General features: G+C 62.3%; 108 protein-coding genes and 4 tRNA genes (1 of these 112 only partly in view). 46 read left to right on the top strand and 66 right to left on the bottom strand.

The genetic code is table 11. The annotated features are described in order from the left end of the window. Positions 1–9 precede the first annotated feature (9 nt). Entirely contained in the window at positions 10–984 is a 975-nt protein-coding gene (locus AB0N72_RS09115; protein WP_363932241.1) for a hotdog domain-containing protein, read from the top strand. A 43-nt stretch (positions 985–1027) separates the two neighbouring features. On the opposite strand, the gene AB0N72_RS09120 is transcribed toward AB0N72_RS09115, so the two are convergent. The 5 genes from AB0N72_RS09120 to AB0N72_RS09140 form a co-directional block, all read right to left on the bottom strand. Beyond that, positions 1028–1765 carry a VOC family protein gene (locus AB0N72_RS09120; protein WP_363932242.1) on the bottom strand — a complete coding sequence of 246 codons (738 nt, stop codon included), beginning with the start codon at positions 1763–1765 and terminating at the stop codon, positions 1028–1030. 4 nt (positions 1766–1769) lie between these two features. Further along, the gene (locus AB0N72_RS09125) at positions 1770–2426 is read right to left on the bottom strand and encodes a GntR family transcriptional regulator (protein ID WP_363932243.1); all 657 of its coding nucleotides are present in this window, start codon (positions 2424–2426) and stop codon (positions 1770–1772) included. Between the two features lie 142 nt (positions 2427–2568). Further along, positions 2569–3564 (bottom strand): transketolase C-terminal domain-containing protein, encoded by a 996-nt coding sequence (locus AB0N72_RS09130; protein WP_363932244.1) that lies wholly within the window; start codon positions 3562–3564, stop codon positions 2569–2571. Beyond that, on the bottom strand, positions 3561–4469 hold the full coding sequence (locus tag AB0N72_RS09135; RefSeq protein ID WP_363932245.1) for a transketolase: 909 nt from the start codon (positions 4467–4469) through the stop codon (positions 3561–3563). Before AB0N72_RS09135 ends, AB0N72_RS09130 begins: the two co-directional genes overlap by 4 nt. 50 nt (positions 4470–4519) lie before the next feature. Then, the gene (locus AB0N72_RS09140) at positions 4520–5857 is read right to left on the bottom strand and encodes an MFS transporter (RefSeq protein ID WP_363932247.1); all 1338 of its coding nucleotides are present in this window, start codon (positions 5855–5857) and stop codon (positions 4520–4522) included. Positions 5858–6062: 205 nt separating this feature from the next. Here AB0N72_RS09140 and AB0N72_RS09145 point away from each other — a divergent pair, with 205 nt between their 5' ends. The 3 genes from AB0N72_RS09145 (at position 6063) to AB0N72_RS09155 (ending at position 8231) form a co-directional block, all read left to right on the top strand. After that, entirely contained in the window at positions 6063–6905 is an 843-nt protein-coding gene (locus AB0N72_RS09145) for a sugar phosphate isomerase/epimerase (RefSeq protein ID WP_363932248.1), read from the top strand. A gap of 22 nt (positions 6906–6927) precedes the next feature. Next, positions 6928–7701: an SDR family NAD(P)-dependent oxidoreductase gene (locus AB0N72_RS09150; RefSeq protein ID WP_363932249.1), complete on the top strand. Its 774-nt coding sequence runs from the start codon at positions 6928–6930 to the stop codon at positions 7699–7701. A gap of 68 nt (positions 7702–7769) precedes the next feature. Continuing rightward, positions 7770–8231 (top strand): phage tail protein, encoded by a 462-nt coding sequence (locus tag AB0N72_RS09155; protein WP_363932250.1) that lies wholly within the window; start codon positions 7770–7772, stop codon positions 8229–8231. Between the two features lie 30 nt (positions 8232–8261). Here the strand turns inward: AB0N72_RS09155 and dnaB are convergent, their stop codons facing one another. Further along, on the bottom strand, positions 8262–9647 hold the full coding sequence (gene dnaB, locus AB0N72_RS09160) for a replicative DNA helicase (RefSeq protein WP_167268417.1): 1386 nt from the start codon (positions 9645–9647) through the stop codon (positions 8262–8264). 591 nt (positions 9648–10238) lie between these two features. Between dnaB and AB0N72_RS09165 the strand changes: the two genes are divergently transcribed. Next, on the top strand, positions 10239–10712 hold the full coding sequence (locus AB0N72_RS09165; protein ID WP_363932631.1) for a hypothetical protein: 474 nt from the start codon (positions 10239–10241) through the stop codon (positions 10710–10712). A 7-nt stretch (positions 10713–10719) separates the two neighbouring features. Beyond that, positions 10720–11295 (top strand): hypothetical protein, encoded by a 576-nt coding sequence (locus tag AB0N72_RS09170; protein WP_363932251.1) that lies wholly within the window; start codon positions 10720–10722, stop codon positions 11293–11295. 30 nt (positions 11296–11325) lie between these two features. On the opposite strand, the gene AB0N72_RS09175 is transcribed toward AB0N72_RS09170, so the two are convergent. Continuing rightward, positions 11326–11952 carry an FMN reductase gene (locus tag AB0N72_RS09175; protein ID WP_363932633.1) on the bottom strand — a complete coding sequence of 209 codons (627 nt, stop codon included), beginning with the start codon at positions 11950–11952 and terminating at the stop codon, positions 11326–11328. 196 nt (positions 11953–12148) lie between these two features. On the opposite strand from AB0N72_RS09175, the gene AB0N72_RS09180 reads away from it, so the two are divergent. After that, positions 12149–12550: a peptidoglycan-binding domain-containing protein gene (locus tag AB0N72_RS09180; protein ID WP_363932252.1), complete on the top strand. Its 402-nt coding sequence runs from the start codon at positions 12149–12151 to the stop codon at positions 12548–12550. Between the two features lie 18 nt (positions 12551–12568). On the opposite strand, the gene AB0N72_RS09185 is transcribed toward AB0N72_RS09180, so the two are convergent. Together AB0N72_RS09185 and AB0N72_RS09190 are read right to left on the bottom strand one after the other, a co-directional pair. Next, positions 12569–13645 carry an alpha/beta hydrolase gene (locus AB0N72_RS09185; RefSeq protein ID WP_363932254.1) on the bottom strand — a complete coding sequence of 359 codons (1077 nt, stop codon included), beginning with the start codon at positions 13643–13645 and terminating at the stop codon, positions 12569–12571. A gap of 63 nt (positions 13646–13708) precedes the next feature. Next, positions 13709–14209: a GNAT family N-acetyltransferase gene (locus AB0N72_RS09190; protein ID WP_363932255.1), complete on the bottom strand. Its 501-nt coding sequence runs from the start codon at positions 14207–14209 to the stop codon at positions 13709–13711. A gap of 86 nt (positions 14210–14295) precedes the next feature. Here AB0N72_RS09190 and AB0N72_RS09195 point away from each other — a divergent pair, with 86 nt between their 5' ends. Together AB0N72_RS09195 and AB0N72_RS09200 are read left to right on the top strand one after the other, a co-directional pair. Further along, positions 14296–15546: a CaiB/BaiF CoA-transferase family protein gene (locus AB0N72_RS09195; RefSeq protein ID WP_363932256.1), complete on the top strand. Its 1251-nt coding sequence runs from the start codon at positions 14296–14298 to the stop codon at positions 15544–15546. Beyond that, positions 15543–16493 (top strand): hydroxymethylglutaryl-CoA lyase, encoded by a 951-nt coding sequence (locus AB0N72_RS09200; protein ID WP_363932257.1) that lies wholly within the window; start codon positions 15543–15545, stop codon positions 16491–16493. Before AB0N72_RS09195 ends, AB0N72_RS09200 begins: the two co-directional genes overlap by 4 nt. Here AB0N72_RS09200 and AB0N72_RS09205 read toward each other — a convergent pair. Beyond that, on the bottom strand, positions 16490–16936 hold the full coding sequence (locus AB0N72_RS09205) for an SRPBCC family protein (protein ID WP_363932258.1): 447 nt from the start codon (positions 16934–16936) through the stop codon (positions 16490–16492). The genes AB0N72_RS09200 and AB0N72_RS09205 overlap by 4 nt on opposite strands. A 138-nt stretch (positions 16937–17074) precedes the next feature. On the opposite strand from AB0N72_RS09205, the gene AB0N72_RS09210 reads away from it, so the two are divergent. Beyond that, positions 17075–17965: a hypothetical protein gene (locus AB0N72_RS09210; RefSeq protein ID WP_363932259.1), complete on the top strand. Its 891-nt coding sequence runs from the start codon at positions 17075–17077 to the stop codon at positions 17963–17965. Here the strand turns inward: AB0N72_RS09210 and AB0N72_RS09215 are convergent, their stop codons facing one another. Then, positions 17966–18865 carry a diacylglycerol kinase family protein gene (locus AB0N72_RS09215; protein WP_363932635.1) on the bottom strand — a complete coding sequence of 300 codons (900 nt, stop codon included), beginning with the start codon at positions 18863–18865 and terminating at the stop codon, positions 17966–17968. Between the two features lie 190 nt (positions 18866–19055). Here AB0N72_RS09215 and AB0N72_RS09220 point away from each other — a divergent pair, with 190 nt between their 5' ends. The 3 genes from AB0N72_RS09220 to AB0N72_RS09230 all read left to right on the top strand — a co-directional run bounded on the left by AB0N72_RS09220 (position 19056) and on the right by AB0N72_RS09230 (position 21544). After that, positions 19056–19265: a hypothetical protein gene (locus tag AB0N72_RS09220; protein ID WP_363932260.1), complete on the top strand. Its 210-nt coding sequence runs from the start codon at positions 19056–19058 to the stop codon at positions 19263–19265. 67 nt (positions 19266–19332) lie between these two features. After that, positions 19333–20010: an ABC transporter ATP-binding protein gene (locus tag AB0N72_RS09225; protein ID WP_363932261.1), complete on the top strand. Its 678-nt coding sequence runs from the start codon at positions 19333–19335 to the stop codon at positions 20008–20010. Between the two features lies 1 nt (position 20011). Continuing rightward, positions 20012–21544: a DUF6297 family protein gene (locus AB0N72_RS09230; protein WP_363932262.1), complete on the top strand. Its 1533-nt coding sequence runs from the start codon at positions 20012–20014 to the stop codon at positions 21542–21544. A 14-nt stretch (positions 21545–21558) separates the two neighbouring features. On the opposite strand, the gene AB0N72_RS09235 is transcribed toward AB0N72_RS09230, so the two are convergent. Next, positions 21559–22410, bottom strand: a complete 852-nt coding sequence (locus AB0N72_RS09235; RefSeq protein WP_363932263.1) for a PhzF family phenazine biosynthesis protein — start codon at positions 22408–22410, stop codon at positions 21559–21561. A gap of 58 nt (positions 22411–22468) precedes the next feature. On the opposite strand from AB0N72_RS09235, the gene AB0N72_RS09240 reads away from it, so the two are divergent. Continuing rightward, a complete protein-coding gene (locus tag AB0N72_RS09240; protein ID WP_363932264.1) occupies positions 22469–22891 on the top strand; it encodes a DUF1801 domain-containing protein in 423 nt (140 codons plus the stop codon). A gap of 75 nt (positions 22892–22966) precedes the next feature. On the opposite strand, the gene rplI is transcribed toward AB0N72_RS09240, so the two are convergent. The 4 genes from rplI to rpsF form a co-directional block, all read right to left on the bottom strand. Continuing rightward, complete coding sequence (gene rplI, locus AB0N72_RS09245) at positions 22967–23419, bottom strand: 50S ribosomal protein L9 (protein WP_018778531.1); 453 nt, start codon at positions 23417–23419, stop codon at positions 22967–22969. An 18-nt stretch (positions 23420–23437) separates the two neighbouring features. Beyond that, complete coding sequence (gene rpsR, locus AB0N72_RS09250; RefSeq protein WP_003800144.1) at positions 23438–23677, bottom strand: 30S ribosomal protein S18; 240 nt, start codon at positions 23675–23677, stop codon at positions 23438–23440. Between the two features lie 128 nt (positions 23678–23805). Next, positions 23806–24378: a single-stranded DNA-binding protein gene (locus tag AB0N72_RS09255; RefSeq protein ID WP_363932266.1), complete on the bottom strand. Its 573-nt coding sequence runs from the start codon at positions 24376–24378 to the stop codon at positions 23806–23808. A 50-nt stretch (positions 24379–24428) separates the two neighbouring features. After that, positions 24429–24734, bottom strand: coding sequence for a 30S ribosomal protein S6 (gene rpsF, locus AB0N72_RS09260; RefSeq protein WP_011776755.1), 306 nt, complete (start codon positions 24732–24734; stop codon positions 24429–24431). A gap of 243 nt (positions 24735–24977) precedes the next feature. Here rpsF and AB0N72_RS09265 point away from each other — a divergent pair, with 243 nt between their 5' ends. After that, the gene (locus tag AB0N72_RS09265) at positions 24978–25316 is read left to right on the top strand and encodes a YnfA family protein (protein WP_363932268.1); all 339 of its coding nucleotides are present in this window, start codon (positions 24978–24980) and stop codon (positions 25314–25316) included. Positions 25317–25407: 91 nt separating this feature from the next. On the opposite strand, the gene AB0N72_RS09270 is transcribed toward AB0N72_RS09265, so the two are convergent. Further along, positions 25408–25490: transfer RNA gene (locus tag AB0N72_RS09270), tRNA-Leu, on the bottom strand. Between the two features lie 117 nt (positions 25491–25607). Between AB0N72_RS09270 and AB0N72_RS09275 the strand changes: the two genes are divergently transcribed. Together AB0N72_RS09275 and AB0N72_RS09280 are read left to right on the top strand one after the other, a co-directional pair. Beyond that, positions 25608–25763, top strand: a complete 156-nt coding sequence (locus tag AB0N72_RS09275) for a hypothetical protein (RefSeq protein ID WP_363932270.1) — start codon at positions 25608–25610, stop codon at positions 25761–25763. Then, a complete protein-coding gene (locus AB0N72_RS09280; protein WP_363932272.1) occupies positions 25760–26437 on the top strand; it encodes a DUF1345 domain-containing protein in 678 nt (225 codons plus the stop codon). The genes AB0N72_RS09275 and AB0N72_RS09280 overlap by 4 nt, the downstream gene beginning before the upstream one ends. 82 nt (positions 26438–26519) lie before the next feature. Here AB0N72_RS09280 and AB0N72_RS09285 read toward each other — a convergent pair whose 3' ends face one another. The 3 genes from AB0N72_RS09285 to AB0N72_RS09295 all read right to left on the bottom strand — a co-directional run bounded on the left by AB0N72_RS09285 (position 26520) and on the right by AB0N72_RS09295 (position 30426). Further along, positions 26520–27935 carry an amino acid permease gene (locus AB0N72_RS09285; protein WP_363932273.1) on the bottom strand — a complete coding sequence of 472 codons (1416 nt, stop codon included), beginning with the start codon at positions 27933–27935 and terminating at the stop codon, positions 26520–26522. 223 nt (positions 27936–28158) lie between these two features. Then, positions 28159–29466, bottom strand: a complete 1308-nt coding sequence (locus tag AB0N72_RS09290; protein WP_363932274.1) for a M18 family aminopeptidase — start codon at positions 29464–29466, stop codon at positions 28159–28161. A gap of 63 nt (positions 29467–29529) precedes the next feature. Then, a complete protein-coding gene (locus tag AB0N72_RS09295; protein ID WP_363932275.1) occupies positions 29530–30426 on the bottom strand; it encodes a 3,4-dioxygenase subunit beta in 897 nt (298 codons plus the stop codon). Positions 30427–30607: 181 nt separating this feature from the next. Between AB0N72_RS09295 and AB0N72_RS09300 the strand changes: the two genes are divergently transcribed. From AB0N72_RS09300 to AB0N72_RS09310, 3 genes are read left to right on the top strand one after another with little or no spacing between them, the layout of a single operon-like run. Beyond that, positions 30608–31054: a hypothetical protein gene (locus AB0N72_RS09300; protein ID WP_363932277.1), complete on the top strand. Its 447-nt coding sequence runs from the start codon at positions 30608–30610 to the stop codon at positions 31052–31054. After that, on the top strand, positions 31051–31791 hold the full coding sequence (locus tag AB0N72_RS09305) for a cyclase family protein (protein ID WP_363932278.1): 741 nt from the start codon (positions 31051–31053) through the stop codon (positions 31789–31791). Before AB0N72_RS09300 ends, AB0N72_RS09305 begins: the two co-directional genes overlap by 4 nt. Before the next feature lie 46 nt (positions 31792–31837). After that, positions 31838–32614: an IclR family transcriptional regulator gene (locus AB0N72_RS09310; RefSeq protein ID WP_363932279.1), complete on the top strand. Its 777-nt coding sequence runs from the start codon at positions 31838–31840 to the stop codon at positions 32612–32614. Here AB0N72_RS09310 and AB0N72_RS09315 read toward each other — a convergent pair. The 7 genes from AB0N72_RS09315 to AB0N72_RS09345 all read right to left on the bottom strand — a co-directional run bounded on the left by AB0N72_RS09315 (position 32605) and on the right by AB0N72_RS09345 (position 40564). Further along, entirely contained in the window at positions 32605–33381 is a 777-nt protein-coding gene (locus AB0N72_RS09315; RefSeq protein WP_363932280.1) for an IclR family transcriptional regulator C-terminal domain-containing protein, read from the bottom strand. The two genes, AB0N72_RS09310 and AB0N72_RS09315, sit on opposite strands and share 10 nt — an antisense overlap. A 116-nt stretch (positions 33382–33497) precedes the next feature. Further along, on the bottom strand, positions 33498–34940 hold the full coding sequence (locus AB0N72_RS09320) for an amino acid permease (protein ID WP_363932281.1): 1443 nt from the start codon (positions 34938–34940) through the stop codon (positions 33498–33500). Positions 34941–35105: 165 nt separating this feature from the next. Beyond that, entirely contained in the window at positions 35106–35795 is a 690-nt protein-coding gene (locus AB0N72_RS09325) for a response regulator transcription factor (RefSeq protein WP_363932282.1), read from the bottom strand. After that, positions 35792–37081, bottom strand: coding sequence for a histidine kinase (locus AB0N72_RS09330; protein ID WP_363932284.1), 1290 nt, complete (start codon positions 37079–37081; stop codon positions 35792–35794). Before AB0N72_RS09330 ends, AB0N72_RS09325 begins: the two co-directional genes overlap by 4 nt. 26 nt (positions 37082–37107) lie before the next feature. Beyond that, positions 37108–37959: an ABC transporter permease subunit gene (locus AB0N72_RS09335; RefSeq protein ID WP_363932286.1), complete on the bottom strand. Its 852-nt coding sequence runs from the start codon at positions 37957–37959 to the stop codon at positions 37108–37110. Between the two features lie 2 nt (positions 37960–37961). Next, positions 37962–38906, bottom strand: coding sequence for an ATP-binding cassette domain-containing protein (locus AB0N72_RS09340; protein WP_363932287.1), 945 nt, complete (start codon positions 38904–38906; stop codon positions 37962–37964). A gap of 152 nt (positions 38907–39058) precedes the next feature. Continuing rightward, a complete protein-coding gene (locus tag AB0N72_RS09345; protein WP_363932288.1) occupies positions 39059–40564 on the bottom strand; it encodes a phosphatase PAP2 family protein in 1506 nt (501 codons plus the stop codon). A 55-nt stretch (positions 40565–40619) separates the two neighbouring features. On the opposite strand from AB0N72_RS09345, the gene AB0N72_RS09350 reads away from it, so the two are divergent. Continuing rightward, on the top strand, positions 40620–41324 hold the full coding sequence (locus AB0N72_RS09350) for a phosphatase PAP2 family protein (RefSeq protein ID WP_363932290.1): 705 nt from the start codon (positions 40620–40622) through the stop codon (positions 41322–41324). On the opposite strand, the gene AB0N72_RS09355 is transcribed toward AB0N72_RS09350, so the two are convergent. The 7 genes from AB0N72_RS09355 to AB0N72_RS09385 form a co-directional block, all read right to left on the bottom strand. Next, positions 41269–42456 (bottom strand): MFS transporter, encoded by a 1188-nt coding sequence (locus tag AB0N72_RS09355; protein WP_363932292.1) that lies wholly within the window; start codon positions 42454–42456, stop codon positions 41269–41271. The two genes, AB0N72_RS09350 and AB0N72_RS09355, sit on opposite strands and share 56 nt — an antisense overlap. Next, a complete protein-coding gene (locus AB0N72_RS09360; protein WP_363932293.1) occupies positions 42453–43220 on the bottom strand; it encodes a DeoR/GlpR family DNA-binding transcription regulator in 768 nt (255 codons plus the stop codon). The genes AB0N72_RS09355 and AB0N72_RS09360 overlap by 4 nt, the downstream gene beginning before the upstream one ends. Positions 43221–43576: 356 nt before the next feature. Then, positions 43577–45259: an ATP-binding cassette domain-containing protein gene (locus AB0N72_RS09365; protein WP_363932295.1), complete on the bottom strand. Its 1683-nt coding sequence runs from the start codon at positions 45257–45259 to the stop codon at positions 43577–43579. Between the two features lie 74 nt (positions 45260–45333). Continuing rightward, on the bottom strand, positions 45334–46584 hold the full coding sequence (locus AB0N72_RS09370; RefSeq protein WP_363932297.1) for an FAD-dependent oxidoreductase: 1251 nt from the start codon (positions 46582–46584) through the stop codon (positions 45334–45336). Positions 46585–46598: 14 nt separating this feature from the next. Continuing rightward, the gene (locus AB0N72_RS09375; protein WP_363932299.1) at positions 46599–48593 is read right to left on the bottom strand and encodes a penicillin-binding transpeptidase domain-containing protein; all 1995 of its coding nucleotides are present in this window, start codon (positions 48591–48593) and stop codon (positions 46599–46601) included. Between the two features lie 87 nt (positions 48594–48680). After that, positions 48681–49337 carry a response regulator transcription factor gene (locus AB0N72_RS09380; protein ID WP_363932301.1) on the bottom strand — a complete coding sequence of 219 codons (657 nt, stop codon included), beginning with the start codon at positions 49335–49337 and terminating at the stop codon, positions 48681–48683. Further along, positions 49334–50614 carry a sensor histidine kinase gene (locus AB0N72_RS09385; protein WP_363932303.1) on the bottom strand — a complete coding sequence of 427 codons (1281 nt, stop codon included), beginning with the start codon at positions 50612–50614 and terminating at the stop codon, positions 49334–49336. Before AB0N72_RS09385 ends, AB0N72_RS09380 begins: the two co-directional genes overlap by 4 nt. Before the next feature lie 195 nt (positions 50615–50809). Between AB0N72_RS09385 and AB0N72_RS09390 the strand changes: the two genes are divergently transcribed. After that, positions 50810–51889, top strand: coding sequence for an ABC transporter permease (locus AB0N72_RS09390; RefSeq protein ID WP_363932306.1), 1080 nt, complete (start codon positions 50810–50812; stop codon positions 51887–51889). Positions 51890–51911: 22 nt separating this feature from the next. Next, a complete protein-coding gene (locus tag AB0N72_RS09395; RefSeq protein ID WP_363932308.1) occupies positions 51912–52613 on the top strand; it encodes an ABC transporter ATP-binding protein in 702 nt (233 codons plus the stop codon). Here AB0N72_RS09395 and AB0N72_RS09400 read toward each other — a convergent pair. Next, a complete protein-coding gene (locus AB0N72_RS09400) occupies positions 52610–53005 on the bottom strand; it encodes a helix-turn-helix domain-containing protein (RefSeq protein ID WP_363932310.1) in 396 nt (131 codons plus the stop codon). The genes AB0N72_RS09395 and AB0N72_RS09400 overlap by 4 nt on opposite strands. An 83-nt stretch (positions 53006–53088) precedes the next feature. Here AB0N72_RS09400 and AB0N72_RS09405 point away from each other — a divergent pair, with 83 nt between their 5' ends. Further along, entirely contained in the window at positions 53089–53694 is a 606-nt protein-coding gene (locus AB0N72_RS09405; protein ID WP_363932312.1) for an NAD(P)H-binding protein, read from the top strand. A 14-nt stretch (positions 53695–53708) separates the two neighbouring features. On the opposite strand, the gene AB0N72_RS09410 is transcribed toward AB0N72_RS09405, so the two are convergent. The 5 genes from AB0N72_RS09410 to AB0N72_RS09430 all read right to left on the bottom strand — a co-directional run bounded on the left by AB0N72_RS09410 (position 53709) and on the right by AB0N72_RS09430 (position 59607). After that, entirely contained in the window at positions 53709–55154 is a 1446-nt protein-coding gene (locus AB0N72_RS09410; protein ID WP_363932314.1) for an NAD(P)/FAD-dependent oxidoreductase, read from the bottom strand. Further along, complete coding sequence (locus AB0N72_RS09415; protein ID WP_363932316.1) at positions 55147–56664, bottom strand: glycosyltransferase 87 family protein; 1518 nt, start codon at positions 56662–56664, stop codon at positions 55147–55149. The genes AB0N72_RS09410 and AB0N72_RS09415 overlap by 8 nt, the downstream gene beginning before the upstream one ends. A 151-nt stretch (positions 56665–56815) precedes the next feature. Next, positions 56816–56956, bottom strand: a complete 141-nt coding sequence (locus tag AB0N72_RS09420; RefSeq protein WP_363932317.1) for a hypothetical protein — start codon at positions 56954–56956, stop codon at positions 56816–56818. A gap of 603 nt (positions 56957–57559) precedes the next feature. Beyond that, positions 57560–58141, bottom strand: coding sequence for a histidine phosphatase family protein (locus tag AB0N72_RS09425; RefSeq protein WP_363932319.1), 582 nt, complete (start codon positions 58139–58141; stop codon positions 57560–57562). Continuing rightward, a complete protein-coding gene (locus tag AB0N72_RS09430; RefSeq protein WP_363932320.1) occupies positions 58138–59607 on the bottom strand; it encodes a CCA tRNA nucleotidyltransferase in 1470 nt (489 codons plus the stop codon). The genes AB0N72_RS09425 and AB0N72_RS09430 overlap by 4 nt, the downstream gene beginning before the upstream one ends. Positions 59608–59803: 196 nt before the next feature. Between AB0N72_RS09430 and AB0N72_RS09435 the strand changes: the two genes are divergently transcribed. From AB0N72_RS09435 to trxA, 5 genes are all read left to right on the top strand, one after another. After that, entirely contained in the window at positions 59804–60307 is a 504-nt protein-coding gene (locus tag AB0N72_RS09435; protein ID WP_363932638.1) for an NUDIX hydrolase, read from the top strand. A gap of 26 nt (positions 60308–60333) precedes the next feature. Next, entirely contained in the window at positions 60334–62346 is a 2013-nt protein-coding gene (gene murJ / locus AB0N72_RS09440) for a murein biosynthesis integral membrane protein MurJ (protein WP_363932321.1), read from the top strand. Between the two features lie 140 nt (positions 62347–62486). Next, positions 62487–64157 carry an ABC transporter substrate-binding protein gene (locus AB0N72_RS09445; protein WP_363932323.1) on the top strand — a complete coding sequence of 557 codons (1671 nt, stop codon included), beginning with the start codon at positions 62487–62489 and terminating at the stop codon, positions 64155–64157. A gap of 228 nt (positions 64158–64385) precedes the next feature. Next, a complete protein-coding gene (gene trxB / locus AB0N72_RS09450) occupies positions 64386–65342 on the top strand; it encodes a thioredoxin-disulfide reductase (protein ID WP_363932325.1) in 957 nt (318 codons plus the stop codon). 34 nt (positions 65343–65376) lie between these two features. Continuing rightward, on the top strand, positions 65377–65703 hold the full coding sequence (gene trxA / locus AB0N72_RS09455; protein ID WP_014923339.1) for a thioredoxin: 327 nt from the start codon (positions 65377–65379) through the stop codon (positions 65701–65703). Between the two features lie 5332 nt (positions 65704–71035). Here the strand turns inward: trxA and AB0N72_RS09460 are convergent. From AB0N72_RS09460 to rpmH, 8 genes are all read right to left on the bottom strand, one after another. Further along, on the bottom strand, positions 71036–72286 hold the full coding sequence (locus tag AB0N72_RS09460; protein WP_363932328.1) for a ParB/RepB/Spo0J family partition protein: 1251 nt from the start codon (positions 72284–72286) through the stop codon (positions 71036–71038). A 67-nt stretch (positions 72287–72353) separates the two neighbouring features. After that, on the bottom strand, positions 72354–73409 hold the full coding sequence (locus AB0N72_RS09465; RefSeq protein WP_363932330.1) for a ParA family protein: 1056 nt from the start codon (positions 73407–73409) through the stop codon (positions 72354–72356). A gap of 87 nt (positions 73410–73496) precedes the next feature. Then, positions 73497–74147 (bottom strand): 16S rRNA (guanine(527)-N(7))-methyltransferase RsmG, encoded by a 651-nt coding sequence (gene rsmG / locus AB0N72_RS09470; protein WP_363932332.1) that lies wholly within the window; start codon positions 74145–74147, stop codon positions 73497–73499. A 4-nt stretch (positions 74148–74151) separates the two neighbouring features. Next, complete coding sequence (locus AB0N72_RS09475) at positions 74152–74703, bottom strand: R3H domain-containing nucleic acid-binding protein (RefSeq protein ID WP_363932334.1); 552 nt, start codon at positions 74701–74703, stop codon at positions 74152–74154. Next, on the bottom strand, positions 74703–75680 hold the full coding sequence (yidC, locus tag AB0N72_RS09480; protein ID WP_363932335.1) for a membrane protein insertase YidC: 978 nt from the start codon (positions 75678–75680) through the stop codon (positions 74703–74705). The genes AB0N72_RS09475 and yidC overlap by 1 nt, the downstream gene beginning before the upstream one ends. A gap of 16 nt (positions 75681–75696) precedes the next feature. Further along, complete coding sequence (yidD, locus tag AB0N72_RS09485; RefSeq protein WP_363932641.1) at positions 75697–76110, bottom strand: membrane protein insertion efficiency factor YidD; 414 nt, start codon at positions 76108–76110, stop codon at positions 75697–75699. 1 nt (position 76111) lies between these two features. Next, entirely contained in the window at positions 76112–76522 is a 411-nt protein-coding gene (rnpA, locus tag AB0N72_RS09490) for a ribonuclease P protein component (RefSeq protein WP_363932337.1), read from the bottom strand. A 41-nt stretch (positions 76523–76563) separates the two neighbouring features. Further along, positions 76564–76701 carry a 50S ribosomal protein L34 gene (gene rpmH, locus AB0N72_RS09495; protein WP_011776797.1) on the bottom strand — a complete coding sequence of 46 codons (138 nt, stop codon included), beginning with the start codon at positions 76699–76701 and terminating at the stop codon, positions 76564–76566. Positions 76702–77168: 467 nt separating this feature from the next. On the opposite strand from rpmH, the gene dnaA reads away from it, so the two are divergent. The 12 genes from dnaA (at position 77169) to AB0N72_RS09555 (ending at position 90369) form a co-directional block, all read left to right on the top strand. Then, positions 77169–78587, top strand: a complete 1419-nt coding sequence (gene dnaA / locus AB0N72_RS09500) for a chromosomal replication initiator protein DnaA (RefSeq protein WP_018778482.1) — start codon at positions 77169–77171, stop codon at positions 78585–78587. 565 nt (positions 78588–79152) lie between these two features. Then, positions 79153–80277 (top strand): DNA polymerase III subunit beta, encoded by a 1125-nt coding sequence (gene dnaN, locus AB0N72_RS09505; protein ID WP_011772783.1) that lies wholly within the window; start codon positions 79153–79155, stop codon positions 80275–80277. 49 nt (positions 80278–80326) lie between these two features. Continuing rightward, positions 80327–81211, top strand: coding sequence for a phosphogluconate dehydrogenase (NAD(+)-dependent, decarboxylating) (gnd, locus tag AB0N72_RS09510; RefSeq protein WP_363932341.1), 885 nt, complete (start codon positions 80327–80329; stop codon positions 81209–81211). 23 nt (positions 81212–81234) lie between these two features. After that, positions 81235–82428: a DNA replication/repair protein RecF gene (gene recF / locus AB0N72_RS09515; protein ID WP_363932343.1), complete on the top strand. Its 1194-nt coding sequence runs from the start codon at positions 81235–81237 to the stop codon at positions 82426–82428. Beyond that, a complete protein-coding gene (locus tag AB0N72_RS09520) occupies positions 82415–82969 on the top strand; it encodes a DciA family protein (protein WP_363932344.1) in 555 nt (184 codons plus the stop codon). The genes recF and AB0N72_RS09520 overlap by 14 nt, the downstream gene beginning before the upstream one ends. Positions 82970–83307: 338 nt before the next feature. Continuing rightward, a complete protein-coding gene (gene gyrB / locus AB0N72_RS09525) occupies positions 83308–85386 on the top strand; it encodes a DNA topoisomerase (ATP-hydrolyzing) subunit B (RefSeq protein ID WP_363932345.1) in 2079 nt (692 codons plus the stop codon). Positions 85387–85447: 61 nt separating this feature from the next. Next, positions 85448–88120, top strand: a complete 2673-nt coding sequence (gene gyrA / locus AB0N72_RS09530) for a DNA gyrase subunit A (RefSeq protein ID WP_363932347.1) — start codon at positions 85448–85450, stop codon at positions 88118–88120. Next, positions 88117–88839, top strand: coding sequence for a DUF3566 domain-containing protein (locus tag AB0N72_RS09535; RefSeq protein WP_363932349.1), 723 nt, complete (start codon positions 88117–88119; stop codon positions 88837–88839). Before gyrA ends, AB0N72_RS09535 begins: the two co-directional genes overlap by 4 nt. Before the next feature lie 113 nt (positions 88840–88952). Next, positions 88953–89026, top strand: a tRNA-Ile gene (locus tag AB0N72_RS09540). Positions 89027–89073: 47 nt separating this feature from the next. After that, positions 89074–89193, top strand: coding sequence for a DLW-39 family protein (locus AB0N72_RS09545; protein WP_363932352.1), 120 nt, complete (start codon positions 89074–89076; stop codon positions 89191–89193). Between the two features lie 71 nt (positions 89194–89264). Next, positions 89265–89340: transfer RNA gene (locus tag AB0N72_RS09550), tRNA-Ala, on the top strand. 105 nt (positions 89341–89445) lie between these two features. Continuing rightward, the gene (locus AB0N72_RS09555; RefSeq protein WP_363932353.1) at positions 89446–90369 is read left to right on the top strand and encodes a DMT family transporter; all 924 of its coding nucleotides are present in this window, start codon (positions 89446–89448) and stop codon (positions 90367–90369) included. Between the two features lie 29 nt (positions 90370–90398). On the opposite strand, the gene AB0N72_RS09560 is transcribed toward AB0N72_RS09555, so the two are convergent. Both AB0N72_RS09560 and AB0N72_RS09565 read right to left on the bottom strand, forming a co-directional pair. After that, entirely contained in the window at positions 90399–91274 is an 876-nt protein-coding gene (locus AB0N72_RS09560) for a glycosyltransferase family 2 protein (RefSeq protein ID WP_363932354.1), read from the bottom strand. Positions 91275–91403: 129 nt separating this feature from the next. Continuing rightward, a complete protein-coding gene (locus tag AB0N72_RS09565; RefSeq protein WP_363932356.1) occupies positions 91404–92375 on the bottom strand; it encodes a hypothetical protein in 972 nt (323 codons plus the stop codon). A gap of 153 nt (positions 92376–92528) precedes the next feature. On the opposite strand from AB0N72_RS09565, the gene AB0N72_RS09570 reads away from it, so the two are divergent. Then, positions 92529–93071 (top strand): peptidylprolyl isomerase, encoded by a 543-nt coding sequence (locus AB0N72_RS09570; protein ID WP_363932359.1) that lies wholly within the window; start codon positions 92529–92531, stop codon positions 93069–93071. Between the two features lie 21 nt (positions 93072–93092). After that, positions 93093–93947 carry a rhomboid family intramembrane serine protease gene (locus tag AB0N72_RS09575; RefSeq protein WP_363932360.1) on the top strand — a complete coding sequence of 285 codons (855 nt, stop codon included), beginning with the start codon at positions 93093–93095 and terminating at the stop codon, positions 93945–93947. Here AB0N72_RS09575 and AB0N72_RS09580 read toward each other — a convergent pair. From AB0N72_RS09580 to AB0N72_RS09610, 7 genes are all read right to left on the bottom strand, one after another. Beyond that, positions 93934–94548, bottom strand: a complete 615-nt coding sequence (locus AB0N72_RS09580) for a GyrI-like domain-containing protein (RefSeq protein WP_363932362.1) — start codon at positions 94546–94548, stop codon at positions 93934–93936. The genes AB0N72_RS09575 and AB0N72_RS09580 overlap by 14 nt on opposite strands. Positions 94549–95285: 737 nt before the next feature. Then, positions 95286–95885: a DNA-3-methyladenine glycosylase I gene (locus tag AB0N72_RS09585; RefSeq protein ID WP_363932363.1), complete on the bottom strand. Its 600-nt coding sequence runs from the start codon at positions 95883–95885 to the stop codon at positions 95286–95288. Positions 95886–96012: 127 nt separating this feature from the next. Next, positions 96013–96729, bottom strand: coding sequence for an alpha-ketoglutarate-dependent dioxygenase AlkB (locus tag AB0N72_RS09590; protein WP_363932366.1), 717 nt, complete (start codon positions 96727–96729; stop codon positions 96013–96015). Next, positions 96726–97355 (bottom strand): methylated-DNA--[protein]-cysteine S-methyltransferase, encoded by a 630-nt coding sequence (locus tag AB0N72_RS09595; protein WP_363932369.1) that lies wholly within the window; start codon positions 97353–97355, stop codon positions 96726–96728. The genes AB0N72_RS09590 and AB0N72_RS09595 overlap by 4 nt, the downstream gene beginning before the upstream one ends. Continuing rightward, positions 97352–97882, bottom strand: a complete 531-nt coding sequence (locus AB0N72_RS09600; RefSeq protein WP_363932371.1) for an RNA polymerase sigma factor — start codon at positions 97880–97882, stop codon at positions 97352–97354. Before AB0N72_RS09600 ends, AB0N72_RS09595 begins: the two co-directional genes overlap by 4 nt. Continuing rightward, entirely contained in the window at positions 97882–98391 is a 510-nt protein-coding gene (locus AB0N72_RS09605; protein WP_363932372.1) for a methylated-DNA--[protein]-cysteine S-methyltransferase, read from the bottom strand. The genes AB0N72_RS09600 and AB0N72_RS09605 overlap by 1 nt, the downstream gene beginning before the upstream one ends. Positions 98392–98436: 45 nt before the next feature. Beyond that, positions 98437–98691, bottom strand: a complete 255-nt coding sequence (locus tag AB0N72_RS09610; protein WP_281451310.1) for a cell division protein CrgA — start codon at positions 98689–98691, stop codon at positions 98437–98439. Between the two features lie 158 nt (positions 98692–98849). Here AB0N72_RS09610 and AB0N72_RS09615 point away from each other — a divergent pair, with 158 nt between their 5' ends. Together AB0N72_RS09615 and AB0N72_RS09620 are read left to right on the top strand one after the other, a co-directional pair. Continuing rightward, complete coding sequence (locus tag AB0N72_RS09615; RefSeq protein ID WP_363932644.1) at positions 98850–99677, top strand: class E sortase; 828 nt, start codon at positions 98850–98852, stop codon at positions 99675–99677. 170 nt (positions 99678–99847) lie between these two features. Next, positions 99848–100489 carry an aminodeoxychorismate/anthranilate synthase component II gene (locus AB0N72_RS09620; protein WP_363932375.1) on the top strand — a complete coding sequence of 214 codons (642 nt, stop codon included), beginning with the start codon at positions 99848–99850 and terminating at the stop codon, positions 100487–100489. A gap of 53 nt (positions 100490–100542) precedes the next feature. On the opposite strand, the gene pknB is transcribed toward AB0N72_RS09620, so the two are convergent. From pknB to AB0N72_RS09655, 7 genes are read right to left on the bottom strand one after another with little or no spacing between them, the layout of a single operon-like run. Next, positions 100543–102465: a Stk1 family PASTA domain-containing Ser/Thr kinase gene (pknB, locus tag AB0N72_RS09625; RefSeq protein ID WP_363932378.1), complete on the bottom strand. Its 1923-nt coding sequence runs from the start codon at positions 102463–102465 to the stop codon at positions 100543–100545. Between the two features lie 6 nt (positions 102466–102471). Further along, positions 102472–104316: a protein kinase gene (locus tag AB0N72_RS09630; protein WP_363932380.1), complete on the bottom strand. Its 1845-nt coding sequence runs from the start codon at positions 104314–104316 to the stop codon at positions 102472–102474. Continuing rightward, positions 104313–105770, bottom strand: coding sequence for a penicillin-binding transpeptidase domain-containing protein (locus AB0N72_RS09635; RefSeq protein ID WP_363932381.1), 1458 nt, complete (start codon positions 105768–105770; stop codon positions 104313–104315). The genes AB0N72_RS09630 and AB0N72_RS09635 overlap by 4 nt, the downstream gene beginning before the upstream one ends. Then, complete coding sequence (locus AB0N72_RS09640; protein WP_363932383.1) at positions 105767–107194, bottom strand: FtsW/RodA/SpoVE family cell cycle protein; 1428 nt, start codon at positions 107192–107194, stop codon at positions 105767–105769. The genes AB0N72_RS09635 and AB0N72_RS09640 overlap by 4 nt, the downstream gene beginning before the upstream one ends. Next, entirely contained in the window at positions 107191–108900 is a 1710-nt protein-coding gene (locus AB0N72_RS09645) for a protein phosphatase 2C domain-containing protein (protein WP_363932385.1), read from the bottom strand. The genes AB0N72_RS09640 and AB0N72_RS09645 overlap by 4 nt, the downstream gene beginning before the upstream one ends. Positions 108901–108903: 3 nt before the next feature. Next, complete coding sequence (locus AB0N72_RS09650; RefSeq protein ID WP_363932387.1) at positions 108904–109392, bottom strand: FHA domain-containing protein; 489 nt, start codon at positions 109390–109392, stop codon at positions 108904–108906. Then, positions 109389–110138, bottom strand: coding sequence for a DUF3662 and FHA domain-containing protein (locus AB0N72_RS09655; protein WP_363932389.1), 750 nt, complete (start codon positions 110136–110138; stop codon positions 109389–109391). Before AB0N72_RS09655 ends, AB0N72_RS09650 begins: the two co-directional genes overlap by 4 nt. Before the next feature lie 372 nt (positions 110139–110510). Here AB0N72_RS09655 and AB0N72_RS09660 point away from each other — a divergent pair. Continuing rightward, a tRNA-Leu gene (locus AB0N72_RS09660) sits at positions 110511–110593 on the top strand. A 125-nt stretch (positions 110594–110718) separates the two neighbouring features. Here AB0N72_RS09660 and AB0N72_RS09665 read toward each other — a convergent pair. Continuing rightward, a complete protein-coding gene (locus AB0N72_RS09665) occupies positions 110719–111915 on the bottom strand; it encodes a PLP-dependent aminotransferase family protein (protein WP_363932391.1) in 1197 nt (398 codons plus the stop codon). Then, on the bottom strand, positions 111912–113180 hold the 3' portion of the coding sequence (locus AB0N72_RS09670) for an ABC transporter ATP-binding protein (protein WP_363932392.1). 402 nt of this gene lie beyond the right edge of the window; the window shows 1269 of its 1671 coding nt (coding positions 403–1671); its start codon lies off the right edge, out of view; it ends in the stop codon at positions 111912–111914. Before AB0N72_RS09670 ends, AB0N72_RS09665 begins: the two co-directional genes overlap by 4 nt.

Genomic DNA, 113180 nt, shown 5'->3' on the forward strand with positions numbered 1-113180 from the left:
ACTTCGAGCATGAGCGACGACGCCGGAAACTCCGTGACCCTCCGCTTCCTGGCGGCCCCCACCGACGTTGGGCACAGCGGATCCGTTGATGCCGGGACAGTCCTTGAATGGGTGGACAAGGCGGCTTACGCGGCGGCCGTGGGCTGGGCCAAGTCCTACTGCGTTACCGCCTACGTAGGCAACATCCACTTCACGGATCCGGTGAACAGCGGGGACATGGTGGAGGTGACATCCACCATCGTTTACACCGGCCGCTCCTCCATGCACATCCACACCGTGGTCAGTTCCCGGGACCCCAAGGGCGGGCCCGAAACCATGCATAGCCAGTGCATGGTGATCTTTGTTGCCGTGGGTCCGGACGGCAAACCGATCCCCGTTCCCCAGTTCCAGCCTTCCACGCCTGCCGAGATCGAGGCCCGCAATCATGCGCTGGCGCGCATCGAGGTCCGTGAGCAGATCGTCAATGCGATGAACGCCCAGGAATACACCGACGCCGGAACCGCCGAACGCGTCACGCTGCGGTTCATGGCGTCCCCCACGGACGTGAACTGGGGCGGCAAGGTCCACGGCGGCATCGTGATGAAGTGGATCGATGAGGCAGCGTACGTTTGCGCGTCGCGCTACTGCGGCAAGGACACTGTGGCGGTGTTCTCCGGTGGAGTCCGTTTTTACCGGCCGCTGCTGATCGGCCACGTGGTGGAAGTCGAGGCGCGGCTTGTTTATACCGGCGCGAAGGGCATGCACATCGCGGTCCACGTCCGCTCGGGCGACCCCAAGACCCGTGAGATGAACCTGACCACGTACTGCCTGACCGTCATGGTGGCACGCGATGAAACGGGCACGGCGGTGCCCATTCCGGAATGGGTTCCCGTATCAGCGGAGGACAAGAAACTGCACGCGCATGCCCGCGAGCTCCTTGAAATCCGCGGGCGGGCACCGGGAAACCGGCTGCCGGACCACTTGTTGAAGTCGGCGCAGGCCTAGATAACCGCTTTGGCCATTACAACCGCTTTGCGCATTGACCCGCTCACCGCGGGCTCAGCACGCAGAAGTCGTTTCCTTCCGGGTCCGTGAGGCATTTCCAGGGCACATCACCTTGGCCCACGTCGGCGTCATGGGCTCCAAGGGCGTGGAGCCTGGCCACTTCAGCAGATTGATCGTCACCGGCGTAGGGCATCAGGTCAAGGTGGATACGGTTTTTCAGTGCGCCCGGGTCTGACGTTCCAAGAAGCTCCAGGTAGGGACCAACTCCCGACGACGACCGCAATCTGGCATGCTCATCCGTCACCTCATGCAGGGTCCAGTCCATGGCCTCACCCCAGAAAGCCGCCATGGCCCGAGGGTCTTCGCAGTTGACCACCACGGTGGCGATGGGCCCGGTATCGGCGTAAACCGGACGGGGTTCCAGGACGCAGAACAGATTGCCCTCGGGATCGGCCATCACCACCCAAGGCACTTCCCCCTGGCCGATGTCGGCAGGAGTCGCCCCGAGTTCCGTGAGCCGTTCAACCAGCTCCCGCTGATGCGCGGCAGAAGTGGTGGCAAGATCCAGGTGAACGCGGTAATTCACCGTCTCCGGGTCGGGAACAGTAACCACGTCCACGCACACGGCTGTGGGGTCGGGCCACTGGAACCCAAGAGGTTCCACATTGGTGACCCCGGGGCCCTCGCTGGAAACACCCCATCCCAGCGCATCCGCCCAAAACCGTCCCAGGGCTGCGTCGTCCCGGGCTTTAAAATTGACCTGAACCAGCCGCAGTGCCATGGAACTACCCCACCAAATTCTCGGCCGCACCGTTCATGTGCTCGATGATCGTTTCCCGGGCCTTGGCAGCGTTCCCGGTCTCAATGGCGGCCACGATGTCGTGGTGCCGGTCAACGCTCATGTTGCGGGTACCCCGTTCCAGGCCGGCGAACATGATGGACATCCGGATGGAGCCCTCCAGCGATTCCCACTGGTGCAGCAGGGTCTCGTTGCCCGACAGGCGGCAAAGGGTGCGGTGGAATTCAAGGTCGGATTCGATCCGCTCCTCAAGCGAGAGTTTCGTTGCTTTGTCCATATTGTCGACGGCGGCACGCAGCTCCGCGAGCGCGGCCTCCTTGTCAGGCATTTGGCTCAGCGTGCCGGCAGCCAAGGATTCCAGGACGCCCCGGACGGCGAAGATGTCCCGGATTTCCTTGACGTCCAGATGCCGGACGGACATCCGGCCGCGGGCGCCGGCCGAGATGAGGCCTTCCTGTTCCAATTGCCGGAGGGCTTCGCGGAGCGTGCCTCGGCTGATCTGCAGCATTTCGGACAGCTCGGTTTCCACCAAGTGCCGTCCGGGTTCGAGCTCACCACTGGTGATCGCGGTCCGCAGGGCTGCGAGTGCCTGTTCGCGCAGGCTCTTCTTCTCCAGTCCCAAAAGGGAGGCTGTGGCGGCCATGGTGTGTGTCCTCGGTTCTATGGGCAACTGCTGACAGTCAGGTGTTAACAGTCGATACTACGGGCGCCCCAGTTTTTGTACAGCTAATGACCTTTAGAGGCGGGTTTTAAGGCATTAGCTGTACAAAAACTCGCGGGGAGAGTCAGCCGAGTTCGGACAGGACCTTGGCCACAATCCGGTCCACGGACAGACCGTAGCGTTCGTGCAGTGTGGGCAGCGCACCGGCGTCGAGGAACTGGTCCGGAAGCGCGATGGGAACCACGCGCTTGCCAAGACCGGCACTTACGACGGCGGAGGCAACAGTTTCGAACAGACCGCCAACAACCGTATGGTTCTCCAGCGTGACGGCAAGGCGGTCCGTGTTCAGTTCGGCCAACACCGTGGCGGAGTCAAAGGGCTTGATGGTTGGGGTGTGCACCACAGCCACGTCCACGTTGTGTTTGGCCAGGACGTCTGCTGCCTGCAGGGCACGCATGGTCATGAGGCCGGAGGAAACAAACACCACGTCATTGCCGCCGCGCAGGACCTTGGCCTTGCCGAGCTCGAACGTGTAGCCGTATTCGTCCAGGACGGTGGGCACGTTGCCGCGGAGAAGACGCAAGTAGGTGGGACCGTCGGATGCTGCGAGCTGCGGAACCGCCTGCTCAATGTCCACGGAGTCGCACGGATCCACGATTGTCAGGTTCGGCATACCCCGGAAGATGGCCATGTCTTCGGTGGCCTGGTGGCTGGGGCCGTAACCGGTGGTCAGCCCGGGGAGGCCGCCCACAATGTTGACGTTCAGGTTCGGCTCGGCGATGTCCAGGCACAGGAAGTCATAGGCGCGACGTGCCGCGAACACTGAATAAGTGGATGCGAAAGGGATCAGGCCGGTTTCCGCCATTCCCGCCGCGGCACCGAACAGGAGCTGCTCGGCCATGCCCATCTGGAAAAAACGGTCCGGGAAGGCCTTGGCGAAGATGTGCATGTCGGTGTACTTGCCAAGGTCCGCGGTCAGGCCAACAATCTTTGGGTTGGCCTCCGCCGCCGCAACCAACGCGTGCCCGAACGGAGCGGACGTGGTCTTCTGCCCGGGATCAGCGAAAGACGCGATCATTGCCGAAGTCTTCAGCTTGGGCTTGGTGGTAGTGGTGCTCATGCTGAGGCCGCCCCTTCGTATCCTGCAGTCAGCTGCTCGCGGCAGATCTGCCATTCGTTTTCTTCGATGCGCATGAAGTGCGCCTTTTCACGGGTTTCCAGCAGTGGCACCCCACGGCCAACCTTGGTGTCGCACAAGATCACGGAAGGCTGGCCGGAGGCAGCGGTTCTGGAAGCAGCCCCGCGGGCGGCGATGTTGTCGAACGCAGCCAGCAACGCACCGACGTCGTTCCCGTCCACGCGCTGGGTGTACCAGCCGAACGATTCCCACTTCTCTGTGACGGGTTCGGTGCGCAGCACCGAGTTCGTGACCCCGTCAGCCTGGAGGGCGTTGATGTCCACCATCGCGATCAGGTTGCCGAGTTGGTGGTGGTGCGCCCCCATGGCCGCTTCCCACGTGGAGCCCTCGTCCAGCTCACCGTCGGACAGGAAGTTGATCACCCGGGACGGAGAGCCCTGTGCCCGCAACCCGAGAGCCATTCCGACGGCGATCGTCAGTCCGTGCCCCAACGATCCACCTGAGATTTCCATGCCCGGGGTGTAGGTGGACATGCCGGACATCGGCAGGCGGGAATCGTCGGAACCGTACGTTTCGAGTTCTGCCACCGGGACGATCCCGGCTTCGGCCAACGCCGCGTAGTGGCCGATCGCGTAGTGGCCCGTGGAGAGCAGGAACCTGTCCCGGCCTTCCCAATGCGGGTCTTCGGCGCGGTAGCGCAGTTGGTCTGCGTAGACAGCGGCCAACATGTCGGCTGCGCCGAGCGCCTGGCCTACGTAGCCCTGGCCTTGGACCTCGCCCATGTTCAGGGCGTGATGGCGGATGCGGTACGCCGCCGCACGTATGCGGTCCACGCGCTCCGGCGTGGGGGCAGAAACGGGGGCCGTTTCAACGGATGAGAGTGTCACTGGAATCCTTCCGGGCTCGGGCGGGAATGCGCCCGACGTCGAGTGGTGCTTTAGGCGTTTATGGTCTGGGGAGTTTTGCTGGCGGCTTCTTCGGCGAGCTGACGCTCACGCTTGCCCCAGGTTTCCTTGGTGATCAAAGCGGCCCACAGGCCGATCGCTCCGTAGACGCTGAAGAGCAGTGCCGGCCCCATCCAGCCCAAGCTGACGAAAAGCAAGGTGGTGATGAACGGCGTGAAACCGGAAACCATGGCCGAGATCTGGTAGGCCAATGAAGCACCTGAGGAGCGGGTCTTGGCTTGGAAAAGTTCCGGGAACCAGGCGCCCTGGGCGCCGGCGAGCGAGTTTTGGCAAACAGCGTACGCCACCACGATGGTGGCGATGATCAGGAAGAACAGGCCCGTGTTGACCAGCATGAACATGGGGATGCCGAACACCACCGCAAAGGCCGTGGACCATACGTAGACGGGACGGCGACCAACACGGTCAGTCAGCTTGCCCCAGTAGTAGGTGGCGAAGATGCCGATTCCGGCCGCAACACAGAGCGCCACCAGGGTTTCGGTTTTGTCGGCGAGTTTGTTGGTGTGGAGGTAGGAAATCATGTAGGTCACGGACACGGCGTATCCGGCTGTTTCAGCGATGCGCAGGCCGATTCCGCGGACGATGTTGCGCCAGTCCGTCTTGATGACCTCCACTACCGGGGATTTCACAATGTCGCCCTTGTTCTTGACGTCCTCGAACACCGGGGATTCGGGAACTTTGGAACGGATGATCAATCCAACGGCCACCAGGACGATGCTTGCGAGGAACGGGACGCGCCAAGCCCATTCCGAGCCCAGGCCCACACTGCTCAGGAACACCAGGTTTGCCAGCAACAGGCCCACAGGGAAGCCGGACTGCACGATTCCCGTGAACTGGCCCTTCTTCCGCCAGGGCGCGTGCTCGTAGCTCATCAGGATTGCACCGCCCCATTCAGCGCCGAAGGCCAAACCCTGGATGACGCGGACCAGGACAAGCAGGGCCGGGGCCAGCAGGCCAACTTGCTGATAGGTGGGCAGGAGGCCGATCGCGAAGGTTGCCAGGCCCATGAGAATGAGCGAGGCCACCAGTACGGGCTTGCGGCCGAGCTTGTCTCCCAGATGGCCACCGATGATGCCTCCCAGTGGACGGGCAGCGAAGCCGACGCCGAGGGTCGCGAAGGAGGCCAAGGTGCCGGTCACCGGGTCAGCGCCCGGGAAGAACGCTGTACCGAAATACAGTGCTGCGGCGGTGCCGAAACCGATGAAGTCGTAGGTTTCGATGACTGCGCCGACGCCCGAACCGACGGCGACGCGCTTTGCTTCCTTGGTTCCATGAACCGGACCACGCATGGTCAGAGCTTCATTGCTCATCTGTCTTTTTCCCTTTCGAAGAGTGCGGCGCTTCTTCGGCAACCTCACTGTCGACAGTCAACATAATACGTCAACTGTGACGGACGACACCATCAATGTCAACAGTCAACTTCAAAGGTTGACTGTTAACAGTGAAGACAGATAACGTGGCCTCCATCACTAAGGCCACTCCCCGGCGAGGGGCCCAACTTGAGGATCAACGACGATGTTTCATCAACGACTTGGCTGTTCGTCCATCAGTTTCCGCCACCAGGATCTGGCCACAGCCTTGCACACCATGCGCGGACTCGGCTTCGAGGAAATCGACCTCGGCGCCCTCCCGGGCGTCTGCGACCATGTGCCCTACATCCTGGACGCCGAGGCAGTTGAGGCGGTTGCCGCCGTCGTTCGTGAATCCGGCTTGCGGGTCCGTTCGGTCAACGGCGACGTCGGCGACCTGAACGCAACGCTCGACGCCGGTGCGCGGGCAGAGCGCGAACGGCACCTTGGGATGCTGCTCGCGCTGGCGGCGAAGACCGGCGCGAAAGCACTTGTTCTTCCATGCGGGGCGATCGACCATGAACCGCTGCGTAGCCTGGAAGAAGACATCGACCTTGTAGCAGCGCAGCTGATTCACGCTTCTGTCCGGGCCAAAGAGCTCGGCGTGGAGCTGTGGACCGAATCGCTGCACTACTACCGGTTGTGCTGGAACACCGAACGCGCACAGCTGCTCGCCGACCGCCTCGCTGGCACCGACGTCGGAATCGTCATGGACTTCAGCCACATCGTTGCCTCCGGTGGCCAACCCGGGGACTTCGTGGACCGCTTCGCCTCACGGGTAAAGCACGTCCACTTGCGGGACGCTGTGTCCGCCACGGAAAACGAGCCGGGGAACATCAACCTCGGCATCGGCAATGGCAAGGCGGACTTTGCGGCGGGACTCGCAGCACTCCGGGCGGCCCGCTACACCGGCCACTTCTCCCTCGAGCTCGAAACCCGGGACGTCAGCCACGAGGAACGTCCGGCCGCCGCAGCCAAAGCGGCCAGCTACATCTCAGACCTCATCTAACAACCACCATTCAAGGAGCACCATGACCACCATCCAGCGCACCGCCGTCCTCACCGGAGCTACCTCCGATCGGGGCATCGGCCTGACCACCGCGCGCCGCTACGCCACCCAGGGCTGGGGCGTTGTCATCCTGGACCTCGACGGCGAGAAGTCCGCCAAGGTTGCCGCCGAGATCGCCAACGAATTCAACGTTCCGGCCTTCGGTTACGAGATCGACGTCGCCAACGAAGCCTCCGTGACCGCAGCCCAGGCCGCTGTCGCCGCTGAAGTTGCTGCCGGAAACCTCCCGCCCGTAGGCGCCCTGGCCAACATCGCCGGCATCACCTCGCCCGTCCCGTTCCTGGAAACCACCCTCGAGCTGTGGCACAAAGTCATGGACGTCAACGCCACCGGCACCTACCTGGTCACCAAGGCCTTCCTGCCGGACATGATCGCCAACGGTTGGGGCCGCATCGTCAACATGTCCTCAGTGTCCGCCCAGCGCGGCGGCGGCGTGTTCGGCAAGGTCCCCTACTCCGCAGCAAAGGCCGCCATCCTGGGCTTCACCAAGGCACTCGCGCGCGAAATCGGCGAGACCGGCGTGACTGTCAACGCCATCACCCCCGGCGCCGTGGACACCAACATCCGGGTGGGCAGCACCGAAGAACAGGAAGCTGCGATCAACGCCGGCATCCCCTTGGGCCGCAACGCGACCACCGAAGAAGTTGCCGCCGTGATCACGTTCCTGTCCTCCGAGGACGCCGCCTACCTCACCGGCACCACCATCGACATCAACGGCGGCAGCCACATCCACTAGTCTTCTTAGCCCGTTCGCGGCGTGGACGTCAGTAGCATTGGTCCAAACACGCCCGACCAGGAGAGCTGATGCCCTACATCGTTGACTTCAAGAACGTATCCACCGTGGGACTCGAGTCCACGCCCGTCGCCGAGGCGGCCGCCGGACTACGCGCCAATGAAGCCCGCTATTACAAGAACAAGTACGACCATGAGTTCACAGTGAGCCCGGCCGACGAGCTTCCTGAAGTTGTGGACAGAGTCAGCCGGATCCTGAAGGAAGAGCGCGACATCGTCATCAAATCCCGCCCCTTGGAGGCCACGGCGTTCCAGGTGGAGGACTTGCAGATGGCCTATGTGTTTTACGAATCCGGCCTGTCCATCAACGTCATGTACAGCACGGGGGAAGGTAAGAGGGCCGTTGGATTCAAGCTCGCCGACGGCATGGACGTTCCCGAAGAACTGGAATCGAAGTTCAAGTTCGCCAGGCAGAAATCCAAGCTCGCCGGCACCATCCGCGGCTCCTACTTCGTGATCAAAGGCGAGTACTAAGCGCCGGCGATCTGCCTCAACACGGAGAGGCTAGAAGCCACCCCCACCACCGGTTTCGCCGGCCATGTTGGCGAAGCGCGAGTAATGGCCCTGGAACGCCACGACGATGTCCTTGGTGGGACCGTTACGATGCTTGGCGATCAGGATGTCAGCCTCGCCTGCGCGGGGAGATTCTTTGTCGTAGACATCTTCACGGTGGAGCAGGATGACCATGTCGGCGTCCTGCTCGATGGAGCCGGACTCACGGAGGTCGGACACCATCGGGCGCTTGTCCTGGCGCTGCTCGGAACCACGGTTCAGCTGTGACAGTGCGATCACGGGAACCTGGAGCTCCTTGGCGAGCAGCTTGAGCGCACGCGAGAACTCGGAAACTTCCTGCTGGCGGGACTCCACTTTCTTGCCGGAGCTCATCAGCTGGAGGTAGTCGAGGATGACGAGCTTGAGGTCGTGCTGCTGCTTGAGGCGGCGGCACTTTGCCCGGATCTCCATGAGCGACATATTGGGGCTGTCGTCAATGAAGAGCGGGGCATCGTTCATGCGGCCCATGGTGGTGGCAATCTTGGACCATTGTTCGTCCTTGATGGTGCCCTTACGGAGGTCCTGCAGGCCGATGGTGGCTTCTGCGGAGAGAAGACGCATCGCGATTTCGTTCCGGCCCATTTCCAGGGAGAACATGACGGTGGCCAGGTTGTTCTTGATGGCCGCGGAACGGGCGAAGTCCAGTGCGAACGTTGACTTACCAACGGCGGGTCGGGCTGCGATAACGATCATCTGGCCCGGGTGGAGGCCATGCGTCAACTCATCGAGTTCATAGAAGCCGGTGGGAACACCAGTCATGCCTTCACCACGATGACCCGAAGCTTCGATCTCATCCACCGTGGATTCCATGACGTCCTTCAACGCCACATAATCCTCGGCCGTGCGCTTCTCCGCCACGGCGTAGACCTCGGCCTGTGCTTGGTTGACGAGGTCTTCCACTTCGCCATCCTGGCCGTAGCCCATCTGGACGATTTTGGTGCCGGCATTGACAAGGCGGCGAAGAACAGCACGCTCGGCCACGATCTCGGCGTAGTAACCGGCGTTCGCAGCCGTGGGAACAGTTTGGATGAGCTCGTGGAGGTAGGCGGGGCCACCGATCCGGTTGATCTCGCCGCGCTTGGTCAGTTCGTCCGAGACGGTAACGGCATCGGCAGGTTCGCCGCGGCCGTACAGATCGATGATCGATTCGTAGATGGTCTCATGGGCCGGGCGATAGAAGTCATGTCCCCGAACGATCTCGACGACGTCGGCAATGGCATCCTTGGACAGCATCATGCCGCCAAGTACGGATTGCTCGGCAGGGATATCCTGTGGAGGTTTCCGGCTCGAGTCCGAAGCGCGAGTGCCCTCGATTGAGTCCAAGTGCGTAACTGACAAAGCCGTCCTCCAAGTGTGTACCGCTGCAGAGTTGTACTCCCTGGCGGCCTGTAAAGCGCAAAGTGTGGCTACGCCGTCCGCCGGGTTGCTCTGACAATGTCAGGCAGGTCCGACAAAATAGCGGTATCCACAAGTTATCCACAGCCGCTTCCGTGCGCCCGCAAGGGCGAGTGGCTTTTCACAGCCGGGGAAACTCAGTACGGGGAAATCAGTGCCCAAAATGGACACTTCAGACACGTTACAGCAGGCGCCCGATAGCCCCTGTGGAAAACCTGTGGAATACATCCCCCACGTTGTGCACAGACTGTGCGTTACTCTGTGGATAGAGAAATTCTTTTACGGGAATCAAGCCTCTGACCTGCGGAAACGCTCTTCACACGGTGTGGACTAAAGAAAGATTTGGCGCGAAATCATCCACAGCCCTAATCGCCCGGAATGCCTGCAGAGTGGTCAAAACCACCCTAAACATGCCCCAAATGTGATGGGCCTAACATTCTGCGGCTTAATTTGACACTGTGCTCTCAGAAGCCTATGCCCGCGGTGGAATGTGCTGTGGATAACGCAGTTCTGGCATAAGCTCTAAGCATGGGGATGAACTTTGGTGACGTGCTGACGATTGCCCTTCCGCTCCTTGTCCTCCTGGGCCTGCTGTGGGCGCTGACCGCGGCCTTCAAACCGCGGGACACGGGAGTCTCTGACGCCGAGCGATACCAGCGTGAACTGGCAGCTCGCTCTGCCGCACACCAGGCTTCCCAAGTCCAGCAGGCACTGGCTCTCCGTGCACGCATCGAAGCCACCACCAAGCCCAGCCAAAACGAAGCCCAGCACAGCCAACAGACCCAACAGAACCACGCGGCAGTCCAGGCGCAGGCCACACGGTCGCAGTCAGCCAGCCAGCAAGGTCACCAGCCCGCAGTACTCCCCAACGGCCAGCTCAATCCCCAGCTCGCGTTCGAGTTGCAAAACCTGGTCCGGAGCGGGAAGAAGATCGAGGCCATCAAAGTTCTTCGCCAAGCCACCCATTCAGATTTGCTTACCGCCAAGAACTACGTAGATCGGCTCTGACAACGCCATGGATTCCATCCTCATTCCGCTCCTGATCCTCATTGCGGTGGTTGCGGGAGTGCTCCTGCTCATTCACTCCTTCACCAAGCGCTCGGCAGAGACAAAGGCAGGCGCCGTCGCAGCCAGTGCACCGAAGGACCCGGTGGAGCTGGCCAAGGAATCCGCGGCGAAGCTCAACCAGGAGCAGCACCGCCAGCTGTATTCACTGATCGCGCAGGGCCAGGGCATGGCCGCCATCAAGCTCTACCTTCAGGCCACGGGAGAGGGCCTCCGGGCATCGCGCAATGCAGTCGGTGCCCTTGCTGCCCACCCGCAGCCATTTACTCCGGAGGCCCCCGCAAAAGACCTGCTCGCGGATGACGACGACGAGCCCGAGCGCTTCCCGTACCGCTACAGGGCAATCGTCAGCAAGGGCGACGTGACCCGCGAGGTCAGCAGCAACATGCTCAACGACGAAATCTATGGGCGGATCCGCACGTTGGCGAAGAGCGGCGACGTAGAGGGCGCCGCACTGGCCTTGACCCGCCACTCCGATATCAACATCAAGCAGGCCCGCGAGTTCATCGAGCTCCTGGACGACTGAACGAACTCAAAAGCGCCGGGAGTGGTTCGACTACCTGCTGCCCGAGATCCCGGCCAGCAGCTGTTCGAACGGCAGTGATTCCAGCGTTGCGTTCTTACGGTTCGGCTGGGGACCGCTGAGCAGCTGCACGAGTTCACCCGCGGCCCGGTCCACCCGCGAGGAGAGCGGCGAGCCGCCGTCGTCGGTATTTCCCCAGTCCTGCGGCCCGGCGAAGACGCCGGTCGCGGCAATCCTGGTGCGCAGGTAGGTGAACAGCGGGCGCATGGCGTAGTCGAGGACCATCTGGTGGCGGTCGGTGCCGCCAGTGGCGCCAAGCAGTACAGCCTTGCCGTCCAGCGACTTGGGGTCAAGGACATCGATGAACGACTTGAACAAGCCACTGTAGGAGGCGCTGAACACCGGGCTCACGGCGATGATTGCGTCGGAATCCTCGACGCCGGCAATCACCTCGGCAAGGCGCGGGGCGGCATAACCGGTGACGAAGTTGTTGGCGATGTCCACCGCGAGGTCGCGCAGTTCGACAATGTCGATCTTCGCCTCATAGCCGGCTCCGCGCAGCTGCCGCTCGGCGGAGGCGGCCAGCTGGTCGGCCAGCAGGCGGCTCGACGACGGGACGCCGAGTCCGGCGGAAAGTACGGTGATGCGGCGGGTTTCCATGGCATTCTCCTGTTGCTTGTTCATACAGCTTACATGCATTTGCATCTAAATCTATGAACAGGCGTGCCTCCGGAAGTATTCCCGCGCACCCTTGGCACTCCGGGCACTCCGTGGGAGAACTACCCATGTCCACTGGGGATGGCCCGGGTTAGCATGAAGCAAAGTTTCTCTATCGAAGGGATTTATCATGCCGAAAATGACACGCACGTGGAAATTGGCCCTCACCTCTGCGGCCGCAAGCCTCGTGCTGGGCGGGACGCTCAGCGTCGCCGCACCGGCACCTGCAGAAGCGGCAGGCCGTTGCGTCGATTACAACTACAGTTACGGCGGCTACTCCAGCTGCGTCGGCAACATCCAGGTGCTGCTCAATGCGTTCCGCACCCGGATTGGTTCTCCCTACGCGACTCTGGCAGTTGATAACTCGTACGGCCCTGCCACCCGGAACGCTGTAATTGGTTTCCAGCGGTTTTGGGGACTTCAGCCGGACGGCATCGTTGGTCCGCGGACCTGGAACATCCTCTGCAGCCCCCAGATGGGTCCGGGGCCGATCAGCTGGTACCCCTATTCGGCTGCGCGCGCATCCGGCTGCAATATCTGAGACCGAGCCAGGCGGTACCTAGCGCCTTGAGGCGTGCGCGGACAAGAACTCAAAGGTCTTGTCCCTCGCCTCCCGGGCTTCGGAGAAGTTCAGATGGAACTGGTACTCGTGAGGCAACTCAGGTTGGTGCGTTGCGGGCCAAAACAGTTCCGTAACCGGAACGCCGGCATCCTTCAACCGGTTGCTGTACGGCACCGATTGAAGCCAGGTCAGCCCGTCTCCGTTCCCGCCGCTGATGAACGTGGGCGGGAAATCTGCAGTCACGAAGTCGATGGTGGACATGGTGGCACCTGCATAGGTGGCGGACCAGTCCTTGGTTCCGGTGTAGGCCCAGAGGGAGGTCTGGAAACCCCAGGCCACGATGCCGTTGAGGTCCGCCATGGCCCGGAGATCGTAGACACCGCAATGCAGGATGGTGGCAGCAAGGTCCGATTTTTGGAGGGCAGGCTTGATCCCCATGAGGTTGGCGTATTCGGGGTTCACCGTCAACGTGGTCATCTGGCTGGCCAGCTGGGCCCCGGCGGAATCCCCGGCCAGGACGATGCGGCCGGCGTCCACGTTCAGTTCGGCAGCGTGCGCCTTGATGTAGGCCAAGGCCTCATTGATGTCCTGCACCGCAGTGGGGTACGTAGCCTCGGGCGCGATCGGGTAGCTCATGCCGATGGTGGTATATCCCTGGGCTGCCAGTATTTGGAGATAGGGATTGACGTCGCGTTGCGCCCCGGAAATCCAGGCCCCACCATGGATCCACACAATCGTGGGAAGCGGTGCGGACGTCCCTTGCGGGCTGAAGACATCGAACGTGGAGCCTGGCTTGTACACCACCCCGGACTGGGTTTGCAGGGGAGTATCGGGAACGTAGGGCAGCATTTCATCGATGGTTGCTTGGGCGCCCCGTTCAAAAACACTGCGGATCAGCAGGGCCGAGGGCCAAGGAGTGGCAGAAAGGGCCAAGGCAATGACCAGCACCACCAGGATGGCGACCTCCAGTTTCCGCAGCCCTGAAGAACGCTTTCGTGGAACCTTGGCTTTTGGTGGCGCCTGGGCTGCCTCGGTTTTCCCTGCACTGGCTTGAATCGAATCCAATGGCCCCATTACACACTCCCCCGGTCGGCGCGTCCCTGGACCCATGCTAAGGCGAAGGGGCGTTTCCCGGGGTCAGGACAGCGGCCGTGCCGCCGCGAGCAAGACGCCTTCGCCGCCGTCGAACGTTACCGCGTGAAAAGTGGAGCCGCGGGCGACCTCCCGGAAACCCCACCTCTGATGCAGCGCCAAAGAGGGCTCGTTCCGGGCGTTCACCACGTACCACGCGGTGTCGGCCCGCTCCCAAATCCATTCAAGCCGGTCCGAGGTGAGTGCAGAAGCCAGACCCCGGCGCCGAAAATCCGGCAGCACGGTGATACCGCCCAGGTAGTGACCGCCGGGCGCACGCCCGTCCCCGGCGTCATAATGGTGTGTTTTTGCCCAGCCCACCAGGACGGCGTCCGGGCCTCCGAACCACTCCGCCACCAATACCAAGCGGGCGGGGTCAGCGATCGCGGCGCCGATATGTGCAGCGAAGTCCTTTTCCCGGGCGGTTGTTACGCGCCCCGCAGCTCTTTCCACGGTCACAATCCCGGAAACATCCCGCTCTAGGGCTGGCCGGATGGCGTATGTCATGGCCCTAGTCTAGGTTTGCAAAAAAGGCATTGCCGGATGGCTTCCAACTCATACCATGGGCGTAGCATCACGCACGGAAGAGGACCATGACACAGCAAACAATCGCCCCGCTGGACGGCGTCCGGGTCCTCGAGCTCGGCAACTACATCGCGGCTCCTACAGCTGGCCGGCTGCTCGCCGATTTCGGCGCCGAAGTCATCAAGGTGGAACGGCCGGGAACCGGTGACGAATTGCGGAACTGGCGGCTGCACAAAGGCACCACTTCCATGCTTTACCGCACGCTGAACCGCAACAAGAAGTCCGTGGTCCTGGACCTCCGCACTGAGGCGGGTCGTGATGCCGTGCTGGCTTTGGCGGCCAGGTCCGACATCCTGCTGGAGAATTTCCGCCCCGGCACGCTGGAGAAGTGGGGACTGGGTCCTGAGGTCCTGAACCAGGTCAATCCGGAGCTGATCGTCACCCGGATCTCGGCTTTCGGGCAGACAGGGCCGCTGTCCGGACGGCCCGGGTTCGCCGCCGTCGCCGAAGCCTACGGCGGGTTCCGCAACCTGGTGGGCGACCCGGACCGCGCGCCTGTGCGCGTTGGCGTCTCCATAGGAGACTCGATCGCCGGACTCTACGCCGCCTTCGGCTCCGTGATGGGCCTGTACCAGCGTGAAGCACGACGCCGGGACTCGCCTGAGGCCGTTCCCCTCACCGAGCGCGTCATTGACGTCGCCCTGCACGAGGCCATGTTCTCCATGATGGAATCGCTCATTCCGGATTATCAGGCCTACGGTGTGGACCGTCAGCGCGTGGGTGGTCGCATGGAAGGGATCGCCCCGTCCAACGCCTATGTGTGCAAGGACGGCGCGAGCATTGTGGTGGCCGGCAACGGTGACTCGATTTTCCAGCGGTACATGCAGACCATCGGCCGGCCGGATCTTGGGAACGACCCCGATTTGCAGGCCAACGCCGGGCGCTGGGCCCGGCGGGAAGAGCTGGACCAGGCGATCGGGGAATGGGCTGCCACCCTGTCCGCCGCTGAAGCCGTGGCAACCCTGGAAGCGGCAGGCGTTCCCGCAGGACCCATCTACACCGCCGCGGACATCAGTCACGACGCCCAGTACGCGGCACGGAACATGATCCAGAAGTTCGATGTTTCAACGGGCGAGGAAACCCTGCACGGGGTGGGCTTCCCCGGCGTAGTTCCCGTTATCGGCGGCGAGTCCCTGCCCATCCGCAACCTGGGGCCGGACCTTGGCGAAAACACCCAGGAGATCCTTGGAGGTCTCTTGGGGATGAGCGCCAAGGAGATCGATGCCGCCTCCGGCCGCGAGGAGGTAGTCCAACCATGAACGTGTCCAAGGGTCCGTTGGCCTCAACCTTGGGCAGCGCCATCTTGCGGGACGTCACGCTGCGCGACGGCCTCCAGTTAACGGGCAAGCTCCTCCCCACGGAACAGAAGATCGAGACCGTGCGGGAGTTGCTGCGGCTCGGTGTTCCTGCCATTGAACTGGGCTCCATGGCACGGGCGGACCTGGTTCCCACCATGGCCAACACCCTGGAGGTGGTGCAGGCCCTGACTCCGGAAGAGCTCGAAAAATGCTGGATCTGGGTTGCGACGCCCGGTCACGTCGCCAAGGCTTCCGCCGCCGGTGCACGGAATTTCCAGTACTGCCTGTCTGCATCCGATTCGCACAACAAGGCCAACATCGGCCGAACTACGGATGAGAGCCTCGCTGCTTTGCCTGAGGCCGTGGAATACGCGCGGGCAGTCAATGGCCGGATCCAGCTCTGCATCGCGACGTCCTTCACGTGTCCTTTTGAGGGCTATGTTCCCGAAGAGCGCGTCCTTGCAATTGCCAATGACCCCCGCGCCGAGGGCACCAGTGACATCGTCATCTGCGACACCTTGGGGCAGGCGGTTCCTGCGCAGGTCGCAGGCTTGATTTCGCGCGTGCGCAATGAGTCACCGGCGCGGCGGATCGTCTATCACGGCCACGACACGTGGGGTTTGGGGGTGGCGAACACTTTGGCCGCCATCCAAGCCGGCGCTGCCATGGTGGATGGGGCCCTGGGTGGCCTGGGAGGCTGCCCCTTTGCACCTGGCGCCAGCGGCAATACCTCCACTGAGGACATCCTGTTCGCAACCCGCCCGGACTGGCTGACGCCGGAGGTCTTCGGCAAACTCGTGGTGCTTTCGGAGAAGTTGCTGGCGGAACTCGGCGAGCCCAACCGCTCAAAGTCAGCCCAGGGTGCGCGGTCCAAGGCAGATGCCTTCGACTGGGTGATCCGGCCCTAGGACCTTCCAGCCCCACCCAGCGCCATGAGTTCCAACCGCCTAAGGGTTTCGCGGTTCCGGACAGCAATGAGGGGGTCGCGCAGTTTCTTGGGCACAACCTTTCCCGGGCCCCGCACGGCGTCCTCAGCGATGGAGACCTTGCATTTGGAGTCGCCGAGGTCTTCCAGCGTGATGAGGACCTTCGCCTCGCCCAGTGGCCACCCCCTCGCCAGGAGTTCCAGCTTCCGTTCAGGCTCGACGGCGGTGACACGGCTGCTGTCGTCGATGAGGAACGGCCACGAGCCCACGGAATGGTGGAGCCGGGACCCCTCCGCCGGCCAATGGTCATCAACGGATCGAATTCTTGAGGCTCCCACTACCCAGCCGGAGTAGAGCCAGCCCTCCTGGATAACCTTCCAAACATCTGCTGCAGGGGTTTGGAACAACCGGGTCACGGTGGACATGTGGGACCTTTCTGCGCAGGTGGAGGATTCGGCACTGGCTTAAGCTAAGCATGCTTATGGTTTACTCGCCAGAGTCCCCCTCCGTCTTTGGGCTGGCTAACTGGCCTTGCCGTCCAATCAGGGCTCTACACTGATCGCATGGCGTGCCGAAATTGGTGCTTCCCTGCCACGATTTTGCTCCTGGCAGCGATGGCACCCGCCCTGGCAAGCTGCGACGCCGGCACTCCACCCGCACAGCCATCCTCAGGCAGCGCTGGGCCTATCACCGTTGAAATCAACCAGTCCCGGGACCAGTACGGCAAGCAGGCCATCCAAATCCTGTTCACCAACACCACAGACAACCCGTTAACCGTGTACGGCGCTCGGCTCCATTCATCCCTTTTCGACGGGGACATCTTTTGGCACGGATCCGGTAGCGGCCTTGAACTTCCACCCCGGCAACCAAAAAGCGTTCCAACGGCACTTCCCGACGCGGTCTGTGGAGCATCACAAAGCACTTCCCCGCAACCACCCGGCGCCACGTTGGAGTATGGGGAATTTGGCAAAGAGACAAAGGAAGAGACCACCAGTGCAAGCGATCCCTTCGGCGTACTGACCAGAAACGCCGCCGAGCTCTGTACCGCAACTGAAGCCGCCGCCGTCGCCACTATGGCGCTGGCCCCCGGACTTGAGGTGGCAGCGGACGGACGGACCGCCGTCGTGCGCCTTGTCATCACCCCGACGGCGACCGGCGGCGGAACAGCGGCCCTCACCATCGAGTCGGTCGATGAAACGACACTGCTGGCCCAATCCCCCGACAGTCCCTGGCCCAGGAACATTACCGTGGGCACGGACAAGCAAGAACTGCCGCTGACCATCCGTCCCGCCCGCTGCGACCCCCATGCCGTTGCCGAAGACAAGGTGGGCACCCTCCTCCCCCTGCGGATCAGGCTGGGAGAACGGCAGGGCCTGATAAAAGTGCCGGCCTCAAATGAACTGCGCGGCCGCATCTACGACTTTGTGACCGCCGCCTGCGCGCCCGGCGGATAACTAGCCCAGCGTCGCCAAGGCCTGCGGAGCGCACTCCACCCTGACCTTGACGTTGGCCCCCACGCTCTTCACTTCGCCGTCCATCTGGTACGGCAGTGGTTTGAGCGTGGTGAATTCGTAGCTGCTCACGCTCGGCTGGTCGCCCAGGCCCTGGGTAGTGGCTTTCAGCGCCGTCAGGAGGACCCGCCACTTGGGCATGTGGGGGAAAATGATGACTTCGAATTTCCCATCCGACGGGTGGTCGGCCGCTTCACTGAGTGTGGCGTACTTGGCCATCTCCGGAATGTTGGCAAAAACAAGGCTGTCGAACCTGTGCCGCTTTCCATCATCCAGGCGAACCGCAAAAGGCTCAAACTTGGAGAAGGTCTGGATCACCGTGACCATCTCCTTCAAAGCGCCTTTGCTGCCCTTTTCAAGTTCCGTTGCGACCACAGGGGTCAAACCGAATCCGATGTAGGAATGCGCGTATTCCAGCGGCTCATTCTCTTTTTGGCCGGTATGGATGCGGAGGAGGTCGATGTTGTGGACCTTGCCCTCCGCTATGGCCTCTTCCAATGGCTTGGTGGCTATGATCCTGCTGTGGTCATTGGCGTTGCCCGCCGCCCGGACAGCGCAGACGGCTCGGGGATTCCCGGCCTGCATGACGCCGTTGACAACCTCGTTGTAGCCGCCATCGCCACTGACGGACACAACCAGTACATCCCCGCCCTTCGCCGCCGCCTCACGAGCCAGGTCCACGGCGTGGCCTGCGTGCTCCGTGGGTTGGAGGATGATCTCGGGCTGGTACGTGAGGAGTTCCTTCAGCCTTTGGTGCAATTGCTTGGCGAGCTCCGGCGCATCCCCCGTGCTGTTGGGATTAAAAATGATGACTATCGACTCAAAGGTCCGGGCAGAATCCACGATGTACTCCTGATTCATTGCGAGGTCCCTTATTCAGGCGGCTGTATCCCTCGGAAGTTCCCATAGTATTCGCAACCTGCGGGGGTTTCGGATATACGCCGAACGTGAAACCATGAAAACAGGTTCAAGAAATGGACCTGTGTCGATCAACTGGTGCGGCGCGGTGTGGCGGCCAGCAGTGGGAAAAACCATGGAAGACTCACGCACGACAGCACGAACACTCGTCCTTGAGCATGAGGTCACACTCTACGATTTGTGGGCGTGGTACTGGGCCAATGGTGGCAACGCCAAGCTCTGGGACTTCGATGCCTACCTTTTCGGGATCCTGGAACGCGACCCCTTCGACCTGACCATCCTCACTTGGGCCATGGAAGACCTTGAGGCCCGCTCATTCCTCTGAGGGCCCCGCCTACCTGCCCGGGATGCCGGCGTCCACTGCCTGCCGGGTGCGCTTGTAGGGTTGGACCATGGGGATGGTACTTGAGGCCGAAGGCTTGCTTGTTGGTTACGCCGGGGCTCCGGTGTGCGGCGAAGTATCGGCTTCGGTCTCTGCCGGTGAAGTCCTGGGAATCGTGGGAGTAAACGGTGCCGGAAAGTCCACCGTGGCCCGGACCATCGCAGGTCGGCAGGCACCCCTGGCGGGAGACGTAAAGGTCCACGGCCTCCTCATCGACCCCGACGCCGTCCCCTTCCGCCGGCAGGTCTCGGCGGTCTTCGACGACGATCTTTTCTTCCCCTCGCTGACTGTCCGGGAACATTTGCTCCTCGTTGCCCGTGGTCACTCCGTGGAAAACCCCGAAGGACGGGTTGAGGAAGAACTGGAATTCTTCGGCCTCCAGGGAAGATCCCACGCCATCCCCGACGCCCTCTCTTCCGGACAACGGCGCAGGCTGTTGCTTGCAGCCGGACTTATCCGCCCGTCGTCGCTCCTGATCCTTGACGAGCCGGAACAGCGGCTCGATCCCATGATGAGGGTGGCCTTGGGAGAGCGCATCGCCGGGCACGCCGCGAACGGTGGCGCAGTGGTGCTGGTGACCCACGATCCGGACCTCTTGCTCGCCACGGCCTCCTCCTGCTTGGTCATTGACGACGAAGTCCGCGAATTCGGCCCCGAACAGGGAGCCTCGATCATTGCCGGTTCCTGACATGCTCACTCGTGAAAGCCCGACGCTGGACCGTCACCTTGCCGCGGAGATCGTCAGTTTTACCCGCCGATCCACCCGCCAGTACAAACGCAGCCGGACATCGTGGGGCGAACGCTTCGTGGATGCCTACAGCTGGGGTCTCGGCATCGGCGTCTCACTCGCCATCGCCGCCTCGTTCGTCCTGGCGCTGCGCAATGAGATCGCGGACCATGCCTCCGCAGGCAACAGCATCATCGGAACCCAATGGCTTGTGCTGCCGGTGCCCGTGTTATGGACCTCCGTGACATACGCATTCCTGCTGGTGATTGCCAACCTTGCCCGGAAGCTCGGCCCGATCACGGTGGGTGGTCCCGAAAGCACCTGGTGGCTCTCCCTCCCCATCGATCGTCGCCCCATGGTCTTGCCGCCTTTCCTCCGCAAGGCAGCACTCACCGGGGCCGGCCTTGCCGTCGTGTACTTCCCCTTCAGCCTGGTCACCGCTGTTGACCGCAGCGTCACCGGGCATTTTCTCGCATCAGCCGCCTTTGGGAGCGCCGGGGTGATCGCAGTGACATTGGCGGCGTTCCAGCAGCTTGGTGTGCTCGGGCCCAGGCTGGGCCGGGCAGTGACCATGGCAGTGCTCCTGGCATGCGCGGTCCTTCCGGCCGTCTCGGGGTCTCCCTGGCCGGCAGCACTGGCGGGCGTGGCCGCCGTCGTCCTCCTGGCGGTTGTGGGGCCACGCGCGGGTGAGGTGAGCGGCGAAGAGCTGATCCGTGGCGGGGCCGTGGCCGGTCATACCGGCGCTTCCCTGTTCATGATGGATTCCAACGAGGTACTCCGCGCACTGGGAGCGGGACGGAAAACGGTCGACGCCGGCAGGGCCGCACGCCTTTTGGCCAGACCCGCGGGCGGACCGCTGAGGGCGCTGATCCGTGCCGATACGGTGGCCTTCCTCCGGCTCAACCCGCCCCTGGTCCCTTCCCTGCTGTGGTTGGCCGCGTGCATAGCCGTGCTGCTGGTGGAAGGGGGGTTGCCGGAATTCGCGCAGCTGGCCATCATCGTCATAGCCGGCTGCGCCACGGCCTCCGGAATGGGGAGCGTGGCCCGCAAGACCGCCCTGGTTCCCGCGCTCGATGGGTTGCTTCCACTCCATCCGGCACTGGTCCGGACCAGCCGCACGCTCATGCCCTGCCTCGCGATGGCCGCGTGGACGGCCACCCTCAGTGGTCTTCTGGTTTTCCTGGGCGCCTCTGATCCTGCCTTGATCGCGGTAGGTGCCTTGTCCGGCGTCGGGATGGGCGCCGGAACCCTCCGCTCTGCCACCAAAGCTGCGCCGGACTGGTCCGCTCCCCCGGTAGACACACCCTTCGGTCCGGTGCCGCGGGCGCAGCTGGGCTCACTGATGCGAGGACTGGACGTGACCATCCTGGCGATGGTCCCGCTCCTCTTGGCGCTATACCTTGGCTACACTCCGTGGAGCGTAGTGATTGTGCAGGCCCTGTTCAGCACGGGAATCGTGCTGGTATCGGTGTTGTCCAGGCCCAAACAGCTGTGACGCGGCGCGCTAGCCTAGAGCAGCACCGTGCCTTGGATGCAGGTGGTGGACGCCCCGCCGATCCAGATGTCCCCATCCTTGGACGAGACGTGGATGCGCCCAGCCCTGCCCAGGACTGTGCCCTGTGCGGCCACGTACTCCTTGGGTGCGCGTCCACTTCCGATCAACCACTGGGCCGCGCCCGCATTGAAGCTGCCCGTCACCGGGTCCTCCACCATGGCGTCGCCCGGGACGAAGGTGCGGACTTCAAAATCGACGCCGGAGCCCGGCTGGTGCGGCCCGATCACCCCAACCTTCAACTCACCCATGGCTACAAGGTCGGGGTCCAGGGCCAGCACCTGCTCTGCTGAACCAAGGAGCACGCCGATCCATTCCGGGCCGTTGACAAGCCACGACGCGTCAAGGAGCGCCGCCTCTGGAAGGCGGAGACCGGCAGCGAGTTGGACGCGCTCAGCGTCGCTTACCGGACCAAAGCGGGTAAGCGGCGGAGCAGCGAAAGCCAACCGGCCGGCGTCGTGCTTCACCCGGACCAAGCCGGCACCGCACTCCTGAACCACCACGCCATCAGCCTTGGGCACTCCCCCGCACTGCAGCCACGTGTGGGCCGATCCGAGCGTAGGGTGCCCCGCGAACGGGAACTCCTCGGTGCCCGTGAAAATGCGCACTCTGTAGTCGGCACGTGGATCAGTGGGCGGCAGGATGAACGTAGTTTCCGAAAGGTTGGTCCAGTTGGCAAAGTGCTGCATTGTGGCTGTATCCAGGCCTTCGGCGTCCACCACCACGGCCAGGGGGTTTCCCCGGTAGGGTCGGTCCGAGAAGACGTCGACTTGGTGGAAGGGCCGGATGCGAAGGGCTTCTGGGGTCACCGGTGAAGGCTATCACTGGGTGCTGGCAGGGGTGGCCAGTGTCTGCCAAACTACCAGCATGGCAGAGAACAAGACCCAGCCCACCGACGTATCCGTCGAGGGGTTCCTGGCGTCCGTGGAGCACCCCACGCGGCGAGCGGACGGCTTCGAGTTGCTTGACATGATGCGGCGGATCACCGGCCAGGAAGCCGTCATGTGGGGTCCCACGATTATTGGGTTCGGGAGCTACCACTACAAGTACGCGAGTGGGCGTGAGGGCGATGCGGCAGCCGTCGGTTTCTCCCCGCGAAAGTCCAACCTGGTGCTCTACGGCGTCACCGAAGGCCCTGACGCGGACCGGCTTCTTCCGGAGCTGGGTAAACACAAGACCAGTACCGCCTGCTTGTATGTAAACAAGCTGGACGACGTGAACCGTGACGTGCTGGCAGACATGATCCGGTCCGGATACCAGCACGTGATGTCGGAGCTCCACTCCCCCTAGCTCCCGCACCGGGGGCAGCAAAAAGACCCCCACCGCCGGAATCCGGCAGCGGGGGTCTTTGGATGCAGTCAAAGACTACTTGCTTGCAACGACCTCGAGGTCGATAACAGCGGAAACATCCTCGTGCAGGCGAACGTTGGCCTGGTACGAACCGACAGACTTGATGTGGTTCGGCAGTTCAACGTTGCGCTTGTCGATGGCGCCGAGGCCAGCGGCCTCAACAGCAGCAGCGACATCGGCCGGCTTGACGGTACCGAAGAGACGACCGGACTCGCCGGCCTTCACCTCGAGCTTGACCTTCTTGGAGGACAGGGCCTGGGCCTGTGCCTGTGCAGCTTCAACGGAAGCGTGGGCGCGAGCGGCGCGGGCAGCCTTGATGGACTCAACCTGCTTCTCGCCACCCTTCGACCAGGTCAGAGCGAAGCCGCGGGGCAGCAGGAAGTTACGTGCGTAACCGTCCTTGACCTCGACAACGTCGCCAGCAGCACCGAGACCGGTTACTTCGTGGGTCAGAATGAGCTTTGCCATGTTAGTTAATCCCTTCCCTTAGCCGCGGCCAGCGCCGGAGTAAGGCAGCAGAGCAACTTCGCGGGCGTTCTTGATTGCCTGGGCGATCTTGCGCTGTTCCTGAACGGTAACGCCAGTAACGCGACGAGCACGGATCTTTCCGCGGTCGGAGATGAACTTGCGCAGCAGTGCTACGTCCTTGTAGTCGATGACAGTGATGTCAGCGGCCTTCAAGGGGTTGGACTTTGGTTTGGGCTTACGGAGTTCAGCCTTAGCCATCGTGGAGCTCCTTTTCTATGGAGCCCGTGGATCGTGATCCACGGGATGGTGGTGTTCGACGGCGGTGATCGCCAAGGTGCCTTTCGGCAGTCCCGGTGAGCGTCCGGCGTCGGACTTTTATGTTGTGTTTAGAAGGGAGGTTCGGAATCCGGGCCGTTGCCCCAGCCGCCAGCATTGCTGACACCGGGCGTAGCCCAGGGGTCATCCTGCTGTTGTGCGGGCTGGTTGCCGCCCCAGCTTCCACCGGAGTTGCCGCCACCCTGGTTTCCACCAGGAGCGCCACCTCCAAAGCCACCGGAGTTACCGCCGCCGAAGCCACCCTGTCCACCGCCGGAGCGCTGGGTACGGTTGACCTTGGCGTTTGCGTAACGCAAGCTGGGGCCGATTTCGTCGACCTCAAGCTCGATAACGGTGCGCTTTTCGCCTTCTTTGGTATCGTAGGAACGGCTCTTCAAACGGCCGGAAACGATGACGCGCATGCCCTTGGTGAGGGACTCGGCCACGTTCTCGGCTGCTTCGCGCCATACCGATGCGCGGAGGAACAGGGTTTCCCCGTCCTTCCACTCATTGGACTGGCGGTCAAAGGTCCGGGGAGTAGAAGCGATGGTGAAGTTCGCTACTGCTGAGCCAGACGGGGTGAACCGCAGCTCGGGGTCATTGGTGAGATTACCGATGACCGTAATAGTGGTTTCGCCTGCCATCTACTGCCTCCTTGTTCGTTCCTGCGGTGTAAAGATTTTGAAGGGGCTGATTACTCAGCAACGACCTTCTGGTCTTCGGGGCGGATGATCTTGGTGCGCATGATCGTCTCGTTGAGGGACAGCTGGCGATCAAGTTCCTTGGCGGTAGCCGGTGCAGCGGTGAAGTTCACCACGGCGTAGATACCTTCGGACTTCTTCTTGATGTCGTATGCCAGGCGGCGACGGCCCCAGATGTCAACCTTTTCGATGGTTCCACCATCGGTGGTGATGACATTAAGGAACTTCTGAAGCGACGACTCTACGGTACGCTCTTCGACCTCGGGGTCGATGATTACCATCAATTCGTAAGGACGCATATGTGAACCCACCTCCTTTGGGCTAAGCGGTTACGGTATTTCCGTAACAGGAGGTTCATTTGCGATGCTGTGCACCGCTCCCCCGCCGAAGATTCGGAAGGAGGGCGTAACACAGACTTCAATATCTTAGTGCATCTCCTGCACTCAAAGCTATTCGAGCGGATCGACGGCGGGAACGGGGCACTTGCCGTATGTGGAAAACCCGCGTGGGCGGCAGGGTACGCGGCAGTGAATACTTGAGCCATGACCATCCTGAAGTCCATCGTCCTCTTCGTCCTGGCCGCGGTTGCTGAGATCGGCGGCGCCTGGCTGATCTGGCAGGCAGTCCGCGAAGGCAAGGCCTGGTGGTGGGCCGGGCTGGGCATCGTGGCGTTGGGAATCTACGGTTTCTTCGCAGCTTTCCAACCGGATGCCCACTTCGGGCGGGTCCTGGCCGCGTACGGCGGCGTATTCATTGCCGGCTCGCTGGCGTGGGGAATGCTGGTGGACGGCTTCCGGCCGGACCGGTGGGACGTCATCGGCGCTGCGGTCTGCATCGTGGGCGTAGGGGTAATTATGTTCGCGCCCCGGCCGGGCGCCTGACGCCGTCGGGCGCCTGACACCGTCGGCGGAGCGGCGCCGGGCTCCAACGACAAAACCCCCGGGAGATCAACGATCTCCCGGGGGTTCTCTGTGCGCGGAGGGGGACTTGAACCCCCACCCCCTTTCGAGGACTAGCACCTCAAGCTAGCGCGTCTGCCATTCCGCCACCCGCGCAAGGTGATCAGGAGAAGCGCTTTCGTTTTTCTCCTTGACAGCGACAAAGACAGTAACACGAACAGGGCCGATTCGCAGATTCCTGTCCAACCGAAGACGCCCCGTTAGAGTGGCGCCATGGATGCCACACCGTTGAACAACCTGGTCCTGACCGTTGTGTTTGCCGCGATAGCCCTCTACGCCCTGTACTTTGTGGTCCGTGCTGGAGTGAGGGACGGCATCCGCCAGGCCCGGGAAATCCCGGGCAACTCCGCTTCACAGGAGCAACAATGACCAGCAGCGGCCAAGTGACAAACGCCAGGGTCCGGCGCAGCAGGCTGCGCTTTGTAGCCATGCTCGTGGCAGGTGCCGCCACATTCTTCGCGACGGGGCTGACGGGGAGCTGGGTGGATGCCCCGGCGGTGGGATGGGCCACGGCAGCGCTGATTTACGTGGCCTGGGTCTGGTTGGTGATCGCCCGAATGGATCCTGGTCAGACCAAACAGCATGCCACGTCCGAGGACCCATCGCGTGGAGTCACCGACCTCCTGATTCTGATCGCGAACCTGGCCAGCATTGCTGCGGCGGTGGCCGTGATCGTGAACTCCCACAGTGAGGACAACGGATCACGGCTGTCTTCGGGTGCGCTGGCGCTTGCCTGCGTGGCATTGTCCTGGATGCTGGTTCAAACACTCTTCACGCTGCGGTACGCGGAGCTTTACTACAGCCCCGCGCAGGAGGCGGGCGGAGGGGTGGGCGGCATCAGCTTCAACCAGGACCGGCCGCCCCAGTACACGGATTTTGCGTACCTGGCCACGAGCCTGGGCATGACCTACCAGGTCTCCGACACGAACCTGGAAAACCACCGGATCCGCGCCGAAGCGCTGAAGCACAGCCTGCTCTCGTACCTGTTTGGCACTGTGGTCCTGGCCGTCACCATCAACCTGGTGATCGGACTGGCCCAGTAGCCGCTTCCCAGGCGGGTCACAAAGAAAAGCGGGGCAGCCGCCGTCGAACGTTGACGGCAGCTGCCCCGCTGTTTAAGGACCCTTACGACGCCGGTCCGGAACCGACCTCTTCACGCTCGGCTTTGGCGCTGGGTGCCGCCACAACGCTTCCGCCGTTCCTGCGGTAGCGGAACACTCCGATGGCCACCACAACTGCGGCAAGGCCCAGCGACAGGAAGAGCGACTCACGCGTGGACTCGATGATGACCATGCCGATGATCAGGGCCACGATCGCCCCGATGGCAATCCATGTGAGGTACGGGAAGAACCACATCTTGAGGTCGAGGTCCTTGGCTGCAGCGCCCATCCGGCGGCGCAGGATGAGCTGCGATGCCGCAATGACCAGCCACACAAACAGCGCAATGGCGCCCGAGGTGTTCACCAGGAACAGGAACACAGTGTCCGGGGCAATGTAGTTCAGGCCAACGGTAACGAACCCAACCACCGTGGAGGCAAGGACTGCCGCGGCCGGAACACCGCGCTTGGAGATCTTCATCCAGGACCTTGGAGCGTCGCCACGCTGCGAGAGCGAGAACAACATGCGGCTGGCGGTGTAAAGGCCTGAGTTCAGGCAGGAAAGCACGGAAGTGAGCACCACAATGTCCATGATGGTGCCGGCGCCCGGGATGCCATACAGCTCAATGACGGCGACGTACGGGCTCTTGGCCACTGAAGCGTCGTTCCAAGGCAGCAGGGTCACCACGATGGCGATGGAGCCGATGTAGAAGATCAGGATGCGCCACACGGTGGACTTCACGGCCTTCTTGACGGCGTCCACCGGGTTCTCGGATTCGCCTGCCGCGATGGTGGCAATTTCGGCGCCAAAGAACGAGAAGACCACCACGAGGATGCCCGCCAACACAGCCCCCGGGCCGTTCGGCATGAAGCCGCCCTGGTCCAGGAGATTGGCAACACCCGGCGCGGATACGCCTGGAATCAGGCCGAGAATTGCAGCGATGCCGGCCAGCAGGAAGATGACGATCGCCGCGACCTTGACCGAAGCGAACCAGAACTCGAATTCGCCGTAGGACTTGACGGAGCCGAGGTTGGTCAACGTCAGGAGCACCATGAGAACCAGCGCCCAGATCCACTGATCCACGCCAGGTACCCAGCGGTGCATGATGGCGGCGCCCGCAGTTGCCTCGATGCCGAGGACGATGATCCAGAACCAGGCATAAAGCCAGCCAATACTGAACCCTGCCCAGCGGCCAAGGGCCTTGTCAGCGTATGTGGAGAAAGAACCGGTCTCCGGGTTGGCCGCAGCCATCTCACCAAGCATGCGCATGACGAGGATGACTACAAGGCCCGCAGCCAGGTAGGCCACCAGGATGCCGGGGCCGGCCTGCTGGATAGCAGCGCCGGAGCCAACGAACAGACCTGCTCCAATGACGCCCGCAATGGCGATCATGGAGAGGTGGCGTGGTTTCAGGGACTTTGAAAGCTGTTGGTCAGCGTGCATGGATCGGCGCCGTCCTTTGGGGTTTGAGTTGGGCAAGCGTGGTGTGCCACAGGCCACATGACTTACCCACAGTAGCTACCCCGGAAAGCCGGATTCCTGTGCATTCGGACATTTTGGCAACGCCGAAAAAGGAAGTCTGCACAAAATGTATAGCCACAGGCATCGAAAGTTTCCTTATGAAAACAATCGAAATATGCCCGAAACGAGTCCTTGAGACTTTCGCCTAGGTAGTCGGCCGGAAGAACACTTCGGTAACCGACGCAAGGTAGTGGGGATCCCGCACGCCGCACAGCTCCCGCGCAGAGTGCATGGACAGCAGCGGCACGCCTACGTCGACCGTGCGGATCCCCAACCGGGTCGCAGTCAGCGGACCGATGGTCGACCCGCAGGGAAGATCGTTGTTGGAGACGTATTCCTGGTAGGGAACCTCGGCTTCGGCGCACAACCTGGCCCACAGGGCAGCCCCCGCAGCATCGGTCGCGTAGCGCTGGTTGGCATTGATCTTCAGGAGCGGACCACCGTTAAGCACCGGCTTGTTCGCGGGGTCGTGCTTCTCGGCGTAGTTCGGGTGGACAGCGTGGCCGGCGTCGGCGGAAACGCAGAACGACGCCGCCACGGCCTGCCGTCGCTGGGTCACCGAGGCTCCCAAACCCTCTGAGATGCGCACCAGGATGTCCTCGAGGATCGGACCGCAGGCCCCTGAGCGCGAATTGGAGCCAATCTCCTCATGGTCGAAGGCCGCGAGAACTGCAATCGAACCGCCCTTTGGCGCTGCTGCGGCATGAGCGATCAACGCCACCAGCCCCGCGTGCGTGGAGGAGAGGTTGTCCATGCGACCGGAAGCGAAGAACTCACCCTTGGCCCCGAAAACCGCAGGGGCCTGCGTGTCAGCCACAACGACGTCGTATCCGCCGATTTCGGCAGCGTCCACCGTGGCTCCCTGGACGCCGGCAGCGAGCAGCCCCAGCAGGTCCTCACCCACAGGGTCTCCCTGGCCGAAGATCGGGTTCATGTGCTGCTGCTTTGACAGGTGAAGGCCGTTGTCGTTGACGCCGCGATCCAGGTGGATGGCCAGCTGCGGGAAGCGCAGAAGGGGCCCCGTGGACGTGAGGTGCTGGGTGCCATCGCGCAGCACCAGGCGGCCGGCAAGCTGCAGTTCCCGGTCCAACCACGAATTGAGGAGCGGGCCGCCGTACACCTCAACGCCCGCCTGGAGCCAACCAAACTTGCCCGTTGTGGGCTTGGGCTTCAACTTGAATGACGGAGAGTCGGTGTGCGCGCCAAGGATGTTGAAACCTGTTGTCGGCCCGGCATCCTCAGGCGTCACCCAGGCAATCAGCGCGCCGTCACGAATGATGTAGAACTTGCCCGCCCCGCCGTCCCACGGCTGTCGTTCATCCAGTCCACTGAAACCGGCGGCGTCGAGGCGGCGGGCGGCCTCGTGAACGGCGTGGAAACTCGACGGCGACGCCGAGACATACGCGCCGAGGTCCTGGATGTGGTCAACTGCTGCGGAAGCGTTTGAGGGCATGACCCCGAGTCTAGCCGGATGGATTGGCAAAGGTTCCGCGTCGAATCAGGGGAGGTGTCGGCACTAAATGGTGACGTTCAGGGCTGCCGTATATCCGCCGGCAACCGAGCCTGATATAGTCGCCAACTGGTATATACCTTCGTCGTCACCAAAGACGTTGTCGGAAGCAAGCGTGGTTTGCGGGAAGCTGCTGGCACTGTCTTCGTAGCCCGCAGTCGAGTAGACCGCCTTGCAGGCACTCTGCGTCAGGGCGATTTGGGACACCGCCAGGACTTGACCGGCGCTGGTGGCGTTGCTCATTGATTCAAATACCTCAAAGTGAATATGAGGCCAGCGGCCCATGTAGGCGCCCGGGAAGACGGTGCTGAAGGTCAATTGCCCATTGGCATCCGCTTCCTGCACGCCCCGCAGGTAATTCTCATTTTCGAGGCCTCGGTCGTAGAGCGAGTACTTGCCGTTCTGGTCGCAATGCCACGCGTAGACCGCTGCACCGGCCAACGGTGCGCATCCGTTGGCGTTATCAAGCAACGTCAATGTGACCGTGAGGGGCACCCCTCCGGCCTTGGTGGTGGACGATCCGAAACTGGACCTGATGTCCCGGCGCACAATTCCCGAAACCTCCAGCACATTCGGTCCGTTTGAGCCGTCGCCGGGGTAGGGACCAAGGGTTTCCTCGGGGATTTCCACTCCGCATTCCGCAAAGGCTCGCGTAACGGTACTGGTGGCTTGCGCCGATGGTGAGGCGGCCGTCGTCGCGCCTTGCGATGGGGTGACAGTACCGCCGGAGGTTCCCGACGGCGTCGCGCTGCCGCCGCCCGCCCCAGGCGTACAGGCGGCGAGGGCGGCAACGGTGCCAGTGCCGAGGAGGACACCCAAGGTTCGCCTCCGGCTCAGCAACGTAGAGAGGTCGAACTCCAGGCCCTTGTCGTGGTTTGGATGCGGCTGCTGGGTAGATGTCATGAGTCCACTAAAGCCGCAGGGGCTGTGCGTTGTACATGGGGGAACTGTGGCGGGACTGTGACCGCCCGTCTTGGCCTGCAGTCGCCTGAGTGTGCAGAATAAGCATTTCTATATGCTTGTAATGCTCGTCACGTCATGGCACGATGTCATGCAACAGCACCCCACGGAAGGTCACCCTGCAATGAAGATCGAACTGAAACCGGTGCGGAAGCTCCGTATCCACTGGCCCATTCCGGTGGAGACCATGACCCGCCTTGCCGCTGGCGAGCTGCTGGCCCTGGAGTCCGACGCCGGCATTGCCTCGCTGCTGGACGCCTTGACCGCTATCCCGGAACTCGGCGGCTTCGGCAACTACCACCACGTCTTCGAGTCCTCTGCCGGCTTTGAAGGGTTCACGGTAGCCGAGGGTGCCAACCCCACCTTGGGCAGCGTTGGCCAGCGGACGATCTCCCCCACCTTCGTATTCACTACCTACTTTGACGACTCGCTGGATGACTCCGCCGTGCAGCGACTGGTCCAGGCCATTGTGGATATCCACCCGTGGGAGGTCCCCGTCATCGAGGTCTCCGGTCCCCTGAGCGTCTCCAGCAGTGCCCTGTCTGCAGCGGAAATGCGGGTGGCGTCATGAGCCTCCCTCTGTGGGATGAGGTGGCACCACTTCTCCGCAACAGGACATTCACTGACCTCACCCACGCCTTCCACCCCGGGCAGCCCCACTTTCCGGCGTTTCCCGACGAGTCAAGGGAAGCGCTTTTCGATATGGACAAGGGCGACGGTTTCACCGCCCACAGGTACTCCATAGTGGGTCAATGGGGCACGCACGTGGACCCGCCGTCGCACTTTGTCCGTGGCGGCCGCACTTTGGACCAAATACCGGTGGAGGACATGGTCTTGCCGCTGGTCGTCCTGGACATCAGCACGCGCGTCCAGGCCGATGCGGACGCAACGCCCACCCTGGACGACGTCCGGGAGTGGGAGGCCCGAAACGGGGACATTCCGTCCGGAGCATTCGTTGCCCTCCGCACGGGTTGGAGCAACCGCTGGCCAGATGCGTCAGCCATGGCCAACGTCGACCGCGACGGCGTCAGCCACACGCCGGGATGGTCCAGGGAGGTCCTTCAGTTCCTGATCGAGGAGCGCTCCGTTGCCGCCGTGGGCCACGAACAGACTGACACGGACCCAGGCATGGCCACTTCACGGCAGGATTTCAGCCTGGAGACCTACGTTCTGGCTCAGGACAAATGGCAGATCGAACTCCTGGCAAACCTGGACCGGCTTCCGGAATCGGGCGCAATGTTGATCGCTTCGTGGGCAAAACCATTGGAAGGCAGCGGATTCCCTGCCCGGGTCTTCGCCATCCACTAGCTCCCGCATATCAGCCGCCCGTGTCCGGGGTGGATAGACTCAACCCATGTCAAAGACCTCCAGCATGGGCCGTGGCATGATGGCTCTCCTTGCGGTGGGGGAACGTCATGCCGAAGGACTCGACGGCGGCACGGTAGCTGACGTTGCTGTCCGCCTGGACAAGGACCGCAGCCAAGTTTCCCGCAGCCTCAAGGGTGCACAGCAGGAAGGCTTCCTCAGGAGGACGGACCAGCGTGAGTACTGCCTGGACTGGTCCATCCTGACGGACGCGCAGTTGGTTACCGAGCAGCGCCTCAAGACCGACGGGTTGACCGCTTTGGAGGGCCTGGCGTCCGAAACCAACGAGGCATGCTTCCTGGGAGTATTGAGCGGCAACAGCACCGTCACCATTGGCGAGCAGGTCCCGGAGAGCGCCAACCTGGTGGGCTCTTGGCTCGGACGGCCCTATCCCGCCTACTGCAGCGACGCCGGACAGGCTCTTCTGTGGGATGCCCCGGAGGATGAAATCCGCAAGATCTTTGCCGACGTTGAGTTCGTGAAGCACGGGCCAAATACGCCAACTTCCGTTGACGAGTTCCTTGACCGGCTTTCAAAGGCACGGGTGCGTGGCTACTCAATCGTGGATGAAGAAGCAGAGCCGGGACTCTACTCCCTTTCCGCTCCCATCCGGGACTTCAAAGGCGAAGTTGCCGCAGCATTGCAGATTGTCGGACCCAAATCACGCCTGGAGCCCCAGCGGCACGCCTTCGCCACGGCCCTCAGCTCGTGGCGGGATTGGCTTGAGTCCACTGTGGGTGGTCGCCCTGGGGCCAATCAGCCCTGAGCCGGGGACGCTGCCACCTCGCCAATCCGGTTGGCTGTGGACTGAAGAACCGCTGCGATGCCTGTCGCACCCTTCTCCAGATCGGCCCGGCTTCCCAGGACGCTGAGTGCGGCAACAATGCGCCCACCGGCCACCCGGACCGGGACACCCAGCTCCCAGACGCCGTGCTCAAACTCTTCGGCGGCCAGGACGAATCCTTGCTGCAGGTCGCGTTCCATGAAGGCCGCAACTTCGGCAGGAGAGTGTGCAGCCGCAGGGCCGCCCACGCCGATGAAGTTCACCTCACGGAGCAGTTCGTCGAGCTCCTTGCGGGAATGGTCCCATAGCAAGGCCCTGCCGGCGCCTGTGCACCACGCCGGCGTCACCATGCCGGGCTTGGCGAATCCACCCAAGACCGAGTTGTTGGAGGAGGACCGCAGCAGGAGTACCTTTACGCCGTCGCGAATGGAGAGTCGGGCCCTCAACCCGAAGGACGAGACGAGTTCTTCCAGTTCAGCCCGCGATTGCCGGACCCACCCTGCGTTCAGTGAAGCTGCCAAGGTGAAGAATCGTGGCCCTGTGCGGAATGGACCCTTCTCCACGCGTTCCAGAAGGCCAAGATCGCACAGTTCCTGGGCCAGCCGTGAAACCCGGCTCTGCTCCATATCCAGCTCGGCAGCCAACTGTGAGACTCCCAGGAGCTGACGTCCCTGCTTCTCGCGGTCCGTGACCAGCCTGACCAAGCGGAGGCCCTGCGCCAACGACGAGGCCTCTGTTGACGCATCCACGAATCAGGCTCCTTCCACCAAGCGCTCAGGCCATTCTCACATGCCTGTCCCGGACACCCGGGGAACGACTGTGTGGCCGGCCAGCGTTGCCCGGCCACACAACCAGCGAACGTGGATCAGTCCTTCTGCTTGACCTTTACCCCCCGGCCGTACCGGAAGTAGAAGTACACGTAGCAGGCGGCCACAAAGGGGATACCGAAGTACAAGGCTGCAACCTGGGCCGGGTCAGAAGCGATGCCCACCAGGGAAAGCAGGCACAGCCCGAAAGCAAGGATCGGAACCACCGGGAAGAAAGGTGCTTTGTAGGCGAGGTCGGCCACCTGCCCACCGTTGCGGATAAATGCCCGGCGGTGGAAGAAATGCGAGGCGGTGATGGACATCCATACACCCACGACGGCGAACCCGGCTATGGAGACAAGGACAAGGTACACAGTCTCAGCGGCGGCCACGCTGCTGACCAAGGATGCGAGTCCGCCCACCATGCTGACGGACAGGGCAAGGAGTGGGATGCCGCGCCGGGTGAGCCGCTTCAGTGCCTTGGGGGCGTGGCCCTCATCGGCCAAGGAATAGAGCATGCGGGCGCAGGAGAACAAACCGCTGTTACCCGCCGAGAGGAGGGCGGTGATGATCACAAAGTTCATGATATCTGCGGCGAAGGGAATTCCGACGGATGAGAAAACTGTGACGAACGGGCTCTCATCCAGGCCTACTTGGTCAAAGGGCACGGTTGCTGCAATGACCGCGATCGCGCCAACGAAGAAGATAAGGAGGCGGATGACAGTGCTTCGCATTGCCTTGGGGATGTTACGGGCTGGATCCTTGGTTTCCCCTGCCGCGACGCCAATCAGTTCCGAACCGGAGAATGCATAGAAAACGGCCAGCGCCGTGACCAGGACACCAGACAGGCCGTTGGGGAAGAGCCCTCCGGAGGTGTTGAAGTTCTCGAAGAGGAACGGATGGTGATCGGTGTCAGAGAGCGGGTGGAACCCGAACAAAGCAGCTCCGCCGAAGACGATCAATGCGATGATCGCGCCCACTTTGATGATGGAGAACCAGAACTCCGACTCACCGAAGAACTTGGAAGTGAGCGCATTGAAGCCGAAAAGCATGGCCGCAAAGACCAAGCACCAGACCCAGACTTCAACACCCGGGAACCACCGTTGCATGAGCAGCCCCGAGGCCGTGAACTCCGAACCGATCGCCACTGCCCAGCAAAGCCAGTACAGCCACGCCGTGGTGAACCCCGTTGCCGGACCGATGGAACGGGACGCATAGATGTGAAAGGCGCCCGAAACCGGGTAGGCAATGGCGAGCTCACCGAGGCAAGCCATCACAAGGTAGACGACGAAGGCCCCCACCAGGTAGGCGATGACCGCTCCCAGGGGCCCTGCTTGGGAAATGGTGTAGCCCGAGCTCAGGAACAAGCCTGATCCGATCACACCTCCCATGGCGATCATGATCAGATGCCGAGGCCCCATGGAACGGCGAAGGCCTGTTTCCAGGGCAGCGGAAGGGGCGTCGGCCGGGTGGTCCAGTTTCAAAGGTGTTGATGATTCCATGACGTGTCTCCGATGAGTGACGGATGCGATCGGGACGCCTGGGCCTTCCTGGGCGGGGGAGCCGAAGGCGTGCCTGTAGTGACGAAGGTAACACAGAATCACGCCAGATAGTCATTAAAAACATTTATGAATGCATATAACGCACACTTTGAAATTGCTTCCGGATCAGTAGTCCGGGTTGCTTGGCACTACCAGTCCGGTCTCATAGGCGTAAACGACCACTTGCACACGGTCCCGTAGCTGCAACTTGCTCAGGATCCGGCGAACGTGCGTCTTCACCGTGGCCTCGGAGAGGAAGAATTTGTGGGCGATCTCCGCATTGGACAAGCCCTCCGCGATGGTGGTGAGGATTTCGGTTTCCCGCGGTGTGAGTTCGCCGAGCAAAGGATCCCGGTGCGGTGCGGGGGCATGTCCCGGGACGGCACCGCCACGAACATACGTTTCAAGGAGCCGCTGCGTCACACGGGGAGCCACTACAGCGTCGCCGCTCGCCACCAACCTCACAGCGTGGACGAGTTCAGCCGGTGCAACGTCCTTGAGCAGGAAAGCCGAGGCTCCAGCCTGCAGGCCCGTGAAAGCATACTCATCGAGGTCGAAGGTGGTGAGGATGATGACCCGGGCGTCCGAACCCGAATCGGAAATCCGACGCGTTGCCTCGATTCCGTCCATGGTGGGCATGCGGACGTCCATCAGCACCACGTCGGGTTCCAAGGCTTCAACCTGGCGGACGGCCTCCAACCCGTCAGAGGCCTCGCCCACTACATGGAAGTCGTCTTCGCCTTCCAGGATGAGCCGGAAGCCCATCCTGAGCAACGGCTGGTCGTCCACGAGCAGCACTTTGATGTCATTGGTCATGATTCCCCCTTGTCGCCGTTCCAGTGGAGATCGGCGTGGACCGCCCAACCACCCCTTTTTCCTGGACCGGCAGTAACGATTCCAGCATAGATTCCTGCACGTTCATTCATCCCGGCAATGCCCAGCCCTGTGCCCAGGCTGTCTATGGATTCGCTGCCACCCTCCCGGGTTCCCCGGCCGTCGTCGAGAACGTCAATGGTGACCAAGTCGCCGTCGCGCGCCACATGCACGTCCACCCGGCTCAGCGAGCGGCCGTAGCGCAACACGTTGGTCAGCGACTCCTGAACAATTCTGTAGATCGTGAGCTCAAAGGCGGGATCGGCGGGCAAGGCCGGACCCGTATGCGCATAATGCAGCGGCAAGCCGGCCGTGCGGAATCCCTCCAGGAGCTTGGCCAGGTTGTATCCGGACTCAAGCGGCGTGAGCGGGGCCGGTCGTCCGGAGTCATCGCGCAGAACCCCCAAGACGCGCCGCATGTCCGCCAACGCGGTTCGTCCCGTGCGCGAAAGCTCGCCGAGGACCTCACCGGCGCGTTCCGGATCTTTCTTGACCACAACTGCCGCACCGTCCGACAAACTGATCATGACCGTCAAGGAGTGGGCGACGACGTCGTGCATCTCGCGCGCGATGCGGTTGCGCTCCGTGACCTTGCCCAGCCGGGTGGTGCGGGCAGCCCATGCCGCGATTTCCGCTTCGTGTTCCCGCCGCTGGCGGACCGAGATGCCGATGCCGGTGGCCAGCAGGTTCGACAACATGATGGTCACCGCCGTGGCTATGTTGTTGATCAGGTGGAAGTTCTCCGGGACGTCCTGCAAGGTGTCCATCTGGGCCGGACTTGTCCACATGAACAGGTAGAGCAGGCTCAGGGGCAGGCTCGCGGCGGCAAAAACCACAAACGTAATCCGGCGCCGCCGCAGGGAAGCCACCGCATAGAGGGCGAACCAGAGGCCCGCCGAAACGTTGGAGCCCCACGGGTTCAGGATGGTGGCCGAAATTTCCAGCAGTGCGACGGCGAGAACCACCTGAAGCGGGAACTGCCGCCGAAAAACCAAAGCCAGGGCAATCAAGAGCAGTATGGCCACCACGAGCCATTTGCCCTCAATGATCGACGTGACGATGGTGGGCAACGCCAGCAGCACGTAACAGAGCACCACCACGGCATCCATGGCACGCGGGCGCTTGAAGAAGAAACGCCGGATCCTGCCCCTGCGGCGCTGGGCGATTTCAGCGAAGGACGCGTCGGCCGTGGCGGCCGGCGCGTCCTTCAGCTGTGGAACTTCAGTCATGGATTGAGCCTAGACGGCACGCCGTCCTAGACGTCGCGCTTCTTGAGCAGAATCATGGCCAAAGCCACCGGTACGACGACCCAAGCGCCTAAGACCAGCGCAGCCTGCCATGCTTCCAGCGTGTCCGGGACGTGCTTGACGGCGGTCAGCGGGTTGAGCGTGTTGGTGGGCAGGTATTTGCTGGCTTCCTTGAAGAAGTCGCCAGGGATGAGCTGGAAAGCGATAGGCAGGACAAAGAAGATGCCCACCAGGCTCATGATGCCGCCTGCGGAGTTGCGGATGATCGTTCCCAAGGCCATGCCAATAGCGGCTACGGCGGCAACATAAACGCTGTTGACCAGGAGCAGCTTGATGGACTGCGAACTGCCCAGATCAAGCTTAAGGCCGTAGTTGTCAACGATGGGAAGCGCTACGAGGCCCGCGATGTACGTGGAAACAGCAGTCAAAAGGAAAGCGCTCACAACCACGACGATGAGCTTGGCCAGGAACGGTGACAGCCGCCTGGGTACGGCAGCAAAGGTGGAGCGGGCCATACCGGTGGTGAACTCGGAACTCATGAGCAATACGCCCAGGGAGCCGAGAATGAGCTGGGCGAACGCGATGCCTGAGCTGGGAATGGTGACGGCGAGCTCGCCGCCCTGCGCCGCTATAGCTGCGGCAGCTTGGGGGTCACGCGTGGCCTGCTCGGCGAACTGTCCGGTTCCCCATGCCGCGAGGGCTGCGAAGCCCACCATGACCAATGCCGTGGAGGCCAGCAGGATCAGGGTGGACAGCAACGTGCGGAACTTGATGAATTCGGAGTTGAGTACGCGGTGGAACGCCGGTCCGGGACCGACGGAGTTACGGATGGACCTGCGGTCCAAGGTAGTGGTGCTCATGTCTATTTCCCTCCGGCCTGAGCGGGAACCGAGGCCCCGGTGGTGATGTGCGAGTGGTATTCGACCTCGTCCTTGGTCAGTTCCATGTAAGCCTCTTCCAGGCTGGCCTGAAGCGGCGTCAGCTCGTAGACCATGACCTGGTTGTCCAAGGCGGCGCGGGCGATGCCGCGGGGATCCAGCCCTGAAACCTCCAGCAGTTCACGTTCGTGGACCTCCACGGAGACACCGGTTCCGGCAAGGAGCTGCATGAGGCGTTCCGGTTGATCAGTGCGGACACGGGTACGTGCCTGGCCCTTGCCGGTGATGATTTCGGCGATGGGCGCGTCGGCGATGATCCTGCCACGACCAATCACGATCAGATGGTCTGCCGTCACTGCCATCTCGCTCATGAGGTGGCTGGACAGGAAAACTGTGCGGCCTTCGGAGGCCAGGTACTTTACGAGGTTGCGAACCCACACCACGCCTTCAGGATCGAGGCCGTTGACAGGCTCGTCCAGGATGATCGTCTGCGGATCACCCAAAAGTGCGGCGGCAATGCCGAGGCGCTGGCCCATTCCAAGCGAGAATCCCTTGACCTTTTTCTTGGCAACATCACCCAGGCCGGTCATTTCGATGACTTCACGAACCCGGCTCTTGGGGATGCTGTGTGTCGCTGCCATGGCGAGAAGGTGGTTGTAAGCAGTGCGGCTAGTGTGGACAGCCTTGGCGTCCAAGAGTGCACCAATCTCCCGCAGCGGCGCCTTGTGCTGGGCGAAGGGCTCACCGTTCACCGTTACAGAGCCCGACGTCGGAGAGTCCAACCCCATGATCATGCGCATAGTGGTGGACTTGCCGGCGCCGTTCGGGCCCAGGAAGCCCGTCACCCGTCCGGCTTGGACAGTGAAGCTGACGCCGCCTACCGCAGTCTTGTCGCCGTAGACCTTGGTCAGGCCTTTTGCTTCGATCATGGAAGCGTTCCCTCCTCGGAGCACATGTGCGTGCTGGTGAGTTTTGAATGTACTCACAACGCTACTCAGGGAGGGGGCGTAATTCGCCTGTCTCAGGGATGATTCAGGGTTCAGTCAGGGTAGTCCTCCCGGATGACCCTCAGCGCGCCACCCTACTCAACCACCGGCAGCGGCGAATAGACATGGAGAACCCGCGGCTTGACGGTGAAGGTCGCCTTCCGGACTCCGGGCTTGGCTTCCCCGTCCACGGCCAGCACCAGCGGTTGTCCAATGGCTTCCACGGTGATTTCGGTCGCCTCCGTGAGGTGGGTGACCTTGGATGCAGATACCGTGCCAGTGATGACAGCCCACAGCAACCGGGCCCGCGCGAACGGCTCGTCCGCCGTGATCATCCGGAGGTCGAACACGCCGTCGTCCAGCACCGGCCGGCGCAGTGGGGCGTGATCGCTTGGATAGAACCTTCCGCGGCCCATGTACAGGATCCAGAGTTTGTGCCGTTGGCCATTCACCATGAGGGTGGTGGGAGAGTTCACGCCGAAGGTCCTCAGAGAGGCCACCACGCTGGCCAAGGGCTTACCCATGGCTGGCTGGAGGCGCTCCCGGCGGCGCACCAGGTTGGGGTACACGCCGACACTGGCGGTGTTGAGCATGGCGAGTTCGGAGGTTTCAGGCATATCGGGAAGCCCGCGCTCCACCTCCACATGCCCGAGGTCCACGGATGCGGCGTGACCGTTGCCCAGCGCCTCCAGTACGTCATCGATCGAGTTCGCACCCAGATCGCGGGCAAAGTGATTCAGCGTTCCTCCAGGGAGGACCGCCAGAGGCAATGAATGCTCGACGGCGGCAGCAGCCGCCGCTCCAACCGTCCCGTCACCGCCCCACACACCCAGCGCAACGGTGCCAGGCCGGGTCGCTGCGGCCCTGACCTCCTCCGCAATGTCTTCCCCCTCGGAGATTTCACGAATATAAGCCTTCGGGAATATACGCCTCAGCAGTTCGCCGGTTTCGGGCGAGTATGAACCGCCCAGAACGTTTACCGCAATGCTCAGCCCCTCGCCGTCGTCAATTGCGGGTACCTCCACCGGCGTACGGCGGGGGACCGGCTCCGCCGGCCGGGCTGGCCACCACTTGCGGGTGAGAAGCGCAGCCCCGGCGCCCAGTGCGGAGCCGAAGACCACGTCCGACGGCCAGTGGGCGCCGGTATGAACGCGCGAGTACGCCACCCCGGCAGCAACCGGCGCCAGGGCCGCTCCGATAACAGGGGAAACGATTCCCGCCCCCACGGCGAAGGCAACCGCGGACGCTGAGTGGCCGGAAGGCATGGAGGAGCTCGTGGGCTGTGGGTTAACAAAGCGGAACAGCGGCAGGTGCTCCGGGAGGGGCCGCCTGCGGGGGAGGGCCCTCTTGAAGATCACGTTGGTAACGCCGGACGCCACGCCCAGCGCAAGCAGGCCATGAAGGGCGGCCCTGCGGGGCCGGCCGGGCACGGTAGCCATGAGACCGGTGATTCCAAACCACAGTTTCCCCTTGGTTGCCGCAGCGGAGAGCCGGCGGAAGAAGACGTCATGGTCTCCCTGCGGTTGCCGGGAAACTGCCCGCACCAGGAAGTGGTCAAGTTTCACAACACGTTTGGGGCCTTTGCCCACGAAGCCTCGCATCCCCTCACAGTATCGCCTGCGGGCACTCCGGGACGGCCATGGCTACGATGAGTTGATGATTCGCGTCCTGACTCCGGGCAGGCAACCAGATTGGCAGCTGGTTGTCCCTGGACTGCTGCTTCTTGGGGCATTCGTTATTCCTGGGGCCATGATCGTGGTGGGACAAGGCGAGCCCGCCTTCAATGCCGTGGACACGCGCTGGCAGGCGTTCTCCTTTACCTTGCATACGCCCTTTTGGGACAGCGTAAACAGCATTCTCAATGTCGCGGGCTACGTGGGCATGCTGGTGTGCCACGGGATCCTGGCAGTCGGGCTGTTTGTCTGGAACCGACCGATGTCCGCAGCGTTCGTGACCACCTCAGGGATAGTCGCCTTGGCCCTCACTCAACTGGCCAAAGTCGTAGTGGGGCGCGAACGGCCGACCGGAGCCAAGGTCCTCACGGACACTGGTTCATACCCGTCCGGGCATGTATCCGCCACTACTGCTTTTTTGATGGTGCTGGCCTTCCTTGCCGGGCGTTGGTGGATGACGTCCATGGCCGCCCTGGGGGTCGTGGCCATGATGATCAGCCGCACCTACCTGTCCGCACACTGGCTCAGCGATGTGGTTGGCGGAGCTTGTCTTGCCGCGGGCGTGGTGGTCTTGGCGTGGTGGCGTTTCCGGGATATATGCATTCAAGAGAATGCGACGGCGAGGCGCGGACCTATTTGGTCGGCAGGGGCTTCGCCACGCCGGCGAGCAGGAGGGCAAGCAGAATAGGCGCTCCGATGGCCAGCAGTGCGAGATGGATCCCAGTCTGGTCCCCTAGGTAGCCCAGAAGCGGTGGGCCGGCAAGGAACGCGACATAACCGATGGTCGAAACCACCGACACGCGGGCGGCGGCATGCTTCGGATCATCGGCAGCGGCGGACATTCCCATTGGGAAAGCCAGTGCCGCCCCGATGCCCCACAGGGCCGCTCCAGCCCCGGCAAGAATCACGTTGCCGGCAAAAACGAACAACGCCAAACCCAGCGCGGCTGCAGCCATGCTGGCCCGAAGGACGGCCACCCGGCCGAAGGCGTCAATCGCCTTGCCACCCAGGAACCGCATGACTGTCATGGCCAGGACAAACAGCGCGAAGAGCAAGGCACCCGTGGATTCGGAGGAGCCCAGCCCATCCACTGCGGCCTTGGCGATCCAGTCATTGCCCGCACCTTCCGTGAGGGTCGCACCCAAAACCACGACGCCGATGAGCAGCGTCCTGCCGTCCCGCCATGCTGCGGGACCCTTCGCAGCCGGGGTGCCGCCGTCGGGGATTTCCGCCGCTTCATGCGGCAGGAAGTACCTGGGAACAGTCAACGCCAGGGTCACGGCAATGGCTGCGATCACCAGCAAATGCTCAGGCAGGCCAACTCCTAGCTGGGATAGCCCGGCGCCGATCAGGGCACCCAGGAAGGCACCGCCGCTGAAGGCTGCGTGGAACTGCGGCATGATGGTGCGCTCGAGCCGGTGCTCGACGTCCGCGCCTTCGATGTTTTGGGCGACGTCCCACAGCCCGATCCCAACGCCAAAGAAGAACAGCGCGATCGCCGTCGCAGGCACGGAAGCGGCCATCAAGGAGAAGGCAATCGCGGCACCTGCGGCTCCCGCCACGATACCGGCCAACCGAACCGTGTTCGCTGTGCCGATCCGGCCCACTACCCATCCAGCCGACGGCAACGCCAGCAAGGAGCCAACCGCGGTGCAGAGCAACAGCGTGCCCATCTGGCCGGATGTCAGGCTCAGCGCTTCCGTCACGGCCGGGATGCGTGCCGCCCAACTCGCAAAGACCAACCCGTTCATGCCAAAGATCAGGAACGTCGCCACTGCAGCGGCGTTCACGTTGGTGGTGCTTCTGGTGTTGGTGGTCATGCAATCACAACTTCCACGGAGAGATTCTTTAGTCGGGCAAGGTCTTCTGGGGATGGTTCCAGGTCCGTCACGATCACGTCCACGCTGTCGAGGGCTGCAACCAGGGCCCTCGCGCTGGCATTCCACTTGCTACCCGCAGCAGCAACGATCACCCGCGCCCCCGATTCGAGTCCGGCGCGCTTGACCGCGGCGTCGTCGAGATCGTGGGCGAGGACCCCGTCCTTCAGGTTGAGCGCGCAGGGCGTTACGACGGCGGTGTCGAACCTGAGCGAGCGAACGTTGGCTTCCGCCATTGGTCCCTTGAATGACTGCTCACCGGGGGTGAGCCGTCCGCCGGGGAGGATGAGCTCCGGGGCCCGGCCTTCTTTGTTTTCGGTGAGCACCTCGACGCTGTGGAGGGACATCGGCATCACGGTCAGTTCACGTTTGCTTAGTCGGCGTGCGATTTCCGTGGCGGTGGAGCCACTGTCCAGCCACACGTGTTCGCGATCCCGGATAAGTCCATCCACCGCGAGTGCGATGCGTTTCTTGGCCTCGCCGTCTTCCAACTCACGCTGTCCATAGCCCGGGTTCTCGCCACGGGCCAGCAAGCTGCGGGCGCCGCCGTGCACCCGTTTGAGTACGCCATTTGCTGCGAGGATCTCGAGGTCACGGCGGATGGTGGCCGCTGAAGCCCCGGTAGCTGAGACCAATTGGTCCACTGTTGCTTCTTCTTGCGCGCGCAGCAGCTCGCCGATGAGCCGGTGGCGGTCGGTAGTTCCCATGGTTCCACCGTAACGGATTGTGCGCGTTTAATCATGTTGCTTGATCATTTGCGCACAAACGCTCGCTCACATCCCATCCCCTTCCAGCCCGACGCTCGCTCACATCCCACGGGCTTCCAGCCCAACGCTCGCTCACATCCCATCCCCTTCCAGCCCAACGCTCTCGCATATCCCACCCATGCGGGGCTTCGTTGGCTGGAGCAGGCCTGACGATGGGCACGTGAGCGAGCGTCCACACGAAAACCACGGAACGTGAGCGAGCGTCCACAGCAAGACCACGGAACGTGAACGGGCGTCCACACGAAAACCACGGAAGGTGAGCGGGCGTCCGCGGGAAGGCGGAGAGTGAGACCGGTTTAGCGGGCGCGCTCCACGCGCTTCTCGTCCCACACGGGCTCTTCCGATTCGTACACCTTGCCGTCAGATCCGAAGATCAGGAAACGGTCGAAGGACTTGGCGAACCAGCGGTCGTGCGTGACGGCAAGGACGGTGCCTTCAAAGGCATCGATTGCTCTTTCCAGGGCCTCACCCGAGTGCAGGTCCAGGTTGTCGGTAGGCTCGTCCAACAGCAGGAGGGTGGCACCGGAGAGCTGGAGCAGCAGGATCTGGAAGCGTGCCTGCTGGCCACCGGAAAGGGACTCGTACTTCTGCTCTGACTGACCGGCCAGGCCGTAGGAATCCAGCGCTCCCGCGGCGGCTTCACGCGGAAGCCCCGAGCGGTGTTCGTCGCCGCGGTGCAGGATCTCCAACAACGTGCGGCCCAGCAGATCCGGGCGGACATGGGTCTGCGCGAAGAAACCGGGCCGGATGCGGGCACCCAGCTTTACCGTTCCTTCGTGCGGGACTTCCGCAATGACGACGTCGGACACCGGCAGGTGCTCGCGCTCCGGGTCCGTGCCGCCAGTAGCGAGAAGGCGCAGGAAGTGGCTCTTCCCTGAACCGTTGGAACCGAGCACGCCCACACGGTCCCCGAACCAGATCTCCGTAGAGAACGGCTTCATGAGTCCGGTCAGTTCCAGCTTCTCTGCCACCACGGCACGCTTGGCGGTGCGGCCGCCTTTGAGCCGCATCTTCACGTTTTGCTCGATCGGCAACGCTTCCGGCGGTCCAGCTTCGAGGAACTTGGCCAGGCGTGTTTGGGCCGCCTGGTACCTGTTGGCCATGTCCGAGCGGAAAGCGGCCTTGTTCTTGTACATGTTGACGAGTTCCTTGAGCTTGATGTGCTCCTCGTCCCAGCGCTTGCGAAGCTCCTCGAAGCGGGCGTTGCGGTCCGCCCGGGCCTCCACGTAGGAGCCGAAGCCGCCGCCGTGGATCCAGGCGCCGGCACCGTTAATGCCCGGTTCCAGCGTGACGATGCGGCCGGCAGCGTTATTGAGGAGCTCGCGGTCGTGGCTGATGAACAGCACGGTCTTCTTGGACTCGTTGAGCTTACCCTCGAGCCAGCGCTTACCGGGGACATCAAGGTAGTTGTCCGGCTCGTCCAGGAGCAGGAGTTCGTCCGGCCCTGCGAAAAGCGCTTCCAGCACCAGGCGCTTCTGCTCGCCACCGGAAAGCGTGGAGGCGCGGCGGAATTGGGCTTTGTCGAAGGAAATCCCCAGGGCGGCCATGCAGACTTCGTCCCACACGGTCTCGACGTCGTACCCGCCGGCATCTCCCCAATCGACAATGGCCTGGGCGTACTTCATCTGCGTGGGCTCGTCGTCGTGCTCCATCATGGCCAATTCGGCTTCCTCGACTGCCTTAGCGGCGGCGGCGAGCCCAGCCTGCGCGGTGGAAACCAGGAGGTCCCGGACGGTGGATTCGTCACGGACCTGGCCCACGAACTGCCTCATGATGCCCATATTCCCGGACCGGCCCACAGCACCTTCGTCCGGCGTGAGATCGCCGGCGATGATCTTGAAGAGCGTGGTCTTGCCTGTTCCGTTGGGCCCGATCAGCGCCGTTTTGGTGCCGTCCGGGACCTTGAAGGTCACGCCGTTGAGCAGCTGAGTGCCGTCGGAGAGGAAGTAGTCGATGCCGGAAACGTCAATATGGGCCACGTTTCAATCCTCCCACGCCGGGCTATTAACGCTCGACGGCGGCAATCGGCTCGAGCGCTGACGCGCCGCTAGGGCTAACGCCGGGCAAAGTCCGGTGCGTGCTCGGGGCGCGGCCCGAACGCGATCATGCGGGCTGGAATCTTGGGGAAACCCCGCAGGTGCCGTGCCATCAGTACAAGGACTTTGGGAGGGTTCGGCTTCTTGCCCATCATTACACGGGCAAAAATGGCTCGATGAAGCAGCTGCTGGAATGTCTGGACGATGACTGTTGGCAGCCACCGCCGCTTGTGGACGGCGGCGAGGTGGCCGTCGTCGAGCGTTCCAATGAGCAGCGGTGGCGCGATGATGCGCGCTGTCGCCACGGCATCCTGCACCGCAAGGTTGATGCCAACGCCTCCGGCGGGGGACATGGCATGCGCTGCGTCGCCAATCAAGAGCAGCCCCGGCCGATGCCACCGGGACAGCCGGTTCAGCTTCACATCCAGCAAATGGAGCTCATCAAGGGACCTGATGGTGTCCACCCGGTCTGCGAGGTCCGGCCGTAATCGCGCAACCCTTGCCCGGAAGGCCTCCACGCCTTCAGCCCTGAGTTGGGAGTCCAAGCCCTTCGCAGCCAGGTAGGCGATCTGGTGGTAGTCCTTGCGGGTCAGGCTCAACAAAACGTCTGATCGGCCAAAACGTGGCGCAATGGATGCCACGGGCTCGTCTTCGTCGGGTGTGCGCGGGAGCCTGAACCACCAGGTATCGAACGGTACCGGGTATTCGTGGGGTTCCAATCCGGCCCGCTGCCGCAGTACGGAGCCACGGCCATCACAGGCGACGGTCAGGGGCGCCCGCAGTTCGCCACCTCCCAGCGGGGAGCCGGTCTGCGGATCCCGGGTGCTGTACCGCACGCCGGTCACCCTGCCCGAGGGGTCCCGAAGAAGGTCCGTGACCTCGGTATTCATCCGCAAAGTGAACGTGGGTTCCTGCTCAGCTGCCGCCACCAGGAACTTCAGCAGGTCCCATTGCGGAACCATGGCCACATAGTTGTACGGCTCCCTGAGCAGTCCGAAGTCGGCCAGCAACACCGGGTCACCTCCGGCAACAGGCAACCGGAAATTCCCCAGCCTGCTTTGCGGCAGGGCCCTGAAACCCTCTCCCAGGCCCAACTCGTCCAGGAGCCGGATGGTGGACGCGTGGACCGTATCGCCGCGGAAATCCCGAAGGAAGTCGGCATGTTTCTCCAACACGGTCACCTGCACGCCGGCCCGGGCAAGCAGCAGCCCCAGCATTATCCCGGCCGGACCTCCGCCAGCCACTACGCACTGGGTACTGCCTTCCATGGTTCTCCTTCGGATCAGCCCGCCGCTGTCAGGAACGATTTCAGAAGAGGCCCGCTGGTGGTGGCACCCAAACCGCCGTCTTCCACAAAGACCGCCACGGCCAAGTCGCCGTGCGTTGCAACAATCCACGCGTGCGTCTTGGGCGGGTTGTCATTGCCGAACTCCGCCGTTCCGGTTTTGGCTCCGACCGGAGCGCCCGGAACCGAAGCGAGGAATCCGGCGTGGCCGGAAGTTACTACTGCCCGCATCATGTCCGCCAGTGAGGCAGCTTCTTCTTTGGTGATGGGCTTGGTTGATGCGGGGGAGGCAGGCAGCGCGCTGGCCGAGGAAGAGTCGGCCGACGGCGTGGCGGAGCCACTTTCCGTGGGCGTGGCACTTGATGTTGCGGCTCCGGAGGTTGTGGCCGGGGCAGCGTCGGCGTTGATGACCAGCTGAGGTGAGACAGGAGCACCGTTCGCAACGGAAGCTGCCATGACTGCGGCCGAGAGTGGCGAGAAGAGCACCTTGCCTTGGCCGATCATGGAAGCGGCATGCTCTGTACCCTCAGCGGCTCCGGGGACGGAACCCAGAAAAGCGTCTGCACCAAGTTTCGGCGCTTCAACTGCCACGCCCAGCGCCTGGGCAGCGGATTCCAACTGGTCCTGGCTGACGGTGTCGCGGGCATTGATGAAAGCTGTGTTGCAGGAGTGGGCAAACGCGTCCCGCAAGGCGACGGACCCCAGTGAACTTTCGGGATATCCCTCGGCGTTCTTGAAGGTACGTCCGTCAACGGTGACTGTGGGCGGGCACTCGACCTTGGAATCCGGAGTTGCACCGTTGCGGAACATCGCCAGGGAATCAACCATCTTGAAAGTGGAGCCCGGGGCATACTGGCCCAGCATTGCGGTGTTGTAGCCGTTGCTGCCAGGTCCGGAGGCCGCGGCAAGGACAGCACCCGTTGACGGCCTCAACGCCACAATGGCCGACGCCGGACCAACACCTGCCAACGTTTCCTCGGCGAGCTGCTGCAACTTGAGGTCGAGGGTGGTCTTCAAGGTGGTGCCGGGGGCGGGGAGGGACGAGAAGAACACCTTGGTTCCCGGAGTCTCCCCTTCGGCCTTGGCTTTGGCACTGGCTATGACCTCAACGCCGTCCTTGCCGCGCAGGAGCGCATCGTATTTCTGCTGCAAGCCGCCGGTACCCGTGGTGTCACCAGCGCGCAGGGCGCCGTTGGACTTTTCGATCTGCTCGGCACTGGCTTGCCCCACGCTTCCGAGCAGCGCCCGTGCAAAGGTCCTTGTGGGCGCCAGGGCCATCGAGTCCAGGATGCTTGAGCCGCCGGGAATGGCCTTGATCTTGGCCTCGGTGATTTCCGGCGTGTAAGCCCGGAGAACCAGGCCTTCCACGAATGCCTGTGGACCTGAGGCTGCCACTTGCTTGGCATATTCCTCCGCGTCCAGGCCGAGCAACGCAGCCATGGCCCGGGCCGAGGCATCTGCTTGTTCCGCAGGAATCTTGGTCTTGTCGATGCCCACCCGGAACACGGGCCGGTCCTCCACGATCGGGGCGTCCCCCGCGCCGAGGATTTGCCCGCGCTGGGCGGGAACTGTCTTCACCGACAATGTCTGGTCATCACCGAGATCAGGCGCGAGCAAGGCCGGACTCCATTGCACAGCCCACTTGTCGCCGGATTTCTTCAGCGTTGCCTCGGAACTGTATTCCCACTTGGCTGAACCGATGTTCCAGCTGTACTTAAGGGGGAAAGTGGCGGTGTCGCCGTCGAGCTTCACTTGTCCCGATTCAACCGCAGGCTTGGCATCCAGGCCGCCAAACACGGCTTTAAGTTGCTCGTTGGCAGCGCCGGCGTCCTTGCCCTCAACAGCGAGCTGTCCGACGTCGAGCGCCGCCAGGGAGGATGCCAGCTGCTTGGCTGCTCCCTCAGCGCCTGAGCGGCCATCGTCGCAAGCCGTCAGAGAGCCTGCCAGCACGATAGTGGCCAGACCAAGAATCAAAGTACGTGTTTTCCCCATTTGCCACATTATGCCCGGTTCCCCCGACAGTTTCTTGTCGTGCCCCGAAAGCGGACAGTCCAACCGGGGGACAGCCCAGCGGCAGGATCAGCGCCTGCGGATGATCCGGCGCTTGGTGGCTTCGGCGATGGCCGCGGTGCGGTTGTCCACCCCGAGCTTTGAGTAGATGTGCACAAGGTGCGTTTTCACGGTGGCCTCGGAAATGAAGAGTTGCTTGGCCATGGCCCTGTTGCTCATCCCGGTCGCGAGCAATTCCAGCAGCTGGACCTCCCTGCCGCTGAGCACCGGTGAAGGGTTCCTGATCCTGCCCATCAGCCGGGCGGCGACTTCCGGCGCCAGCGCAGTCTGGCCCGCAGCCGCCGACAACACGGCCTGGCGGATCTGCTCCGGCGGCGCATCCTTGAGCATGTAACCACTGGCGCCGGCCTCCACAGCGGCGAGGATATCGGCGTCGGTGTCGTAGGTGGTCAAAATCAGAACGGGTGGCGCGGGAGTTCCGGCCTCTCCGGCTTTGATCTTTTCCGTGGCAGTAACGCCATCCATGCCGCTGCCCATCTGCAGGTCCATCAGCACCAGGTCAACGGGCTGGCCGAGCGTATGAAGCTTGGCGAGCTCCACCAACGCCGCATCCCCGTCGGACGCCTCAGCCACCACCCTCACCCCGGGAAAGTCGGCCAACATCGCCCGCAACCCGGCCCGGACCACCGGATGGTCGTCCACCAGCAGGACGCGGATGTCACTCACAGCGCACCTTCCCCGGCAGGCAACGGCACCCGAATTGCCACGACCGTTCCCTCACCGGGAGCCGATTCGACCTCCAGGCTGCCGTCCAGCGCGGCCAGCCTCTCGCGCAAACTCAGAAGCCCGACGCCGGAGCCGTCGGCACGGGCTGGACCGGCCGCCGTCGACGGTTCGAAACCGACGCCGTCGTCGAAAATATCCAGGGTGACTTCAGAACCCGGGAAGGACAGGGTCACGACGGCGGTACGCGCCTTTGCATGCGCCCACACGTTCGCGAGGGAGGCCTGGGCGGCCCGGAGCAGGGTGGTCTGGTAGGTGTTCGGCAGTTCGCCGGGGGTGCCCACGAGTTCAAATCGGCAGCGCAGCGCCGTCCCACGTGCCGCGGCCTCGGTTTCGGTCTTTTCGCAGAGCCGGCGCAGGGTGTCCACCAGTCCGGAATGCTGAAGGTCGGGCGACCGCAGTCCTTGCACGAAACTGCGGGCTTCCGCCAGGTTGGCCGAGGCCGTTTCCTGGACAATCCTTAACCGCTCCCTCGCTGATTTTGTGTCACCGGTGTCGAGGGCTTTCTCGGCTGACCTGCCCATGAGGACGATGCTGGAGAAGCCTTGCGCCAGGGTGTCGTGGATTTCGCGGGCAAGTCGTTCACGCTCGGCCAATATGCCGGCGTCGTGTTGGGCTTGTGCCAGCTCGTCGCGGGTACGGCGCAGTTCGTCGGCAACCCGACGTTGGTTCTCCGCCTCAAGGAACAAAGCGCGGTACGCGAGCCCGGTTACTACGGCGAAAACCGCCCCGAACACAGGTCCCAGCACCATGGCAGTCTGCAGGCCGCCGTCGGCAGCGCCCCGGTTGTGGAACCACAAAGCACCCACGAGCAAAGCGGTACTAAGCGCAATGGCAGGCAACGCCAGACGCCGCGGGAGCAGGTGCAACTGCAGGAAGAAAAGTGGGAACGCAACCCAGGCGAAGTCCCCACTGACCAGGAGAAGGAGCAGCCAGAGCACCATGACAGCGCCCAACCACCAGAGGGCATACGGGGTTGGGTTGAACCTGGTGGGGTCGCTCGCGTGCCGCTTCTCCAGGACTGTTCCAGTCAGGTACACCAGAGCCAGCAGTGCCGAAAGCCCCAGCCCGGCGGTCACTGCGACTGGAGAGGGCGCTGCGGCACTGCCAATCCCTCCCAGCAGCCGCACGATCGCCACCAGCAGCAGCACCGCGAAGCCCACGTGCAGGCAGACGCGCAGGACACGGAGGATCGTGGTGGCGCCGGTGGGGGACTGCATGCGTTCCAGCGTATCTTCGGAGCCCATCCGACTGGCCCGATTTTCCGCCGGAAACGCTTGAATCAACCATTCGGATGATTCCGTGTTCAACCTTGCGGCGCCGGCTAATCCATCCGCCTCACGATGTCCGCGGGGCCTGTCGCCGGAAGAGTTGAAGGCAACGGGATCAAGCCCGCTCCGAACAGAAGGAATCCGATGTTTCTCGCCATTCGCGACATCCGTTTCGCCAAAGGCCGATTTGCCCTCATGGGCAGCGTTGTAGCGCTCATTACGCTGCTGCTGGTCATGCTCTCCGGACTGACGGCGGGCCTTGCCAACCAGTCCACGTCAGCCATTGCAGCCCTGCCTGCGCAGCAGATCGTCTTCGGCGCCCCTGCCGGTGGCGAACCTAAGGCCTCCTATACGGAATCGGAGGTCGACACGGCCCAACTCCAGGCGTGGCGCGGACAGGAGGGCGTCAGGTCCGCACAGGCCTTGGGGATCAGCCAATCCCGGTTGCAGTCCCTGGCCCCCGGTGGCGCACCCAGCGGCACCGCCAACGTCGCGGTTTTCGGCGGATCGGACGCACCATCACCTGTGGAGGACGGGACCGTCGTGGTGGGTGGCACCGTGGCTGAAGAGCTCAGCCTGGCCAAAGGCAGCCGGGTCAGTGTGGGAGGCAGGGAACTAACCGTCACGGACATTGTGGAGGACCAGTGGTACTCCCACACCGGCGTCGTGTGGACAACGCTCGATACTTGGCGGTCCATTGCCCGTGCGGCGCCGGGCAAGGCCACCGTTCTCGCAGTCAATTACGACGGCGGCGCTTCCGTTGACGTCGACGCCGCCAACGCCGCGGCAGGCACAGTAAGCACTGATCCCGGCGGATCCTTCCAGGCGCTGGCCTCGTACAAGAGCGAGAACGGATCGCTGCTCCTCATGCAGGCCTTCCTTTATGGCATTTCCGCCTTGGTGATCGTCGCTTTCCTGACGGTGTGGACTGTGCAGCGCACCCGTGACATCGCCGTGCTCAAAGCCCTGGGTGCCTCTTCCGGCTATGTCCTTCGGGATGCCTTGGCCCAGGCGACATTGGTATTGCTCGCAGGCACCGCAGTAGGCGGTTCCCTGGGGCTTGCCGGGGGATTCCTGGCCGCTCAAGCCGCACCGTTCCTGGTTACTCCGTTCACCACATTGCTACCGGTCCTGGGGATCATCCTCCTCGGCCTGGGTGGGGCCGTCCTGGCAGTCCGCAAAGTTACCACCGTGGATCCGCTGCTTGCCCTCGGTGGCAACTAAACATTCCTCGAAAGGCATACTCATGAATACCGCACTGAATCTCGTCAACGTTTCACTCGAATACCCCGACGGCGGGTCAACACTCAAGGCGCTGGACTCCGTGGATCTGTCAGTCCAAAGAGGTGGGTTCCTCTCCCTCGTAGGTCCATCCGGCTCCGGCAAGTCCTCGCTCCTGGCGGTCGCCGCAACCCTGATCCCACCCACAGGCGGTCTGGTCGTGATCGACGGGCAGGATGTCTCCGCGCTCAAGGAGGCCGATCGGACTGCCCTGCGCCGGGACAAAGTGGGCATCATCTTCCAGCAACCCAACCTGCTGCCGGCACTTACCGCCGTCGAGCAGTTGCTGATCAGTGAGCACCTGCGCGGCCACCGTGTAAAGGAATCCCACCGCGTGGCCGAGCAGTTGCTTGATGTGGTGGGCCTGTCCGCGGCCATGCACAAGAGGCCGCACCAATTGTCCGGCGGCCAACGTCAACGCGTGAACATTGCCCGGGCCCTGATGGGCAGCCCCACCGTCTTGCTGGTCGATGAGCCCACGGCCGCCCTTGACCACGAACGGAGCGAATCCATTGTCCGGCTCCTCCGCCAGGTCACCGATGAATTCCAGACGGCGACGGTCATGGTCACGCACGATACGGAGTTCCTGCCGCTGACCGACGCAGTCGCCACCATGCGCGACGGACGAATCAGCCGCGCGGCAGTGCCGTCCGCCCAGCCCAGCTAGGGGGTGCCGAGGAGGGCCTGGTCCTGCGCGTCGTCGTACGCGTCGCGCGCTTCCATTATGGTGGGCACGTGGCTCTCGGCCCACTGACGCAGCAGGGACAAGGGCTGCAGCAGGGACTCTCCCATGGGCGTGAGCTGGTAATCGACGCGCGGTGGCACCTGGGCGTAGACGGTCCGGGTGATAAGGCCGTCGCGCTCCAAGGTACGCAGTGTTTGCGTCAGCACCTTGGGTGTCACGACATTCACCATCTTGCGCAGCTCCGAGAAACGCACCGGCCCGTCGCCGAGTACCTGGATCACCAGCGACGCCCACTTGTCGCCGATGCGCTGGAAGATCACGCGCGAGGGACAGTTGGGGTCGAGGATGTTCGCGGGGAGGTCTTTAGTATCCATGAGGTAACTGAGTTCCTTTGAAGCTATCAGTATCCGGTGGATACCGTTGTCTTATTGCAAGGATACCAACCCCAAGGAGAGCAATGAAAATCGCAGTCTACGGCGCAACAGGCATGGTCGGCAGCCAGATCGTCAACGAATCCATCACCCGTGGCCACCAGGTCACCGCCATCTCCCGCAAGGGCGCAGAGGTCCCCGGGGCCGAAGCCAAGGCTGCGGACCAGGCCGACGGCCAGACGTTCGCGGCTGTAGCAAAGGATCACGACGTCGTGGTGCTGGCGACGGGTCCCAGCCGCACCGGCGGCGACCATGCAGAATGGCTCGACGCGATGGCCACTGCCTTCAGCAACGCCGAAGGTACCCGCCTGATGATCGTGGGCGGCGCCGGCACACTGGAAATCGATGGCGTACGCCTGCTGGACTCCCCGGACTTCCCGGAGGCCTACAAGGCAGAGGCCACCACTGCAGCCAAGGCGCTGGAGACCGTGAAGCAGAGTCCCGAATCCCTGGACTGGACCGTCCTGGCACCAGCACCTGTCATCCAGCCCGGTGAGCGCACGGGCGAATACACAGTGGCCAAGGATTCACCTGCCGGCAACAGCATCTCCACCCAGGACTACGCAGTGGCAATGCTCGATGAGATCGAGAGCCCGGCCCACCGCCGCGCCCGCTTCACGGCAGCCAACTGACGAAAGACAAGCAACTAGAGCCCCAGGGCGAGCCCGGGTACATGCGCATTGAATATGTCTTTGAGGGCATGTTTGGCTGCGTGGTACCCGGGCATTCCTGTAACCCCGGGGCCGGGCGGCGTTGACGATGAACACAGATATACGCCCCGCATCGGAGTCCTCCAGGGGACAGGGGAGACCACGGGCCGCTGCACCAGCCCCCGAAGGTCCAACAACCCCGCACTGAAGTCTCCACCAACGTAATTTTCGTTGTACGCGGAGAGTTCGGCCGCCGTCGTGGTTTTCGAAGCCACCACGACGTCACGGAAGCCCGGAGCATAACGCTCAATGCGGGCCGTCACGGCCTCGGCCATGTCCACCGTGGAATTCCTGGGCACATGGCAATACGTCCAGAGGATATGACGGCCCTCCGGAGCCCGGCTGGAGTCCAACAGTGAAGGCTGCGAGACCAGTACGTAAGGCTCTGTGGGATGCTTGCCCATGTCCACGAGGTTTTCGGACTCGGCCATGGACTTTCGCGAACCACCCACGTGCACGGTGCCTGCCTTGGCCAAACCAGGGGCGCCCCACGGAACCGGGCCTGACAAAATGAAATCGACCTTGCACGCCCCATTCCCAAAACGGAATGTTTCCAGGGCGCGCCGGTAACGGTCCGGGACTTCAGAGCCGCCCAGGCGCGCCAACGTTGGTGGGGCGACGTCCAAAAGTATGGCCTTCGCAGGCCGGACCTGATCCAGGGAATCCACCCTTTCGCCCACGCGAATGGTGCCGCCGTGGGATGTCAGGTCCTCTGCCATGGCCCTGGCGATGGACATTGAACCACCAACAGGCACTGCCCAGCCGCCGGCGTGGGCCAGGACGCTGAGCAGCAGTCCGGCTCCAGTGGAACTCAGGGATGGTTGGGAGCCGAGGGCATGGGACATGACACCGGTCAGGAGCGCCGGAGCTGCTTCCTCGCGGAACCGGCGGCCCCACAACGGTGTCCCCTGATCGAGGGTGGCCAATCCAAACATCACAGCCGCCAACGGGTCCTTGGGGAGGCGCAGGAGTTGATTGCCGGTGAAATCCACAACCCCATCCACCCGTGCCAGCAGGGGAGCCAGGAGCCGGCCGTACGCAGGTCCATCCACGCCCAGCTCCGCTACGGTGCGCTCCAGTGATTGGTAGGCCAGCGCCGCACCGCCGATGTCCAAAGGAGTCCCGTGCTGGACCTCCGGTATACGGAGTTCTATGCGGCGCGAGAGCTCGAACGCCCGGAAGAACGGCGATGCCAAAGCCATCGGGTGAACCGCGGAGCATACGTCGTAGAGGTGCCCGGGCTCAATCAGCTCAGTGGTCCTCGAACCCCCTCCGATATCTGCTGCGGCCTCGTACACCGTCACGTCCAGGCCGGCACGCGCCATGACGACGGCGGCGGCCAGGCCGTTCGGACCAGCCCCGACGACGGCGACATCAACCATTGCTGTTAACCTCCGATTGCTGGGGTGCTGTGGTTCCCTCTGCGACGGCGGCGCGCTCGGGGCGCCAGGGGAGCACCGACCGCGACGGACGGAAGACATCAATGCGGAGCCAGTCCCGCGCGCCATCGAACGGGCCACCGTGGGGATCGTCTTCCCGGTGCATCCTCAAAGGGTCTCCGGCAGGATCCCAGATGTCCAGGACAACCCGTGCCATCAGGTACGCAGTCACCACCATGTGAAGGCCCACGGCCAGGACGTAGTAGGACATATCCAGGTTGTGCTGGACAGATCCGCCACTTGTGGCCTGCCCCAGATACATCCAGATCGCGGCCCAATGCAGCCCCTCCGCGGCTTGCCAGATGAGGAAGTCGCGCCAGCGTGGCCTTGCCAGGGCCAGGAGCGGAATCAGCCAGATGACGAACTGCGGGGAGTAGACCTTGTTGGTGAGGATGAAGGCAGCCACAATCAGGAAGGCCAGCTGGGCGATGCGCGGGCGATGCGGGGCACACAATGCAAGGACGCCGATCAGCGCACATGCAGCAATGAAGAGGTACAGCGCCAGCGTGTTGATGGTCACCGCGTTCATCTGCATCCATTGGAGGCGATCTGCCACCAGGTTGTATGCGAACCAGGGCGAGCTGTAGCCGGCGGGGCGTGACTGCGTGAACTCGAAGAAGTAGCGCCATCCGGAGGGGTTCATCGCAGCAAGGGGCAGGTTTACTGCCAGCCAGGAAGCCAAAGCTGCTCCCGCCGTCACCAGGAAAGCCCGCAGCTTGCCGCTCCGGAGGGCGAGCACCAGGATCGCTCCAAGGATCAGGATGGGATAGAGCTTGGTAGCGGTGCCAAGGCCGATGCACACGCCGGCAAGGATCAACTTGTCGCGCGAGAAGAAGTACATGCCCAGGGCCAGCAAGCCCACAGCCCACATGTCCCAGTTGATGAAGCCTGCCAGGATGATCCCGGGTGCTACGGCAACCATGGCTGCATCCCACGGACGCCGCTTGTTGATCCGGGCCGTCAACAAAACCGTGACAATCCAGACGGCCACTATCAGCGTGGCGTTGACGTCGAAGTAGCCCAAAATCCGTTCAGCGCCCACACCTCGGCCGGGAACCAACAGTGCCGTGATGCCGGCGATGATCCCCATGAGGACCGGATACTCGAACAGGCTGCCTTGGGTAAAGAACGGGAACACACCATCGCCGAGGCCCCGGTTCTTGAAGAGCTCGGGGAAGTCCGAATAGCAGGTGGCGTAGAACTGGCCCGGAGTGTCCCAACCGTTGACCCGGCAGTAGTCCTTCACCAGCACTGCCAGAAGAGCCGCAATGACGGTGAGGATGATGAGAACCCGCTCAACCGTGAACGGGTGTGACGGGACCTCTCCGGGAGAGGAATGCTTGCCTAAGGGACCACCCACAAGCTCCGTGAAGTTTCGGAGCAGGGAGTCAGTGCGGCTCGGAACAACAAAGCGGGCACGTTTTCGTTGCCGGTGCGGCTTCGTCTCCTGCATGAATCGAGCTTACAGTCATGCCAGAACGCCACCCAGTTAACGCGAACCCGACCCCGTTAAAAGGGGGGAGCCCACGCGTAGCCGCGTGGGCTCCTTGAGGTTCAGCATGAATGTGTGGCATCTGAACTCCTTCGTGGCCGGCTCAGGGGAATCAACGGATGAGTCCCATCTGGTGCAGGACAACGTAAACGTCTTCACGGCGCTGGTCGAGCAGCTGGCCGTTAAACAGTGTGCGGTCCTTGGGAGCATTGCTGCTCTTGTAGAAGCGCATCTCTTCGGGGCGTTTTCGCATGGTTCACCTCCTTTCGAGGGTTCACAGCCGGAATTCGGATACACCAAATAGGACCCAGGATTCCAATGGGAAATAAAGGCCAAAAAGGGTCACAAATAACCGGGAAAGAAAAGGTAATAAAGCGGACCGAATCGGGAAACCCGAATTCTCGTGCACAATTGCGCGTGCTTCCGGCAGTCGACCCAACAAGAAGCTGGTTCCGAACTATGGGGAAACTGCGCACCCGCGGCATGCTGCGTAGGTCCGCGCCTGCAACTGACTACTCAACCATCCCAAGAAGGAAGGCCGTCAAGAACACCGCCGGCAGTATGCCGGCCCGGTGAATCAGGAGTGGGTCAGAGAGTTAAAAATGGCGTCGATCATCAGCAGAGGCCGGGGTAGCAGTGACGGTCAACTTCCGTCCGCTAGTCAAAGTAATCATTTTCCCAACCTCCTTTTCCGGCCGTTACAGCCTGCTGTGGCATCTTCCCGGATGACTGACCGGTGAATGCGCGCCTGGTTCCCGGCGGGTCGCTCTGGGAACAAGATATAAGCTACCCCATGCCGAGGGAGTTTGACCAGCAAAATTGGCTAATTCGCAAAAAGTTTTTCAGAATTAGTGTTTTAGAGGCCCCAGCGGACAATTGCGGGCGTCCGCTTATCCCAACCGAGCGTGCAAACCTTCGCCGTTCCGAGGATGAAATGGCGCCCTTCACGCGCATCCATTTCCAGCCAACGCGCCGTGAGAATCCGCGAGAAGTGTCCGTGCGCAACAACAAGTACGTTGTCCATCCCTGATTCCAGGACCCGGCTAATGATCTTGTCCGCGCGTGCAGCTACTTCGTCCAACGTTTCCCCGTTCGGGACGCCATCGGTCCAGATGAGGTAGTCCGGGTTGTCCTTGCGGATGAGGTCCGAGCTGATGCCTTCATAGTCGCCGTAGTTCCATTCCACGGCCAACGGCTCGTGCACCGCGTCCGGGTAGCCGGCGAGTTCGGCGGTCCGGCGGGCACGGCGCAACGGCGAGGTCAGGACGAGGTCGAAGTCGATTCCTTCCAGGACTTTGCGTGCCTCAACGGCCTGCTGCTCGCCCTCTACGGTAAGGGGGAGATCCGTAAGTCCTGTGTACTGGCCGCTTTTGGACCATTCCGTCTCGCCGTGGCGAAGGATCCAAAGTTGCGGACGCGGGGAAGTCACTGCGTTCATGAGGGCTCCTCAGTTTCGGTCAAAGGCTCGACGACGGCGGACTCGGGTTGCGCTTCCCACCAGGCCAACAGCTTCTGCCGGGCTTCCTCCGGGGACAGCGGACCATGTTCCATGCGCTCTTCCAGGAGGAACTTGTAGGCGCGTCCGACGACGGGCCCGGGCTTCAGTCCCAGGAGTGCCATGATCTGCGCTCCGTCCAGGTCGGGCCGGACGGCTGCCAGCGATTCCTGTTCCAAAAGCGCCGCGATGCGGTGCTCAAGGTCATCGTAGGCGAAGGACAAACGGTCGGCCTTGCGCTGGTTACGCGTGGTGACGTCCGAACGGGTAAGGCGATGCAGGCGCTCCAGCAGGGGACCGGCATCGGTCACGTACCGGCGAACAGCGGAGTCGCTCCAGCCTGCGTCTCCATAACCGTAGAACCTCATGTGGAGCTCAACCAGGCGGGAGACGGCTTTGATCGAGTCGTTGTCGAACCGCAGCGCCTTCATCCGCTTCGCGGTCAATTTCGCCCCCACCACGTCATGGTGGCGGAAGCTCACCGCGCCGCCCGGTTCGAAACGGCGCGTAGCCGGCTTGCCGACGTCGTGCATCAACGCAGCGAACCTCAGCACGAAGTCGGGGCCGGGAACCGGACCGTCAGGACCCGTTTCCAGCGCGGCAGCCTGCTCCAGGACCTGCAGCGAGTGCTGGTACACATCCTTGTGCCGGTGGTGTTCGTCGGATTCCAAGCGCAGGGCGGAGACCTCCGGGAGCACGAACTCGGCCAGCCCGGTGTCCACCAGCAGGTCGATTCCCACGCGCGGGTGCGCTCCGTTAATAAGCTTGACCAGCTCTTCCCGCACACGTTCCGCGGAGATGATCTTGATGCGGTCCGCCATTTGCGACATGGCGAGCCGGACGTCGTCGTGGACTGACACGCCGAGCTGGGACGCGAACCGGGCTGCCCGCATCATGCGCAGGGGATCATCGGAAAAGGATGCTTCCGGCGCGCCGGGGGTAGCAAGTTCAGAGGCATGGAGGTCGCGGACACCACCGAAGGGATCCACCAGCTCCAGGCTCGGCAGGCGCAAGGCCATGGCGTTGATGGTGAAGTCGCGGCGCAGGAGGTCATCGGTCAAGGAATTGCCGAACGCGACTACCGGCTTGCGGGAATCGGGGTCGTACGCCTCGGCTCGGTACGTGGTGATTTCGATCTGGAAGCCGCTCTTGCGCATTCCGATGGTGCCAAAGGCGCGGCCGATTTCCCAGAAGTTGTCCGCCCACTTCTTAATGACGGCGATGGTCTGGTCCGGCGTGGCGTCTGTGGTGAAATCAAGGTCCGGGGACGTCCTGCCCAGAAAGAGGTCACGAACGGGCCCGCCTACCAGGGACAGCTCGAATCCGGCATCGACAAAGCGCTGCCCGAGGTCGAGCACCACCGGATCGATGGTGAAGTTAACAGAAGAGCTGTCCAATACGTGCGCCATAGTTCCTTAAGCTTGGCAGATCTTTGTGCTGCATTGGGCCACTGTTCCATGCGAAATCAGGCATGCGTCCGCCAGCCGTCTCCCGCAGTCCATCTTGTGGCCATGTCCCGGTCATCACTCCGGGGCAAGAGTCGTTAGAGTGGACCACATGGCCAACCCGATTCCGAGCGCTCCCGGCAGGAGGACAAACGCACCGTTGCCGTCGGCAATCGGCGCGCACGTCGCGCCTGCCCCGCAGCACCCGGTGCAGGCCTCGCTTCCCACCGTTGAGGAAGTGTCCGCGGGTGGCGTTGTTGTTGACACGTCCGACGGCGAACTCCGGGTTGCGATCATCGCCCGCCTTAACAGGGGTGGCCGGCTCGAGTGGTGCCTGCCGAAGGGCCACCCGGAAGGCCGCGAGAACAACGAGGAAGCTGCGGTACGCGAGATCGCCGAGGAAACCGGCATCGAAGGCAGCATCCTGGCGCCCCTCGGCAGCATCGACTACTGGTTCACCGTCAGCGGCCACCGCGTCCACAAAACCGTGCACCACTTCCTGCTCCGCGCAACAGGTGGCGAGCTGACCATCGAGAATGATCCGGACCAGGAAGCCGTGGATGCCGCCTGGGTTCCCATCCACGAACTGGCCCGCAAATTGTCCTTCCCGAATGAACGCCGCATCGCTGATTTGGCACGGGAAGTGCTCCCCGAACACCTCTGACCCGGGTACATGGGACGATAAAGGCGATGTCTGAAGCCAAAACAACCCAGTCCGTTCAATCCGGAGAAGCACGTTCCAGCGCCATCATGGCTGCGGGAACGCTCGTTTCCCGGTTCCTTGGCTTCGCCAAAACCTGGATGCTCGGTGCCGCCCTGGGCCTTGGCTCCACGGTCAATGACACGTTCATTAACGCGAACAACCTGCCGAACCTGATCTTCCTGCTGGTGGCCGGTGGCGTCTTCAACGCCGTCCTGGTTCCGCAGATCATCAAAGCCAGCAAGGCTCCTGACCGCGGCGCGGACTACCTCAGCCGCCTGCTGACACTGGCCGTCCTGGTTCTCCTGGCACTCACTGCCTTGGTGACCCTCGCGGCGCCGCTCGTCATCGACCTCACCACCCAGGGATACTCGGAACAGCAAAAGGCCTTGGCGGTCACCTTCGCCCTGTGGTGCCTCCCGCAAATCTTCTTCTACGGGCTCTATGCCCTGCTGACCCAGGTCCTGAATGCCCACGGCGCGTTCGGCCCGGCCATGTGGGCGCCCATCCTTAACAACATCGTGGCCATCGCCGGCCTCGGGTTGTTCATCTGGATCCTCGGCGCCAACATCTCCAACCCCCACACGCTGGACAACTGGGGTCCCACCCAAACGTTCCTGCTTGCCGGGTTCTCGACGTTCGGCGTCGTGGCGCAAACAGCCATCCTGCTCATCCCGGTCTTCCGGTTGCGCCTGGGTCTTCGTCCCCGCTTCGGCTGGCGCGGCGTTGGACTGGGCCAGGCAGCCAAGTTGAGCATCTGGACGCTGGCCACTGCCGCCGTCGGGCAATTGGCGTTCCTGTACGTCATGAGGATCGCCACCATTCCCGGCGCCGAGCGTCTCCGCCTGAACAACGCCGGGGACACTGCGGCTGCCGCTGTCCTGCCCGGTAACGCAGTCCTGGAAGTGGCAAGCCAGCTGTATCTGTTGCCGCACTCGATCATTGCCCTGTCCCTGGCCACCGTGCTCTTCAACCGCATGACGCGGGCATCTCAGGATGGCAACAAGGCCGAACTGCGCGATGCCCTGTCCCACGGCCTCCGCACCATGGCCGTGGCCACTGTCTTCGGCGCCCTGGCCTTGTTTGCCCTGGCTGGACCTTTGGGCATGTTCTTCTCCGGTGGTGAGCCGCAGGACGGCGTCATGCTGGCCCAGACACTCACCATCCTGGCCCTCAGCACGCCGTTCCTGAGCGCAAACTTCATGATGTCCCGTGTGTTCTACGCCAACGAAGACGCGCGCACGCCCCTGTATGTCCAGTTGTGGCTGGCCGTGATTTACGTTGTGGGCGCCTTCTTCATCCAGTTCCTCCCCGTGGGCCAGATCATCTACGCGATCGCCATTCTTTACACGCTGGGCAATATTCTGTCCGTGGTGATCAGCGTGGTGTTCCTGCGCCGCTTGCTGGGTCACCTCGACGGTCCGCGCATCGCAAACTCGTACATCCGTATGGGATACGCGGGGCTGGGATCGGCGCTGGCCGGCGCTGCGGCGCTGTGGCTTCTTGGTTCCTACCGGGCCGATGGCTTCGCGTGGAGCAGCCGCCCGGCCGCCCTGGTGACGGTCGTCGTCGTCGGGCCTGTCATGCTGCTCGCCTACCTTGTCCTCCTGCGCGTCTTCCACGTCACCGAACTTCGCGACCTCCTGCGTCCGCTGATGGGCCGATTGGGTCGCGGCGCACCCGCGCCTGTTGGCGCTGCAGCTGAACCCGCGACGGCGGCGCGCGCCACGGTCTCGGACGATACCGGTCTGATTCCACGCATCTCGGGCGAGTTCGACGCCGCGTCTTTCCGCGCCGGTCCGGCAGTTGCACCGCAGCGTGCCCCCGAACCTGCAACCGATGAACCCGATGCCCCCAAGAGCTATCTGCCGGAGGAAGACGAACCCAGCACAGCGAGGGGTGGCAGGTTCCGTCCAGCGGTGCCGCTTCCGGGCAGGCGGACCTACCAAGGCGACGCCGGCCGGAATCCATACTTCCCCGTCGGGCGAAACCGCAGGAACTAGGCCGGTGCTGCCAACATGGGCGGCGGGCGGCAATCCGCTAGGCTAGAAACGAATATAGGTAGTTGCAATAGCGGTTCAACCGGCTCGCCGGACGAGCCACGTGCAGGACCCGCAGCTCCCGGACAGCCTAGGAGGAACACGTGTCCCACCCGATCGACGTCGGATCAGTACTTGGCGGCCGCTACAAGGTCACGGCCAATGTGTTGACCTCGCATGACCAAGATCAGGTGCTCGACGGCGTGGACCAGGTCCTCAACCGTCCCGTGAGCATCCTTGTTGCAGGCCCTGGAAACGCAGAGCAGGTGGCCCAGAGTGCCCGCGAAGTAGCCACGGGGGAACGCCCCGGGCACGTCCAGATCCTGGATCTGGGCATCAGCGACAACACCACGTACCTGATCACCAACCACAGCACAGCTCCGGACCTTCTGGACCTGGTGGTGGCCACCAACCCGCCGTACATCGAGCCGTTCTTCACGGAAACGCTGGGCAGCGAGATCTTCGGCCAGGCACGCACCTACGAGCCCGAAACCTACGACGGCCTTTACGAGGACGACGAGCACGAGGCCGAGTACATCCAGTACGACGAAAACGGCTACGCCATCACCCCTGAGCAGGATGACCAGCCCGAGTCTGCGGCACCCACCCGCAGCGCACCGCACGTGCCGCCGATGCCGGCGTCCAACCCCTCGTCCGCAAAGAGCGGCATCGCAGGCAAGCTGGCTGCTGCCGCCGCCGGGGCAGGTGCAGCGGGTGCTGCTGCCGCTTCCGCATTGAAGAACGCCGGTTCGAGGAATCACGACGCCGGCGCTGGCGCTGCGGGTGCGGGCGCCTCGGGCGCGGGTGCTTCGGCTGCCGAGCCGCCGACCCAGGCCGTATCTTCGCAGCCGGTTCCTTCCCGAGCGGTTCCCTCCGAGGCCGTTCCTTCCCAGTCGGTTCCGAGCCGTGAGCAGTCGCCTGAGCCCAAGGTTTCCCTCTGGTCCGAAGAGGATTATGGCTTCACGGAAGCTGGCGCAGCGGCGGGCGGCGCATCTGCTGCGGGCACGGCGGCTTTCAACCGTGGCGGCGATTCCGGTTACGACCGGGCAGCAAGCAGCTTCCCGGCCACGTCTGCTGCAACGGAAGACTATGCAGACGACGAAGAGGTCTACGAGGAGGACGCTCCCGAGAAGGAGCCGCGGTCCCTGCGTTGGCTCGTAGGTGGACTCCTGGCAGCTGTGCTGATCGTGGGGCTCATCCTCGCCGTCACCAACTTGGGAAGCCTCCTGCCCAGCAACAAGCCCGCCGCAACCCAGAGCACAGCTGCCCCGGAGACTTCCGAGACTCCCAGCGAAGAACCGCCGCCCTCTGAAACTCAGGCGCCTGCCGTTCCGCCGGCCATCGAGGAGATCACCCGCCTCGGCAACTTCCCGTTCGCGGCCACGTTCGATAAGGACCTCGGCAAAGCCTTCGATGGCAACGCTGCAAGTTACTGGTCGGACATGGAGTTTGCCTCGGCGAATTGGGGCGGGCTGGCCGAGGAAGTGCCGCTCATGATCAAGCTGAAGGAACCGGCGGACGTTAAGTCTGTGGTCCTTAACCAGCTCGGCGGCTCGGGCGGAAGCATCAGCGTCTTCACCAACGATCGCCCTGCCATGGACGGTGCCAAGCTTGTGGGCACCAACAGTTTCACGTCCCCGGAACTGACCATACCGCTGGCAACTCCGACGAAGGCCCAGTACGTCATTGTTGTCATCAAGGCGCTGCCGAAGCTTGCCGCACCCAAGACGCAGTACGGCTTCGGCCTCCGCCTGGCTGAAGTCGACGTTCAGTAGCCCACCCAACTGAGTAGCAGAAGGGGCCGTTTTGATTCGTCAGAACGGCCCCTGCTGCTATCTACATTGGCGTCACCGCTTAGATATGGCATGTGTTCAGACGGTACCCTGAATGTTGGTGGCTTTTAGGGTCCCCAACTCCAACGGAATATTTGGAACGCATCAGGGGTTGAGTCAGGTGGCTGCCCCGAAAGCCGCAGCATCGACTAAGGAAGAGGTTCACGCCACGTGAGCATTGCAGAAAACAGCGCATCGCAGGTGCGTGACGTCATCATCGTAGGTTCAGGCCCTGCCGGCTACACAGCCGCCGTTTACACCGCCCGCGCCAACATGAAGCCTCTGCTCATTGCTGGTTCCGTCACTGCCGGCGGCGAACTGATGAACACCACCGACGTTGAGAACTACCCGGGATTCCCGGACGGCATCATGGGTCCGGACCTCATGGAGAACTTCGAGAAGCAGGCTGCCCGTTTCGGCACTGAAATCCAGTTCGAGGATGTCACAGAGCTGGATCTCGACGGCGACATCAAGACCGTGACCATCGGCACGGGGGAGACCTTCCAGGCGAAGGCCATCATCCTGTCCACTGGCTCGGCGTACCGTGAGCTGGGCCTGGCCAACGAGAAACGACTTTCCGGCCACGGTGTTAGCTGGTGTGCAACCTGCGACGGTTTCTTCTTCAAGGATCAGGACATCGCTGTCATCGGTGGCGGTGACTCCGCCATGGAGGAAGCACTGTTCCTCACCAAGTTCGCCAAGTCCGTCACCGTTGTACACCGCCGCGACACACTGAAGGCGTCCAAGATCATGGGTGACCGCGCCCAGGCCCACGAGAAGATCAACTTCGTCTGGAACACGGCTGTTGAAGACGTTCTCGGTGAGGACAAGGTCACCGGCCTGAAGCTGAAGAACCTGGTGGATGGAACCGAGTCCGAGCTCGCCGTCACTGGCGTGTTCGTGGCCATCGGCAACGATCCGCGCACTGACCTGGTGAAGGGCAAAGTCGAACTCACCCCCGAAGGCACCATCGCCGTCGAGGGTCGCAGCTCACGTACCAACATCAAGGGTGTGTTCGCTGCGGGCGACGTCATCGACCCCACGTACCGCCAGGCCATCACGGCCTCGGGTTCCGGGTGTGTCGCCGCCCTCGACGTCGAGCACTACCTCGCAGACCTGCACGCCTAAGCTGCATCCAAGCAACCATACGAAGGGAAAAGTTATGAGCAACGCAAAAGACGTAACTGACGCAAGCTTCAGCACGGATGTCCTGGCTTCCGAGAAGCCAGTCATCGTGGATTTCTGGGCAGAGTGGTGCGGGCCTTGCCGCAAGCTCGGACCCATCCTCGACGAGATCTCCGTTGAATACAGCGAGAAGGTCGACGTCGTAAAGCTGAACGTCGACGACAACCCGGCCATCGCTGCCGAGTACGGCATCACGTCGATCCCTGCTGTGTACTTGTTCAGCGGGGGAGAAGTGAAGAGCACGGTCATCGGCGCCAAGCCGAAGCAGTTCTTCGAAAAAGAGTTCGCGGACGTTCTGTCCTAGGTTTCTCAAAAACCGGACGATCTGAAGCCGGCGGTTCTGCTCCTGAAGGGGCGGGACTGCCGGCTTTTTCGTTTGAAGCTATGAAGTAAACCGTTGCAGTTCTCATTCTTCTTATTGGTTCTTCTGGAAGCCTCAGGGACTCAGTTTTAGGACAACGGGGTTCCCCTTACCCGGAGTAGGGGAACTCATGTGTCTCTCGTCCGTCCCACCCCTCGCACCGCGCTCGACTTCCGGTTATTGTCGTGCATCGCGCTTCAGTGCACCCCGATGAACATGCACGAGACTTCGCATCGCACCGAGATGTTGTTAGGTCGTAGGATTTACGGTTTCCGGGGTCGGGTCCGGGTCGCCCCTGGTACTGCCGCTATGTCACTTTCGCTCTTGCCGGAAGCGGCGCGGCGGCTGTGTTTACCGTGCATCGACTGCCTCTTGATCGGGGACTTCTGCTACACCTCAAGTGCCTCCATGCCACAAATAGTGCGTGTGGCCGGGCAATCGGCAAGCATTCCGCCCAATGTACGGCCTGGGCTGCGACTAGCCCGTGATCTCTTGCGCCGAAAACACTGGCCGTGCCTGTGGCTAGACGATTGGTGTGGATCACTGTCTGGCACCTCCATACACGGAGGACTGCTCCTTCTCAGCTTCTGTGCACCTACTTGTTTCACGTGAAACTGGCGAGAACGTGAATATCAGCGTCGGTGGCAAGTCATGTTTCACGTGAAACACCTCTTCTGGCTTCCTTGAGCAGCACACAGATTTCCTTTTGCTGCCAGTCCGAAATCGAGCTTCAATCAGAAATTGCTGACAAAAGGACCGCTTCCGCACGACACGCCGGCGTCCGCTCATACAGACCCTGCGTTCCAGAACTTCATCCGCCACGTTTGCGCCTTGGAGCGACCACGCTGCCCCAAGCCACTCAGAGCGCTCAGTCGACACTCAGGGGTCTAAGCAGAGGCCCCTACAGCCGTGTCGGATGGAGCTAGCGGGCTCTAAAAGAGGACCGTGATTGCCTCAGGAGCACGGAAGTGACTTCCCTTCAGTGCAAATTCAGCGCGCAACTCCATTCGGCGTTCCTCGGGATCGTTAACTCCAAGGTGAAGTTCTCAACATCACCAGTCGAGTGCTGGGGACCATATTGGGCAACTAGCACCCCAAAGCCGTGAAGCCTGGAAATGAACGACACTAAAGCGTCTGGTGGGGGCGCGCAGAGCGATCCCATGAGCGGCCCTAGAGCTTCAACGCCAGAGGGGCCTGACAGCTTTCGCTAATGGATCTGATTAGTCAACTGGGCTGCAGAGCCTCGGGAGATCCATAAACCGACGAGGCAGCGGTCGCATCATGAATGCCCAATGGCCGCGCTCCCAGGTAGCTTCTCTGCGCGTGGCTGTCATGCCCTTCCGTACGCCCTGTTTCACGTGAAACCATGCTTCTCGGGAGAGGTAGTTGAGGTTGAGAGGAGCGCTGCCGACATTTGGCTCGCGTGGTGTAGTGTTTCGACTGTCCTGCGCTATAGCTTGCTAGGGCTGGTCCGGAGCTTTCAAAGTGCGCTGCAGGCCCCCACAGCCGTAGCGCGCGGCTCAATAGGTAGGGAGCAAAGGAACGAGCCCCTACGTCAAACATATGGAGTGCCGCGAGTAGGCCAACGCCACGCGTGCCCTCCTGCACGCCTAGAGTTCTAGTTGGTGCTTCTGCCAGCTCGAACTTCTTGGGAATCAGCCCCGGATCCAACGCCTGCTGTTCTGGAAGGCGACCCGCTGGCCCTAGCTGACTAGGAGCAGTAGGGGTACCCCGCCTTGCAGCACCAACGGGGAGTTCGTCCTGGACGTGCACGGCCTGGCGAGCACCGGGTTCAGCACCCTCTACACTCTGCATGCCTAGGCGCGGGGTTCGACCTCACACTGTCATGTTTCACGTGAAACGAGACCCACCTGGGCCGCGGAGGCAGAGCTGCTTACTGACGTGAAGGATGACGCCCGGACACCGATCAATCACAAGAAGCACCGTGAACTGCAGCGGTGCGCCATGACATCACACCCGACCGAGTCGAATAGGCCGCCTCAAGAGCTACGCCACTTCACCCAGGGTCGGTCGGGAACCACTCACGCCAACCACGCACGTTCGGAGCTGCCACCTGCCATATGCCACCTGCCCTACTGCGAACCAGGCGTGCCACCGAAGGAGAACAGTCAGGCCCCTTCCAGTAGACCTCGCGGTATAGCGTAGGGGCGGTTTATACGAACTTGTCAGGCCTCAGGCCGTCGCACCGAGACATCGGATGAATATGACGTGCGCCCGATGTTCTCGGACACTCTAGCTTTCAAACAGGTGATCATAGGACCCGTTGTCCCCAAGGGTCTTGTGAGGCCGGGGACCCACATCACTCCTAGAATGCGCCCAACGAAACTCATGGGGTCGGTGAGACATACCGACGAGTTCCTACCGAGGCGCCGAAATTGCAAGACTCCTTTAGCTCGCCACCAATTCCCACAGAGTTATCCGCAGGGGAGGGTGATCTTATGCACACAGTTATCCACAGCCTTATCCCCGGCCTTGTGATGGGCCAGTAGCGACAGAGCGAGTCGAACCGAATGACCAGACGGCATACGAGCAGCCACTAGCAATCCACACTTCACTCGCCCATGCGACACTGCGGCGCTGTCTAACCAAATAGGCCGAAATACAATGCGCTGACGTGTAAAACGCATCCATAGTTCGCAGTTGGTAGTATCTAGGGCTTCGCGGTTCACCGTATTTTGTCGGAGGCGCTCATTGACCCACTGAACGGACGTATCCAGTCCCTGCAGGCGCCGTCGTACTGCGAAGCAGCGACGGTGGGTGGCCGTCTTTTCCCCAATGTTATCCACAGGGTTATCCACCGCGATATTCACAGTCGGCATCGGCGCGCAACACGGATATGCGCGGAGGGCGTTAGGAGCGTTTCACGTGAAACATGGCCTCACACGGGGCCCTCCGTAAGTCCGGTCCTGACGCGGCACTACTCCGTGAGGCATCCTCAGCCCCGTCGGTTGTCAGTATCAATAGGTGTGGATCGTAGGCACTCTGCAAAGCCACCCTCAACTTTTCTCTCCAGTCACGACAACATCTGATGAATCGACCCTTGCCTGCATGGCTCCCACTCGGAGGTGACGCTGTACGCGACGGTGAGGGGGAGGAGCGCCAGCCCCCGAGGGGCGCATCGGATCCACCCGTATGGACCCATGGACCGTTCCCGCTCCACCTCTCAGGGCGGAGTAGAACCCATAAAGAGACCAATAAACACCCGTGAAAACTAGTCCGTCGTTTGGTAGTAGCTCCCGCCCCCTTAAGGCCGGCCACTGCTCGATGGGGGGCATCCTGAGTAGTGGGACACTTCAACGGAGAATGGGCCCAATCGCACGACCAGGCGGATGCACTCGAACGGCATCTACCGGACGGCGCGCATACATGGATTCCGAGCGCATGGCGATCTTGTTGGTTCCTACGGCACTTGTGCTCACAAAATGGGTCACGAGCCCACTGCGTTCGTTTGAGTCCCTAGCTGGCGGCACGTTTATGGGCGCTACCGACCGAGCTACGAGCGAGGTGAAAATGCGCGGGTATGGTTGGAATTTGAAGCGGGTCCGATTCAGAATGTGCTGCCGACGCAGAGTTCCTACTCACCTCCAGCTCACGCGCCAACAGCGCCTAAACGCGGCAGCAAGACCGCGCCCTTGGAGGTCTTGCTCCAGGATACGTCGCGGCTCCTCGGAGAGGGGGCGGACCATTCCACGTAGCGACCTCGGCCAAAGCGCCGGAGACGGCGCCGCCACCTCCTGTCGTGAAACCGTCATTTTTACCGCCCGAAGTACCTCGTACGCTCGAGAGCACGGCAGACACAGTCACCCAGCGCGGAGCAGCAACCCATGAGCGCCGCGGGAGAAGGGGAGTACGGGGTGCATTTGCGCCTAGCGACACCAAGTTTCGTTCCTGGCCAAAGTTTAGCTCAGACGCCGTCTCGCCAGCCCAGGGGACTACCCGCACGCCAAATGGACGAATTGCTAGGGAGGTCTGGTCACCTGATCCACGTATCGCTGAGGAATCGAATCACCGAACCAAACCCTGTTGGGCGCCCCTCTCGGCCCAATAGAAGTGCCGCACCGAGAGGCTCTATGTCGGGCCAGGCTTGGAGTCCGGGTCAGGCGCGGGGAGGTGACGATGTCCTGATGGCAGCCCCAAATCCGGTGCCTGAGTCTTGGCTCAGCCGCATTTCTCCATGTAATGGGTCGGCGCCCGGCGCCGCGATATATGGAACGTCTATTGGTCCTCTGGACTTCTGATTTGAATCCTCTTTAGGCTTCTTTTCCTTGCTTCGCACCTTAGAGACAGGCCACCACGGACAACAGAGTTGAGCTCATGCCGGTCACACCGGTCGGTCAGGACATAGATACGCTATCGTTCCGGACGTTCGGGGCTCCCCAACTGCTACATTCCGGGCCCCTTGTATGTGGGCAGGGTATGGCGGTCGCTCCACCCTATGGGTACAAATAGACACAGTTACGGCTACTATTCCTAGGTAGTGAGGGGGATGTGCATGTTTCACGTGAAACAGGAAGCCATATGCGGTCCTTCGCTACTGTCCTACGACGTGCGGGAGCGCGGATATCATCGGCACGTATGGACTAACCGGTAGCGGTCTTCACCCCTTTTTACACTGCAAGCAGCAGCACCGCTGGGGGCCTGAGTCATCCGTGAATAACCTAGCGCTGCGTCGCTCCACCCCTGCTATGGCAACAACTGCGCTCACGATCGTGTCGGTTTAGTCGATAGCCCTGCTTCCGAGCAGGCTCTCTTCCCTGCAGATAATGCATGTTTCACGTGAAACGCCCTTAGCTCACCAGTTTCCCGGCTTCCTTCGGTTCAACGTCTCAGAAGAATTACGGCAGAGCAATACGCTAAGACGGGGTAGTGGCTGCGAACCGCGGCCCAGCGTAATTCGTTTCACTCCTCTTAAGCTTCCCTAAGGGAGACTGCGCACTCTTTGCCACTGGATCAACGTTTCGCGCCAAGGGTGCACCACGGCCAACGGAGTAATTGGGCGGAGTCCTTCGTGTGGTTCACGCAAAACAGGGAGTCAGAAACTGCTTTCTACCGACCGAAAGGCCAACACAAGGGTTACAGGCGAGCTAAAGTTGCGCCGGTACCGCGTCCACCCACGTTTCACGTGAAACAGTCCGGCCTTCTGCAGATTGAAAGTCCTTTATGGAGGAACTACCGTCTGGCGCTTCCTCCACATCCAAGGAAAAGCAAAGGACCCACTCTAAGAATGGGTCCTTCTCGTCAAAGCCAATCCGATTCAGTCCTCGGAGCCGGGCCCCAGAACATCCATAATACGGTTAAGGTCTTCGACGCTCGCGAATTCGATGCTAACCCGTCCCTTTCGGGCTCCCAGGGTGATTTTCACATTCGTATCCAAGCGGTCCGAAAGCGATGAGGCCAGGTAATCGAGTCGCTCATGACGGGCATTCGGCTTGGGAATGCTGTTCTTCGCAGGCGTAGTGGGGTCCTGGTACAGCGTCACGGCCTCTTCCGTAGCGCGCACCGACATACCCTCCGCTACGATCCGCTGAGCGAGGCGTTCCATTGCGGCGGCATCGGGAAGAGACAAGAGCGCCCGCGCGTGACCTGCCGACAGAACGCCGGCGGCTACCCGTCGCTGTACCAGCGGCGGAAGCTTGAGCAGGCGGAGCGTGTTGGATACCTGGGGCCGTGACCGGCCAATACGGTCCGCAAGCTGTTCATGAGTGGTCCCAAAGTCCTCGAGGAGCTGCTGGTAAGCCGCAGCCTCTTCCAAGGGGTTCAACTGGCTGCGGTGCAGGTTCTCCAGCAATGCATCACGGAGGAGGTCATCATCTGTGGTGTCACGGACAATCGCAGGGATTGTTTCCAGTCCCGCGGCTTGCACTGCCCGCCACCGACGCTCGCCCATGACGAGCTCGTAGGGTTCTCCACCTTTTTCGGTTGAAGTACGTACAACAATTGGCTGGAGGACGCCGATTTCCCGAACGGAGTGCACCAGCTCGGCCATGTCGTCTTCATCGAAGACAGAACGAGGCTGTTTGCGGTTCGGATGAATGTCTCCGACGGGAATCTCGGCGAATCGGGCTCCCGGTACTTCCACCAATTCGACGTCGTTTGCTTGAGGTGCAGCGGATGCTTTCCCGGCGGCCGATGGCGTCTGGACATCAGCAGCGGCGGCGGGCTCCGGCTGCTCGACTACCAAGGCCTCAGCGGGTGTCGCACGCGGAGCACCCGGCTTGGCGGCAGGCGTCTTCGCAGCCGCAGCTTTTGCGGGTGCTTTGGCAGCAGCTTTAGTAGCCGGAGCCTTGGAGGTGCGAGCCTCTGCAGATGACTTGGCTGAGGCGGTGCTCTCAGATCCTTCGACGTCCTCACGAACGGCCTCGGCCGCGGGTTCTGCCGTCTTCCGCGCTTCAGGGAAAAACAAGTCCACGGGACGGGAGGGAGCGGCACCGTTTCCCTGGGCCGCAGCCGAGCTGGGAATGAGAGCCCCAAGACCCCTGCCGAGGCCCCTTCGCTTTTCGCTCATTGATTCATCCCTCCGATGGAATAGCCGGGCACGGACTGGCCCAGGCTGTTGCAGTGTTTCAAGAATTCTAGCGCTCAGCGATTTCGGCGGCGGCTTCCATATAGGACAGCGCGCCGCTCGATGAAGGATCGTACGTCATGACCGTCTGCTGGTAGCTCGGCGCCTCGGAGATACGTACCGAGCGCGGCACCACGGCGCTGAGCACCTGCTGGGGGAAATGCTGACGGACTTCCGACGCGACTTGGGCGGCAAGGTTTGTCCTGCCGTCATACATGGTCAAGAGGATCGTGGAGACCACCAGATCGGCGTTGAGGTGCTTCTGGATCATCTCAATGTTCTTCAGGAGCTGGCTCAGTCCTTCAAGTGCGTAGTACTCGCACTGGATGGGAATGAGAACTTCGCTGGCCGCGCAGAAGGCATTGACCGTGAGCAGGCCGAGGCTGGGCGGGCAGTCAATGAAGATGAAGTCCAGGCGGCCTTCACCGTTCTTCTCGCGCTCCTTGGCATAAACGTCGATGGCGCGGCGAAGCCGCTGCTCACGCGCCACCAGCGACACGAGTTCGATTTCTGCGCCGGCCAGATGAATGGTGGCCGGCGCGCAGATCAGATTCGGGATGTCGGGGCAGGGAGCCACGACGTCTTTCAAAGGGAGGTCGTTGATGAGGACATCGTAGATGCTGTCCACATCGGCATGATGCTCGATTCCCAACGCTGTGGACGCATTTCCCTGGGGATCAATATCGATCACCAGCACGTTGAGCCCTGCTGATGCCAACGCAGCGGCGATGTTCACGGTGGTGGTGGTCTTGCCAACTCCACCCTTCTGGTTGGAAACCGTGAAAATACGTGTTCCGTCCGGCTTTGGCAGCTCCCGGCCGATCAACCGTTCACGGCGCCGCGTTTCATTGGCGAGCTGCCGTGCGATTGGGCTGGAATCATCGATGGAATCCATGACGTTCTGCACTCCATCTGAGACGGTTTCACGTGAAACTGCAGCATTTGAAACTGAATTAGTATTCACGATCGCGGACTGGAGGGACGCAGAGGGTGTAGCCATGGCCCGCGCGGACCCCAAAGACATAAACGGGGGAATCCGCTGCGTGGAGGTTTCACTACTGCCCACTGGTCACACTCTCACTCTCATTCGGCGCTTGCTGCCGTTCTCTAGCCTAACCGCTCAGCCGCCGACACGCGGGAAACCAAGCGGGATCTACGCCGTCTTTCCGTGCTTCTTGACGATAATCCTCACCACAGTGGTGGGTTCCTCCAAGAGCTCCTGTCCGCAAACCACAACGGAGGTTTCCACGCCGCCGAGCCTACGGATGACTTTGCTGGCTTTCTCAATCTCTTCAGCAGCGCTGCGGCCCTTGATGGCAACCACCTCACCATTGCCGTTCAGCAGCGGGATAGTCAGCCCGGCGAGGTTCGTCAGGGCTGACACAGCCCTGGCGGTTACGACGTCGGCGTCCACCATGCCGACGGCCAGTTCGGCACGGGTCCGCATGATGGTGACGTTGTCCAAGCCCAGGTCATCCACTACTTCCTGAAGCCAGATGACACGACGCTCCAGGGGCTCAATAAGGGTCAGTTCGAGATCCGGCCGGGCGATCGCAAGGCACAGTCCAGGCAGTCCCGCGCCGGATCCGACGTCGGCTACGTGGCTGTCATGCGCAATGGCGGACTCGATGACGGCACAGTTGAGGACGTGCCGGCTCCACAAGCGGGGGATCTCGCGCGGGCCGATCAGCCCACGCTCCGTGCCAGAAGTAGCCAGATGTTCAACGTAGCGCTTGGCAAGATCCAAACGCTCCCCAAAAATCTTCTCTGCCGCTGTCAGTTCAGCTGCGGTGATTTCGACCATGGGCCTAGTCGGCAGAGACGACGATGTGGCGGCCAGCGCCTTCGCCCTCGGACTCGGAGACGAAGCCAAGATCAGCTACGGCGTCGTGGACGATCTTGCGCTCGTAAGCACTCATCGGTTCCAACGCGACAGTTCCGCCGTCTGCCTTGACCTTGGCCACGGCGTCCTCGGCGATCTGCTGCAGGACGCCGGCGCGCTCCTTGCGGTATCCGTTGATGTCGAGCACCAGGCGTGAGCGGGTTTCAGTTGCGGAGAGAACGGACAGCCGGGCGAGTTCCTGGAGGGCTTCAAGGACTTCACCGTCGCGCCCAACAAGGCTGTCCAGGGCATCCGATTCTTCATCGGTACCGATGGAAATGTAGGTACGTCCATTGCGGACCTCAATGTCGATGTCGCCGTCGATGTCGGCGATATCAAGAAGTTCTTCGAGGTAATCGGCGGCGATGTCGCCTTCCTCTTCCAAGCGGCTGGCCGTCTTGGATTGCGTCTCTTCCTGGGAGTCGTCCTGGTCTTCAGTTACGGCGGTGGTAACTTCTTCGGTGCTCTCGGCAGACATTACTTCTTCTTCCTGTTCTTACGTTGTGGCTGGACGCGCTGTGCCCGGATTTCTGCTGCCGCGGCCGCAGCAGCTTCGGCTTCAGCAGCGGCGTCGGCAGTCTTCTTGCCACCCAGGAGCGGGGGCAGGCCCTTGGCTGCTCGGCGCTCTTCGAGAGCCTTCGCTGCGGGGGATCCGGGAGTGGGCATGCGGCGAATGACGAAGAACTGCTGGCCCATGGTCCAGAGGTTGGTGGTGGTCCAGTAGATAAGGACACCGATCGGGAAGTTGATGCCACCAATACCGAACACGAGCGGCAGGATGTACAGCATCATCTTCTGCTGGCGCATGAACGGGCTGGCCATGGCTTCTTCGGACATGTTCTTGGCCATGATCTGCTTCTGCGTAATGAACTGCGAGGCAGTCATTGCAAGGATCATGATGATGGAGAGGGTCCAAACGGCAACTTCCGTACCCGGTACCCCACCGTGGAGCAACGATGCCGACAGCGGCGCACCAAAGATGCTCGACTGATCGAACTCGACGACCTGTTCGTGGCTCAGCGCGCCGATGCCCTCGCCTGCGTTCTTTGCAGTCGAAATACCAGACAGCACCTGGAACAGGGCGAAGAAGAACGGCATCTGGATCAGCATCGGCAAGCATGCGGAGAACGGGTTGGTGCCGTGCTTCTTGTACAGGGCCATCTGCTCCTGAGCCATGGCTTGGCGGGAGAGCTGATCGGTCTTGCCCTTGTACTTGGTCTGCAGCTTCTTCAGGTCAGGCTGCAGCAGCTGCATGCCGCGCTGCGCCTTGATCTGCTTGACGAACACAGGAATCAGGGCGGCACGGATCACCAGCACCAGGCCGATGATGGACAGCGTCCACGTCCAGCCATTCGCGGCCGGCAGGCCAATGAAGCTCAGTCCGTCGTGGAAGCCAACCATGATGATTGACACCAGCCACTTGAACGGAAACATGATCGTTCCAAAGAAGTCCATACGATATCCCTATTCGTTAGGCCGCCGAGCGGCCTTCTTCATCAGCCTGAGCAGCCAGGAACTGGTCCGGATTGTTCAGTACAACAATTGTGGGCGTCCGGCCTTCGGGCCAATGACGGTGGCCGGCGGGGACATGGTCCACTCCACCAGCGTTCCAGGGGTGGCATTTGGCGAGCCTTTTGGCTGCGAGCCAGCTTCCCTTCACGGCGCCATGCACCGTTACTGCTTCCAAGGCGTAGGCCGAGCAGGAGGGAAAGAAACGGCAAACCTGGCCGTACAGGGGCGAGATCACCTTGCGGTATGTCTTCAGCAGGATGATGAGGATGTTGCGGGGCAGCTCCCAGAGGAAGGTACCGACCGCTGCCGAAAGGCTCCGCTGGGGAACCTTCCCGGAGGGCTCGCTTAAGGAAGGAACGACGGCGGTGCTCATGTCATGCACGCGGTGTCCCTTCCGTTGTGGTGCCGTTGTGTTCGGTCGAAGCCTTGCGCGGAACTGAGCCACCCAATCGCTTCGTCGTCACTGCCAGTGCGGCGTTGTAGTCCGAGAGCAACTGCTCCCAGCTCGCATTTGCAGCTGCGGGCAGTGCCCGGACCACGACCGCCAGGCCCGTTCCATGCGTGTGCAAGGAAAGTGCGCCTGCTTCTCTCAGTCTCCTCTTAACGAGGTTCCTGGTCACGGCGTTCCCGACGGCTTTGGAGACAATGAAGCCGATTCGACTCGGCTCCCCGGCTCCGATAGGAGCCGTATATAACACTAAGTTCCGGCGTCCATTGCGGACGCCGGAACGTACAGTTGTTGAAAAGTCGGTAGACGTCCGCAGACGGTTAGGGGTGGCTAGCACCGTCGAACCCGCAGATAGACCCTGACCGACAAGTCAGTTATTTACGCCGACAGTTCGACGCGGCCCTTGCCGCGACGGGCAGCCAGGATGGCGCGGCCGGCACGGGTGCGCATACGAAGGCGGAAGCCGTGCTTCTTGGCCCGACGGCGGTTATTCGGCTGAAAAGTCCGCTTGCTCACGTTAGTTACTCCAGTGGATCAAAGGTGCGCCCACCCGATCAAAAAAGGGGAAGAACTGGCCGACGCTAAGTTTTGTATGTGCCTGCCGCCGTTGCCTTCCGCACGGTGAACGTACGGGGTTACAACTGATCTCAAAAGCGGACACAAAGGACTTCACAACGTTAGGGCAAAAAGACACCCACAGTCAAACCGGGAGCCTGGCGCCCGCCTGTCCACAGGTGTGTCCAACACAGCTTTCCAGCCTGTGGATGAAGTGGCTCACAGCCCGCTTTAGCGAACCACAACCGTGTAATTATCCACAGGCAACTTCCCAGCTATCTTCTGGCGATTCCATCCCCTAGAGTGGCTCAGTAGCCCATTGTCCACCCGCTGTGCATAACTCTGTGGATTAACGCCCGGAACTGCGCCTGCCGGAGACACCCTCGGCTGCCAGCAACGCCGGCAAGCAAGTATTTAGGAACTGATTGATGACAGTAGACGAAGCCAACCACGCCAACACTGTCGGAAGTTCCTGGCGCAGGGTGCTGACCCTCCTGGAACAAGACGACCGGGTCACACCCCGCCAACGTGGTTTCGTCATCCTCGCCCAGGCCCAGGGCCTCATCGGTTCAACCTTGTTGGTGGCCGTCCCCAACGAGCTCACCCGCGAAGTCCTCCAGACCCAGGTCAAGGATGCTTTGGATGACGCCCTTCGCAACGTCTTCTCGGACGACATCCGCTGCGCAATCGACGTCGATACCGACCTCGTGCCCGTGCACGCAGAGCCGGAACCCGCCGTCGAGCTTTCCGCTGTTCCTGACTTCGCCGAACCGAAGCCGCAGCCGACGCCGCCAAGTACCTCCCATGAATTCGGTCGACTGAACCCGAAGTACATCTTCGACACTTTCGTGATCGGTTCCTCGAACCGTTTTGCGCATGCGGCGGCCGTCGCTGTGGCAGAAGCGCCGGCCAAGGCGTACAACCCGCTGTTCATCTACGGCGACTCCGGCTTGGGCAAGACGCACCTGCTGCACGCAATCGGCCACTACGCCCGCCGGCTCTACAGCGGCATCCGCGTCCGCTACGTAAATTCGGAGGAGTTCACCAACGACTTCATCAACTCCATCCGTGATGATGAAGGCACCAGCTTCAAGACCACCTACCGCAACGTTGACGTCCTCCTGATCGATGACATCCAGTTCCTCGCGGGCAAAGACCGCACCCAGGAAGAGTTCTTCCACACGTTCAACGCCCTACACAACGCCAACAAGCAGGTTGTCATCACCTCGGACCAGCCGCCCAAGATGCTGGCCGGCTTCGAAGACCGCATGACATCCCGCTTCGAGTGGGGCCTCCTGACGGACATCCAGCCGCCGGAACTCGAAACGCGTATCGCCATCCTTCGCAAGAAGGGACTCAGCGAAGGCCTCTCAGCCCCTGATGATGCTTTGGAATACATCGCGTCCAAGATCTCCAGCAACATCCGCGAACTTGAGGGCGCACTGATCCGCGTCACGGCTTTTGCAAGCCTCAATCGCCAGCCCGTGGACGTAGCCCTTGCCGAGATGGTCCTCAAGGACCTGATCACCGACGACGGCGCCCAGGAAATCACGGCGAAGCAGATCCTCGACCAGACAGCTGACTACTTCAAGCTCAGCATGGAGGAACTCTGCAGCAAGTCCCGCACGCGCACTTTGGTGACCGCCAGGCAGATCGCCATGTACCTCTGCCGTGAGCTCACGGACATGTCACTGCCGAAGATCGGCCAGGAGCTTGGTGGACGCGACCACACAACCGTGATCCACGCGGACCGCAAGATCCGCGAACTGATGGCCGAGCGTCGTGTGATTTACAACCAGGTCACTGAACTCACCAACCGGATCAAACAGCAGCAGCGCGACTCCTGAAATCCACACCGCGCCCGCCACTACATACCTTATTAACAGGTGCATGTGGATAAGCCTGTGGATAGTTAAGGGGACAAGCGCGGTTAATGGGCTTAAAACCCTTAAGCCGTCTGTGGATCGTTAAAAACCGGGTTTGGAGTTGTCCCCATCCACACCCTGTTTAAAACCCAGTTAACGCACAGTCCATGAACAGCCCTTAACCGCGGATCCAAGCGCCAGGATGGGGTTATCCACAGTTTCCACAGCAGTTATTAACACTACGAATCCCAAAAAATTGAAATCCCTCAAATAACAATCTCGTTCTCCCGCGCTTCGAGCCCGGCCAACGGCCAGGCCAAGGCCAGCCTGCGGCTGTCCACATAGGAGGGGTCCGGGCAAACGGGGATGGGTTAATCGCGGATCTTCCGGCTAAGCTGTCAGCAGCGCTCCCATCCTCGGGTCTTGTTTGTAGTTCGTTCAGTGCGGACCATGCAGGTTCCGTTGCCGGACTGCGAAGATTTAGCGGGTTCCAAGCCGGGATCCGCAGCTACTACATGGCAGCAGCAATGAAAGGCGGCACCCTTCCGTGAAGTTCAGAGTCGACCGCGACGTCCTGGCAGAAGCCGTTACGTGGACCGCGCGGTCGTTGTCTCCGCGGCCGCCCGTACCTGTGCTTTCCGGCCTTCTCCTCAAAGCCGAGGCGGGCACCGTAAGCCTCTCGAGCTTCGATTACGAGACCTCGGCGCGCCTTGAGATCCCGGCTGATATCGCGGTCGAGGGCACCATCCTGGTCTCCGGCCGCCTTTTGGCAGACATTTGCCGCAGCCTCCCTTCGGCTCCGGTCGAGGTAGAAACGGACGGCAGCAAAGTCACCCTCACCTGCCGCCGAAGCAGCTTCCACCTGGCAACCATGCCTGAATCGGAATACCCGGCATTGCCTGCGCTTCCCGCCATCAGCGGCACCTTGCCCGGGGATGCCTTCGCACAGGCCGTTTCCCAGGTCATCATCGCGGCAAGCAAGGATGACACTTTGCCCATCCTCACCGGCGTCCGCATGGAGATAGAGGATGACCTCATCACCCTGTTGGCCACGGACCGGTACCGGCTTGCCATGCGTGAAGTCCCTTGGAAGCCGGTCACTCCCGGCATTTCCACCAGTGCATTGGTGAAGTCCAAGACCCTCAACGAGGTTGCCAAAACGCTCGGCGGCAGCGGCGACATAAACCTGGCCCTCGCCGACGACGACAGCCGGCTCATTGGGTTCGAAAGCGGCGGACGTACCACCACCTCACTGCTCGTGGACGGCGATTACCCCAAGATCCGCTCGCTCTTCCCGGACTCCACCCCGATCCACGCAACCGTGCAGACCCAAGAACTGGTGGAGGCTGTGCGCCGCGTTTCCCTGGTTGCCGAGCGCAACACCCCTGTCCGGCTCGCCTTCACCCAGGGCCTGTTGAACCTCGACGCCGGTACCGGTGAAGACGCACAGGCTTCCGAAGAGCTGGAAGCACAACTGTCCGGCGAGGACATCACAGTGGCCTTCAACCCGCACTACCTCGTTGAGGGCTTGAGCGTTATCGAGACCAAATATGTGCGTTTTTCCTTCACCACAGCGCCCAAACCGGCCATGATCACGGCCCAGGCTGAAGCCGACGGCGAAGACCAGGACGACTACCGTTACCTCGTGATGCCGGTCCGTCTTCCCAACTAGCCGGTACTTCACCACCCGCCCACCGCTTTCGCAGAAAAGAGTCCACGCTGTGCACATTGGATTGATCGGCCTTGGAAAAATGGGTTTCAACATGCGGGAGCGCATGAGGAACGGGGGCATTGAGGTCACAGGTTTCGACCGCAATCCCGACGTCACGGACGTTGCTTCGGTGGATGAGCTCATTGCCGCCCTGCCCATTCCGCGAATTGTGTGGGTCATGGTTCCCTCTGGCGAGATCACTGATGCGGTTGTGACAGAACTCGGCGAAAAGCTCAGCCCCGGCGATATGGTGATCGACGGCGGCAACTCACGTTTCACCGAAGACCAGAAGCACGCTGCCGCACTTGCCGGGAAGGGCATCCGTTTCGCGGACTGCGGCGTCTCCGGCGGCGTTTGGGGTCTCCAGAACGGTTATGGCCTCATGGCCGGCGGGGCCGAGGAAGATATCGAACTTGCCATGCCGATCTTTGACGCACTGCGTCCTGAAGGCGAGCGGGCAGACAGCTTCGTCCACGTTGGTGGCGTTGGCGCAGGGCATTACGCCAAGATGGTGCACAACGGCATCGAGTATGGCCTCATGCAGGCATACGCCGAAGGATACGAACTTCTGGCAGCCAAGGACATCGTCAAGGACCTTCCGGGAACATTCCGGGCATGGCAAAAGGGAACGGTTGTCCGGTCCTGGCTCCTGGACCTCATGGTCAAGGCACTCGATGAAGATCCGGGCCTGGCTTCCATCGATGACTATGTCGAAGACTCCGGCGAGGGCCGCTGGACCGTGGAGGAAGCCATCGCCAACGCAGTTCCGGCACCGGCCATCACCGCCGCGCTTTTCGCACGCTTTGCCTCGCGTGAGGACAACTCACCGGCCATGAAGATGGTTTCCGCTTTGCGTCACCAGTTCGGCGGACACGCCACCCGTCCGGCCAACTAGGCCGCAGGAGTCCTGCAAACGGCGTGTACCTCGAACATTTATCGCTAACGGATTTCCGCAGCTACGCACAGGTGGACCTGAAGCTTGGGCCAGGCGTAACGGTCCTGGTGGGTTCCAACGGGATTGGCAAGACCAATCTGATGGAAGCCATCGGGTACCTCGCCACACTCAGTTCCCATCGCGTCAGCACGGATGCTCCACTGCTTCGCTTCGGAACGGAACGGGCTTTGGTTCGTGCCAGGCTGGTACGTGGCGAGCAGTCCACAGTGATTGAGCTCGAAATCAACGCCGGCCGGGCCAATCGAGGGCGGATCAACCGCGGTAATCCTGTGCGGGCGAGGGACATCCTGGGCATTTGCCACACGGTCCTTTTCGCGCCCGAGGACCTCGCGCTGGTGAAAGGCGATCCTTCCAACCGGCGTCGTTTCCTGGATGAGCTCCTGGTGAGCCTCGTTCCGCGGCATGCTGCCACCCGCAGTGACTACGATCGCGTCCTCAAGCAGCGCAATGCCCTCCTGAAATCGGCCCGTTCCGGAAAGTTCACTGCCGGCCATGAGGCAACCCTGGATGTCTGGGACCAGCACATGGCCCGGGCAGGAGCCGAACTCCTGCACGCGCGGCTCGAATTGGTGGAGCGGCTGCGCCCGCACCTGAACAGTGCCTACGCCCAGCTCACCGATGGCTCCAAGGACGCCGGTGCGGTGTACCGCTCCACCATCCAGGACATATTGGACGACGACGGCGGCCCGGCCAGCGCTGGGACGGAACCCCCGGCGTCGGTGGAGGATCTCCGGCTGCTGTCCGTTGACGAACTCACCGACCGCTACATCCAGGCGTTCGCCGCATCGCGGAAAAAGGAGCTCGAACGGGGCATCTCGCTGGTGGGGCCCCATCGCGATGAACTGGAGCTCACCCTTGGTCAAGCTCCGGCAAAGGGTTACGCCTCGCACGGTGAAACCTGGTCCATGTGCCTGTCCCTGCGCCTGGCTTCCTACTACGTCATGCTGGATGATGCCCGCACTGGAGGCACCGCACCGATCCTTATCCTTGACGACGTTTTTGCTGAATTGGATGTCCAGCGCCGGCGTAAACTGGCTGCAATAGTGGCCGGCGCCGAGCAGGTTCTGGTGACTGCCGCCGTCGATGCCGATATCCCCGAGGAGCTGGCCGGACGGCGCGTAACCGTTGTTCCGGGAGGCATCGATGGCGAAGGATAGTCCCGAGGGACTTCAACCGGGCCGGGATCCGGACGAAATCGACGCTGCCCAGGCCGCGCTGAACCGCATGCGTGAAGCGGCCGCAGCCCGAGGCGAAGTGCGGCAGCGGGCCCCCCGGCCGGGCTCCGCTCCAAAACGCAAAGGCCTTCGCGACACCAGGGGATTCACGCAGTTCCACGGCAGCGGCCGCGATCCCCTGGGACTGGGCAACGTCGTAGGACGCCTGGTGGCGGAACGTGGTTGGACTTCACCTGTTGCAGTTGGCTCCGTCATGGCCGAATGGGAAACCCTGGTAGGCGCTGACATCTCCGCCCACTGCACGCCCGAGAGCTTCACGGACACCACACTGCATGTCCGCTGCGATTCAACAGCGTGGGCCACGCAGCTGCGTTTGCTGAGTACCAGCCTCCTGGAGATGTTCCGGAATGAACTGGGCGAAGGCGTGGTCACCAGCATCCATGTACTGGGACCGTCGGCTCCAAGTTGGCGGAAAGGCGGCCGCAGCGTCAACGGTCGTGGCCCGCGGGACACGTACGGCTGAACGGCGTGCAGGGCGTTTGAACGCCCCCGAGTCGTATAGGCCCCCATCGGGACCTCCGCAGGGCCATTGCAGATAGGGCCAGCGGCCTCCCATCGGCATATTCAGCTCTGGGCTGCCCCCGTATTTGCAAGGATTCACGGGTTTCCACGATAGAATTGGCGTAGATCACTGAGCGCCGGTGAAACGCCGTCGGATCCTGAATCCACACCCGTGGCACTTCGGAACCTTCGTCGTCGGAGTAATCGGCGCAATCAGTCACGTGCCCGTTGGCGGCCGCGGTTCGCCGCGCGCTGCCCCGGGAACGGCCGACATCGAGTACAGAGGAGTCGAAAGCGCCTGTGGCTAACGACAATGCAGAGACCTTGGCAGTAGAGCCCGAAGAGGAGACTGTTCCCACGCCTGATACGCCCGCGGAGGCGCCCAGGGAATACGGTGCCAGCGACATCACCGTGCTGGAAGGCCTCGAAGCCGTGCGCAAACGCCCCGGCATGTACATCGGTTCAACCGGTCCCCGCGGCCTCCACCACCTGGTCTATGAAGTGGTGGATAACTCTGTTGATGAGGCCCTGGCGGGCTACTGCAGCCACATTGAAGTAACGCTCCGCGCTGACGGCGGCGTCCAGGTGGTCGATGACGGTCGCGGCATTCCCGTGGATATCCACCCCACCGAGGGCAAGCCCACGGTTGAAGTAGTCATGACCATCCTGCACGCCGGCGGTAAGTTCGGCGGCGGCGGTTACGCAGTTTCCGGTGGTCTCCACGGTGTCGGTATTTCCGTCGTGAACGCCCTTTCCCGCCGTGTGGATACCGAAGTCCGCCGCCAAGGCCACGTGTGGCGCATGACTTTCGCCGACGGCGGCAAGCCCCAGGGCGAACTCGTCAAGGGAGAAGAAACCGAACGTACCGGAACGTCCCAGACGTTCTACCCGGACGGCACCATTTTCGAGTCCACCGAGTTCGACTTCGAAACCTTGCGCGCCCGTTTCCAGCAGATGGCCTTCCTGAACAAGGGCCTGCGGATCACGCTGACTGACGAGCGTCCGGTCAACCGCGACGGCGACGACGACCTCGACCTCGATGCCGTAGCCACCGAAGGCGAAGTCGCAGCTGAACACCGCACGGTTGTCTACGAATACCCGGACGGCCTGCTGGACTACGTCAAGCACCTCAACTCGAACAAGAAGGTCGAGATCGTCCACGAGGATGTCATCGCTTTCGAGACCGAAGACACGGAGCGGCACATCGCCGTCGAGGTTGCCATGCAGTGGACCACGGCTTACTCCGAAAGCGTCCACACCTACGCGAACACCATCAACACCCATGAGGGCGGAACCCACGAAGAAGGCTTCCGCGCCGCGATGACCTCGCTGATCAACCGCTATGCGCGCGAGAAGAGCATCATCAAGGAAAAAGAAGACAACCTCACAGGTGACGACATCCGTGAAGGCCTCACAGCCGTTATCTCGGTGAAGCTTTCCGAACCGCAGTTCGAAGGCCAAACCAAAACCAAGTTGGGTAATTCCGAGGTCAAGGGCTTTGTCCAGCGCGTTGTCACCGACCAGCTCGGCGACTGGCTGGAACGGAACCCGGGCCCGGCCCGTGACGTCATCCGCAAGGCAATCTCAGCTGCCCAGGCGCGCATGGCTGCCCGCAAGGCACGCGACAACGCACGCCGGAAGAGCCCGTTGGAGTCCTTCGGCATGCCCGGCAAGCTCTCTGACTGCTCGTCCAAGGATCCTTCGCGTTGCGAGGTCTACCTCGTGGAGGGTGACTCGGCCGGTGGTTCGGCGAAGCGTGGCCGGAACCCGGAAACGCAGGCCATCCTGCCGCTGCGAGGCAAGATCCTGAACGTTGAGCGTGCCCGCCTGGACAAGGCCCTCGGCAACGCCGAAGTCCAGTCCATGATCACTGCGTTCGGCACGGGTATCGGTGAGGACTTCGATATCGCGAAGCTCCGCTACCACAAGATCGTGCTGATGGCAGATGCCGACGTCGATGGCCAGCACATCACCACCTTGTTGATGACCCTGCTGTTCCGTTACATGCGCCCGCTCATCGAGAACGGTTATGTCTACCTGGCACAGCCGCCGCTGTACAGGATCAAGTGGTCCAACGCAGCGCACGATTATGTCTACAGCGACCGCGAGCGTGATGAAACCATCCGCAAGGGGGCTGCAATGAACAAGCGACTCCCCAAGGACAACGGCATCCAGCGTTACAAGGGCCTTGGCGAGATGGATTACACCGAGCTGTGGGACACCACCATGGACCCTGAGCGCCGCACCCTGCTGCAGGTCACCATGGACGATGCTTTGGCTGCGGACCAGACCTTCTCCGTCCTGATGGGCGAGGACGTCGAGTCGCGCCGTAACTTCATCCAGCAAAACGCCAAGGACGTCAGGTTCCTCGATATCTAGGGTCCAACGGGCACCTGAATATTCCAGAGCTGACATATACCTGAAACGGAAACCTTAGATTATGAGTGACGAAACTCCCGAAGTTCCGGCGGATTCCACCGACGCCGAGGACGTTGTCCTTGAGGGCGATGTGCTGACAGACCGCGTGGAGCAGGTTGACCTGCAGACGGAAATGCAGCGGTCCTACCTGGACTACGCCATGGCCGTCATTGTGGGCCGTGCCCTCCCGGACGTGCGTGACGGCCTCAAGCCGGTGCACCGCCGCGTTCTGTACGCGATGTTCGACGGCGGTTACCGCCCGGATCGCTCGTTCAACAAGTGTGCCCGCGTTGTGGGAGACGTCATGGGTACCTACCACCCGCACGGTGACATGGCGATCTACGACGCCTTGGTGCGCCTGATCCAGGACTGGACCATGCGCTACCCGCTGGCGCTCGGCCAGGGTAACTTCGGCTCGCCCGGTAACGACGGCGCGGCCGCCCCGCGTTACACCGAAACCAAGATGGCCCAGCTGGCCATGGAGATGGTCCGGGACATCGACGAGGAAACCGTCGACTTCCAGGACAACTACGACGGCAAGAACCAGGAACCCACCATCCTGCCGGCGCGTTTCCCGAACCTGCTGGTCAATGGCTCCTCGGGTATCGCCGTCGGCATGGCCACCAACATCCCGCCGCACAACCTCCGTGAGGTTGCCGAAGGCGTCCAGTGGGCACTGGAGAACCCCACGGCCACCCGCGAAGAGCTGCTTGAAGCGCTGTTGCAGCGCATCAAGGGACCCGACTTCCCCACGGGTGCCACCATCCTCGGCCACAAGGGCATCGAGGACGCCTACCGCACCGGCCGCGGCTCCATCACCATGCGCGCAGTGGTCAACGTGGAGGAACTGCAGGGCCGGACCTGCCTGGTGGTTACTGAACTGCCGTACCAGGCCAACCCGGACAACCTGGCCATCAAGATTGCAGAACTCGTCAAGGACGGCAAGATCCAGGGCATCGCCGATCTCCGCGATGAGACCTCCGGCCGTACCGGCCAGCGCCTGGTGATTGTGCTTAAGCGTGATGCCGTGGCCAAGGTTGTCCTGAACAACCTCTACAAGCACACGCAGCTGCAGGACAACTTCTCGGCGAACATGCTGGCAATTGTCGACGGCGTTCCGCGCACCTTGAGCCTGGACGCCTTCATCCGGCACTGGGTGACGCACCAGATGGACGTTATTGCGCGACGGACCCGGTACCGCCTGCGCAAGGCCGAGGAAGAAGCGCACATCCTGCGTGCACTCCTTAAGGCCTTGGACATGCTGGACGAGGTCATCGCACTGATCCGCGCATCCAACACCACCGAAGCCGCCCGCGAAGGCCTCATGGAGTTGCTCGAAATCGACGAACTGCAGGCCCGGGCCATCCTGGACATGCAGCTCCGCCGTTTGGCCGCACTGGAACGCCAGAAGATCCAGGACCGCCACGCTGAGCTCGAAGCGATGATCGAGGAATACAACGCGATCCTTGCTTCCGAGGAACGCCAGCGCCAGATCATCAGCGAGGAACTCGCCGAAATCGTGGCCAAGCACGGTGATGACCGCCGGACGCACATCCTGATGGGCTTCGACGGCGACATGTCCATGGAGGACCTCATTCCCGAAGAGGAAATGGTTGTCACGATCACCCGTGGCGGCTACGTCAAGCGGACCCGCAGCGACAACTACCGTTCGCAGCAACGCGGTGGCAAGGGCATCAAGGGTGCCCAGTTGCGTGGCGACGACGTCGTGGAACACTTCTTCGTCACCACCACCCACCACTGGCTGCTGTTCTTCACCAACCTGGGACGTGTCTACCGTGCCAAGGCCTACGAACTTGCTGAAGCCGGGCGCGACGCCAAGGGACAGCACGTTGCCAACCTGCTGGCCTTCCAGCCGGACGAGCACATCGCCCAGGTTCTTGACCTGCGGGACTACCAGCAAGCTCCGTACCTTGTTCTGGCAACCAAGAACGGCCTGGTCAAGAAGACGCGACTGGAAGATTACGACACCAACCGCACGGCCGGCGTCATTGCCATCAACCTGCGCGACGGTGACGAACTGGTCTCCGCGCAGTTGGTCAGCGAAACAGACGACCTCCTCCTGGTTTCGCGGAAGGGGCAGTCCATCCGCTTCACGGCCACCGATGATGCCCTCCGCCCCATGGGTCGGGCAACCTCAGGCGTCACGGGTATGAAGTTCCGTGAAGACGACGAGCTGCTGGCAGCGGACGTGGTCCAGGATGGATCATTCGTGTTCATCGTGACCGAAGGCGGATATGCCAAACGGACTGCCGTGGACGAATACCGGCTCCAGGGCCGCGGAGGCTTGGGCATCAAGGTGGCCAAGCTTGCCGAGGACCGTGGGGACCTGGTTGGCGCGCTGATCGTCCAGGAAGAGGATGAAGTCCTGGTGGTCATGGAGGGCGGCAAGGTGGTCCGGTCAGCCGTGACCGGCGTCCCCGCCAAGGGCCGCGACACCATGGGTGTCATCTTTGCCAAACCGGACAAGAATGACCGCATTATCGAGGTTGCGCGCAACAGCGAACGCGGCTTGGAAGGCGAAGAGTCCGAGGACGGAGCCGACGATGACGTAACGTTGGCTGCAAACGACGGCGCCGCTGCGGTGTCCGTAACAGCCGCAACGGAAGACGACGCAGACCCGGACAATGAATCGGGCGCGGAGCTGAACGAAGACAATACCGGAGGTAACGAGTGAGTAATTCCGACTCATATCCCAAGCCGAGCACAGGTGTCCCCGGCGGACTCCGGCAGCCCTCGGGCAACACTCAGGGAGCTCCAGCGCGTCCCCAGCAGCGCCCGGGAGCAGGCTCCTCCGGCTCGGGTGCAGCAGGTGCCCGTCCCGCGACAGGTGCCAACACTGCTCCCCGTCCAGCCGGCGCCCCCGGACAGCGTCCCGCGCAGGCCGGACAGCGTCCCGCCCCCGCTGGTCAGCGGCCCGCAGGAGCCCCCGGACAGCGTCCGGCACAGCCTGGACAGCGCCCGGCAGGTTCTGCCGGCCAGCGTCCGGCACAGGGAGCGCCCGGCTTGGTAAAGCCAGCTCCCAAGGCGAAGGTGCGCCGTGCACGCCTTCTTGTGAGCAAGGTGGATCCGTGGTCGGTGCTCAAGATGGCCTTCCTGCTCTCTGTAGCGCTGGGCATCGTCACTGTTGTGGCAGCCATCGTCTTGTGGACCGTGCTGGACCTTACGGGCATCTTCAACCAGGTGGACAGCCTCCTGGGCACGCTGGCCGGTTCTGAAGGCAGCGGATTCGAATTGAAGAAGATCGCTTCCCTGGGCCAGGTTGCCTCATTTGCCACCATCATCGCCGTGGTGAACGTTGTCCTGCTGACGGCGTTGTCCATGCTGTCGGCAGTTCTCTATAACATTTCTGCAACATTGGTTGGCGGCGTTGGCGTCACCCTGACGGACGACTAGTAAAAAACCGCGGAAATCCGCCGATCCAGGCGGAAATCCACGGCGAATTTGCCTCGATTTGAGATCGGGCCGGGAAGTGCTGTACAGTCATATCTCGGCCCGATGAGGCATCGGGGCGTATAGCTCAGGCGGTTAGAGCGCTTCGCTGATAACGAAGAGGTCCCAGGTTCAAGTCCTGGTACGCCCACGGAACCTAAACAGGTTCAGGTAAAACTGAACCGGAATGAGGTACTTGTGAAGAAGTTGCTGGTAGTTGTAGCAGCGGCAATCGCAGGTGTCTTGGTTTATAAAAAGAACCAGGAATCCGAAGCCCGGAAGAATGTCTGGAGCAAGTCAACCGATACGGTTGATTAGCCGAGGAGCCCGGTCCTGAACTGGTAAAACCCAGTCCGGAGATGGGGTATGATTGACGGGTTGCTTCTTATGGGGGCATGGCGCAATTGGTAGCGCACCTGCTTTGCAAGCAGGGGGTTCGGGGTTCGAGTCCCCGTGCCTCCACCATAAGAAAAGTCCCGGTCAGCAATGACCGGGACTTTTGCATTTAACTACCGTCGTTTGATCCTCATGCGAGGATCAGCAGTTCACGCCACACACTAGGGTTGGTCTGTGAACCTTCTCATTGCCGCCTTGGGAGTCCTGGGTGTTGCTTCCTCCGGACCCCTTATTGCCGGCACGCTGGGGGCCACCTCCGTGACCGCGCTGGCCATAGCCTTCTGGCGGAACGCGATTGGCGCGGTGGTGATGGCCGCACCGGTGGCCGTCAGGGAGCCGAAATCCTTCGGCCGGATCACCCGCCGCGAGTTTGGCTGGTCGGTGGTTGCCGCCGTCGCGCTGGCTTTTCACTTTGCCTGTTTCATCACCGCGCTCCAGCTGACCTCCGTTGCTGCTGCCACCGCCCTGGTGTGTCTGCAATCGGCCTGGATCGCGGTCTTCCAGATGTTCAGGGGTACGCGGCATCGCTGGCCGGTCCTGGTCGGCCTGGGCACCGCTTTCCTGGGCGTTGTGGCCATCACTGGATTCGATATGGGTTCGTCCCCCGAAGCACTGCTGGGCGATCTCCTGGCCGTGGCTGGCGGCGCGCTGGCGGGCCTTTACACCCTGGCCGGCGGGAAGGCCCGCCAGTCCATGGCGACGGGAACGTACACCACCCTCTGCTACGGCATGTGCGCGGCGCTCGTGGCGGTGATGGCTTTGGTCAGCGGACAGCCATTGTCAGGGTTCGACGCCGGCGGCTGGCTTGGCATTATCGCCATCACCGTTTGCGCGCAGCTGGTAGGGCATACGGCCTTCAACCACTTGCTGGCGACCATGAGCCCTTTGCTGGTCTCCATGATCATCCTGCTGGAAATCCCGGGAGCAGCAATCCTTGCTGCCATCTTCCTGAACGAAACACTGCCTGCTGGTACCTATGCGGGGCTGGGACTGATATTGGCTGGCCTTGCCGTAGTAGTGGCGGGGCAGAGACGCAGCCGGTCGGGGCCTGACGTTCCGGAAGCTGACCGGAAGGAAGCCGAACTCGGCACTGACTGAAGCGCCGGCGTCGTGCGGTAAACGGTGGGTCAGACGCCGCCGCGGCGGGCGCCCTGTGCCGAGTTGGCCGTGTGGATGGCACGGAGCAGTTTGGCGGGGAAATACACCGAGAAGAACACCACCATGGGGGCCTTCAACGCCATTTTCTTGACGTTGTGCGCCTTGTACGTCCGGTCGAAGCGCTGGACGTAGTACCGGTAGTCCCGCGGCGAATCCTCGAGCCTGCGGGCAGACATGCCGGAGACCATTTGTGGCACGTACTGGACTTTGAGATCGTGTTCAAAGAGATGCAGCGAGAGATCGATGTCCTCGTGCATCTCATCTTTTTCGTCCAGGCACGCCTCGTCGCGGATGGTTTCCCAGGCGGTGCGGCGCAGGGCCATGTTGGAGCCGAACAGGAAGTGGTACTGGTGCTTGGCCAGGCGCAGCATGAGCTGCCGCATCTTGTCATCCGCCTTGAGTCCGAACCGGCGCATGGGCATGTCATAGTAGACCACCGGGCCCGTCGCAGCAGCTACCGAAGAGTCCATGAACGCCTTCTGGACCTGTTCAACCCAATCCGGTTCCAGGACGGAGTCGGCGTCGATGCGGCCCACCACGTCCCCGGTGGCGCTGTTCAGCCCGTGGTTGCGGGTCGGGATGAGGCCCTGGGCAGCGTCCTGCCGCAGAAGAATGATGGGGCTCTCAGGATATTCCTGCTGCATCTGGCGCACGATACGGGCGGTGCGGTCCTTGGACAGATTGTCCACAACGATGATCTCGTGGGCAGGCACCGACTGGTAAATGGCAGCGATGAGGCACTGGCGGATGACGCTTTCTTCGTTATACGCCGGGATGACAATGGAAACTCCCGGGGGCTCCGGGGCATCCTGAAGGGCACCCGTCAAGGGTCTATCGGCTGACATCCCATCAAATCTAACACCCGTCCCCTTGCCCCTGACGGAGGCTTTGGTTACAAGCCGGCAAACACTGAAGGGACCCCGGCGGCTGCCGGAGTCCCTTCAACGGTGAAACTGAATGTGGACGGAAAGCGATTAGCTGTTCGTACCCTTGGCGTCACTCTCTGCGCCGTCGGTGTCCTTGTTCAGGCTCGCTGCAATGTTCTTGACGGCCGTCTTGGCGTCGGTTGCTACCTTGCCCGTGGAGTCCTCGACGTTCTTGAATGCGTCCTTGGTGGCCTGCTCGGCTTCCGCGGCTGCCTCCTCCGGCGAGATATCCGTACCGCTGGGCTTGGTCGCTTCTGCGGCCGTGGCGGATGCGGCGGCGTCGGCCGGTGCGGCGGCAGGTGCGGGCGTAGCCGGAACCGGGGTCGGGGTGACCGGTGAAGGGGTCTTCCACGGGTCCTCAACCGGTTTGGAAGCCTTCCACGCGGCAACGCCGGCGGCAGCGGCTGCGGCGATGACCGTGACAATCAGCCAGCCACGCTTCTTGGGCTTGGGTTCCTTGCCCAACTTCGTGGAAACAGCCTTGGTGGCTTCGTCCGCCACAGCCTTGAGCTGCTTGCCCTTGGCCTGTGCCTGCTCCTGGACGCTGTGCACCACGCCTGAATCCACAAGCTTCTGCGCGACCGCATCAACCTGGGCGGGCGCATTCTCCAAAACATGGTGAACAGCCACGGAAGCCTGCCCCAACTGTTCGGACAGCTTGGGAAGGTACTCTTCCACTACTTTGTCCCGTGCAATGCCAAGCGCTGGAGTTGCCTTGTTGAGCGTCTCCTGGATCCTGGGCGTTGCGTCCTCGACGACATCGTGGATCTTGGGCGCGAGCTGCGCCAATCCATCCTGAATCCGCGGCGTAACTACTGCCACGCCGTCGGCGAGGTTGTGCGCTGCGGACTTCAGCCCCTCTTGGATCTTGGGGGAAGCGCTGTCAATGCCGTGCTGGATACGCGGAACAGCCCAGTTGACGGCTGCTTCCACGCGGGGCGCAGCCCAGTCGCGGGCGTTATCCACACCAACCGCAACGGATTGTTCGAGTTCGCGGGCAATACGGTCTGTTTTCTTCACAACTACCTCCCGATACACGTGCTCGTTTGTTGCTAGCCTACGTCGCTTGGGGAACACCGGCTATTCATCTGCCCGATTCGTCCCGGATTTCACCGAGCGCGGAACCGGCTTTACAACTGCAATGGCGTTGACCCTGCATGGAAGAATGGCCATATGACCATCGCAACAGCAAAAGCAACGATCCACACTACCCTCGGCGACATCAAGGTTGACCTCTTCGGCAACCACGCGCCCAAGACGGTAGCCAACTTCATTGGCTTGGCCACGGGTGAAAAGTCCTGGACGCACCCGGAAACCGGCGAGGACAAGACCGGAACTCCCCTGTACGACGGCACCATCTTCCACCGCATCATCAAGGACTTCATGATCCAGGGCGGCGATCCCCTGGGCCGCGGCGTCGGTGGCCCCGGCTACCAGTTCGACGACGAAATCCACCCGGAACTGAACTTCAACGCCCCGTACAAGCTGGCCATGGCAAACGCCGGTATCCAGATGGGCAAGGGCACCAACGGGTCACAGTTCTTCATCACCACGGTCAACACCGACTGGCTGTTCGGCAAGCACAGCATCTTCGGTGAGGTCACGGATGAAGAATCCCGCAAGGTAGTGGACGCCATCGAGGCAGTCCGCACCGGCATGGGCGACCGTCCCGTTGAAGATGTCGTCATCAACAGCATCGACATCGAACAGCTCTAATCACTCACTGAAGCTGAATTCATGAGTTACGGAATTCCGTCGGCAGAGCCGTCCGCTGATATTCCGGTATGCCCCAGGCATCCGGACAGGCCCTCCTATGTGCGGTGCCAGCGTTGCGGGCGCCCCGCGTGCCCCGAGTGCCAGCGGACGGCCGCCGTCGGGTTCCAATGCGTTGACTGCGTCAACGAACAACAACGTACGACGCCGGCCTACCGGTCTCCGTACGGCGGCGCCTTGGCCGTGGGCCGGCCTTTGGTGACGTTCACGCTTATCGGGCTCTGCGTCCTGGTCTACATCCTTCAGTGGATCGTGCCTGGTGACGTCATCTTCCAGGATTTCGCATTCGCCAATGTGCTTGCCGCCGCCGAACCATGGCGGATGCTCACGGCAGCATTCCTGCATTCCCAAGGATTCCTGCTTCACATCGTGCTGAACATGTACACGCTGTGGATCTTCGGACAGGCCCTCGAGCCGCTGCTCGGGCGTATCCGTTTCCTGGCTGTGTATCTCATCTCCGCCGTGGGTGGTTCGGTGGGCTACCTTCTGTTGACCCCTGACTCCCCCATGGTCGGGGTGGTGGGCGCGTCCGGTGCGATCTTCGGCCTTTTCGGGGCGATGCTGGTGGTGCAACGCCATCGGGGCGGAGACACCCGGCAACTGTGGATCCTGATCGCCATCAACGGTGCCATTGGTTTCTTCGTCCCCAGCATCGCCTGGCAGGCGCACTTGGGCGGACTGATTACGGGTGGCCTTGCTGCTGCCGCGATTGCCTATGCTCCCCGCGGCAAGAACCAGGCCCTGCTCCAGGCTGGTGGACTTGTCCTGGTGGCCGGTTTGCTGGCCGTAGTCACCTGGTTCCGCGTCACTGCCGGCTGACTGGCTGCCGCAGGATAGTCCTGAGTTTTTCCGGGGCAGTGCGCCGGGGATCACCCAAGTAGATCTCATGATGCCTGCCCGTCATGGACAGTGACTGCTCCGGTATGAAGCTGTGGTGCATCTCTTCAAGAACCGGTCCTTCGTCGTCGTAGGGCCCAACGTGAAGTGTCTGCACGCACAATCCCTCCTCCATGCTCTCCAACCGGAGTGCCGCTAGTGCCGGGGCCTCCCCCTTCCTGGCCACCACTGCGGCTGCTTCTTCCACATGCTCCTGAGTGATCCAATCCGGGACCATGTTCATGAGTGTCCAGTCCCAGAGTGATTTATCCCTGGCACTGGTGAAGGCATCCATGTCATCAGCCCACCAGAGGGCCTCCAGCGGCATGACGCCGTAGTCGCGGCCGAGCTCGCCCTTGCTGAAGAACTTGAGCTTGTAGGCAACGGGATACAGGGTGGACAGCGCGTCCCGGTATGACTGGGATGTATTGGGATCGCCCTTGCCATCGATCATCAAATACTGGATGGGTGGGACGGTAACCACGGCGAACACGCCCCTACGCGCCGTGTACGTGGGTATCAGCTTCTTGAAGTCGCTTTTCATGGGACCACCGTAAGCTCTGGCCGTTCAAGGCTCCACCCGCGTGAGCCCTTGTTATCCACAGCCGTTATCCACACTGTGAGTAACTTACAGGTGTGTAGTTATTCGGGTTTTCCGTCATTGCAGCCCTCAGGGCCGTAGATATCCCCCGAAAGGCATGGATTTTTCCACACCTGTGGATAACTTTGTCCCCGTCATGCCCAAATATGTGGACAAGAAGGCTGGTTTTGGGGCTTCTGTGGACAACCCTGTTAATCGCCGTGCACAACGTCGGCTATCAACAGGCTTATCAACAATGTTATTAACTTACATACGTGTAGTTCACCGTTCTTCACACCGCTCGATCGGCGGCATGGCAGGGATTCCCATGGTGAAACCCACAAGTTTTCCCCACCTGTGGATAACTTGTGGGTAGGGGGTTGTTGTTAAGTGGGTAACCTGTGGCCCCTTAGGCGTCCGGGGCGTGGTGTACTTCGCCAGCCAATCGTCAGCCAACCGGGCCAGGCCGGCTTCGACAGGACCGTCTTCGGCAAAGCCGACAATCCTGGTGCGTTGAATATTCGGTGAACCTTCGGCCACTATCCACAGAGCCGTGCACAGTGGGTATAAGTATGCCCTCCGGGTTGCCGGGGCAATACTGGCGGCATGACGCCGATTCGGGCCTGAAGTACATGGATGTCCACAGAAGTTATCCACGCTTGTGGATAAAGTTACGCACTTCTGTGGATAGGAACTGTGGACTAGGACCAGACTCCCGAAGTTCCGCGCCGATGGCTGTCCACCAAGTGGGTATCGATGATGCCAACGGCTTCCATCAGGGCGTACATGGTGGTGGGGCCGACGAAAGCGAAACCCTTCTTCCTTAATGCTTTGGAGAGGGCAATTGATTCCGGGGAGGTGGTGGGGATATCGGCCAGGCTGCGCGGCGCCGGTGTGCTCTCCGGCTGGAAGGACCACACGAAGTCCACCAGTCCGCCTTCATCGCGCAAGGCAATAGTGGCCTTGGCGTTGGTGATTGCGGCACGGATCTTCAGGCGGTTGCGTACGATGCCGGCATCAAGCATGAGGCGTTCGACGTCGGACTCGGTGAAAGCGGCGACACTTTCCGGGTGGAAATCGAGGAATGCCTTCCTGAATGCTTCGCGCTTCCTGAGGATGGTGGCCCACGAGAGACCGGCCTGGAACCCTTCCAGGCTGATTCGCTCGTACATGCCCTGTTCATCGCGAACAGGCATTCCCCACTCGTGATCGTAATAGGCCTGCATCAGTGGATCAGAGGCAGCCCACGAGGGGCGCGCCAGGCCGTCTGGTCCAATGATGGTGCCGTTATCCGGGGTCATGCCTACTCCTCCGAGGACCGGGCTGCCTCAGCGCCAGCCATGTACGTAACTGCCGGAGATATTCTGCCCGGCTCCTGTGACATTAACACCCGGGCCGCAAGGAGTCAGGTTTCCCGGATTCCCCGGCCTACGGCAAACCCGTGACGCGCATGGTGATGTTGATGCGTCCACGGCCGAGGCCGCAGCCATCAGGAGCCGTTCCAGGGAGCACCTTGGGAATGCCGTGATAGGCAAACCTGGAAGGACCTCCGAAGACAAAGAGGTCACCGGAACGTAGTTCCACGTCCGTGTAGGGCTTTGTGCGCGTCTGGGTGTTGCCGAACCGGAAAATGCAGGTGTCGCCGATGCTGAGGGACACTACGGGAGCGTTGGATTTCTCATCCTTGTCCTGGTGCATCCCCATGGCAGCGCCGTCGTCGTAGTAGTTAACCAGGGCGGCATCGGGTGCGTAGCCGCTGGAAAGGCCGGCCAGGGACTCTTCAACGCCAATGTCCGCCGAGTAAGCGGCCGCAACTGCCTTTTGCCCCAGGCGGGCCATCCAGTCCGGGAAATCGAGGACAGCTTGCCCGTTGACGTCGGCAGCCGTCCGTGTGTAGCGGTACGGCTGCCAATGCCAGCCCAGGCAGACGGTTCGCACGGACATCTGGTGCCCGCCCGGAAGGGTGGCGGCCCTCAGCGGAACAGGCCCCTGGGTCCATTCGCCAAAACGGTCCACAATCCACCGCTGCTGCTCCAAGGTCAGCCAACCAGGCACATGAACCGCGCCGGGCCGCACAAGGCGGGGACCGGCGTCGTGGTTTTCCGGCTGAACCAGCTCCAGCGGGAAGAGTGCGTCGTCGCTCACGCAGCTGCCTCCAGCGTGAGCAACGCGCGTTTGGCCTCTGGCCCACCAAGGTAGCCACCAAAAGTGCCATCGGACTTGACCACTCGGTGGCACGGAACAATCACGGGCAGCGGGTTGGTGGCGCAAGCGGTCCCCACAGCGCGGACCGCATTGGGGCTGCCTGCCGCCTGGGCAACCTGTGCATAACTCGCGGTGTTGCCATACGGAATCCTGGGCAAATGGCGGAGGACGTTCAGCCGGAAGCCGCGGGACAGCCGGAAATCGAGGAGGAGATCGAACTCCTTGCGCTTGCCTGCGAAATACTCTTCGAGTTCCCGCGCTGCGTCGTCCAAGCGCGTGGGCGCTTCGAGGACGCGTGGGCTCACCGTGTCCGCCAGCAGTTGCAGTACGGACTCGTGGTTCTCCAGTTCAAAAGCCACCCGGATGATTCCACGGTCCGTGGCCGCCAGAAGGAGCTTCCCTACCGGCGAATCCACTGTCCGGTAGGCAATATCCAGCGTGTGGGTCAGCTGTGCGTCGCGGGCCAGCCGGGCGTGCAGACCGGCAAGCGCTGGCTCAAGCCCGACATCCAGCGGCTCCAGGAGAGACAAGACACCGGCATCCCCGGGATTGACTTCGTGGGTCATTGGATTTCACCTTTCGACGATGAATGGACCAGCGAACCGGGGGCTTGAATGGACGCCCGCAGGGCTTTGACGCCATCCGCACCAGCGCGGCGGGCGGCCTCCGGGGAACTGCCCAGAAGGGCGCCGATCTCCTTGTAAGGGAGTCCGGCGAAGTAGTGGTACGCCACGGCCTGGCGCTGCCTCGGAGGCAGCTTGGCGACGGCGTCGAGAAGCTCGGTGTCCCTGTCGCCTGGAAGACCCAGGCTGGTCGGTTGTTCGGGAGGGAGATCCACAGGGAGGGCTCGTCGCGCTCCCGCACGCAGATGGTCAATGCACTTGCGGTGGGCGATGGTGACCAGCCACGCCTCTACGTTGGCGCCGATGGGGAGATCAGGATAGGCCTGAAGGGCCGCCAGGAAAGTATCGGACCAAGCGTCGTCGGCGTCGTGGACACCGAGGATCGCCCGGCACACCCGAAGCACTATTGCACCGCGTTCCTGTACAACTGCCTCGAACGGTTTCTTGATGGCGGGATGTCCGGTGTCCATTAGAAGAGCTTGCCCTCTCTCACGGAGGCCGGCTCTTCCAATTCCAAAAGGAAGCGCTTGTTCCGGAGCCCGCCTGCATATCCCGTGAGCTGGCCATTCCGACCCACCACGCGGTGGCACGGGATAATGATGCTCACCGGATTCCGGCCCACTGCGGAGCCAACCGCCTGTGCCAGGTTGGGATCTCCCAGTTCCGCGGCGAGCTCCCCGTAGGTGACAGTTTCCCCAAACGGAATGTGTTCCAGCCGCGCCCAAACCCTTTCCTGGAAGGTGTTCCCGCGTGCCTCAAACGGGACGTCGAATTCGGTGCGTTGACCGTTCAGGTACTCTTCCAGCTCACGCTGCGTGCGGGCAAAAACCGGATCCTTGATGGTGGTCGGCTCTCCAAAGTAGTCGGGCGGAGGCATATGCCAGTGCCCTTCGTAGAAGATGCCCGTCAAGAAGTCCCCACGGGCAGTCAGCGTCAACTGCCCCAGTGGGGAATCCAACCTGGTGTGCCGGTTGCTCATATCCTGTAGACGATGCAGAGCACTGAAAAGTGAGGTCCGGGTTCCCTAGGAGCGCCAGCGTGTGGTCATCAGGAAGCCGACAATCGCGATTCCGAAGCCTGCCACGATGTTCCATGAGGCCCAGTCGCGGACCGGGAACTGGCCTTCGGTGATATAGAACGTGATGATCCAGAGAAGACCGAGGATCATCAACCCGAACATTACGGCCTTGTACCAGACCGGGTTGGGCTTGTACTGCTGCGTGGCCGAAGTCTGTTGGGCCTGGCGGGCTGGCCGCTTGCGGGGCTTGGACTCGGGCACGGATCCTCCTGGACTGTTCGGTTAATACCCGTTCCAGCCAGCCTTGGTATCCTGCAGGAAGGAAATTTCCAGCGGTTAACGGCCACACGGCGTTCCGGGTTGGTTCTAGCTGTCAAGTCTAGCCGCAACTCGGGACCCGCCTGCGACGTCCGCGCCCTATACGAGGAGACCCTGTGGCGCACCAGCAGACGACGGCGGCATCTGCCGTGCCGTCCGCCAGCCAAGGGGAGGAATTGCGGCCCCGGAAGAAGCGCCGCGCCTCGGATGTGATCCGCAAGATCAGCCAGATCCTGGGTGAACTGCTTATTACCGCGGGTGTCGTCCTGCTCCTCTTCGTGGCCTGGGAATTGTGGTGGACCAACGTGGAAGCGGACGCCAAGCAGACCGAGGCCGTCAAGAGCTTCGCCCAGGACTTCGCCGGACCGATCGCTCCGGCGGCGCCAGCGGGCCCGGTGGACTACGGCCCGCCCGTGGTTGGGAAGGCGCCGGGGTACGGTGGAACCATCGGCATCATGTACATCCCGCGCTTTGGCCAGGACTACACCCGCCCCATCATCGAAGGCACGGGCTCGGACGTCCTGGACACCTTGGGCCTGGGACACTACGGCAGTACGTCCATGCCCGGGGCTCCGGGCAACTTTGCGGTGGCGGGCCATAGGCAAACCCACGGCGCGGTGCTGGACAACATCCACACCCTGGTTCCCGGGGACAAGATCTACGTCCAAACCGCGGATGGGTACTACACCTACGTTTTCCGGAACAACCAGATTGTCCTGCCTGACCGCACCGACGTGCTGCTTCCCGTGCCAACGCAACCGGACGCCACCCCCACGGAAAGCGTCCTCACCATGACCAGTTGCAACCCCCGGTTCGGCTCACAGGAACGCATCATTGCTTACTCGCTGCTGGATAGTTGGCAACCTGCTTCAGCGGGTCCGCCGTCGGAAATCGCCGCCCAAGTAGCCCGAACCCACGGAAAGGGGTAGCAGATGTATGCATGGATCTTCCGGAATTTGCCTGGCCCGCTGTGGGTGCGGATCCTGACTTCTTTGGTACTTGTGGGCGTGGCCCTTGTACTGATGGTCGAGTTCCTCTTCCCCTGGTTTTCCCAATTCACCACATTGACTGACTCAACGATTGGTTTAGTGCAGCAACCATGAGCACAACAAAAATCCTGGTAGTGGATAACTACGACAGCTTTGTCTACACCCTGGTGGGCTACCTCCAGGAACTGGGCGCCGAAACAACGGTGGTCCGAAACGATGACGTGACGCTTGCCGAGGCCACAGAACTGGCAGCAACGCGGGACGGCGTGCTGGTCTCCCCAGGCCCCGGCACCCCGGCTGAAGCCGGCGTCTGCATCGAGCTCATCAAATGGTGTGGCGAGGCCTCCAAGCCCATGTTCGGCGTCTGCCTGGGCCACCAGGCCCTCGCTGAAGCCTATGGCGGAGTGGTGACCCACGCTCCCGAGCTCATGCACGGCAAGACTTCACCGGTGCGTCACGAAGGCAAGAGTGTCTTCGCAGGCCTTCCCTCGCCCGTTACAGCCACCCGCTACCACTCGCTCGCAGCGGTCCGCGACTCCATACCGGACGTCCTGGAGATCACGGCGGAGACCACAAACGGCGTTGTCATGGGCCTTCAGCACAAGACCGCTCCCTTGTGCGGCGTCCAATTCCACCCGGAATCAGTGCTCACTGAGGGCGGTTACCAGATGTTGGGTAACTGGCTCGAGTCCTTGGGCATGACCGGTGCCGCCGAGCGCGCCGCCAAGCTGAGCCCCCTGATCAAGCAGTAGATACCGCCTGCCAGTAATTACCGGTTCCTGACCCCGCGGCTTCGGCCGCGGGGTTACTTCTTGGTGGACGTCGGAGTTGGCTTCGGCGTGGGGGTTTCTGATGGTGTCGGGGTGGGCGTCGGTGCTGGGGGCGGCGGCGGAGCCTTGGCAACGGTCACTGTGATCGTCTTGCCCTGGTCTACTTCGCTGTTGAACGCCTCGCTCTGGGCGGTAACCTTGCCCGCCTCCACCTGCGAGTTTTCCTGCTCCACCACCACCATGACCAAGCCGTTGGCCTTCAACGCGGCCTCGGCCTCCGTCTGGGGAAGACCGATGAGTTGCGGCATCAGGACCTTGCCGGAGGAGATCTGCAGTTCCACATTGGAGGTGGTGGCAATCGGAGCGCCCGGTGCCGGAGCTGTGCCGATGACAAGCCCCATGGGCACGGTGGCGCTGTGCGTCCGGACACTGCTGATTTTGCCCGTGATGCCCAGCTCCCGGAGGGCGTCCGTGGCATTCGCTTCGGTACGCCCCACGATGTCCGCCGGAATGGTCACGGAACTGGGACCGCTGGAAACCTTCAGGACGACTTCGCCGTCCGGGGCCACCAGCGAACCAGCAGCGGGCGCGGTGCCAATGGCCATGTCCTTGGGGACGGTACCGCTTGGCTCACGTACCGACTTCGGCACCAGTTTGAGCGAATACAGTTTCTGGATCGCTTGGGATTCGGTCATGTTGGCGACCACCGGGACCTCGACCTTGGCAGGTTCGGCCGGCTTGGCATTCATGAGGTTGTAGAGCCAGAACCCGCCGCCGGCAAGTACCAGGATCGTGAAGATCACCAAGGTGGCAACCCAAGCACGACGCCGGGACCGCTGGCCCGCGGGCCGCTCACGTTCCGGTGGGAGGCCCAAGGGAAGGGGTTCTTCGTGCGGCTGGTCAAGCTGTTCTTGTTCAAGGGACTCATCCTTGAACTGATCGACATCCAGGAATCCCACGGCCGTTGTGCTGAGCAGCTGCGTGGCCGGATCTTCCTCTTCCACGAGGTCGTTGGGATCCGTGGGAGCCTCACTGGCAGGCAAGGCCGGCACCGGAATGCCGTTGCTTGCGGCCCGGAGGGCCCTCCGGAAGGCTGCTGCATCCTGGAAACGGTCCGTTCGGCTCTTCTGCAGCGCCTTGACCAACACAGAGTCCAGGGCTTCGCTGACCTCCGGGTTGTGGGAACTGGGGAGGTCCGGAGTTTCCCGGACGTGCTGGTAGGCCACGGAAACGGGGCTGTCGCCAACAAACGGCGGCCTGCTGGTCAGCAGTTCATACAGGAGGCATCCGGCCGAGTAGAGGTCGCTGCGGGCGTCCACGGTTTCGCCCCGGGCCTGTTCCGGCGAGAGGTATTGCGCGGTACCGACCACGGCCTGCGTCTGCGTCATGGTCGCCGCAGAATCGGCCATTGCCCGGGCGATGCCGAAGTCCATGACTTTGACGTCACCGGTATCGGCACAGACCATGACGTTGGCCGGCTTGATATCGCGGTGCACGATGCCCGCCCTGTGGCTGTACTCCAGGGCGGCAAGGACTCCCAGCGTGTAGCCCACGGAATCCTCGACGCCCAGTTCCTTGGCCTTGATCATGTCCCTCAGGGTGCGGCCCGAGACGAACTCCATGACGATGTACGGAACACGAACGTCCTCACCGGGGCCGCCCGGAACCGAATACTCACCGGTGTCGAAAATGGCCACGATGGAGGGGTGGTTGAGCGCCGCGACAGCCTGGGCTTCCCGTTTGAAACGGGCCTGGAACTGGGGATCGCGGGCAAGGTCGGCACGAAGGACCTTCACCGCGATGGTTCGTCCCAGCAGGGTGTCCGTTCCCTTGTACACGTCAGCCATGCCGCCGCGGCCGATCAGCTCACCGAGTTCGTAGCGACCATTGAGGATGCGTTGTGAAGACACAGGCGTGCTCTCCTCTCGATGCGCGGGGCCGGGACGGGACGTAGACATAGCGGGTTAGCGGCCTGTTGGGGTTGCGGAACTGGAGGGGTTGGCCTTCGTGGAACCGGGATCGGTGGGGATCAGTTCCTTGGACAGATAGTAGGTCACCGTGGAACCCGCCGGTACCTCAGTGCCGGGAGCAGGTGAAGACCGCACAAAGGTGCCGGGCTGTTGGCCAATGGCTCCGTTGACGTCTTCACCCCTGACGTACTTGAGGCCTGCTCCATCCAGGAGACCTTGCACTTGGCTCTCCGAGAGTCCGGGGCCAATGCTGGGCACCGCTACCATTTCGGGTCCCTTGGAATAGGTCACTGTGATGGTGATTCCCGGGTCAACGGGACCGGTGGGATTGAGGCGGAGAACCGTGCCGGCCACTGCAGGATTGAACTCCTCCTGGCCGTTCACTCCGAAACCGAGGGCACGGAGCTGCGCACTGACGGCCTCGAATGGCTGTCCTTCGAACTGTTCCGGGATGATGTTGATCTTCTGCGGCGTCGACTGCGTCGGAGTCGGCTTTTCCGAAGTCTGCGTGGGCGTGGGCGTCGGCGTCGACTGTGTGGGTGACGGCGTCGAGGACCGGCTCGGGGTGGTCGACGTCGACTGGCTGGGCGCAGGGCTCGGCGAGAAGAAACCCGACTGGGAAATCAGGAAACCAACGAGGGCGAACAGGACCAGCAGGATCAGCGCGACAAGGGGCCACGTCCACGGGCTGCGCTTTTTTCGTTCCGGTTCCGGATCGTCATAGCGTTCGTCATCGCTGTAGATGACTTCTTCGTCGTCGTTGAGTTGCCGTTCCGCCTCGAGCGCATTGGCACGCGTCAGTGGGTTGTCGGCGGAAGCCGCGGCGGCTCCCACAGCAGCCCCGGCTGCGCCGGCACCCAGCACCGGAAGTGCGGAGGTCGCCGTCGAGGACTGCTCTTTACCGTAAGGCGAGGTGACGACGCCGGTGGGTGCCGTTGCGGTGTTGACCGGCGCCGTGATGGGTCCGGTTGCGCTTTCGAACAACAGCATGCCCGGTACCGCGGCGTGTGCAGTGGCGATGTCGCCGTTGCGGATGGCCTCGGCTGCTTCGGCCAGCTTGATGGCGTTGGCAGGGCGGTTCTTGGGATCCTTGGCCAGCATGGACATCAACAGCGCGCGCACGGGCGTGGGCAGGGTCTCGGGCAGGGGCGGCGGAGCGTCGTTGACCTGTGCCAAAGCGATGGCGATCTGGGATTCGCCGGAGAACGGGCGGTGGCCGGTGAGGCACTCGTAGCCGATGACGCCCAGGGAGTAGATGTCCGAGGATCCGGTGGCGGTCTGGCCAGTGGCTTGTTCGGGGGCCAGGTACTGGGCGGTCCCCATGACCTGGCCGGTCTGCGTCAGCGGAACCTGGTCTGCCAGCCGCGCGATGCCGAAGTCCGTGACCTTTACCCGGTTGTCGGGCGTGATCAGCAGGTTTCCAGGCTTGATGTCGCGGTGCACCAGCCCCTGGGCGTGGGCCACGGCGAGGGCGCGGGCGGTCTGGGCGATGATGGAGAGCGTCATGTCCGGGGAAAGGACCTGCTCGCGCTCCAGGATACCGCTCAGGGGGTGCCCGGGCACGAGTTCCATCACCAGGTAGGCCGAACCGGCTTCCTCACCGTAATCGAAGACGTTGGCGATGCCCACGTGGTTGAGGAGGGCGGTGTGGCGTGCCTCGGCACGGAAGCGCTGCAGGAAGCCGGGGTCGCCCGTGTATTCCTCCTTGAGCACCTTGATGGCCACGATCCGGCCAAGGATCTGGTCCTTGGCCTTCCAGACCTCGCCCATGCCGCCAATCGCAATGCGACTGGTCAGCTGGAACCTGCCGCCGAGTGTGATTCCCGAAGTAGGCCTCACTTATTCAACACCGCCTCAAAAATCTTCTTTGCGTTCGGACTGGTTAGCTGGGCACCGCTGAGCACATCCACACGTTCCATGACGATGGTGACGGCTACTTGCGGGTCGTTTGCCGGGGCGAACCCGGTAAACCAAGAGTTGTTCAAACCGGAGTCACCGAGTTCGGCCGTGCCGGTCTTGCCGGCCACCTTGATGCCGGGAACGGCCGCGCCCTTGGCGATGCCGTTGTCCACGGCACTGGTCATCCACTCGGTGATCTGGCTGGCGATGGGCTGCGTGGTGCTGGTGCGGAGGGCTTCGGGCTTGGTTTCGCTGATGACGCGGAGGTCCGGAGCGCGAACTGTCTGTACCAGGTTTGGCTTCATCTGCACGCCGCCATTGGCGATGGCCGCCGTCATCATGTTGATCTGCAGCGGGGTCGCCTTGACGTCGCGCTGGCCCACTGACGACTGCGCAAGCTGGGCCTGGTCAAGGTCCTTGGGGAAAACGCTCTTGGCCTGCTGGAGCTTGAGTTGATCGCCGAAGGTCTCGCCAAAACCGAACTTCTCGGCCTGCTCACGGATTGCGTCCTGGCCGAGGTCCAACGCAATGCTGGCAAACGGAGTATTGCAGGACTGCTCCAAGGCAAAGGCGAACGACGCCGTCTCCCGGACGTTGCAGTTACCGCCGGCATAGTTGGGGAGGCTCGCATTGGAACCGGGAAGCGGGAGGCTGCTGGGGTTCGGCAGCTCACTGTCCTTGTTGTACTTGCCCGAATTCAATGCCGCCGCAGTGTCAATAAGCTTGAAAACCGAGCCCGGCGAGAGCAGGTTTCCGGTGGGACCGCTGACGTTCTGGTTCAGGTTGATGCCCGGGACCTGGTTCAGCTTGGCCATGTTCGCCTCGGCAGCTGCGGTGTCATGGGTGGCGATCAGGTTCGGATCGTACGAAGGCTTGGAGACCATGGCAATGATTGCCCCGGTCTTCGGGTTGGTGACAACGATCGATCCGCGCTGCCCATCCGGGATGAGGTCGTAGGCCAGCTTCTGGATGGCAGGATCCAGGGTCAATTCCACGGAGGCGCCCTTGGGCTCCTTGCCAAGGAACATCTGGCTGATCCGGTCCAGGAACAGCTGGTCCGAGTTACCGGCAAGCGTTTCGCCCATGGATTGTTCCAAGCCGGTGGAACCGAAGCCGCGTGAGAAGAAACCCGTAACTCCGGCGTACAGCTCAGGCTGGGGGTACGAGCGCTGGAAAGCGCAGGACTCGTTTCCGGGTACCGATTCAGCTACCGGCTTTCCACCCACGATGATCGCGCCGCGCTCATTGCAGAATGTGGCCAGGATGGCCCTTTGGTTCCAGGGGTTGGCATTGAGATCGTCCGCGCCAATGACCTGGACGTAGCTGATGGCACCGAAAATCAGGGCGAACATGGCGACGGCGGCCATCCAGGAGCTGCGAATTGCCTGGTTCATGGATGTTTCACCGCCTCTGTTGGTGCGCTTGGTGTCTGCCCTGTTGCAGGTTTGACTGTCTTGTGGGAGCTGGTGGTGGGTGGCTTGCTGACCATGGGAGTGGTGTCCACCGGGCCGCGTGCCGTATTGGAGATCATCAGCAGCAGGCCCACGATGATCCAGTTGGCCAGCAGCGATGAACCACCGGCCGCCAGGAACGGTGTGGTCAGGCCGGTCAAAGGAATGAGCCGGGTGACACCGCCGATAACCACGAAGCATTGCAGTGCAATGGCAAACGACAGGCCGCAGGCGAGGAGCTTGCCAAAAGCGTCCCGCGTTCCCAAAGCAGCGCGGAAACCGCGGGTGAACAGCAGCAGGTACAGCATCACCACGGCGAAGAGGCCGATCAGGCCCAGCTCTTCGCCGATGAGTGCCACGATCATGTCGCTGTTGGCGAAGGGAACCAGGTCAGGCCGGCCTTGGCCAAGCCCGGTACCGACAAGGCCGCCGTCGGCCATGCCGAACAGTCCTTGAACAATCTGGCCACTGCCGCCCGGAGACCTGCCGAAGACTTCGGGGGTGAACGCGTTGATCCAGCTGTCGATCCTGAAAGCAACGTGGGAGAAGATCTTCGAGGCGATGAAGCCGCCGCCCAGAATCAGGGCAAGGCCAATGACCACCCAGGAGATACGGCTGGTGGCCACGTAGATCATCACGATGAAAAGGCCGAAGAACAGGACGGACGATCCGAGGTCGCGCTGGAAGACGAGCACACCGATGCTGACCAACCAGGCCGTGATCATCGGGCCGAGGTCCTTGAACCGCGGGAACTGCATGGGGCCGATCTTCCGTCCCGCCAACAGGATGAGATCCCGGTTGGACGAAAGATAACCCGCGAAGAATATGGCCAGGGTGATCTTGGCTATTTCGCCGGGCTGGAAGGTCATGGGGCCGATCCGGATCCAGACGCTCGCACCCAACACCTCACCGGCGGAGATGCCGGGAACAAGGGGAAGAACCAGCAGCAAGGCGCTGACTGCCAAGGAAATGTATGTAAAGCGGCGCAGGATGCGGTGGTCCTTGAGGAACCAAATCACGGCAATGGACACGGCCATGGCAATGAGCGTCCAGCGAAGCTGGTTGTTGCCCGTATCGTCCCCGGGACCGTCCATGCGATGGATCAGGGCCAGGCCCAGGCCGTTCAGGGCGACCACGATGGGAAGTATTACAGGATCGGCATACTTCGCGCGGAGCCTCAGGACCACGTGGAAGGCAAAAGCGGCTACGGCGAGCAGGCTCGACTGGAACCAGAAGTCGCTGTCCAGGCCCAGCTCGGAGTTAAGGCTGACCAGGGCGCTTGCACCGATGCCAACGGCGAGAGCCAGGACGATGAGCAGAAGTTCGACATTCCTGCGGGGCTTGGGGGCGGTGTCAGTCTGGATCATTTTGCCCCCTCACAGGGAGTCGGAACGGGCGATGGCGTTGGGCTGGCTACAGCGGCGGTGCTGGGTATCGGCACTGTAGCTGTGGGGGAAGGCGTTGGCGTCGGAGATGCCGTGCCGGTCGGAGTCCTGGACGGGGTAGGGCTGGGGCAGTTGGCGGAGGCGCTGCCGTAGTGCTTCAGGTTCTCCACGATGAGCTGGGCGTCGTGAAGGTCACCGGCGGGCACAGTCTGGCGAACGCTCTGCTGGCCGTACTCAGGCAACGAATCCACCCGGACATCGGTGACGGCCTCCAACCGGGAAAGCTGGATGGGCCCGAGCCTCTGCGAGATTCCGTTGAAGATGGCAACGCGCTGATCGTATTCGCCCACGTAGTAGCGGGTCTGGGTCCATGCGTAGCCAAGCCAAAGGCCCACCACGACGCCGAGTACCACTACAGCCGCGACGGCAGGCATCAACCAACGGATACGGCGGCGCGGGGGTTCTTCGATTTCCGCGCGGTCCTGCTCGGCCTTGTGAGTGAGGACTGTGGCAGCACGGCGGGCCACCGTGCGGCCCGCAACGGTGGGAATGGACCCTGTTTCAGCAGCTGTGGCGGCGGCGCCCACCAGCTCGTGTGGGCGGCTTGCCAGTTCTTCGCGGAGGACCTCGGCGGACAAGTGCTCGCCCAGGTGCGGGTCGGTGGTGGCGGGTGGCTCGGTGGACTTTTCGGAATCCCCGGCCTCTTCGCCTGCCTCGTCGGTTTCCTTCGTTGGGTCGCCCGTGTTGGACGGCTGCTGGCGGTCAGCCTGCGTCTTGGAGGCGGACTCCGCATCTGTAGTTGCCTCTTTTGCCGGCGGCTCGTCGGGCGACTTGGTGGCCGTTACCGCTTCAGGTTCGTCGACGGCGGCAAGCGCCGTGGCAGGTACGACGTCGACGGCGGCCGTGTTGACGTCGTCGACCGTTTCCTCAACGATCTCCAGCATGACAACGGTGACGTTGTCCGGGGCGCCAGCTTCAAGCGTCAGGTTTACAAGGATCTCGGCGCATTCACGCAGGTCCTTGGTCTCCCGGACCATGCGCTCAACGACGTGTCCCGCGACGTAGTTCAGGCCATCGGAGCACAGCAGCCAGCGTTCGCCGGGTTCGACGTCAAGGACGTCCAGGTCCAATTCCGGGCTCGCGTCAACATCGCCGAGCACACGCATCAGGACATTCTTGTGCGGATGCGTTTCGGCTTCTTCGGGCCGGAGGCGTCCCTCATCGATCAAGCGCTGGACGAAGGTGTGGTCCACGCTGATCTGCTCGAACTTCTTGTTGCGCAGGCGGTAGGCCCGGGAGTCGCCGATATGCGCGAAGTGGAGCTTGCGGTCTTCGAGGAGCAACGCCGTGACAGTTGTCCCCATGCCGGATAGCTTGGGATTCTGGTGCACGAGCTCGGAAAGCAGCGAATTGGCGGTTTGGATCTCGTCCGCGAGGACGGTGTCTGCGCCTTCGGGGTAGTCGTCATGATCCAGGTGGATCATGTCCAGGACCGTCGAAGCCGAGGCGACATCGCCGCCCGCGTGCCCGCCCATGCCATCGGCAACCACTGCCAGATGGCGGCCCACGTACGCGGAGTCGTCATTCTTGGAGCGGATCCGGCCGACGTCGGAACGGGCCGCGTAGCGCATGATCAACGGGCGCTCCGCGGGCTTTTCCTTGTCCTCGGGGGTCTCGGGAGAGGCCATGGACTATGGCCTCAATTCAATGACCGTCTTGCCGATTCTCACGGGGACGCCAAGCTCCACCGGCAACGCACGCGTGAGCTGCTGATCGGCGAGGTAGGTGCCATTGGTTGAGCCGAGGTCCTCGATGAACCACCTGCTGCCCTGCGGGAACAGTCGCGCATGCCGGCCTGAGGCGTAGTCATCCTCGAGGACCAAAGTGGCTTCCTGTGCGCGGCCCAACAGGATGGGACTGGCTGCGAGGGGAACCGTGGTGCCCTTCAAAGGACCTTCAGTGACCACCAGGTTGCGGGCATGCTGAATGGCCGGCGGCGGCGAAGCAGCCAATTCGGGGTGCTTGCGGACTTCGCGTGCGGTGGGAACCCCGGTCACTGCCTTGCGCCCGATCTGGAAGTCGCGGCGCATGGTGGACACGATGCTGAAGATCAGGATCCACAGCAACAGGAGGAACCCGAAGCGAAGCGCTGTTATGGTCAGTTCGCTGACATCGTTCACGCGTGGCCACCCGGGGTTTGGGGGAGGAGGCGGAAAATAATCTTGGTACGTCCCATCGTGATGGTTGAGCCGTCTGTGAGCTCCACGCTGCCGTTTACCTTGTGTCCGTTGACGTAGCTGCCATTCGTGGACCCGAGGTCCACGGCCCATGTGCTGCCGTGTTCGGTGCGCACTTCGAGGTGCTTCCGTGAAACGCCCGTGTCATCCACCAGAATGTCAGCTTCCGAGGAGCGGCCCAGCACGACACTCTGGGCATTGAGCGAGTAGCGCTGGCCGTTGATGTCCAAAACCGGCTGGAGCCTGGTGGGCTGCCGGGCCGGTGCGGCGGGAACGTTGGCACGGGGAGCCTGGGGAGCCGGAGCTGCATCGCCGGAGGATTTCTCGGTCCGGGAAGCAATCTCAAAATGGCCCGGGCGTTCTTCGTCGTTGCGACGGAAGGAGATCCTGACCGCTCCCTGGAGGGTGTAGCCCTGGCTGCGAACGTGTTGGATGACGACGTCGCAGAGTTCCTCGGCAAGGGGCGTTCCCCATTCCTGGGCCCGGGCGAAGTCCTCATCGCTGAGCAGGACATCAAAAACGTTGGGAGCGAGCGTACGGCCGGCGGCGATGGTGATGGACTGGTTGTCCAGTTCCCGCCTCAGCTTGCTCGCGATCTCCACTGGCTCGACCCGTGCCCGCGACCCCGTGGAGAAGACGTTGCGGACGGCCTTTTCAATGCCGCGCTCGACTTTGTCCAGCAAACCCATGTTCCTTCTCCTTTCCTTGCCGCGGCACCTGCCGTGCCTGGTTCGATAGTCCTGCCTGTGGTCCGTCGGTGCACACGCCAAAGTGCGTGCCCAACGGCCCTTCCACTTCCCGATACTACTGGGACTGACTGGGAATGACCTTAATCCACAACGCCTTGCGCCCCGGAAAAGTTCGGCCCCGGCCCTTGCTGGCGGGGCTCCAGGGGTTTGAAAATCTTGTGAAGTTCCGCGGTTTTCAGGGGGTTTGCCGCCTTTCCGGGGGCGCCTCACGGCTCGATTGGTGTTTTGCTCCGGATGTCCGTTATGCTTGATCTCGCTGCTTTTGAAGGAAACGAAGCTGGGAGACCAGCGGAATCCGGAAAAAGAAGTTGCGCGCGAGTGGCGGAACGGCAGACGCGCTGGCTTCAGGTGCCAGTATCCGAAAGGGTGTGGGGGTTCAAATCCCCCCTCGCGCACGCATTCGAAAGAGCCCCGGTCTTAGGATCGGGGCTCTTTTGTTGTCCGCGCACCCAACTAGGTCGCAGTTGGGGTCGCTCTGGGCGCTGAAAACGACCTCAACTGCGACCTGGTTGGGTAAGGGCTAGGCTTGGCGCTTCAGGGCGCGGCCAAGGCGGGCCGCGGCCTCCTCCAGCTTTTCGGCCGGAACATCGCCATAGGCCAGGCGCAGGTGGCGGTCGGAGTCGGTTCCCGGTCCCGAGGGGAAGAACGAACCGCGCTGGTACTCGACGCCCTCCGCACTGGCATCTGCGGCCAACTGATCCGGATCCACGGAATCGTCGGCCAGTCGTGGCCACAGGAACAGCCCGCCCTCGGGGAGTACGGACTCAAACGCCCCGGGCGCTTCCCTGTCCAGCGCTGCCACCAGGGTCTCAGCACGGCTCCGGTACAGGGCACGTGCCTTGTCCAGCGTGGAGTCGAAGATCCGCGGGTTGGAGGTGACGAGCTCGCCGATAATGGCCTGGACCAGCGTAGAGCTGTGCGAGTCCTGCCGGCTGCGGAGCGCCACAAGGTCGCGGGCCAGGTGTTCGGGGGTGACGGTCCAACCAAGCCGCAGCCCGGGTCCCAGCGTCTTGGTGAACGTGTTGATGTGCAGGACATGGTCCGAGTTGTTGAACTCCTCCACGCTTTCCTGCTCTCCGGCGAACCGCAGCTCGCGGTACGGGTTGTCCGCCAGGATCACGAAGCCATAGTGCTCCGCGAGCCGGACCAACTCCTTGCGTGCCTCACCTGGGAGCGTGCCTTGCGAGGGATTGTGGAAGTCCGGGACGGTATAAAGGGCGGACGGCCGGGCGCCGCCGCGCAGCAGCTCGCTGAGGTGGTCAACGTCCAGCCCGCGCGCACCGACGAACACCGGTAGCGTCCTGGCGTCCGAGAGCTGCAAGCCACGCAGGAACAACGGGAAGATCGGATTGTCCACAGCTACCAGGTCACCGCGCTCCACCACGGATTGAATGGCCAGGGACAGTCCATGGAAGCCGCCGTTGGTGATCAGGATGCGGTCCACGGAGACCCCCTCACGCTCGGCGATCCATTCGCGCAGCGGGGAGATGCCTTCGGTGCGTGAATACTGCAGGGCTGGAACGCCGGGTTTGGCCAGCACACGGGCTGTTGCTTCCGCGATCTCCGTGGTGGGAAGGACGCCCGGGTCCGGGATTCCGCCCAAGAGTTCGATTGCGTCGGCACGCTTGTCGCGCAGCGTCGCATCACCGAAACCCTTGGGTGCTGTGAAGGCCTCGATCAGGGCAGGCCTGCTGGTGGTGGTCAGGTTCAAGGTCATGCTGATGCCTTCGCTAGTTGTTTGGTTTCGGAGGACCCCACGGTTGTGGACAGCGGGATCGCGTCCAGAAGTGTTTGGGTGTATGGGTGTTGGGGCCGCAGGAAGATGTCCTCCACAGGTCCGTCTTCCACGACCTGCCCACGCCGAAGCACGGAAACTGTGTCCGCCACTTGCCGCACCAAGGCGAGGTCGTGGGAAACGAACAGGTATGTCAGGCCCAGTTCGCGTTGCAGCTTGGAAAGCAGCTCGAGGATTCCGGCTTGGACGCTCACGTCCAGCGCGGATGTCGGTTCGTCCAAAACCACGACGTCGGGACGCACCACGAGGGCGCGGGCGATGGCTACGCGTTGACGTTGGCCGCCCGATAGGTTCGCGGGCCTGCGTGACGCCACGGATTCCGGGAGGCCCACTGCTTCCAAGGCTTCCCGGACGCGGTGGGTCCGTTCGGCCTTGGTCCCCACGCCGAACTGGTCCAGGGGTTCGCGGATGATCCTGCTGACCTTCCAGGTGGGGTCCAAAGAGGTGAACGGGTTTTGGTACACGAGCTGGAGGTGGCGGCGGATCTCACGGACTTCAGCCCGCGACCGGCCCGACGTCGATTCGCCGGCTACCGCAATCTCCCCACCGTCCGCTTGTTCCAGACCGAGCAGCAGCCGGACCGCGGTTGTCTTGCCCGATCCTGATTCGCCTACAAGCGCGTGGGTGCGTCCGCGTTCCGCGGAGAAGGAGACCCCATCAACGGCCAGCACTTCCTTGCCGCCGGCTGTGAAGCGCTTGGTCACCGCCCGGACGTCAATCTGCGCGGGTTCAACAGAACGTGGGCCGGCCGCGTCAGTCCGGGAGCCGTCGTCGTGCGTTGCGTTAACGGTGACCCGCTGGTTCCGGTACCTGTCCGGGTGCAAGGCGGGGACGTCTGCCTGGAGAGTCCTTGCGTACTCGGACTTCGGCGCTGCGAAGATTTCCCGCGAAGCGCCGCGCTCCTGCACCGCTCCATCCTTCAGGACCACCAGCGAATCGGCGCGCTCGGCGGCGATCGCGAGGTCGTGCGTGATGAGGAGCAGGCTGATGTCCAGCTCGCTCCGGAGCTCGGTCAGCATGTCCAGGATCAGCTTCTGCACCGTGACATCCAACGCCGAGGTGGGTTCGTCAGCCACGATCAGCGACGGCCGCGGCAGCACGGTCAGGGCGATGAGGACGCGTTGGAGCATGCCGCCGGAGAGTTGGTGCGGGTAGGAGTTGTACACGCGGACGGGGTCGGGCAAGCC

Source organism: Paenarthrobacter sp. NPDC089307 (genome assembly GCF_040685055.1).
In the GTDB taxonomy this organism is placed as follows: Bacteria; Actinomycetota; Actinomycetes; order Actinomycetales; family Micrococcaceae; genus Arthrobacter.

Excerpts from the sequence above, each read along its gene's own strand:
- AB0N72_RS09115 (WP_363932241.1), top strand. The coding sequence starts at position 10 with ATGAGCGACGACGCCGGAAACTCCGTGACCCTCCGCTTCCTGGCGGCC.
- AB0N72_RS09120 (WP_363932242.1), bottom strand. The coding sequence starts at position 1,765 with ATGGCACTGCGGCTGGTTCAGGTCAATTTTAAAGCCCGGGACGACGCA.
- AB0N72_RS09125 (WP_363932243.1), bottom strand. The coding sequence starts at position 2,426 with ATGGCCGCCACAGCCTCCCTTTTGGGACTGGAGAAGAAGAGCCTGCGC.
- AB0N72_RS09130 (WP_363932244.1), bottom strand. The coding sequence starts at position 3,564 with ATGAGCACCACTACCACCAAGCCCAAGCTGAAGACTTCGGCAATGATC.
- AB0N72_RS09140 (WP_363932247.1), bottom strand. The coding sequence starts at position 5,857 with ATGAGCAATGAAGCTCTGACCATGCGTGGTCCGGTTCATGGAACCAAG.
- AB0N72_RS09145 (WP_363932248.1), top strand. The coding sequence starts at position 6,063 with ATGTTTCATCAACGACTTGGCTGTTCGTCCATCAGTTTCCGCCACCAG.
- AB0N72_RS09150 (WP_363932249.1), top strand. The coding sequence starts at position 6,928 with ATGACCACCATCCAGCGCACCGCCGTCCTCACCGGAGCTACCTCCGAT.
- AB0N72_RS09155 (WP_363932250.1), top strand. The coding sequence starts at position 7,770 with ATGCCCTACATCGTTGACTTCAAGAACGTATCCACCGTGGGACTCGAG.
- AB0N72_RS09165 (WP_363932631.1), top strand. The coding sequence starts at position 10,239 with ATGAACTTTGGTGACGTGCTGACGATTGCCCTTCCGCTCCTTGTCCTC.
- AB0N72_RS09170 (WP_363932251.1), top strand. The coding sequence starts at position 10,720 with ATGGATTCCATCCTCATTCCGCTCCTGATCCTCATTGCGGTGGTTGCG.
- AB0N72_RS09175 (WP_363932633.1), bottom strand. The coding sequence starts at position 11,952 with ATGGAAACCCGCCGCATCACCGTACTTTCCGCCGGACTCGGCGTCCCG.
- AB0N72_RS09180 (WP_363932252.1), top strand. The coding sequence starts at position 12,149 with ATGACACGCACGTGGAAATTGGCCCTCACCTCTGCGGCCGCAAGCCTC.
- AB0N72_RS09185 (WP_363932254.1), bottom strand. The coding sequence starts at position 13,645 with ATGGGGCCATTGGATTCGATTCAAGCCAGTGCAGGGAAAACCGAGGCA.
- AB0N72_RS09190 (WP_363932255.1), bottom strand. The coding sequence starts at position 14,209 with ATGACATACGCCATCCGGCCAGCCCTAGAGCGGGATGTTTCCGGGATT.
- AB0N72_RS09195 (WP_363932256.1), top strand. The coding sequence starts at position 14,296 with ATGACACAGCAAACAATCGCCCCGCTGGACGGCGTCCGGGTCCTCGAG.
- AB0N72_RS09200 (WP_363932257.1), top strand. The coding sequence starts at position 15,543 with ATGAACGTGTCCAAGGGTCCGTTGGCCTCAACCTTGGGCAGCGCCATC.
- AB0N72_RS09205 (WP_363932258.1), bottom strand. The coding sequence starts at position 16,936 with ATGTCCACCGTGACCCGGTTGTTCCAAACCCCTGCAGCAGATGTTTGG.
- AB0N72_RS09210 (WP_363932259.1), top strand. The coding sequence starts at position 17,075 with ATGGCGTGCCGAAATTGGTGCTTCCCTGCCACGATTTTGCTCCTGGCA.
- AB0N72_RS09220 (WP_363932260.1), top strand. The coding sequence starts at position 19,056 with ATGGAAGACTCACGCACGACAGCACGAACACTCGTCCTTGAGCATGAG.
- AB0N72_RS09225 (WP_363932261.1), top strand. The coding sequence starts at position 19,333 with ATGGGGATGGTACTTGAGGCCGAAGGCTTGCTTGTTGGTTACGCCGGG.
- AB0N72_RS09230 (WP_363932262.1), top strand. The coding sequence starts at position 20,012 with ATGCTCACTCGTGAAAGCCCGACGCTGGACCGTCACCTTGCCGCGGAG.
- AB0N72_RS09240 (WP_363932264.1), top strand. The coding sequence starts at position 22,469 with ATGGCAGAGAACAAGACCCAGCCCACCGACGTATCCGTCGAGGGGTTC.
- rplI (WP_018778531.1), bottom strand. The coding sequence starts at position 23,419 with ATGGCAAAGCTCATTCTGACCCACGAAGTAACCGGTCTCGGTGCTGCT.
- rpsR (WP_003800144.1), bottom strand. The coding sequence starts at position 23,677 with ATGGCTAAGGCTGAACTCCGTAAGCCCAAACCAAAGTCCAACCCCTTG.
- AB0N72_RS09255 (WP_363932266.1), bottom strand. The coding sequence starts at position 24,378 with ATGGCAGGCGAAACCACTATTACGGTCATCGGTAATCTCACCAATGAC.
- rpsF (WP_011776755.1), bottom strand. The coding sequence starts at position 24,734 with ATGCGTCCTTACGAATTGATGGTAATCATCGACCCCGAGGTCGAAGAG.
- AB0N72_RS09265 (WP_363932268.1), top strand. The coding sequence starts at position 24,978 with ATGACCATCCTGAAGTCCATCGTCCTCTTCGTCCTGGCCGCGGTTGCT.
- AB0N72_RS09275 (WP_363932270.1), top strand. The coding sequence starts at position 25,608 with ATGGATGCCACACCGTTGAACAACCTGGTCCTGACCGTTGTGTTTGCC.
- AB0N72_RS09280 (WP_363932272.1), top strand. The coding sequence starts at position 25,760 with ATGACCAGCAGCGGCCAAGTGACAAACGCCAGGGTCCGGCGCAGCAGG.
- AB0N72_RS09285 (WP_363932273.1), bottom strand. The coding sequence starts at position 27,935 with ATGCACGCTGACCAACAGCTTTCAAAGTCCCTGAAACCACGCCACCTC.
- AB0N72_RS09290 (WP_363932274.1), bottom strand. The coding sequence starts at position 29,466 with ATGCCCTCAAACGCTTCCGCAGCAGTTGACCACATCCAGGACCTCGGC.
- AB0N72_RS09295 (WP_363932275.1), bottom strand. The coding sequence starts at position 30,426 with ATGACATCTACCCAGCAGCCGCATCCAAACCACGACAAGGGCCTGGAG.
- AB0N72_RS09300 (WP_363932277.1), top strand. The coding sequence starts at position 30,608 with ATGAAGATCGAACTGAAACCGGTGCGGAAGCTCCGTATCCACTGGCCC.
- AB0N72_RS09305 (WP_363932278.1), top strand. The coding sequence starts at position 31,051 with ATGAGCCTCCCTCTGTGGGATGAGGTGGCACCACTTCTCCGCAACAGG.
- AB0N72_RS09310 (WP_363932279.1), top strand. The coding sequence starts at position 31,838 with ATGTCAAAGACCTCCAGCATGGGCCGTGGCATGATGGCTCTCCTTGCG.
- AB0N72_RS09320 (WP_363932281.1), bottom strand. The coding sequence starts at position 34,940 with ATGGAATCATCAACACCTTTGAAACTGGACCACCCGGCCGACGCCCCT.
- AB0N72_RS09325 (WP_363932282.1), bottom strand. The coding sequence starts at position 35,795 with ATGACCAATGACATCAAAGTGCTGCTCGTGGACGACCAGCCGTTGCTC.
- AB0N72_RS09330 (WP_363932284.1), bottom strand. The coding sequence starts at position 37,081 with ATGACTGAAGTTCCACAGCTGAAGGACGCGCCGGCCGCCACGGCCGAC.
- AB0N72_RS09335 (WP_363932286.1), bottom strand. The coding sequence starts at position 37,959 with ATGAGCACCACTACCTTGGACCGCAGGTCCATCCGTAACTCCGTCGGT.
- AB0N72_RS09340 (WP_363932287.1), bottom strand. The coding sequence starts at position 38,906 with ATGATCGAAGCAAAAGGCCTGACCAAGGTCTACGGCGACAAGACTGCG.
- AB0N72_RS09345 (WP_363932288.1), bottom strand. The coding sequence starts at position 40,564 with ATGCGAGGCTTCGTGGGCAAAGGCCCCAAACGTGTTGTGAAACTTGAC.
- AB0N72_RS09350 (WP_363932290.1), top strand. The coding sequence starts at position 40,620 with ATGATTCGCGTCCTGACTCCGGGCAGGCAACCAGATTGGCAGCTGGTT.
- AB0N72_RS09355 (WP_363932292.1), bottom strand. The coding sequence starts at position 42,456 with ATGACCACCAACACCAGAAGCACCACCAACGTGAACGCCGCTGCAGTG.
- AB0N72_RS09360 (WP_363932293.1), bottom strand. The coding sequence starts at position 43,220 with ATGGGAACTACCGACCGCCACCGGCTCATCGGCGAGCTGCTGCGCGCG.
- AB0N72_RS09370 (WP_363932297.1), bottom strand. The coding sequence starts at position 46,584 with ATGGAAGGCAGTACCCAGTGCGTAGTGGCTGGCGGAGGTCCGGCCGGG.
- AB0N72_RS09375 (WP_363932299.1), bottom strand. The coding sequence starts at position 48,593 with ATGGGGAAAACACGTACTTTGATTCTTGGTCTGGCCACTATCGTGCTG.
- AB0N72_RS09385 (WP_363932303.1), bottom strand. The coding sequence starts at position 50,614 with ATGCAGTCCCCCACCGGCGCCACCACGATCCTCCGTGTCCTGCGCGTC.
- AB0N72_RS09390 (WP_363932306.1), top strand. The coding sequence starts at position 50,810 with ATGTTTCTCGCCATTCGCGACATCCGTTTCGCCAAAGGCCGATTTGCC.
- AB0N72_RS09395 (WP_363932308.1), top strand. The coding sequence starts at position 51,912 with ATGAATACCGCACTGAATCTCGTCAACGTTTCACTCGAATACCCCGAC.
- AB0N72_RS09400 (WP_363932310.1), bottom strand. The coding sequence starts at position 53,005 with ATGGATACTAAAGACCTCCCCGCGAACATCCTCGACCCCAACTGTCCC.
- AB0N72_RS09405 (WP_363932312.1), top strand. The coding sequence starts at position 53,089 with ATGAAAATCGCAGTCTACGGCGCAACAGGCATGGTCGGCAGCCAGATC.
- AB0N72_RS09410 (WP_363932314.1), bottom strand. The coding sequence starts at position 55,154 with ATGGTTGATGTCGCCGTCGTCGGGGCTGGTCCGAACGGCCTGGCCGCC.
- AB0N72_RS09415 (WP_363932316.1), bottom strand. The coding sequence starts at position 56,664 with ATGCAGGAGACGAAGCCGCACCGGCAACGAAAACGTGCCCGCTTTGTT.
- AB0N72_RS09420 (WP_363932317.1), bottom strand. The coding sequence starts at position 56,956 with ATGCGAAAACGCCCCGAAGAGATGCGCTTCTACAAGAGCAGCAATGCT.
- AB0N72_RS09425 (WP_363932319.1), bottom strand. The coding sequence starts at position 58,141 with ATGAACGCAGTGACTTCCCCGCGTCCGCAACTTTGGATCCTTCGCCAC.
- AB0N72_RS09430 (WP_363932320.1), bottom strand. The coding sequence starts at position 59,607 with ATGGCGCACGTATTGGACAGCTCTTCTGTTAACTTCACCATCGATCCG.
- murJ (WP_363932321.1), top strand. The coding sequence starts at position 60,334 with ATGTCTGAAGCCAAAACAACCCAGTCCGTTCAATCCGGAGAAGCACGT.
- trxA (WP_014923339.1), top strand. The coding sequence starts at position 65,377 with ATGAGCAACGCAAAAGACGTAACTGACGCAAGCTTCAGCACGGATGTC.
- AB0N72_RS09460 (WP_363932328.1), bottom strand. The coding sequence starts at position 72,286 with ATGAGCGAAAAGCGAAGGGGCCTCGGCAGGGGTCTTGGGGCTCTCATT.
- rsmG (WP_363932332.1), bottom strand. The coding sequence starts at position 74,147 with ATGGTCGAAATCACCGCAGCTGAACTGACAGCGGCAGAGAAGATTTTT.
- AB0N72_RS09475 (WP_363932334.1), bottom strand. The coding sequence starts at position 74,703 with ATGTCTGCCGAGAGCACCGAAGAAGTTACCACCGCCGTAACTGAAGAC.
- yidC (WP_363932335.1), bottom strand. The coding sequence starts at position 75,680 with ATGGACTTCTTTGGAACGATCATGTTTCCGTTCAAGTGGCTGGTGTCA.
- yidD (WP_363932641.1), bottom strand. The coding sequence starts at position 76,110 with ATGAGCACCGCCGTCGTTCCTTCCTTAAGCGAGCCCTCCGGGAAGGTT.
- dnaA (WP_018778482.1), top strand. The coding sequence starts at position 77,169 with ATGACAGTAGACGAAGCCAACCACGCCAACACTGTCGGAAGTTCCTGG.
- AB0N72_RS09520 (WP_363932344.1), top strand. The coding sequence starts at position 82,415 with ATGGCGAAGGATAGTCCCGAGGGACTTCAACCGGGCCGGGATCCGGAC.
- gyrA (WP_363932347.1), top strand. The coding sequence starts at position 85,448 with ATGAGTGACGAAACTCCCGAAGTTCCGGCGGATTCCACCGACGCCGAG.
- AB0N72_RS09560 (WP_363932354.1), bottom strand. The coding sequence starts at position 91,274 with ATGTCAGCCGATAGACCCTTGACGGGTGCCCTTCAGGATGCCCCGGAG.
- AB0N72_RS09570 (WP_363932359.1), top strand. The coding sequence starts at position 92,529 with ATGACCATCGCAACAGCAAAAGCAACGATCCACACTACCCTCGGCGAC.
- AB0N72_RS09575 (WP_363932360.1), top strand. The coding sequence starts at position 93,093 with ATGAGTTACGGAATTCCGTCGGCAGAGCCGTCCGCTGATATTCCGGTA.
- AB0N72_RS09580 (WP_363932362.1), bottom strand. The coding sequence starts at position 94,548 with ATGAAAAGCGACTTCAAGAAGCTGATACCCACGTACACGGCGCGTAGG.
- AB0N72_RS09585 (WP_363932363.1), bottom strand. The coding sequence starts at position 95,885 with ATGACCCCGGATAACGGCACCATCATTGGACCAGACGGCCTGGCGCGC.
- AB0N72_RS09595 (WP_363932369.1), bottom strand. The coding sequence starts at position 97,355 with ATGACCCACGAAGTCAATCCCGGGGATGCCGGTGTCTTGTCTCTCCTG.
- AB0N72_RS09600 (WP_363932371.1), bottom strand. The coding sequence starts at position 97,882 with ATGGACACCGGACATCCCGCCATCAAGAAACCGTTCGAGGCAGTTGTA.
- AB0N72_RS09605 (WP_363932372.1), bottom strand. The coding sequence starts at position 98,391 with ATGAGCAACCGGCACACCAGGTTGGATTCCCCACTGGGGCAGTTGACG.
- AB0N72_RS09620 (WP_363932375.1), top strand. The coding sequence starts at position 99,848 with ATGAGCACAACAAAAATCCTGGTAGTGGATAACTACGACAGCTTTGTC.
- pknB (WP_363932378.1), bottom strand. The coding sequence starts at position 102,465 with ATGTCTACGTCCCGTCCCGGCCCCGCGCATCGAGAGGAGAGCACGCCT.
- AB0N72_RS09635 (WP_363932381.1), bottom strand. The coding sequence starts at position 105,770 with ATGAACCAGGCAATTCGCAGCTCCTGGATGGCCGCCGTCGCCATGTTC.
- AB0N72_RS09640 (WP_363932383.1), bottom strand. The coding sequence starts at position 107,194 with ATGATCCAGACTGACACCGCCCCCAAGCCCCGCAGGAATGTCGAACTT.
- AB0N72_RS09645 (WP_363932385.1), bottom strand. The coding sequence starts at position 108,900 with ATGGCCTCTCCCGAGACCCCCGAGGACAAGGAAAAGCCCGCGGAGCGC.
- AB0N72_RS09655 (WP_363932389.1), bottom strand. The coding sequence starts at position 110,138 with ATGGGTTTGCTGGACAAAGTCGAGCGCGGCATTGAAAAGGCCGTCCGC.
- AB0N72_RS09665 (WP_363932391.1), bottom strand. The coding sequence starts at position 111,915 with ATGACCTTGAACCTGACCACCACCAGCAGGCCTGCCCTGATCGAGGCC.